The following is a 115,343-nucleotide window of genomic DNA, read 5'->3' as shown; positions in this document are numbered from 1 at the left end:
TGAGATCACCCCTGTTGATCGTGCTGATAATAAAAGCATCTCAAGTGAAGGCGTGGCAGAGTTCGACTTTCATACCGATGGAGCCTATTTGTCGAGAAATATCAGACCACACACCCTGTCGTTGATGTGTCTAGTAGATGAAAAAAAGACTTCGACTAACTTGGTCAAGCTATCTGATGTTGTAAACAAGCTCAGCCAGAAATCCAGAGAAGTCTTGGTTGAACCTCGTTTTGTACATACAGCCCCTGAAACATTCAAAGTAAAGAACAGACGTATTCGAAGTTCTATCTTTGACTTGGTGGATGGGCATTACGAAATCAAGGCTGCTTTACATAACGTCAATGCGACTGATGAAGCAAGCGAGTGTGCTTTATTTGAATTAAAAACCGCTGTCTCTGAATGCCAAGTTCAAAAGTCTTGGGGTGCTGGGGATCTGATTATTTTTAATAATCTTCGTTGTTTACATGGGCGTGGTGAGATTACAGGGAAACGATGGCTGCAGAAATGTTATGGAACATACACATTCTCATCAGCCACAGTTTTGGATATTGAATAGTTGGTTTTAAGATGATTTTTGAAGTTGTATTAAGCGTTTTTTTATTAATCGCAATCTCTGTTGTTGGTTGGATAGTTGGTAAAAAGTTAAAATTGGACTCAAAAGATATTTCAACATTGCTTGTTTATATTATTTCTCCTTTTGTGATCTTTTATTCGATTGTGGAATCCCCTGCCAATTGGACATATCTGAAGTATTCTTTGGGTGCATTTTTACTGGCATCCTTCATGGCTATTGCTGGTCTAATGTTCGCAAGATGTTTCTGGAAAGATAGTCGTGTAAACCTATTTGGCTTTGCTGCTGGCACAGGGAACACTGGTTATTTTGCGCTTCCACTGGTACTCGCAATCTTTGACAAAACACAAATTGCGATCGCTATTTTTATCATTATCGGCATTAACCTCTATGAGTTTACAGTCGGCTATTTTCTTACCGCTAAGGGCTCATTAAATGTAAAAGAGAGTATTTTTAAAGTCGTTAAAATGCCGATCTTGTACGCAGCATTTATTGGTATCGTTTTTAAATATCTCGATATTCAATTTAACGATGTACTCCTTTCATTTCTGGCGAACTTTAAAGGTGCATATAGTGTTTTAGGCATGATGACTATCGGTATCACGATTGCAAAATTCTCTAAAATTGAAGTGGATTGGCTTTTCTCAGCCTTATCATTGACATGGAAGCATCTTATTTACCCAATTGTTGGCATATTGATCTTCATGTTTATTATTCCAGTAGATAAACAAATCTTGCAGATTATTGCTCTCATGGTTGCTACACCAATGGCTGGCAATGTTGTTGTAATCTCAAATACTTTGGGCTTACACCCCGAAAAAGCGGCTACGTCAGTCATGTTAAGTACAATGCTGGCTTTGGTTACGGTTCCTATCGCACTTTATTTTGTTATTAATTTCTAATCCTTAGTTAATGATAAAACGCCTTCAAATTGTAAGGCGTTTTATCTCTTAACAGGACTATAAGGCTGTTAATTGTTAATGGAGGCAAATTATATTTTAGAAAGAGCTTCAAGGTGCTCGGCAAAGTTACCTTCCTTGCCAGCTGCATTTACATGATCAAAGTAATCATACCAACCGCTTGCTTTAATGCCAGTAAGTAACGCATCACGAGCTTCTTCATTTGGGAAGTACCAGACACCTAAAAATTGATGTTCACTACTCTGATCAACTTGTGAGTCGATTTGAGTGAGTGTCAATGCTTTAACACCAAGTTCCGTTAACTGGCCCATCGCTGCACCAATATTATTTAAGTATTGAGTACGCTCATCTGAAGACAAGCCTTTCCAAGTTGAATTAGGTGTATAAAGTTCGATGAGATACTGATTCATAATTATTCCTTGTTATTGAGGTTATTCGAAACCTTTGCGAGTAATTGGGTGAATTGTTGTCGTTCTTGTGAAGTTAAATTCCCGAATATTTTGGCGATCCAACGGCTATGCTGCTCAAATACATTTTTAGCGATCGACTTACCTTTTGCTGTAAGTTGAATTTTTAAGGCTCGGCGGTCTTCAGGATCGGCATGTCTCTCTACTAAGCCCTCACGCTCCAAACCATCAACCAAGCCAGTCACCGTTGGTCGAGTAATGCCTACTTGTTCAGCTAAATCTTTTGGGGCAATCCCATCTTCGGCAGCATCAAGTAAGAACAAAAGAATAAATCTGCCTTCTGATAGTCCATGTACAGCCAGTTGTTCTGCACAATCAGCATCAATATGCGTAGCCAATGAAAGTGCCATGAAACACAGTTCTATACTCTCAATATCAGGCAGTTGGCGTTTGTTTGCTTCACTTAAAAGCACTTGATACTTTTTTTCGAGATTCATTTAATTAGCTACAATATAATAAGCCACCTAACTCTATTAACATCCGTATGTATTTGTCAATGACGACTGGCTTTGTTGCACAAAGATTTAAAAATTAAAGCTACTCTGAGCTACTCAATTTTAAGATACAACTCGGGTATGAGGTCGGCCTAATTCCGTAAATTCATTTAATACTGCCACACGTGCATGAATCTCATTGACTTGGCTTTGAAAGTTTCTCGCACTAAGTTTATCCCCCAATAATTTGATGCAATGCATCTTGGTTTCAACCAAACTGCGCCGATGCTAACCTGACCATTTTTTCCATATTGTTCTTACTAAATACTTAACTGTTCGAAGTAATTCATTTTGCTCCAGAGAATGAACTTTTGTATCTTTCCAAGGTCTCGCATTTTTCCTAGGTGGAATCACTGCATGTGCTTGCCGATCCGAAATTACTTGACGGCATTGTTTTGTGTCATAAGCCCCATCAGTATATACGGAGTCAATCTGCTCATCTTGTGGAATCTGATCAAGTAAATCACCAAGTACCTGCGAATCACTCACATTGTTAGTGCTGAGCTGAACTGCCCGTATTTGAAGGGTTTCAGCATCTATACCAATATGTAATTTACGCCATTGGCGGCGATATTCTGGCCTATGTTTCTTGCGTTTCCATTCGCCTTCTCCTAAAAATTTTAAGCCAGTAGAGTCGACAAGCAGATGTAGTCCATCACTTTTTTGATAACCAATTACAAGATCAATACGCCTTTATCTTCTGCAAATAGTGGAATAATCTGGCGCTGTCCAATCTAAACCACAAAGCTGAATGAGACTTTGAACAAAGCCAGTGACCATACGCAAAGATAACCGAAATAAAGATTTGATCATCAAACAACACTGAATAGCTACATCAGAATAGGTTTGATTTCGACCATGTTTACCTTTTGATTGAGCATACCATTGAGTTTTAGAATTCAACCAAATCGAGATGTTTCCTCGATTAATTAAGGCTTGATTGTATTTGAACCAGTTGGTTGTATGGTAGATTTTAGGTGCAGGCTTGTTCATCTGAGAATTATATTGCTGAATCAGACCTTACGAACAGCTTTGTGCAACAAAGCCATGAAGTTTTATCAAATTACATTTCGAAAGAAGCTGTATAGCAGAATAGAGGAATTACAAACTGATCTAGACGTTTGGCTAAAATTCTAAAATACTGAACAAACTCATCAAGGAAAAATGTGCTGTGGTCGCACGCCACTAGAGACACTATTTGTTTGGAAGCGAATTTGGGCTGAGAAGAATTTAGCTCAAATTTAACCTTACAGGTACCTAAAAAAATGGATAACGGCAAGATTGGGTTTGACCTAGTAAATTTAAATAAATCTAAAGATAGCATTTCCACTTTTAGATATAAATCTGTAAAATTAGCTCGCATTCGTTAAGCCGTTTTTTAATCAGCCCCAATTCTTTGACTGATTCTTTTTGCAAATCAATTTCTTCATTGCATTCTGCTTTTAATTCAATATTTTAGATGCATATCTGTCTGGTTTAGGCTGATAAGCTTCATTAGGTGCCCACATGGAAATTAAAGTCAATTATCTCGATAACCTTCGACTCGAAGCTAAATTTGATGACTTTACTGTAATTGCTGACCAACCAATTCGCTACAAAGGCGATGGTTCAGCACCAGGACCTTTCGACTATTTCTTAGCATCTTCAGCGATGTGTGCAGCATACTTTGTCAAGGTCTATTGCCTTGCGCGTAACATTCCAACCGATAACATTCGCTTATCGCAAAATAATATTGTCGACCCTGAAGATCGCTATAAACAAATTTTTAAAATCCAAGTTGAACTTCCTGCGGATATTTCAGAAAAAGACCGCCAAGGGATTTTACGTTCGATTGATCGCTGTACGGTTAAGAAAGTGATTCAAACCGGACCTGATTTTGTGATTGAAGAAGTTGAAAGTATTGATGCAGATGCGCAAGCACTTTTAATGCCGAATTTAGCTTCTGAACACCTCACCCATATCACAGGTAAGGATTTACCTTTAGAGGAAACCATTGCCAACATGTCAGGCTTATTGGCTGACTTGGGCATGAAAATTGAAATTGCCTCTTGGCGTAATATTGTGCCAAATGTGTGGTCATTGCATATTCGCGATGCACATTCGCCAATGTGTTTCTCGAACGGTAAAGGTGCGACTAAAGAAAGTGCTTTAGCATCAGCATTGGGCGAATTCATTGAACGTTTGAACTGCAACTTGTTCTACAACGATCAGTTCTGGGGTGAGGAGATTGCCAATGCCGAGTATGTGCATTATCCAGAAGAAAAATGGTTCCAGCCTGGACCAAATGGTGAATTGCCGCCAGAAATTTTAGACGAATATTGCAAAGCCATTTACGACCCTGAAAATGAACTTTTGGGTACTCATTTATACGACACCAACTCAGGCAATATTGAACGTGGTATTTGCTCACTGCCATACGTGCGTCAGTCCGATGGTGAGGTGGTGTACTTCCCAACCAATCTAATTGAAAACTTATATTTAAGTAACGGGATGAGCGCGGGCAATACCCTTGCTGAAGCACAAGTCCAATGTTTATCTGAGATTTTTGAACGTGCAGTAAAGCGTGAAATTATTGAAGGTGAAATTGCGCTGCCAGATGTTCCTGCTGACGTACTGGCGAAATATCCAAGTATTATTGAAGGCATTAAAGGTTTAGAAGAACAAGGCTTCCCTATTTTAGTCAAAGATGCATCTCTGGGCGGTCAGTTCCCTGTGATGTGTGTAACCTTAATGAATCCACGTACGGGTGGCGTATTTGCCTCTTTCGGTGCGCATCCAAATATGCAAGTGGCGATTGAACGCAGCCTGACCGAACTGATGCAAGGTCGTAGTTTTGAAGGCTTGAATGATTTACCACAACCCACCTTTAGCTCTCACGCTGTGACAGAGCCGAACAACTTTGTGGAACACTTCATTGACTCGAGTGGTCTGGTCTCTTGGCGTTTCTTCAGTGCAAAATCTGAGTATGACTTTGTCGAATGGGATTTTAGTGCTGAAGGACATGCGAAAAATGTTGATGAAGCCAAGACTTTATTTGATATCTTGAAAGACATGGGCAAAGAAGTGTATATGGCAGTTTATGAGCATTTAGGTGCGACAGCTTGCCGTATTTTAGTACCTGACTATTCAGAAGTGTATTTGGTTGAAGACTTAATCTGGGACAACACCAATAAAGCCTTGTTGTTCCGTGAAGATACGCTGAATTTACATCGTTTGGATGATGAACAGTTAGAAGCGTTAGTTGAACGTTTAGAAGAAAGCGAACTCGATGACTATACTGACATCAAGACCCTAATCGGGATCGAATTTGATGACAATACAGTGTGGGGGCAGCTCACCATTCTTGAACTCAAACTCATGATTTATCTTGCATTGCAGCAATTTGAAGAAGCCAAAGACTTGGTTGAAACCTTCTTGCAATACAACACCAACACCGTTGAACGTGGTTTATTCTACCAATGTTTAAATGTGGTGCTCGAAGTTGAAATTGATGATGAAATGGAACTTGAAGATTATGAAGTGAATTTCCGTCGTATGTTTGGTGATGAACGTATGGATGCCGCTGTCGGTTCAGTCAATGGCAGTGTTCGCTTCTACGGTTTAACGCCAACCAGCATGAAACTGGAAGGACTAGATCGTCATCAACGTTTGCTCGATAGCTACCAAAAATTGCATGCTGCACGAGCTAAATATTCGAGCATCTTTAAAGCGGAATCGCTAGTTAGTTCGATCTGATCCAGTTTCGAGTATAGAAAAGCTTTGGGTCATACTTCACTTTAAAGAAGTATGACCATTTTCTCTGTTCATCTAACGAGGAAAAGTTAACTTAGCTGAACACCATATTTTATGGTTGATCAACTTTGTTGCATAAATTGCCGATAATGTCTGAATATTTTTTTGTTTAAGTTCTTATCACATAAATTCGAAGAATTGAAAGTACAACTTTTACATAAGAAATTGAATTTATTAATCCTATATCTAATTTTCAAACCAATCACTATAGCTTGTATAAAAATATATATTAAACCTCTGCATTATCAACAAAATAGATTAACAAATAAGTACATCACTAAATCGCTTCTAAAGTTTTAAAACATTGCTTCACAGAAAATTGAGTTCTAAAGACTTACACTGATAAGTATCCTTCTAATGAAGTCCAGCTCATGCGTTTTGGTTTAATTTTAGGTGATCAATTAAATCACCAACTCGCCACTCTCAAGTATTTAAACCCCGCAGAAGATCTCATTCTTATGGCGGAAGTACTTGAAGAAACAACGTATGTTGCACATCATCCACAAAAAATAGCACTGATCTTTAGTGCCATGCGTCATTTTGCTAAAGAGCTAAAAGCTGCAGGTTGGAAAATTCGTTATCACACCTTCAAACGGGGTAGCGAGATAAAAAAACTGCTTGATTTCATTCAGCGTCAGCAACAGTTATTCCCTGCAAGCTCACTTGTGATCACGCAATGTGGTGAATATCGTTTACAGCATGAAATTGAAACTGCATGGGGCAACGCCCTGCAACTCCCCATTGTTTGTTTGGAGGATGATCGCTTCTTTTGCGGTATAGAACAATTTAATCAATGGGCTAAAAAATACAAAACCCTGCGCATGGAATATTTCTATCGAGAAATGCGCAAGCAAACTCAATATTTAATGCATGAACAGCAACCTATAGGTGGGCAATGGAATTTTGATCAAGCCAATCGTAAAGCATGGTCAGGCAATCCACCGCTGACCAGCCCATTAGTATTTGAACGTGATCAAATTGATCAAGATGTAATTGAGCTAGTCAAAAAAGAGTTTTCTCAACATATCGGTAGTATAGAACCATTTCACTGGGCAACCACGCGTCAGAATGCATTGCTTGCACTCCATCATTTTATTACGCAGTGTTTGCCCTACTTTGGTGATTATCAAGATGCCATGATTCATGGCTCAGATTTTATGTTTCACAGCCTGCTTTCACCTTACTTAAATTGTGGCTTACTCTTGCCCAAAGAAGTCTGTGATGCTGCGCAAATGGCTTATTACAATGGTCAAGCACCCTTGAATGCCGTCGAAGGTTTTATTCGACAGATTTTAGGCTGGCGAGAATATGTCCGCGGAATTTACTGGTTATACATGCCTGAATATCGTGACCAAAATGCACTCCAGCATACAACGCCTTTACCCCAATATTACTGGACAGGCGATACTAAAATGGCATGTATGGCTGAATGTTTCCGTAATACATTTCAACATGCTTATGCCCATCATATTCAGCGCTTAATGATTACGGGGAACTTTGCACTTTTGACTGGTGTCCATCCACAAGAAATTTGCGAATGGTATTTAGCTGTCTATGCCGATGCTTATGAATGGGTCGAATTACCCAATACCATAGGCATGGTGATGCATGCCGATGGTGGTTTAATGGCAACTAAGCCTTATGCAGCATCAGGCAATTACATTCATAAAATGTCAGATTATTGCCAGCACTGTACGTATAACGTCAAGACCAAAACGGAAGCAGACAGCTGCCCATTTAATAGCCTGTATTGGTATTTTATGCTTCGGCATGAGGCTTTACTTCGACACAACCCACGAATGTCTATGGTCTATAAAACTCTTGATCGACTGCAAGACAAAGCAAAGATTATGGCTCATGCCCAGTCACTATTGAAACAACTTGATCAATTGTAAAACTATGAAAAAACAACATTTACCCGAAAAGATATGTGCCTATTGCCAACGCCCTTTTCTTTGGCGGAAAAAGTGGCAACGTTGCTGGGATGAGGTGAAGTATTGCTCCGAAAGATGTAAACGCCATGCCCGTACAAAAAGTAAATCTGCCACCTCATAATTACAATCAAAGCTGTCATGATCTTGAATATCTACGATATATTTAAATTATTTCCACTTAACTTAAGCCTGTTTATACTGACGTGAACAGTAAGCTCGGCTAATTTCAGGTGATCGTAACTGTTGATGCTTGCTTTTACGCCCTGCCATACGTTTGCGCCATAATTTAAAACTGCCCGCTTTTAAATTCTGCCGCATCAAACGTACAACTGCAGCTTCATTTAAACCATACTCACGCGCTATCGCTTCAAAAGGCGTCCGATCTTCCCACGCCATTTCAATAATTCTAGACAAATCTTGTTCCACAAACATATTCACACCATCCCCTTTTTTAAATGCCAAATGTTTAACCTAGACCGTTTCACAATCACTTGATTCAGCCTACATCACATCTATGCTCTAGGGTGAATCATAGAAAATTGAACATGAATTTTTTGTGATGATTTCTTTTTGAAATTTATTTTAGCGACAAAATTTTTCACGTTCACTTCACATCACTTTACTTACATTAAATAAAAACAATGGAAGAGTGTGATGAAAATTTTTACAACACTAATGACCACTGTGGTGACTGTGCTGGGACTCTCTGCCTGCAAAAGTCTTCCGAGTTATAGCCAAGACTACACTCAAGCAGATCAGAATATCCAAGGGATTAACTTAAATGATGAACAAGCTCACGAGATAGGCTCCCGTTTTGTCGCGGCCTTCAATACATTGGGAACGCCAACTTTTGTGAATCAAGCGAGTAGTCTCTATGCAGATCAGTTATATATTAATGATACGTTGTCTCAATTTTCTAACAAACAAGACCTGATTCAGCATTTTGAAGGCATGAATAACCGCGTCAGCAATGTCAGCGTAAAATTAATCAGTGCAACACATCATGAAGATTCAGCCTATATTCATTGGTATATGGCTTATGATTTCAAGATGTTTGGACGTAGTAAAACTATGGCATCTTATGGCATTAGTGAAATCAAGATTAATGCAAAGCAACAAATCATTTTCCAGCAAGATTACTGGGATCCTGCCAATGGTCTGTATCGTTCATTACCTATTTTTGGAGGGGCTTACAAATGGGTCTTACCATTCAAAAAATCTTGATGAGCTTGGTCGGCGCGACAACATTCATGGTCAGTCTATCGACTAATGCGACCAGTCTAGATAAATGCAACAGCGCCCCGCTGATTGTGACCAAAAAAAATGTCGGTAGGGTGAGCTATTTCGCAACCAATTGTCAAAAATCTTGGGAAAAACAGACCATACGCCTAGATTTTAACTATAACCACGACATTCCAGAATGGGCATTTAAGCAGGCTGCATCCTATTTCTTAAAGAAAAATGTGGCCGGCTTTAATGAAAACTCACAGTTAAACCATATTACTCAACTCTATCAGCCAGTGAAACAGGGCGATTTGTACAGCCTCTACTATCAACATGAAAATCAGATACTTGAATTAAAATTGAATCAAAAAAAGTTAGGCGCAATACGTGATCCGAATGCCAACCAATATTTTAAAATCTGGTTTGGCACTGCCCCTTTTAATGCTAAATTAAAGCAACAATTATTAAATTAATCGGCAATTTTTTAGCATATGAGTAATCACTTTATCCTCATGGTGGAGGATCATTTCGAACTTGCGGCAACAGTATGCGAGTTTTTAGAAGCACATGGCTATGTGATTGATCATGCACGCAACCTAGATGCAGCTAAAACATTGCTCAAATCACAGCACTACAACTTATTACTATTGGATATTAATTTACCCGATGGTTCAGGATATGACCTATGCGAGTGGATTCGCAACCAGCAAAATTTAGATATTCCTGTATTGATGCTCACAGCGCGTGACACACTAGATGACAAACTCAAAGGCTTTGCAGCAGGCACAGATGATTATCTGGTTAAACCCTTCGATTTTAATGAACTGGTGATGCGTATTCGTGCGCTCATTAAACGCGCTTTGGGTGAGGTCGCCAATCATAAGTTGCAAATACATGATCTGGTGCTGGATAGTGCTACACAGACCGTCTCACGTGCGGGACAAAGCATAGAGCTGCCGCCCATTCAGTTCAAACTCCTGAAAATTTTGATGCGCAATTCACCCAAAGTAATTACCAAACAAGAGATCATGATTGAATTATGGGGCGATGAGGAACCCGAAAGTGATGCCCTACGCAGCCATATTTATAACCTGCGTAAAATGATCGACAAACCATTCTCACAGAAACTACTGCATACGGTTTCAGGGGTCGGTGTGAAAATTTCGATGGAGTCTGGAGAATATTAATAAAAATAAACCACCACAACCAAGCCTGTACTCACGGCTAAATTCAGTTCGGGATGCACAGACAAATAATATTCCCGATCAAACAATTCCACACACCAACCGAGCTGTTTACACAGTTTCTCGACCAGTTGTAAGCCAATACCATGCCCTTTAATTTCAAAATCGAGTTGAGAACTATTTAGTTCCTGTACTTTGCCATCATTCGGCAGATTAATTCCAATACCATTGTCCGCAATTAAGAGGCTATGCTTCTGCTGAATGATATGAATGTCTGATCCTTGCGAATAATTCAGTGCATTTCTGAGAATATTACTCAGCACCATTTTGGTCATGGAAGGATAAAGATTCCGAAGCTGCTCAGATGTATCCTGTTGCACATAAATGCGGATACCCTTGCTTTGACTTACCGCTTGTAATGAATCGACTAAATCTTCAATAATTTCAGACAATAGCATCTGTTCTGATGCCAAATGTTGCGTTGTATTTCGGGCAATCGCCAATAAAGTGTCGACCAAAAGCTGCATATCATCAATGGTGTTATTTAAGCGGGTAAAAACCTTATCTTGCCCATATCGCGCCTGACAGAGCTGCACATTGCCTTTTAAAATAGTGAGTGGTGTGCGCAATTCATGACTGACATCACCTGTGAACTCGCGTTCGCGTTGAATAAACTCACTCAGCACTTGATGATATTTTTCGAGTGCCTGCTTCAGATATTCCGCTTCCATATTGCCATTGGTATTAATATCTTGAAATGGAGAGGCTTGCTTATTGTGATGTGCCCAATCAATATGTTCCAAGGCATTTGCGAGTCGAGTGATTGGCGAAAAATAGCGTTTGGCACGGCGATTTGACCACCATAGAAAACTGTAAAGAATAAATAGGCTGAACATGAGTGGTGCTAGACCAAACAACCAGACCAGCTTATTGACATTACTTTCACCAAAGACCAGTAAGACATGCTGTCCATTTTGCTCACCATATACGGTCATACGTTCTTTACCATCCACCCAGATCCGATGCACACCTAAATTTAAAGAAAGATTCTGAAACTGTTCAGGTGGAGTACTGCTGGTCCAGCGATAACCGTAAAGATTTTTGGTATCAGGCAAATCGGCTTTTGGATCACGCTCTACCCGTGACCAGTAATGTGCCATCTCTTGTTCTAATGCGGTCTTTAATAATGAACCTTTAATCACCCAAGCACTACAGCCAATTCCAATAATAATCGACAGCGCAATCAACCCAATTTGCAACCAGTAATAACGATTGAAAATTTCAGTTAAAGCATGTTTTTGAAAGTGTGCTTGGGATTTCTGCATATAATTTCCCTAAATCAATAACCCTTCTTCAAGTGGTCTTTTTGTGAAATAAGAAATGACTAATGACCCATTCTTGACCCTGCTCAAAACCAAATAATTCAGCACAGGCCATGAAAAAGATTCGCCAGCGTTGCCACCAAGCATCAGCCTCTTTGCCATAGGTTTGCTCAAAAATAGGTTTAAGCGCTATTGCATGTGCATCCATATTTTCTAACCAAGCATTGGCTGTTCTTTCATAATGTTGACCCGACCACTGCCAATGCTGTTCCAGTTCTAAATGTTCTTGGAAATGTAAAAAGGTGGATACTGAAGGCATAAGCCCACCAGTAAAGAAATATTTAGACATCCAGTCATATTCAGACTTAATTTCAAACGGATAGTGCAAGAAACGGTGACAAAAGATATGACACCACAATAAACCATCTGGCTTGAGCCACCCATTAATTTTTTCAAACAGTCGCTTATAATTTCGAACGTGCTCAAACATTTCGACCGAAACGACCCGATCAAAATAATGATGACTCAGCTCCAACACATTCACATCACACGTGAGTACCTCAATATTTAAAAGCCCACGAATTCTTGCCTGCTTTAAAATATGTTCACGCTGCGTTTTGGAGTTAGAAACTGCGGTAATACGTGCATCCGGGTAACGCTCGGCCATCCATAAAGTGAATGATCCCCAACCACAGCCGAGTTCCAGAATATCTTGGCCGTCTTGCAACTTGGCGCGTTCACTATAAAGTTGCAAGGCAAACTCTTCCGCCTGATCCAATGTGGTTGTGTCATGGGGAAAATAACAGGCACTGTATTTTAGGCGTCTACCCAACACTGCCTGAAAAAATTGTGTCGGCAATTCATAATGTTGTTCATTTGCCTTCTCTGTTTCTATCGCAATTTCACTCTGCTTGAGCATATTCAGCACATCCATATAACGCTGTGCTGCCTGCTCAGGATCATAACGCCCCTCTTGAATCAGACGTTTTTTACTTAGGCCACGAATGGCTGCGCGAATGGCTTGATCTGGAATAAAACCACTTTCCACCAGCTTTAATGATTTTTGAATTATATAATCCATGTGCGTACCTACTTTTTGGGTTTCCACGGAATGAACATTGATGTTCGTTGTTGGTAATCGAGATAATTCTGTCCCCGATTTTTAAGTGCTTGTTGTTCGCTAAACGGAATACCCGTGATGTAATACAAAAACAACCACATCAACACGGGATAGATCCATAATAAATAGAGCCCTGCTGCCAACCCCAAAATGGGATAAACAAACCAATGCATCCATTCAAAAAAATAGTTGGGATGCCGCGAGTAACGCCACAGCCCTTGATCCATAGTTAGTCCACGATGTTGCGGTTGCTGTTTAAAGCGATAGAGCTGCTGATCCGCAATGCTTTCCCCTGCAAAAGCCAGAATTAAGATGATTGCAGCAACGGCCAAATACACAGGATAAGCCGAACTCCAATCTTGTTGTGGTGTGGTCAAGAGGGCCCACATTGGCACGTAGAATAAGAGGGCTAGACCAGCCTGAAAAATAAAAAACTGCAGAAATCCAAAATGCTGAAATTTACCCATGGCACGGCGCATATTGGCATAACGTGTATCTTCGTGCTGTTCGGCAAGATAACGTCTTAACAAATGGGCACACAATCGGATAAACCACAGGCCACTGAAAATGCCAATGAACAGGCGGATCGGTATGGGAGCAACTTCAACCCAAATCGCGGTCAGGATAATATTTAAAGCTAGACAGCCACTCCAAGCGACATCCACGATACCGACACGTCGATTCAAGGTTGCCCAGAGCCAGCAACACAACATAATCACAAGGTTCAGGATCGCGAGTTGAACAAACATCATCTTCCCCTATCTTGATCTGCCGAATTAGTAACTACTGGCTTCAAACAACATATGTACATCGCTAATCACGCCTTCTTTAAAGCCGCCTTCGCAATAACATAAATAGAAGTCCCACATGCGAATAAAGTGTTCATCAAAACCGAGCTGTAAAACCTGTTGTTTCGCATTCAAGAAACGCTCACGCCAATGATGAATGGTCTGCGCATAACTCAGTCCAATATCATCCAACTGTTTCAACCTTAACTTTTGTTCTGAGGCACTTTGGGTGAGCACGCTAATACAAGGGATAAAACTACCTGGGAAAATATAGCGTTTGATGAAATCAACCGTTTTGAGTGCTTTTTCATAGCGTGCATCTTCGATGGTAATGGCTTGAATCAGTGCTAGACCCTGTGGTTTAAGTAACTCGCGACACTTTTTAAAATAAGTCGGAAGATACTGCTCACCCACCGCTTCAATCATTTCAATCGAAACTAATTTGTCGTATTTACCTTCCAGTAAACGGTAATCTTTAAGCTGAACATCAACACGGTGGCTTAAACCCGCTGCCTGTACGCGAGCCACCGCCTCATCGTATTGAGCCTGAGAAATGGTGATGGTGGTGACTTTACAGCCATAATGCTGAGCCGCATAGATGGCAAAACCGCCCCATCCGCTGCCAATTTCCACCAGATGATCGAGAGGTTTGAGTTGTAGTTTTTGACAGATCAACTCTTTCTTTAATTCCGATGCCGCTTCAAGTGACATGTCGGCCTGATGATACACCGCACTGGAGTACATCATGGATTCATCAAGAAAAAGTTTAAAAAAGTCATTACTTAAGTCATAGTGTTCCGCAATGTTTTTACGGCTGCCACTGAGCGTATTTCTGCGGCTTTTGTACCAGTTTTTCAGCACAAACTGACTCAACTGTGCCACGGCATTTTGATTGATTTTATCTAGAACATCGCGATTACGTGCCAAAATCTGAATCAGCTCGACCAGATCATCACTTTTCCAGTCACCACGGATATAACCTTCTGCAGCGCCTAACACACCTTGTTTGAAGATGAGCTGCATGACTTCTGGATTATGCACCTCAACCACCGCATGCAAATCTGAAACTTCTCCGACTGTACCATTCCACACGCCACGAAAACTAATTTGTCCATGACGTAATTTCAGTAAACTTCTGAGTAAAAATGGCAGTGAAGCTTGCTCACCATAAAGAAATGCTTTCATCATGACATGTTAATCCTTATTTTTCTTCGGATGCCGATAAAACGGCACCTTTTTCCACCATAACTGCAAGGCTTGTACATAGATTGAAGCCATCATTTTTAAAGGTTCTAAACTATATCTAAGAGCATAATAATGTTGCTGTGAAGGAAATGTGATGGGACACAAACGAAAACGCATAGTGGCATCAAATATCTGTTTTTGTTGTTCAAACAGTTGCATGTGAATCACATTCAGTGAGTCTGAAAAGTTAAACCGCCAGCGATAATCCAACTCCATGGGCATAAACGGCGAGACATGAAATGATTTCTCAAAACAAAACTCGTAGCCCTTAAAATCCCCATGTGCTTGCAGCGGCTGTCGACAATCATGCAGATAGACTTTACGTTCATTCCAAGGCGTGTTGGTGATTTCACTCAAAATAAAAATAGGCTGCTCATGTTGCGAATCAAAAATGAAATAAAACACCACTGAATTGAAGCGAAAGCCCAGACAGCGCGGTAAAGCCAGAATACGAATCTGCCGGTCCGTCAATAACTCGACCTCGGATTGCTGAGCCAGCACCTGCTCGACTTTTTGTCTGAGACTGCCCTGATAGTATGTTAAGAAATCCGTACTATATAAATTTAAGATATTCCAGTGTTTGTCAGACCATAAGGGGGACTGAGCTGTAATGCGTTCAAGTTGATCGGGATCAAACCACAAGTAATTCAACTTAGCTTCAAATGCATGAGCCTTCGGCATATAACGCCGATGACGGATGCTGGCCTCGGCAATTGCAAGCGGCGTGTTCAACATCTATCAGCTCCATGATTCATATCAAGATAATTTCGCTAAATAATCAACAACACGTGCCGCACTGCGAGCACCATCTTCATGAAAGCCCCAGCCCCAATAAGCACCACAATAAGCAGTACGATTCAGCCCCTGCAACTCTTGCCAACGTGCTTGAGCTTGAATTGCTTTTTGGTCAAACACAGGATGACGATAATGTCGTTGTACCAAAATTTTGGCTGGGTCAATTTTCATATTCGGATTTAAAGTAGCAAAAATTTGAGTTTTACATTGCAGATTCTGCAAATTATTCATCCAGTAGCTAAAACTATATTGTATGACCGCTAAATCTACACCTGCTTCTTCATCTGCTGTGACATGGACATGCCAACTCGCCCATTGCGAACGTTGCCGCGGCATAATCGAGCTATCATGGTGAACGACCATGTGATTATTTTGATAATCAAAGTTTTGTAGAATCTCTCGTTCTAAATCCGTCGCATCTTCCAATAATTGCAACGTATCATCGGCATGACTGGCAAAAACAACCCAATCAAAGGTATGTAAACCTGCATCTGTTTGCACTTCGACACGATCGGAATATCGGCTGACGCTGTGTACTTCCAGATGTTCCCACTGAATGCTCGGGCATTGCTGCCGTATTGCACGAATATAACTATTTGAGCCATTTTTAACTGTTTGCCATTGTGGTCTTGCCTTTAACTGCAACATGCGATGATGCTGGAAGAAACTCACCACAAACTTATAAGGAATTTGTCCAACTTGGTCGACTGGGGTTGACCACAAGGCACCACACATGGGATAGAGATGTTCATGCCGAAACTCTTCTGAGTAATGATGTTGGTTTAAATAACTTTCGATGGTCAGTTCAGCATCACAATCAATTACGGATTGATCTTTATTCTCTTGATAGAAGCGATATAAGTCTAACAACATGCGCCGAAACTTTTGATTTAAAAAGTTTTGTGGACGCTTAAGTAACGACCATTTTTTTGAAGGATTATATTGGAGTCCCGTCACAATATTATTGACTGAAAAACTCATATCGCTGCTTTGTTTCTCTACCCCAAGTTGTGCCAGCATTTCACTAAACAATGGGTAGTTCAAATCATTAAAAACAATAAAGCCACTGTCTACAGCAAGAGTCTGACCTTCAATCTGAAAATGATGCGTATCGGTATGCCCACCAAAATAACTATTTTTTTCAAAGATTGTGACTTGATGCTGTACAGATAATTTCCATGCCGCATAGAGTCCAGAAATACCCGAGCCAATAATCGCAATCTTCATGAAAAATCTTCCTTTTTAAATTTTTTTGGATGGATATAAATGGATGATGCCTTTCGATGACTGGCTGCGTAGACTCGAGCAGGAATAGGCTTTAAGCCCCAAACCAAACCCATCCAAGACATCACTTTTAAGAGGTAATAAGTCACATCGATTTGCCACCAATAGAACCCTTGGCGGGTACTCCCCGCATAGTAATGATGGTTGTTATGCCAACCTTCACCGAGAGTAATAATCGACAGGAGAAAGTTATTACGGCTCTGATCTTTAGTATCAAAATCGCGCGAGCCATATACATGTGCGAGGGAGTTAATACAGAGCGTGGCATGAATCAACAACACGGTTGAAATGATAAAACCCCAAACCAGTAATTGCGGTCCAGAAGTTGAGAATTGCGGATAGGCTACAGCCAGCCATTCGCCTAAGCCATAAATAGCCGCTGCAGTGACTAAAACCACGGGAAGGCTAAAACGGTCCAACCAAATCAACTCTGGATACTTCAACCAATCTTTCACCACTTCTTTTCGGATGGTGAAGTTCTGATCATTCAAAAACCAACCGACATGGCTATACCAAAATCCATGGGTAGAAGAATGCGGATCCTGTTCGGTATCGGTAAATCGATGGTGGTAACGATGATGTGCTGCCCACCATAGAGGACCGCGCTGTGCACTCATGGTGCCAATTAAAGTAAACACAAACTGGACAGCACGCGAAGTTTGAAATGTTTTGTGGGATAAATAGCGATGAAAAAATGCCGTGATGGCGAACATTCGGATCAGATAAAATCCCAACATAAACATCACTGCAAATTTAGACACCCCCACCCAGAACACCGCAAAACAGGCAAGATGCAATACAATGAATGGCAAAATACGCAACCATTGGATGTTTAAGTCTTTTGGACTGTCTGGCTGCACTGTTTGAGTTTTGACATCACCCGACCAGCTGTCCATCCAGCGTAGAAAAAATTTGAACATTGTTTCTTCCGCATTTTGAGTTTTTATATTTGCCTTTCATTTTATGTAGCAGCATATGAAATTTATGTGAAGTTCACCGTCATGTTTGTTTGCGCACCAGAAAAATCACCCATGAATTTCACGCGTTATTCTGGATGAGTTGTTCTTAGCAATTTAGTCACATCATAACCATATTGACGTGCCGTTTGTAAGTAAGATTGGTAGGTCGCTTCGTCAATTTGTGGGCTGCGCGATAAGATCCATAAATACTTATGGCTAGATCCCCCGACCAGTGCAACCTTATATTCAGGATCGACTCTTAAAATCCAATAATCCCCTTTGGTAAAAGGAATCCATCTTAAGCCAGCAGGTAAAAAACTGACCTTTAACTGACTCATACCAGAATTTTGTGGATAAGCGACTCCCTGCGATGAAATCGTCTCACCTGTTTTGGTACGACAGCTATTCAAGACACCGACTGTCTTATCTGAGTTAAGCGTATAATTTGCTGTGGTGTTACTGACACAATTGCGTTGAAAGTACATGGGCAAATGCGCGATTTCGTACCACTGCCCAACATATTGATCAATCTCAATTTGGCTGACGGCGTGCGGCTTTGACGTTTCAGCTTGGGTCGTCAATGATGCGAATAAACCAAAACAGGCGACTACTGTACAGCTTAGGGATGTTTTAAAGAAATTTTGCATTACTCAACCTATTCATCATATTTTTTTCAAAATACACGACTCCCTTGTGAACAAAGCGTGAATTATTCAATGTATTCATCACCATAGCTCAACACTTAAGCAATGAAGTATTTTTAACTTCATTCAACACAGGCTGTATAGATTTAGGCTTGCCCTGATAATTTCAGGAATCCGTGTAAAAACATCTATTTCAATTTAATATTTCTAATCATCGATTTATATACTTGATAAGGAAAAACTCCCATCTCGCTAAAAATATTTTTTGAGCCGCTTCTACAGAAAAATAATCAAACTTTATGCTTAAATTCACTGATTTTTGTAATCACTCTGAATTTTCCCATCCACCAGATTAATGGTTCGGTCGCAGGTTGCAGACAAACGTGGATCATGCGTGACCAACAACACGGCACAATCATGTTCACGATGTACTTTTCGAAATAATTCAAACATTTCAGCAGCCGTTTGAGTATCCAGATTGCCAGTCGGCTCATCCGCCAACAATAACGCAGGTTGAGTAATGAGTGCACGAGCGATCGCTACACGCTGCTGCTGCCCCCCTGAAAGCTCATTTGGTTTACGATCCGCAAACTTTTCTAAACCTACTGCGGCTAATAATTCATGTGCATAATCCAACGCAGATTTATCTGGCTTGCCCTGCTTCAACATTAATGGCATGAGCACATTATTTAAGGCAGTAAATGCTTGTATAAGATGATGGAACTGAAACACAAAACCAATACTGTTGCCTCTTAATGCAGTCCGTTCCGCATCCTCCATTCGACTTGTGGCTTGACCCAACAAATACAGCTCGCCACTACTAGGCTGATCTAATAAGCCTAGAATATTCAATAAGGTACTTTTGCCTGAACCTGATGGACCAATCAATGCGGCGAAGTCGTTACGTTCAATACACAGATCTATCCCGTGCAACACCTCAACCTCATTCGGTTGTCCGACATTATAAGATTTTCGTAATGCCGCTAAGCGCAGTACTTCCTGAGAATGATCAGACATGGCGTATTGCCTCCACAGGATCTAATGCAGCCGCCCGACGTGATGGTACTGCAGCAGCCAATACTCCCGTCAATGTCGCCAATAATAAAGCCGATATGATGAGCTTGATTGAAATTGAAATATAAAACAAACCAGGACCAAACTGATTAAATCCCCATATCAAACCATAACTCACCACACTACCCAGCACCGAACCGAGCAAGCCAAATATTGCCCCCTGAAATAAGAAAACCCTTAAAATTTGTGATTGCGTCGCCCCTGTCGCACGCAAAATACCAATTTCCCGAGTACGTTGTACCACACTCACAGACATGACACTGGCAATGCCAAAAGCGACTGAAATCGCAACGAAAACGATAATCATATTGGTCGAAAGGCTCTGTGCTGTAATCGCATTCATCAACTGTGCATTGGTTTCAATCCAGCTTTCTGCTTTTAATGACGTCAGGCGTCCGACTTGAGCGGCTATTTGATCGGCCTGAAAAATATCATGAATTGTGAGATCAATGACAGTGACCCCACCTGGCAAATTAAGTAAAGATTGCGCTTGCTTCAAATCCAGATACACATAGCGCGCATCCAATTCACGCACGCCCAATTCAAAGATTCCTGAGATATTAACCACGGCATTCTTTTGTTGCCCAGTATCTAGCCTTAATTTACTCCCAACTTGCACACCTAAATCTTTGGCCAATTGGCGTCCAATTAATACATTATCTGCGCTCACCTGTAATTGACCACTTACGATATATTGCTTTAACGGAATAATTTTTTGATAACGTTCAAGATTAATACCAACTAAGGCAACGGATTCAACTGCTTCTCCACGCTGTACGAATGCGGGTCCTGAGACCACTGGAGAAACCGCAGTCAATATGGGTAAACGATCTAGCGTTTCCGTAATTTGTTGCCAGTTATTAATTGAACGCAAGCGCTGCGCCCGCTTATCTTCCTGTAATAACTGTAGCGTTCCAGCTTGTGGCGGTACAATGTGGTTCACCTCATCGGGTGAGAGCAAGCGAATATGTGCCTGTGTTCCTAAAGTACGTTCTACAATATTGGATTGTAAGCCCTGAATTAAGGCACTAATAAACACAATCACCGCTACACCAACGGCGACGCCAATAGTAATCATAATTGACTGGGTTCGACCTTCTCGCAAAAAACTGATTGCGATGGTCCACTCGGTCCAAAGTCGCCCTAAAAAGTTTTTCAATCGAATTTCACCGGTAATTCATTTTTGCTATCTGTTTGATCTGCTTGATTATGCAATATGCTTTGGGTTTGCTCTATGCGGACACGTGTTCCATCCTTAAGCTGTGATTCTGCATCAGCAAGGACTTGATCGCCTTCTTTTAATCCAGCAACAACTTCCGACATGACCAAACCACGTAAACCTAATGTAATTTGGTGACGTTGTATTTTTCCTTCCCTCACCCCAATAACCGTGGCCTTTTTTCCACTGATTGCGCTTAAAGCATCATTTGGAATGACCAAGGTCCGCTGGCGCTTGTTGGTTTCAATATTTACAGATAGGGTCATGTCTTGACGTAAAATATCAGGGACTGGATCAACCGTCAGTCGGACGTCTACTGTGCCACGCTGAGCATCAATACTTGGAGCAATAAAATTAATCTGCGCAGGAAATGGTCGATCTGGATAAGCATCCGCAACAACCACGGCTTTTTGTTGTAAGGCGAGCAAGGGTAAATTGCGTTCATCAAAGGGAACTCGAATTTCAGTTGCACCCTCCAGTGCAATGGTGAAGAGTGTCTGGCTGGGTTGTACCAAATCCCCTGGCTCTACATTACGGGTTAAAACGGTACCATCGACTTCAGCACGAATTTTGGTCTTGGCGAGTTGAGCCTGTAACGCGGCCAGTCGTTCACGCAACATGGTCTCTTCAACATTACCTTTGGCTAAAGCCGCGGCTTTTATTCGAGCTGATTCCAAATTATTACGTGCGACTCTTTCTGCCTCGAGTGATTTCTCGCGTTCCTCAGCCGACAATATACCTAATTCTGTGCCTTTTCTCCGCGCTGCTTCTCGTTGGGCTTGTTCTAACTGCACTTTGGCATTCGCCAAATCGACTTCAGCTTGCGGACGTCTCGTCGTTGCGAGTTCCTTTAATTCGGCTTCTGCCTGCCGCACCTGCGCTGAGATTTCATCCGATTTCAATACTAAAAGGACATCTCCACGGGAAACCCGATCTCCCTCTTGAACCCATCGTTCAAGGACAACGCCTGTAATTTCACTTCCAATCTGTGCTCGAGATACCGTCTCTACTCGTCCTGATGCGACCACTGTCTGAACGAGGGGGCTAGAGATTACTTGATAGCTCGGTAACAGTGGCCCCTGCCACCAGCGATAGGTAACAAAACCTATTACTAAAATAAGTAATATAATTATCAGAGACTTATAATGAGCTACACGCAATACTCTTCTCCAAATTCATTTCATCAATCAATATAAATCAAACCACATTAACTTTTGAGTTTTTAAGTATCTGAATTTTTGGCAACAATTAATCTTTTCAATGAAATAGCTGTATTATTTTTTATATTCTAAATCTCTAAATCAATTAATTTAGTCCCTTTTATTGTGTAATTAGCTTAACTTATATTGCCGCCATCATGTAGGTAAAAAAAATCGTATCAATAGCCGTTATGAAGCTTTAAGGCTCTTATTGTTAAGCTTTACATATAAATTCAGCCTGTGACAATTACCAAGGATGGGTCACAGTAGCTAGCCTCGTTTCCGCTACAAAATTTGAAAGGCGCTCATCTTCAGATAAGCGCCACTCCTATTGGTATTACTCAGACCTTCGAATCATCTAGTATCTTGAAATCAGATTACTCAGTAAAACCTCATCTTAAAGATCCTTGTTGAACAAAGCTGGCTTTTTCCATTACATATACTTAGAAGGTATAGTGATTGATAAAGCTAACAATGATTTCCACTCGTAATTCCTAATTACTACAATAAATACAATAACTGTTAGAATTGCTTACGAATACTTAACCAATATTGGTAATCATCAGTATTTCTTAATTGCTCAGACTCGCCTCCAAATGGGAAAGCAATATCAGCATTAGCTTGTATATTCCAAGCACTTATCCAATTTAGCCCAAAACCTGCACTACTCATCTGAACTTGATTATCACCACTATTTCCAAGCCATTTATCTGCATTGAGTATGATTTCAGCCGTATCGACAAACACTTTTCCATTAATCTGGTTCCTAGCTGTAGCAAATAAGCGTTGTCTTAACTCTAACGTAGCCAAGTAACCACTTGAACCTGCTAACTGGCTCGATTCATATCCACGTACGTTGAATGGTCCACCACCCAAATACTGCTCAGCACTGTCTAAATTATATGGGCTGTACTGTCCATATATTCCCACATAAGCTTGAGTACCTTTTGTACCCAAATTTTGCAATCGGGAAAGATTTAAACTGGTAAGGTAATAATCTCCAGCTGTATTAGCAGTTTGAGTATCTAAAATTTCAGCAACCTCATTTTTGAATTTGACACGCCCAAAACTGGTTGATGCTCCATATTGCGTTAGCCCACCACCAAGAAATTGATCAAACTGCGAACCATCAACACGGGCTGTCAACACATCGAGATTACGATGCTTGTAATATTGACTTAGATTAATGTCATCTTCTAACTGCTCATGATCATATTGTAAGGTTAATAAAACTTCTGCATTGTTGGTTAATAATGCTGGCTGACTAATAAATACACTCGTTTGTGCTGCACTACCTTCAGCCCCTAAGTCTTTCAGATTCTTACCTAATTCATATGATAAGTATGAATAACTAGCACCTACACGTGTCCCCATACCAGTGAAAGTAAAGGCATACCCCACCTTACCATAGTTCATACGCGAACCAGATGTCATGAAGTCAAAGCTTAACTCATCCCCCAAACCTGCTAAGTTGTATGCGGAAATTCCTGCTGTTGCTCTGGCTCGATTTGTATATTCATTACCAAAGTTATCCACTCCAATATAACCTCCTAACATTGATGTATTTTGAACATCAACATTCAGTTGGCTACTGCCTAATAACTCTCCTGAGGACAAAACATTTCGAGTTGAAACACCATCCAGACGATTAATTAATTTAAGCTGTTGCTGCAACTGATTGCTATTAATGCGCTCACCTTGCTTTAATGGCTCAACCATCTGTTCTAATAACCAATTTTGTGTACGGCTTTGGTTATTAATTACGGTTTTATCATAGTAGGCTTCGAGTATCTTTATTTGCACTACTCCATGACTTAAATTCTGTTGTGGAAGGTAGGCACGACTATATGGATAACCATGCTCTTGATAATATTGAGTTATTTTTTGTGCAAGCTGCCACAGTTGGTTGAATGTTAATGCCTTTCCTTCAGCTGCCGAAACTAAAGGATGTAATTGTTCATCAGTAAATAAACTATTCCCAGAAATTTCAATTTTTTGTACTGGAATTTTTACGTCAGCCGAATAAGGTAGAGAAGAGTCAGTGGCACTCTCCACCGTAACCGCTGGCTGAGGTAATTTATTCTGATCAGTTTTTTGCTGCTCTTGCAACAATTGTCCAGCATTTGGCGCATTCACTACGATTGCTGCATAGCTTGAATTTGCCCATAAAATAAAACAAGCACCTACTGATGTCGCTAATAAGTTACGTTTAAGTGTCATCAATTAGTGCTCCCCTGATAAAGTTTTAATGCCTGTAGTGTTGATTACCCCTTGTTCTGTTTGAATATTTACATTATTCAATACATTAAGGGTATCTGGTAAATAACGCGGTCGTTTTAATTGTGTTGCCTGTAAATATGCATCTGGAAATTGCATATATACATCTGCATTGGTGGATGATGTGGTATTCAACAGACTATAGTTTTGAGCATCCTTACCACCCAAACTTAGGCCTAAAATTGAGACAGTCTTCGTATTACCTGTACTTGAACTATCAAATTGTCCAATCGCGCTTGCAACCGTCAGCTCATCTCCAGCAAACATACCGTTAAACTGTGCTTTACTAGTATTTAAACTCACTAGGGTCTGTCCATCATAAGCGCGACTGTTCGCAATGATTCCCAGAATTTCACTGATGTTCGCTTTGGAAATATCTGCTGTGGTGCTGGCCGTTGTATTTTGCAGTGTGTAGTTACCTGCATCTGTACCACCTAAACTTAAACCACTAATCGCTACAGTTTTACCCTCTGCTGCATTTTTATCGCTAAAGCTCCCTGTCGCTGTCGATACAGTTAATTCATCTCCACTCACCATTCCCGTGAAACCAACTGAACCTGTGTTTAAGGTCGCAGCTGTTGTGCCATCATAGGTTTTATTATTGGCAGTAATGCCTGTGATCGCATTAATCACTGCTTTGGAAATACTCGCTGTTGTGCTGGCTGTTGTATTTTGCAGTGTGTAGTTACCTGCATCTGTACCACCCAAACTTAAACCACTAATAGCTACAGTTTTACCCTCTGCTGCATTTTTATCAGCAAATTTGGCAGTTCCCGTTTGTGCAATAAGTACCTGATCAGCACCATAAATAATGCCATCAATGCTAGCTTGACTATAATCTAGTACAGCATTAGAAGTTCCATCATAAGTCTTATTATTGGCAGTAATGCCTGTAATGGTATTGATCACTGCTTTGGAAATATCTGCTGTCGTGCTGGCTGTTGTATTTTGCAGGGTGTAGTTACCTGCATCTGTACCACCTAAACTTAAACCACTAATCGCTACAGTTTTACCCTCTGCTGCATTTTTATCGCTAAAGCTCCCTGTCGCTGTCGATACAGTTAATTCATCTCCACTCACCATTCCCGTGAAACCAACTGAACCTGTGTTTAAGGTCGCAGCTGTTGTGCCATCATAGGTTTTATTATTGGCAGTAATGCCTGTGATCGCATTAATCACTGCTTTGGAAATACTCGCTGTTGTGCTGGCTGTTGTATTTTGCAGTGTGTAGTTACCTGCATCTGTACCACCCAAACTTAAACCACTAATAGCTACAGTTTTACCCTCTGCTGCATTTTTATCAGCAAATTTGGCAGTTCCCGTTTGTGCAATAAGTACCTGATCAGCACCATAAATAATGCCATCAATGCTAGCTTGACTATAATCTAGTACAGCATTAGAAGTTCCATCATAAGTCTTATTATTGGCAGTAATGCCTGTAATGGCATTCAGTACCGCTTTATTAATTGTCAATTTTCCAGTGCTGCTTCCGCTTTGTACAATTAGATCATAACCTTGCTGAACCGAATATAAGTCCTTCGTTAGATCTATTTCAACTGCTGTAGGGGTGGCATTTTTTTGTTGTGACAAAATTAATGACGAATCATAAATAGTTCCTGCTGGTACAACTTGATAACCGCCACCTTGGTTTTTCCCATTATAAGTTGTCGTTGTATCCGCATTAGTAATGGTCAAAGAGGTTAAGAAATTTCTTAATAATGGCGCGGTAAGCCCATTATATATACGCCAAACTTTTCCAGTGCCACCTACATCATCAATGCCCCAACCTGCATTTACAAATGTATCTAAATCCTGCATTTGTGCAGTAGTTTTACCTGTACCACCAGCACTAGTAGCACGACCTGAAGTCGTCGTATTCCAGAAACTATTAGTTACGACGCCCAACGAACTTGCATTGTTACCGACCAAACCACCGATTTGGCTGATACCTCCAGTGACTTTACCCGAGGAATAACTATTAATAATTTTTGGTGCAGATTCAGCAAAACGCCCTACTAACCCGCCAATTGCTTGGCTAGTCGCTGCTCCTGAGACATCGGCAGCAGAGTAGCTATTTTTAATTGTTCCTGAATTACCTAAATAGCCAACTAAACCACCTATTCCTTGGCCTGTTCCATAAATACTCCCTGTGGTAAAGCTATTTTCTATTGTGCCTTGTCGTAAAGCTCCAACTAGACCACCAACTGAGGTTGAACCATTTACATTAGCATTGATTAAACCAATATTACGAATCACAACACTTGCATTATCAACGCCACCAATAAGTGCTGCATTCCACATTTCGCCAGTATTGATATAGAGGTCATTAACTGTGTGTCCTAAACCATCCAACTTACCGCTGAAGTTAGCCAACGCATCTATGCCTATAGGTCTAAAACCTGCCCCACTATTCCAATTTTTGGTATCTGAAGCATCAATATCATTACCAAGTAGATATTTTCCACTTAGGTTTTGATTCATGTTTTGTAATTGGGTTGCATTTAAAATAGCTGTATATAGCGCTGGCCTATTGGTTGAAGTGATTGTTCCTGTCGGTAAATCATTCTTATTAAAAACTTGGTTATTGGCAAGATTCAGTAAGTATGGCGTAGTTTGATTATCACCATTTCCCCAAACAGTATTAAAATCAAACCCTGTTAAATACGATTTATCAAACATCTGAGCTGTGGTTAAACCTATAACATTTGTTAATGTTCCAGAATTACTTCCTACAGCTTGAATTTGTCCTACTGTTTCAATATTAAAAAAACTATTATTTATCTTTAAATTAGTCAAATTAGCATTAGAAGCTCCCCCCACAATGGCTCCAACAGTGCTATTCCCCTTAATACTACCCACTACATATGAGTTTTTTATATTAATCAAATTATTATTCCAGCTACCACCTAGAATACCACCTACAATACTATTTCCATTTTCAATAGTACCAGCATAGTAAGAATCGCTAACCGTAGTATTTGAATTAGTTGTTCCTATCAAACCACCAATATAACTTGTTGTACCATTTCCCTGAATTAATGCTGTAGAGTATGAGTTTGATAACTCTGCGATTCCACCTTCGAATGCACCCAATATCCCCCCAACATGTTGGGATGATGCAGCAGAAACGGCACCTGCTGTATAACTGTTTAAAATGCTCGTATTTCCGCGCAAATAGCCAGCTAGCACACCAGTAATACGACCACCTATAATATTCGCATTTAATAAACCTATATTGGAAATATGAATATTACTACCCCAGCCTATCAGCCCTACACCCTCTAAAGTAGGTCTATTGATTGTTAAACCATTAATTGTATGATCTAAGCCATCAAATACACCTGTAAAATAAGTTGAACCATTTCCAATCGGATTAAATCCAGCTCCACTATTCCAATTGACAGTTCCACTAGCATCAATATCATTCGCTAAAGTAAAGTTACCATTTAACTTGGTTCCCATGCCTTGTACACCAAAAATATCGGTCAATTGCCAAGGGCTATCTGATGTACCGTTACCGCTTAATGCGCGAACAAAACTGCCACCACTTAAACGAAAATCCCTAGCATAAAAACTTGGTAAAATTGCTGTATTTTGCAGCCAATTCCCCTTAGTTAAAGTAAAGGTTCCAACATTTATTGCTTCGGTTGCTGAAATATTATTAGCCGCATTTAAAGTTAGACCACCATTAGTAGCAGTAATTTTTTTATTTAATTGAATGTCTTTATCTGCTTGTAAAGTCAATGTAGAGTTACTTGTCCAAGTCAAATCGGCATCTACAGTGATATTGCCTTCTTGAGTACCTACTGCTGTCCCACCTGTAGAAACAGTGACCCCTGTCGTCGCTAACGCATTCTTTAATGTCGTAGCATTAATCACCGTGTCGTCTTGACTCGCAGTAAAACCTGCTCCTGTATCTGTTGAATTTGAAATCACCACATTGTATGGATCGATTAACCATTCACCTGTACTACCACCTTCAGATAAGGTGGAAATTTTAATATTTTTATCAATACTTACTTTTGCTGCACTAGTTTCAATAAAGCCACCATCTTGACCATTTTTTCCCTCAGCCTTTAAAGTTCCACTAACATTTGTTTCACCAGACTGCATGTCTCCGAGTAAAATAATTTCCCCTTTGGCATTTTGAGTCAAACGATTCGCTTCAATAATTCCAGTATGATTTACAACAGCCTTACTTAAACTGTCTTTGGCTTTAGCAGTTAAATACACAGCACCATTATCCGCAATGATTGCACCACCGTTTTCCACTAGACCCTTAAATACACCTTGATCTACTTGATACTGGGTCAATGAACCATCTTGTAATGCTAATGTAACTTGGCTTGCTGCTGTCAGATGAGTAACTCCCTTAGGAGTGCTAATTGTGCCCGTATTTTTAACATTCGGCGCGATTAACGCAATTGTTCCACCCTGTAAGGTTTGAATCAAACCTTGATTTTCTACTGTTGCTGTACTATTAACATCACCTTTTAATGTGTATTTTCCGTTTTGTATGTCAGCATCATTTAAGCTTAATGTTGATGCAACTAAACCACCGACATTCACTTGCGCTGTTTTTGAAAAAACTACACCATTCGGGTTAAGTAAAAACACCTGACCATTAGCGTTTAAACGTCCCATAATTTGTGATGCATTACTGTCAATTACATGGTTAATTGCAACGGATGACTGATTAGGTTGTAAAAAATTAACCGTCGAATCTTGCCCAATATTAAAAGTATTCCAATTCGCACTTAAATTTTGGCTATTTTGCTGAATATTAAGGGTATTACCAGCTTGTATAATACTGGCAGAACCCGAATTAATTTGTGCACCTGTTGGCAATTCAGTATTCGAGATAGCAGCATGCACAGAAAGCGGTAATACAGCTAAACCAAAGAAAATCAATCTCAATCCTTTTGAAATAACCCCTTTAATTGGGTTAACTACGGTAGCCGAACTACTTGATGAAATATGGTTTTTTGCTAATTCTGAAACAGCTTGCCAACTTTCTAGTTGCTTATTCCATATCAGTTTATAGATTTTATTCATGCTGCTCCTCAATTTAATTTTAAATCGTCGATTAGATCAAACTTTTCGAAGCCAAGATATACCAAGAAATGGTTATATTTCAATAAGTCAATTAACTTTTTATTTCCAATTTGTTCACTTACAGTATAAAAATTGTTTTCACCTTCAAAGATCAGTACTTAACTGGACTGCCACAGGTCAAAACAATACAATGAGAATACATCTCAATATTGAAGCCCTTTTTTAGAAAGAATTATATGAAATAAGATAAATATTTTTAAAATAACTAATAAATCAATGAATTAGAATTGATCCATTGAGTAATAAATGAAAAATAATAAAACTAAAGATATGCAATGAATTACAGAAAGTAATCTAAGCCAAGGAACCTTTTATTCTAAGCAAATGCATCTATAATCTATCTTTTTAACATTGCCCTAGATCCCCATAATAGCAATAGGAAGCAGTTCTAAATATTTGAAAAAGAAAAATAATTTATTCTAATTATTTGAATATATTAATATTAAAAAAAAGCATAGTTATAACAAGCTATGCTCTTAGCTAAATTATATAAACACCATAAGTGAGATACCTATATACTTAAAATTCTAATGATGATCAGTTAAACAACTTCCGTCTGCCCCACCTGATGATAAGCACGATTAAAATAAACCAAACTCTGATCTTGCTCACTTTGTTGAATCGCAACAACACGGCAGATAAAAATGGTATGTGTACCCACTTCTTGAATTTGATCAATCTCACAATCAAAATTCACCAAAGCATCTTTTAATACAGGTGCACCTGTTTCAAGCTCTGTCCAGATACCATGTTGAAAGCGTTCTTCAGAACTCAGTTTGGATGCAAACACGTTAGAAATATGCTCATGCTGTGCACCTAAAACATTCACGGTTAAAATCTTATTTTCAACAAAATGCGCATGTGACCGAGAAGCTTTATTCATACAGACCAACAAAGTCGGTGGTGTATCCGTAACACTACACACCGCAGATGCAGTGAAACCATGACGATCAGACATGCCTGCCGTAGTCACAACACTCACTGCGCTGGTTAACGAAGACATTGCATTTCGAAAGTCTGTTGCTTCAATCATCATTTTGTTCCTAAATTGAACCGTGTATTTTGTTTAGATTGGGCTATATCACGCGATTCGCATCATATAACCACTGGCTTAAAATGTGTACTTAATAAAACAGATACATGTTTTGAACATGAAATTGAGCTACCCAATTCATCTCATGGGTAGCTCTTTCACCTTACGCGATAGATGCGTATGACGTCGCAAGTTCTTTACGAATAATTTCAGCACCTGCACTTAAGGCATTCAGTTTGCCACGCGCCACTTCACGTGCCAGAGGTGCCATACCGCAGTTAGTTGAAGGATACAGTTTATCTGCATCAACAAACTGAAGTGCTTTACGCAATGTATTTGCCACTTCTTCAGGTGTTTCAATGCTGTTGGTTGCAACATCAATCGCACCGACCATGACTTTTTTACCGCGAATCAATTCAATCAGATCCATCGGCACACGTGAGTTCTGGCATTCAAGTGAAATAATATCAAGCTTAGATTTTTGCAGTTTAGGGAATGATTCTTCATATTGACGCCATTCATTGCCTAAAGTTTGTTTCCAATCAGTATTGGCTTTAATACCATAACCGTAGCAAATGTGTACCGCAGTTTCACATTTCAAACCTTCAAGTGCACGTTCTAAAGTTGCAATACCCCAGTCATTCACTTCATCAAAGAATACATTAAATGCGGGTTCATCAAACTGGATAATGTCCACACCAGCAGCTTCTAACTCTAAAGCTTCTTGGTTGAGGATTTTAGCAAATTCCCAAGCCAGTTTTTCACGGCTTTTGTAGTGACCATCGTACAGGGTATCGATCATGGTCATTGGACCAGGAAGCGCCCATTTAATTGGTTGTGTAGTTTGGCTGCGTAAAAACTTGGCATCATCAACAAATACAGGTTGCTTACGAGATACTTCACCCACAACAGATGGCACACTTGCATCGTAACGATTACGAATTCGCATTGTTTCACGTTTTTCGAAATCGACACCCTCAAGATGTTCAATAAACGTGGTTACAAAGTGCTGACGCGTTTGCTCACCATCAGAAACAATATCAATACCTGCTTGCAACTGTTCATGTAACGATAAGCTTAAAGCATCGCGCTTGGCTTGAAGCAGTTCTTCGCCTTCAAGTTTCCATGCGGACCACAGTTTCTCAGGTTCTGCAAGCCAAGAGGGTTTCGGTAAGCTGCCAGCCGTTGATGTTGGTAATAAAATTGCCATTTTAAATCTTCTATCTCTAAATTCTGTTTTGGGTTAATTAAGCAGCGTTACGCTCTACGTTGTAGCTTTCAGCCCATTGCTCAAGAATGTCTTGATATGGCTTAATAAAATTCTCTTCCGTCCATTTACCTTGTTTGACTGCAAGCTGACCACGCTCAACACGGTCATAGACAATACGAGTCAATGAGTAATCTGGATACTCTAAACTTGCCTGATACACTTGCGCTGCTGATGAATTTGCATTGTAAATTTCAGGGCGATAAATCTTTTGGAAAGTTTCCATGGTGCTAATCGCGCTGATCAATTCAAAATCTGTGTAATCACGCAGTAAGTCACCCGCAAAATAGAATGCTAAAGGTGCAACACTGCCTTTTGGCATAAAGAAGCGAACCTGTAAGCCCATTTTATGGAAATACTCATCGGTACGTGAGTACTGATCTTGTTTATACTCAACCCCCAAAATAGGATGCTCATTGGTGGTACGGTAATATTTACGTGCGGTTGAAACACTCAAACAAATCACAGGTTGTTGATTAAACTCAGCTTTAAATGTCTCTGAATTCACTAAATATTGATAAAGCTTGCCGTGTAAATCACCAAAACCTTCAGGTGCATAAGAGGTTGAGTTCTCTTTATTATGTTCTTTCAGTACCACGCTAAAATCGTAGTCACGCACATAAGATGAGAAGCTGTTGCCAATCATGCCTTCAATGCGTTGATTGGTATGATGATCGGTAATGGTGCTTTTCAGCATTTCGATAATCGGGAAAGTTTTACCATTGCCTTCAATGTCTAAATCCGCAGAAATAATATCTATTTCCAATGAATAACGATCACCATTCGGATTGTCTGCTTGCGCTAAAGCATTGAAACGATTATTGATCATTCGAAGTGTGTTACGTAGATTCTGCTCACGGCTTTCACCACGCGCTAAGTTAGCAAAGTTAGTTGTTAAACGTGTGCTATCTGCGGGTTGATAGTTTTCATCAAAACGAATGCGTTTGATTGAACATGCAAACTCTTTACTCATGGTGATTGTCATCCTAATTTTTGAGATTAAATCTAAATTGCTTGAATGGTGTAATTTATACCGCAACCACTACATGAATAAAAATGATTTAGTCTCAGCCCAAAGTGAGTAAAATTCATGTTTAAAATTACAACCCATTTCGATTGGATAGAGTTTGCATGAAAGAGCTTATTATATTAATAATTGCTTAATTTATATAAAACAACAATTTATATTATTAAATAATTAATTATGGAATATAAAATGAATAAAAATCAACTAAAAAAAGCGACTAAAAATTACTGCTTCAGATGTAAATTTCATCTCCTTCAAACCAAGGAGATGAATGAAATGATTTATTTTTATTACACGATTTAAGCAATTTTCACATCATGCTTAAGACTTTGTCACTTATTGATAGTTCATAACTTTTAGAAACCCAGCTTTAATTGAATGCAAAAACGTGTGTCTGATCTTGGTAAACACCCATGAGTTTAGAGTGTGATACGAAATGAAAACTCATGATCGATGTAATAGCATTTGGGCGAACCGACTTGATTTCATTACACTCGTTAAATCATCCATGGTCATGATAAATGCAGAATTATACTGGATCAGCCAAATAAGCCGCTATTTCATCTGCCGTTTGTCTAGCCGTTCGGGATACGCCAATTAAAGTCGCAGATGCCATTCCTGTCCATTCTCCATAACCGACTAACCACAAGTTAGGAACTTTCATCGAGCGACCATTTTCAACTGCAACCGTCTGACTGGGTTCTACAATACCTAGACTCTTCAGATGGTTGAGTGCGGGCTTAAACCCCGTACACCAGATCACGGCGTCAACGGCTTGCTTCGAAGTATCTGACCACATCACGCCATTTTGCTCAAAGGACAAAAAGGGTTCCCTACTGTGTAATACGCCCCGTGCTCGTGCATCTTTAACCGTATCAATCATGACAATATCCCCCAAACCTCCAACAGGCTGATCAATACTGCGACCTTCTTGTTGTGCTTTTAAACGTTCGGTTGCGCGGAGGAACAACACCCGACCATCGACATCGTCTGCAAGAAACTGCGGAGGTGTCATAGTGACCCAAGTGGTTTCCGCGACTTTAGAAACTTCGGCAAGAATTTGCGCACCTGAATTTCCACCACCGACCAATAAAACACGTTTATTTTTAAAGGGTTCCGCATTCACATAATCAGCAGAATGTAATTGTAGCCCTTCAAAATTTTCAACACCCTGATACTTAGGAATATAGGGCTGTCCCCATGTCCCCGTTGCACTCACGACCGCCTTGGCTGTCCAATAGCGATCACCCGCATAAACATTCAAGTCACCCTGCTGCTGTTCAATATGATCGACTTGTACTGGGCGTACAACAGGAAATTGATAGCGTTGCTCATATGCACTCAAATAGGCAATCACTTCATCACGGGTTGGGTAAGTGTCTGCTGTTGTGGGCATCATCCAACCCGACAATGAACTCCATGTATTCGGGGAAAATAAACGAAGTGACTGCCAAGCATGCAACCATGCCCCACCTGCACGTTGCTGATTATCTAAAATAATGAATGAAATCTTTTTGCGTTTTAAGAAGTAAGCTGTTGATAGTGCTGCTTGTCCACCGCCAATAATGACGACATCAACCTCAGCCTGTAGTTGCGCCAAAACCTTTCTCCTTAAAACATGTCAATTTATCATTCAATGCACGATCTTTTTCTTCGACTTTGCCCTTGGGATTATAAGCGATTCAATGCCAACACATCTCCATTGATTCCCCGTACAAAGCATCACCTATGTTAAATAGAAAAATAGAAATCAGGCAAATAAAGTCACCTGCTGTCCTGCAACCCCATTCTGAATACAGGTTTGCATATACTCAGCATAGACCGATAATTTTTCATAAATATGCTCGGCATAAAACATATCTTCGACCAGTTGCTTGGCTTGCGTTAGGCTATAACGACCACTGACAAATAGCAACTGTGCATTAAGTCTGGAGAACTTTTCACACAATTCGATATAGTCTTGATCTTTGCGCTTAAATAGTAACTGACGCATGTTTAATTCCGAACTGTCTATAATTTTGTCCAATTGATCGGTCTGAATAAGATGGATTTTGATCTTAAAAAACTGTTCAACCACCGCTAACTTTTCAGCATCTAGCTTCAAGTGAGTAATGAAATAAATCTGGGTGACATCTGCTCGGCACAAGGCATTCAGCAAGGCATAATAGAAAAAATCCACCTCATCCAAGTCTGTATCATGCAGGTCTAGATAAATATTCAGGGCTTGTAGTACATCATCCACTTTCAAGTGCAGCTTTTTCTCCACCTGATAATAGCGGTTTAATAAAATCAGTACTGGTACAGTTGCTTGAGTATGATAGATGGTGCTTTGATTTAAATTTCCCAGAATAAAAGGCGCAAATAAGTAAGCCAAGCTTGCCTGCTCAGGCTGAATGGCCGACTGCACAATATAATCAACTTTGGCCTTGGAAAGTTCACGGAGTACTTTCGCACGCAGCAGCGTTGCTTCTAGATTCACAAATTTCTGTGTCAGCTTCTTTTTCAACTTTGCTGAAAAAGCTTCTTGTTCAACGATCTCAGGAATTCTATTCAAGCTCTCTGTAACAAACATTTCATCACCATCCAGATTGATTCATGTTTGTTATTTTGATTGTTTTTCAAATCAGCAGTAGCTACAGAATCGTACTGTCTGAATATAACAGAGTATTTTTATCGACTTTCTCTGTTATATTTTTTATGTCATGTTCTTGTACCTACATCTTGAATGGTACGTCCTGCAAAATCTGGATAATTATTCAAAGTAGGTAGTTTTGATGAAACGATCTATCAGTTGTTATCAGCATGCAAATGCAGGTCATGGTCTAGCGAGTCTCAGACGTCCATGTTGGAAATGGGGGTTCCTATGAGCCTCGGTTTAACCGCACTCGAACTTGCGCGAATTCAATTTGCCTTTACCGTTTCTTTTCACATTATCTTCCCCGCGACTTCAATTGGCTTGGCCTGCTTTCTGGCACTACTGGAATGGAAATGGCTGCGTACGCAAAACCCGATTTATAAAGATCTGTTTAAATACTGGATCAAAATTTTTGCAGTCGCCTTTGCCATGGGTGTGGTCTCAGGCATTGTCATGGCCTATCAGTTCGGTACCAACTGGAGTGAATTTTCTCGTATTGCCGGTTCGGTCACGGGTCCATTGCTAACTTATGAAGTGTTGAGTGCCTTTTTCCTCGAAGCAGGTTTTCTTGGCATCATGCTCTTTGGCTGGGGACGTGTCGGTCCGAAGGCCCACTTTTTTGCGACCTTGATGGTTGCCATTGGAACCTGTATTTCCATGTTCTGGATTTTGTCATCCAATAGTTGGATGCAAACCCCGCAAGGTTTTTCCATTGAAAATGGCATTATTGTTCCGTCTGACTGGTGGGCAATTGTATTTAACCCATCGTTCCCTTATCGCTTTGCGCATATGGCAACCGCAGCGTTTCTCGTTTCTTCCTTATTGGTGGTCGGAACTGCTGCATGGCACTTATTCAAAGGCCGTCGCGATGAGCTGGTCAAAAAATCCTTCTCGATGGGACTGTGGATGGTGCTCGTGACATCTTGCCTGCAAGTGGTCATTGGCGATCAGCATGGTCTGAATACCTTGGAACATCAGCCCACTAAATTGGCTGCGATTGAAGGTCATTGGGACACCAATCATGACCATGGCATGCCGTTACTGCTATTTGCTTTGCCTGATATGGAAAATGAACGCAATCACCTAGAGGTGGGCATTCCGAATTTAGGCAGCCTCATTTTAACTCACTCCATGGATGGCAAAGTCACAGGCTTAAAAGACTTCGCTCCTGAAGATCGTCCCCCTGTACCCGTAGTGTTTTGGAGTTTCCGCATCATGGTGGGACTCGGCATGCTGATGGTGTTGATGTCTCTGACTGCATTATGGTTGCGTAAGCAAAACCGTTTATATGAAAGTCGCTGGTTCCATCGCTTTGCAACATTTATGGGTGCTACAGGTTACATAGCCTTGCTTGCAGGTTGGGTCACTACGGAGGTCGGCAGACAGCCTTGGGTGGTCTATGGCGTAATTCGTACCCAACATGGTCTTTCGCATACCGTCACCGCAGATCAAGTCGGTCTCAGTCTGATTATTTTTGTACTGGTCTATACCGTGGTTTTCGGTACAGGCATCTACTACATGTTGAAATTAATCAAGTCAGGTCCCGAGCATATCGATAGTGTCGATTCACAGCTTGCAGGTCCAGGACACTTTAAAACTCCCATGCGTCCCTTAAGTGCTGTCGAAGAATCCGTCGATCATTCAACAAGCCAAACACCTTCGAATCAGGAGAAACATCATGATTGATCTTGCATTAATCTGGGTCGGAATTATTGGCTTGGGCGTCTTAATTTACGTGGTCATGGATGGCTTTGATCTTGGGGTTGGTATCTTGTTTCCGTTTATTTCAGGGCAGCCAGAACGGGATGTGATGATGAATACCGTTGCTCCTGTCTGGGATGGCAATGAAACGTGGATGGTGTTAGGTGGCGCAGGTCTATTTGCTGCCTTTCCACTGGTCTATTCCACCGTGTTATCCGCCTTGTATTTACCGATCATATTTATGGTAATTGCCTTAATTTTCCGAGGCGTGGCTTTTGAATTTCGCTTTAAAGCTCATCGTAGTAAACCCTTATGGGATCAAGCCTTTATTTGGGGTTCATTCTTCTCCAGCTTTTTCCAAGGGGTTATTCTGGGCGCCTATATTCAAGGGATTAAAACCCAAAATGGCATTTACAGTGGTGGCCCACTCGATTGGCTAACTCCATTCTCTTTGTTCGTAGGCTTGGGAGTGGTCATCATGTACAGCGCCTTAGGCTGTGCATGGCTCATCATGAAAACCGAGTCTGATTTACAAGCGAAGATGTACAGACTAATGCCGAAGCTGATCATCACGCTACTCATCGTATTTGGTGCAGTCAGTATTTATACCCCCATCAGCCATCCTGAAATTGCACAACGCTGGTTTAGCTTGCCAAATCTGCTCTATTTCAGCCCTGTGCCTGTTTTGGTGCTGATCTGCTCTGGATTTATTTTGAAAGCATGTACACAGCACAAAGATAAGCAACCCTTTGTCTTAACGCTGGGTTTGGTATTTCTGGCCTTTACAGGATTTGTAATTAGTTTATGGCCCAACATCATTCCGCCTTCGGTTTCCATCTGGCAAGCAGCAGCACCTGAATCCAGCATGAAGTTTGCATTGGTCGGTGCCGTGATTCTGATTCCAATTATCCTGATTTACACCTTTATGTCCTACTGGGTATTCCGCGACAAAGTGCGTATTGGTGATGAAGGCTATCATTAAGCAAGGTGAAGCTGATGAAAAAAATGCAAAATCGTTTGAGCCCCACAGCATGGTTCATATTATTATGGTGTTTTGGATTCTTGTCCCTAGGCCTCATTGCTGGCTTTTTTAAACTGCTGCTGAGCCTAGCCTATTAAAAACGTACTGAATAAAACTTTGGATAGCGGTGCAATCACGGCTATCCCTTTCTCATATGAGCATGACACTTTATGTATAAATCAGAACAACTTGCCTTAAGCCTCAAACATCTGATTGAAACAGGAACGTGGCAGGCTCATGAGAAACTGCCCTCTTTAAGGCAACAAGTCGAAATTTCAGGCTTTAGCTTAATTACCGTGATGAATGCCTATCAAGAACTGGAAGCACAAGGGCTGATCTATTCCAAAGAAAAACTAGGTTACTTTATTGCTGAAAATCCAGTGCAAGCGGCTCTAGCTAAAAAAGTCATTGTGAATGACAAAATTGAAATTAACTCACTGGTGTTTCGTTATTTAAAATCGATTCAATTGGAGAAAATCGTGCCTTTGGGCAGTGCCTTCCCGAATAGCCAACTGCTCTATTCTCCCAAACTGATGCAGACCTTGGCACAACAGGCAAAATACCGCATCGGTTATGAGCAAATGCCAAGCCTACCGCCGGGTAACTACGAGCTACGCAAACTGATTGCGCAGCGTTACTGCATGCAAGGCATTCCCACCGATCCTTCGGATATTGTGATTACCTCAGGTGGACTGGATGCGTTAAATCTATCCTTAAGAGCCATGACCCAAGCAGGGGATTATATTCTGCTACAAGAAACCGTGTTTTACGGTGCATGGCAAGCCGCGGAAAATCTGGGCTTAAAGGTTATTACCATTCCAGAACATCCTGAACATGGCTTAGATCTGGACGCCTTTCAAAAAGCCATTAGCACTTATCCCATCAAAGTTTGTTTGCTGATGCTGAACAGCCAGAACCCGATTGGATTTACGGTCAGTGATGAAATCAAATTTGAACTTGCGAAACTGCTGCATCAACATGAAATTTATCTGATTGAAGATGATGTCTATGAAGAGCTTTATTATGATCAGAAAAAACCACTGTCGATGAAATATTATGACCAGCAGAATTTGGTGTTGCACTGCTCTTCCTTTTCCAAAACCTTGGGTGCGGGCTTTCGTATTGGTTGGGTCTATGCAGGGAGGTTTTCGGAACATGTCCAGCATTTGCAATTGATGAGCACCATTTCAGTCAACTCCTTCATTCAAAATGCACTGGTGGATTATCTCTCGCATCGTCATTATGAAAAACATTTAAAAGGGCTACGCACAACCTTAAAACGCCTCAAAAATCAATATTATCAATATCTCAGCAAGCACTTACCTGAAAATTGCACCGTGCATTATTATCCTTCAGGTTATTTTCTATGGGTGACACTGCCTGAAGAAGTAGACAGCAGCCGCATTTATGAAAAAATGATTCAGAACGATGTTGGTATAGCCCCAAGTATTCTGTTTTATCGCAAAAATAAAAAGCAGAATCACATTCGTATCAACTGTTCCTTTGAAATGAATGAAACCATCATTCAAGCACTCGAGCTCTTAATTGAACAGATTTCAGAGATGCAGTCCTGAACTGCGTCCTTGAATCAATCACAATTTAGGGAATCACTAAAGTTCAGCTAGGCGGACTCTTTTACGGCAAAGTAATTTCCAAAAGCAACTTCCAATTGCAACGAACTTTATTGGGCTGCATCCTATGGATTCTTAAGCCTTCGGGTTTACTGTAAAACGTATTCCCAAATCACATAGCCAATAAAAAAACCCAGAAATGAATATATGGTGATGATAAAAAATACAAACCATGCTTTATTTTTTTTAAATAAAAAATCCATTGATGCTTGCTCATAACTCATATTTAACATTATTTTAAGCATCAGATTGAGGAAGTGTAGGTACAGTTTCGGAAGAAAAAATATAACAGATGCTACCAAACGATATGTTTGCTGATTCAGTTTTTATAAACTCGCCAATAGCACAACTGCATTGATCTATTCTAAAAAATCACACAGCAATATGCTATTTGAGCAAATAACACCTTCCCTTCCCCTAAATAAAAAGACCGCTTAAGCTGAACACTCAAGCAGTCTGAGTAAACCTAAAAATCTAGATCTAGAAATTCACAGTCCATGAAAATTGTGCTGAACGCGGTGCACCGAGGAATAAATAATCATCTCCAGCGAAGCTACCTGCATCACGCCAGTATTTTTTATTGAACAAATTATCCACATTTAGACGCAAGGTATTGTCATAACCATAGGCACGGAAGTTATAAGCCGAACCCACATCGAATACGGTATAACTTGGAACTTTGACCGTTCCCGCCTTGTTGGCATATTTGCTGCTGCTGTACTGCATACCCGCCAATAGGCGTAAACCTTCGACTTGTGGCAAGCTATAGGATAGATGGCTTGCGAAACGGACAGTCGGTACATTCTGAGTTTGATGCCCTTGATATTCTGCAACATCAATTCCAGTTAAACGTGAACGAGTCAAAGCCAAAGTTGACGTCATATCTAAATTTTGCGCCAAACGACCTTGCAAACCTAATTCCAAACCTAAATTATGTTGTTCACCTTCGGTTTGATAATAATTATCTGAATTAACATATTGATTATCTTGTTTCAAATCAAACACGACTGCGGTAAACAACAACGCCTGCCATTGTTGTTTGATTCCCAATTCATATTGGGTTGAATGCACTGGGGCTAGAGTCTCACCTGCATTACCTACGATACCTTTAGCCTCATTACCAAACGCTGTCCACGGTGCCTGCCCACCATCACTTAAGCCTTTGGCATAAGATGCATAAACATGGGTACGTTCCCACGGTTGATACATCACTGCCATTTGCGGCAAGAAACGGTTAAAGTTGGTGTCACGAATTTGACTGCCATCCGCTGCATAGGCTTGCTCATCTAAATGTAGCAACTTACCGCCTAACAGCACTGACCATTGCGTATTAAAGTCAATTTGATCCAACAGGTTTAAAGCAGTTTGTTCACTATTTAATGATTTGTAATGATTGCCTAAGATTTTTTTACTCGGAATATATTCAATAGGGTCACTATTAATATTTCCAGTGGCTTCAAAATCTTCACTTACACGATCAAAAATCGCATCATATTGGGCACGGCGTTTATAGGTTTGAGACAGTTCTAAACTCAGATGATGTAGCCAAGTTCCCGTATTAAACTGCCCGTTTAGACCTGTTTTCACTTGATTGGTCAAATAGGTGTCATTAGGACTCTGGAAATCATAAATATCGTAATTGCCATTTTGGTCAAAGGTATTGCCTAAACCTGTAAATTGGCAAATATCACTGTAGCATCCCCACGGAAATGCTGAGTAGTCATCCACCACCACACGGCTATGTGATGCTGCTAAATTTGCTGCCCAGTTATCATTCAACTGGTAGCTGTATTTTAAGCCTGTATTGAAGCTTTCATTGGTGACTGGTTTGCCCCAGCTTTGATAACCCAGCAAACGGTCCGAGTCCACACCCGTCGGCACTGTCGTACCATCAAGTAACTGATAACCTGGTACAGAGCGTTGACGCTGACGTTGTGATTCAATATCAAATTCAAGTTTTGAACGCTCTGAAACTTTCCAGTCCAACGCTAAAGAGCCAAACAGTCGCTGACCATCAGCATGGTCTACATAAGGATGGATTTCTTCTTTTGCGACATTGAGTCGATAACCGAACTGTTGTTTTTCTCCGAATAAACCACCTAGATCAGTGGCAACACGATTGCCGCCATGACTATCCCCTTCTACGGTAATAGAGCGAATATCTTGAGGACGTTTGGTAACGTAGTTGACGACCCCTGCTGGCGTCGACATGCCACTTTGCATCGCACTGATGCCCTTTAAAATTTCAACCTGCGCTTTGTTTTCAAGGGCAACGTTTTGCTCACCGCGCAACAAGTTACCATTCATGAGATAACTTGAGCCTGCATTTAAGGAAAAACCACGCATCACGAAGTTCTGATAATAACCAATCGGTGCATAACCATCGCCAACCGCAGCATCATTCTTCACCACATCCGCTAAGGTTTTAGCGTGCTGATCTGCGATACGCTCTGCGGTCACACTGCTAATCGATGCTGGAATTTCTGCAATGGTTTGCTGGGTAAAACCTGATAAATTCACCTTCGGTTGAAAATATGCCGTCTGTGCACTTTCCGCAGTCACGGTAATAGTTGCCAGTTGCTGTGTATCATTTTCATCTGCTGCATGTGTAACTGCTGAACTGAGTCCCAAACATGAAAATGAACCTACAGCCAGCAATGCTTTTTGTAATCGAGAAAATGAAAATGGATACGTATTCACAGTAGATGCCTAACCCCAAAAGATAATCGTACAGTCAAAATTTGCGGGCATGAGTATTCACAATTTTTAAGCATTGAACAATGCTTTTCTGCGACATAATCTAAGCTTTTTGAGAAATATCTAGACGCAGCTGTTTCTTCAAGCTTCCTATGCTAAGTTTTTTTCTACAGCATGCAAAGTTAATTCACGCTCACCAACATTGCTAATTTGACTTAATCCATAACCTTGAATCACCTAACTTTTGAAAAATAGGGTGAACAAACAAATAGAATAATTATGATCATAAAACAAGCTCCTCACCTATTTATAGGTGGGGAGCTTTATCGATGAACAAGATATGAGTTTATTAACTTTATCAGCATGCTTTTATAAAAGTCTCTGATTGAAGTTCAAAATAGACTCTTCAGCCCACCTGATATAAAACCCAATCCAATCATTACTCAGCGCTTTCAAATGAAGACTTCTTCACTTGCAAACGCGCACGATGTAACAATGGTTCAGTATAACCTGCGGGTTGTTCTGTTCCTTTAAAGATCAGGTCTGATGCAGCTTTAAACGCAATACTGGTTGCAAAATTAGCCGACATTGGACGATAGAGTGGATCATCCGCATTTTGCTCATCCACAATTTTCGCCATACGTCGTAATACTTGCTCGACTTCATCATGTGTGACAACACCATGACGTAACCAGTTCGCTACATGTTGAGAAGAAATGCGTAAAGTCGCACGATCTTCCATTAACCCAACATTATGAATATCCAACACTTTAGAACAGCCAATACCTAAATCAACCCAGCGCACCACATAACCCAAAATACCCTGACAGTTGTTTTCCAGTTCTTTGGTGATTTCTTCCTTTGTCCAATTCGTATGCTGAGCCAAAGCTGGGGTTAATAGATCATCTAAACTCAAGGCTTCAGTGTTCAATAACGCTTGTTGACGATTGGCTACATTCATTTGATGGTAGTGAAGTGCGTGAATCACCGCGCCTATTGGTGAAGGCACCCATGCACAGCTTGCTCCAGCTTCAGGATGTTCAGCTTTGCTTTGATACATCGCGCCCAACAAATCTGTTTTTGCCCACATGCCTTTACCAATTTGTGCTTTGCCTTGTAAACCTGCTTGCAAACCAATCATGACATTGCGATTTTCATAGGCATCAAACCATGTTTGGTTCTTAATTTCAGCTTTTGGTACAAATGGTCCAGCTTCCATAAGGGTATGAATTTCATCTCCCGTGCGATCCATAAAGCCAGTATTAATAAAAATCACACGATCTTTGGCTTCCGCAATACAGTTTTTTAGGTTTAAGGATGTACGACGCTCTTCATCCATAATCCCAATTTTTAAAGTTTTGCGCGGCAAACCTAAAGCTTGTTCTACGCGTTCAAATAACTCAACGGTGAATGCCACTTCTTCAGGACCATGCATTTTCGGTTTTACGATATACATAGAACCTGTCCGTGAGTTTGGCAAAGGATTTTCACCATGTAAGTCATTCCAAGACAATAATGGTGTGATTAAGGCATCCATAATGCCTTCATAAATTTCCTCACCATCAACCAAAATAACAGGATTCGTCATTAGGTGTCCGACATTACGCAATAGCATCAGTGAACGACCATGTAAACGCTGTTTTTCACCTTGAAGATTGTTAAAGTGCAGATCCTGATTCAGTTTACGGGTAACCGTCTTTCCATTCTTTTCAATTTCTTCGACTAAGGTGCCACGCATGAGACCCAGCCAATTACGATAGGCTTCGACTTTATCTTGTGCATCAACAGCAGAGACAGAATCCTCTAAATCCTGAATCGTGGTCACTGCTGCTTCTATCATAATGTCTTTAATACCAGCAGCATCTTGCTGACCAATCACATGCGTAGGATCAAATTGAACAATCACATGTAAGCCATTATTTTTTAATATCACTTCACTTGGCTGAGTGACTACTCCATTAAAGCCAACACATTGGCTAGCCTCTTTTAAGGTGGTGACTGCGCCATTCTGAAGCTGAATCACCAGTATCCCATCTTCAATATGCCATTGGGTCACATCATGATAAGAGCCCTGTAGTAAAGGGAAAGTTTGATCTAAAAAGTCTTTAGCAAAGGCAATCACTTTTGCACCACGCACAGGATTATAGCCTTTGGTTTTCTCTGCCCCTTCAGTTTCAGGAATCACGTCCGTGCCATATAAAGCATCATACAATGAACCCCAACGTGCATTGGCAGCATTTAAGCTATAACGCGCATTGCGAACTGGTACTACCAATTGTGGACCTGCGAGCAGTGCAATTTCTTCATCAACATTTTCAGTACTGACTTTAAAATCTTCGACTTCAGGTAGCAAATAGCCAATTTCTGTTAAGAACGTTTTATAGGCATTTAATTCGAAAGGATGGTTACGATGCCATTGATCAATTTGTTGCTGTAAATCTTCACGCTTTTGCAATAATGCCTTATTTTTTGGCGTTAAATCTAACACCACCTTTTCAAAATTTTTCCAATAAGTATCACTGTTTATTCCTGTCCCGACCAATGCTTCATTTTCAATAAAGTCATAAAGTTCAGTGGAAATAGCTAAATGTCCATATGTAGTAAATAATTGCATTTTGAATGTATCCTATTTTTTAATGCGCTCTAGATGTTTACGACATCTTTTTGAATAAATTGAGCGACTGTATTTGTTTCTATAATAGGCCGTAGTGTATTTTTGGCGTAGCGATCCAATCCTGTGCTAGTACTTTGCCAAGCATCATCAGTATTTTAAAAACACTAAACCCAATATCAAACAGCCAAATTTTTAATTACTGTGCTGAAATTTAAAGACAAAATTTCTCATTTCATCTTCCAAGCAGCCTTATGCGGCTAAAGCACTTTGAATTTCCTGGCTGATCATGACTGCCGTCGCAGCAGATAAAGTGAAACCGAGATGGCCATGACCTGTGTTGTAAAACACGCGCGCTTGTTTGCTACGTTTTACTCTTGGCATCATGTCTGGCATCATCGGTCTGAGACCAGCCCAAGACACCACACTATCGGTGGCAATATCGAAGTTTTTATTGACCCAATCAATCAGTGGCTGAATTCGGTCATTACGAATATCTTTGTTATAACCATTAAACTCTGCTGTACCTGCAACTCGGAAACGATCTGAGCCTAAGCGAGAGGTCACAATTTTTGCACTTTCATCGAGTAAGCTCACCCATGGTGCATTTTTTACACTGTGCTCATCTTTTAGATTCACGGTAATTGAATAACCCTTCACTGGGTAAATATTAATTTTATCCCCAAGTTGTTCACCTAAATGATAGCTATTCACACCACCACAAATCACAATGCCATCAAAAACAGCCATCTTTGCTGCTTGTTCTTTCAACTGCTGTGGCTGCTGTTGATGATATAAAATTTCTACACGATCCAGCGCTGGAGTGATTTTTTGTACATCAGAACCAAAACAGAATTTAACGCCTCGTTTTTCACAAACTGTCGCCAAACCACGCGTAAATTTGTGAATGTCTCCCGTCGCATCATCTGGGGTAAAGAAACCACCAAAATAATTGCCTGTTAATGTCGGCTCAATTGCTTTAATTTCTTCTGGTGTCACTGCGTAGCGCTCTAAGCCACCGCGTTTTAGTAAAGCATTCACATCTTTAGCAACTTCAAAATCTTTCACCGTATGGTAAAAATGCAGAATACCTTTTTTTTCTAAATTGAAATCAAAGCCTTCTTGGTCTGCAATTGCAAACATATGCTTGCGTGAATCTAAAGCTAGACGCACAGTTTGAATGGTATTGTTTTCATAATTTTTAATGTTATTTAAAAATGAAACCAACCATGTGTATTTCTGCATGTTAAAAGATGGATTAAGTAATAACGGCGCATCCTTTTGTGACATCCATTTAATGCCTTTGGCAATTGTGGATTTTTGATTCCATACTTCTGCATTACATGCAGAAAGCTGTCCACCATTGGCAAAAGAAGTCTCCATTGCAGGATATAAATTTTTTTCAAAAACAGTGACGTTAAAACCTTGTTTTATTAATTCGTATGCAGTGGTCACGCCAGTGATCCCTGCACCGATAATTGCAATATGTGGCATATAATTCTCGCAAATTTTAGTTATGCCCCATCTGTATGTGGTACCTGAGATCTTCAATTTTTTGTAAACTTCCATTTCCACAAAAAATTTTCTTCCTTCGGTGAACGATTGTCTATGACGCTCGTTGCTCTCCAGATTTTTGAATTATTATACAGTCCTTTTGCCTGAGAGTTTCCGGGGTCGTTGCTCCTTCGGCGAATCAATGCTGATTTCTCTCCTGTGACACCTAAGCTACTGCAAAGCAAGACAACCCGTCAACCTCTAAATCATTTATAAAAAATTTATTTTGCAGGTAATTGCGGCTTGGTTCACTGTTACTCTTAGGTAGGTTTTTTATGGTTCAGTTTAAGTCTATGCCCTAGATAACTGGTGAGCTAGATTGATGGTATAAGCTGGATATGATTTATTTATAAATCCAGTATTCTTTTTTGCATTGACTGATTTATGAAAGAAAAAGTAACCGAATACGAATAAATAAAATCACAGATAGTGCACTTGCTAGCGTAAATGCTTACATAATGGAAAATCGAAATTCTTGAATTGGCTTATAGCCATCAACTAACACAGTTCCGATTATTAGGAGGATTGGCGCTCATTTCTAGAGGTTTATGAACTCATCATTAAAAATAAATGTTCACCTACCTCTAAGCAGATTTTTATCTCCCATGAGCGTCAATTGAGTTTAATAATGACAGCTGATGCTTAGGCTATATTTGACCTACACACCTTAAAATTTAGCCTTGAGCATATCGTTTAGAATGCTTTAGTGACCGATAACACCACACGTGAATCCATCGAATCCACTGCCGAATTGACGGTAGAATTATCAGCATAGTAAAGCTCAGAGTACAAACCCAATAAATTTGAACTTACGCCCAATTTCCAGTCGTAATAATGGTCTTTTTGATTGTTGCCCCAAACTCTTGCAAACGCTTGCTCATCTTCTAACTGCATCAGCCCCCAAGCGCCAAAAACACCAAAGTTGGGTAGCACGTTATAACTATAACGTGCATCTAAACGTAGCATATTACCCGACTCAAAATAGTAGTCATTTGAGTACGCAACTGATGCTGTAAAAGCATCCTGACTATTGATCACACCAAAATTGCTATAAGCCAATGAAAATTCTGAAAAGTCAGGTTCATACGCTGTTTTCGCCCCTGGATAATTCACATCAAGGTACTGAACTGTCAGGGTTGACGTATCATTAATTGCATATCGGTAGCCCAGCATAAAATCGGCTTCAATACTTGCGCCATTCAATACATCAGTGCTGGAAGCCCAAACTCCTGCATAGGCACCACTCTTATGACAAAGCGTTAGCCCCCCTTGAACTGCGGGCTCATTTTGCGACAAAGATATCCCACGCCAATGGTAATCGGAAGCCAATGTCATAATTCCAGCGACACTCAAATCAGATGGGCTTGCTGCATCTTCTGCGTGAGCAATGTTTAAACATGCCGCAGTAAAGATCATTGCTTTAATGATATTTTTTTTCATAAATCATTTTCTTTGAGATGTGACTTTCTACATCACTATTTTTCAAGCAATGTAGAAAGTTTTAGAACGAAGTGAGTTAAATCAGTACTAACCGAAATATTCAGTCAATTGATGATTATGCAGTTTCGGGTTGCTCTTGCTTATAGCCAAAATATTCAGCCAATTGATCTATACGTTGCTTCTGGAAGTTCTTGAATGCTTCATTTTGTTGTTGCAAGGTAATGAATTCTTTACAGTCATCTTCAACGGCTGTTTTGATACCCGTTAATTCTTCAATGACAGCAAGTCCGCAGAACGGCACATAAGATTCTGAATACCCCCCTTCATGTACCAGCACCAGTTTTCCATCACAAACTTTTTCAGCCATTTGCTTAGTCAATTTGGTCATTTCGCGGAAACTATCACTATGCAGCATCATACGTGCTAATGGATCTAAATCATTGGCATCGTAACCGCATGCTACAACAATCATTTCTGGCTCAAATTGCTCAATTGCAGGCAGAATGATTTTCTTAAATGCATGCAGATATTCTTCATGTCCTGCACCAGCATACATTGGAATATTGATGTTATAACCTTCACCTGCACCTTCACCGCGGTCTTCATCGCCGCTATAACCTGGTGGGAAACATTTATCTTGGTGAATCGAAATGGTGAGTACATCGTCACGATTATAATAGATATGCTGTGTACCATTGCCGTGATGTACATCCCAATCCAGTACAACAACCTTACCTAAACCAAATTTAGCTTTGGCACGTTCAATTGCCACAGGAATGTTAGCAAGGAAACAGAAGCCCATAGACTCATCTGGTAAACAATGGTGACCTGGTGGACGCGATAATGCGTAGGCATTTTGAAATTCGCCTGTATATACTTTTTCGACTGCCGCACAAGCTAAGCCAGCAGAAAGTTTAGCAATTTCATAGCTACCCGGTCCAATGGGTGCTTCATAGCCCAATTCACCGCCACCCGCATCGCTCACTTGTTTAAACTTGTCTAAGTAATGCTGAGGATGAATGCGCAGTAAATCTTCATCCGATGCAGGTTCAGCAGACAATGAGCTCATTTGCTTTAATAAACCTGTAATATCCAATAAGTTTCTTAAGCGACGCTTAGTTTCTGGCGATTCTGCATGTCCTGTACTACTTGGTACTTGTACCCAACCACCGACACGGAAAATACCAGAATACATTCCTCCACTGTGCCAATAACACCATTCATCATTAAAAAAGGCTGTTTTCATCTGTGTATGTTCCCTCTGTTGATAGCTTTATCTAACTGAATACATTTTGTACAAATAAATACACATGTATACAATTTTGTGTATCTAAAAACTAAAGAAGTATGATGCAAAAAAAATCATCCAAAAGGATGATTATATTGAGTTTTAAAAAATCAAAGATGTAACAAAAAATTAATAAAATAAATATTATGATACACTTTTCACATTATTAAATTTTTATTGAGATATTTTAAATCACATTAATTTCTATCAACTTTAGCATCTAAACATAGAAGACCCATACAGATCTCCTATTGTTTTAAAACTATATTTTAAAATCTATAATTCAAACTTAAAGTTGCATTACGTGGTTCGCCCCAAATCATTCCATCAGTAGCAATACCTTCATAGTACTTTTTATCAAATAAGTTATTTACATTCACTTGAGCACTAAAGTTCTGGTCAAACTTATAACCAAGCATTGCATTAGCAAGATATAAGTCACCACGGTCAATACGTGTAGCGCCAGTTCCTCTATAAATTTTACTGAAGTAGTTTAAGCCTGCACCTGCATACCATGCTTCATTTTTATATTTTACAAATAAGTCTGCTGTGGTACGTGAACTGGTCGGATTATAATCATCACCTTTGGCATCTTTGGCATCAAAATTGGCTACACCAAAGCTTAACCCCCAATTTTCATTAATTTCACCGTCAACGTTTAGCTCAACCCCTTTACTGGTGACACCTTCAGCAGCATAGTAAGCATTTTCTGTGGTATTCACACCATTCAGATCTTTAACTTTGACTGCATTTCCCTGCGAATCGAATAATTGTGCAGCTACATTATCTTGCTCAATGCGGAAGATTGATAAAGCTGCATTTAGTTTTCCATCAAAATATTCCCCCTTCAAACCAATTTCATAGCTTTTACCATCAATTGGATCAAGGTAATTTCCACTGACATCCTTTCGGCTTTGTGGCTTAAAAATACTGGTATAACTAGCATAGGCTGAATAATCTCGCGACAAATCATAGATAAGACCGAAATATGGTGTGATTTCATTCTCAAATTCACGATTGGCTTTACTATTCGTAGGAACTTCATATTTCCAATTAGAAACTCGAACACCAACAACTGCTTTTAAAGGGTCAAGAATGTGGAATTTGCCTGAAATATAACCTGCCGTTTGTACAGTATTATTCAGTGCACCTTTTTGATTTCTTTCTACTGGCACGACAATTTCTGTAGCAATATTATTAAAATCTAATGCATCAACATTCAGTACATTTTGCCCTGTGTAATACGAACCACCAAAATCATTTTTCTTTAATTCTGATTTATTCCATGAACCACCAAATATAATTTCTTGTTCACGACCTACAAGTGTAAATGGAACCGAAATATAAGCATCAATATTATTTTCATCAGTGCGCTGATCATCTGTATATACAGACACGTTAGGTATTACAGCTAATGTATTTGTCGCTTTATCTACTTTTCCTGTTGTATATAACAAATTCGAAGCAGAATCTTCTCTTCTATAGAAATAAGAGACATTTAAACTTACATCGTTATATAAATAATGTTTCAAGTCCGCAAAAAGCATTGTGGTTTTAGCATCCCAATAGGTCCAATCTGAACTCACAGTGAGTGATCGGTCAAAATTGGTTCTGGAACCATCCGTATAGAATGCAGGCAAACCACCCCAACGCACACCATCTCGATTTAATTCTTGATAAGATGCAGCAAAGGATAATAGGGTTTTATCACTTAAATCGTAGTCGATCGCACCATAAACAATATTGCGCTCTTTCTCATAAAAATCCATAAATGAATCTTCATCAGAATGCTTCACAAAGACACGACCACGTAATGAGCCATCATTATTTAATGGTGCAGATAAGTCCGCAGAACTTGCATAACTATTCCATGACCCAGCAGAAGCATTGACAGAGCCAGTAAATTCTTTTGCATTTGCATGTTTACGAATCAGGTTAATCCCCATTGCAGGATTACCTGCCCCAGTCATTAAACCGTTCGCCCCTTTCACCACTTCTACACGGTCATATAGACTTAAATCCAAGTCTCCAGCAACCAAATTTGCTGTTGTCGGTTTTCCATCAATTAAAAAGTAATCAACGTCAAAACCACGGGCATATGGGCGTTGTCTTTCATCAGTTCTTGGAGTAGACACGCCCGTAATATTATTCATTAAATCTTGGAAAGATTCGATATTTCGGTCATCCAAATATTCACGGGTATACACTTTTACGGTTTGTGGAGTTTCACGTAAGGAAAGATTTAATTTAGTCGCTGTATTGGTACTGCCTGTGGTGTAGCTTCCAGTATTCTCCGTTACAGCTGTTTTATCCTCTGCCTTTAGCGTAATGGTTTCTAATTGTGATACAGGTGCATTGGTAGCCTCTTCTTCACTGGTTTCCGCATGCGCAAAGCTTATCGCGCTGGAAGATAAAAAGATGATTTGCATAGCAAGATACAAGGGCTTGGGTGCAGACACAGAAAATTTATACATATCAGGATATTCACGAGAAAAATAAATGAAGTTATAAGAGGACTGATCTTCTAGCACTTAAGCCCATTTGCTCGAGATGACAACATCTTCACAGGCTTAACAATTTTAAAAATGATTCAAGACATCCCCCTTCCAAAACCCTTTTAAAGTTTGAATAAGTGCTGAACAATCCATTGAAATAAAATACTAAAGCAATTTAAAATATAATGATACTGATTATCATTCATATATTCATTATTAGTCCTTATTTTAAAAATGAGTAAATCAAATAAGGACATACACCGCATCTGCCCAATATCCGTTATAAAAACCGCCTAAGAGCGTGAGCTTTTGCAGTGGCATCCAGCAAATTTATGACGAAATAGATGGTGATTGGCTAGAAATTTAAGGCTTACAAAGATATGATGTCATACATCTTATTTTATTCATTTCTTGATTATGTCTGCAATAAAAGTAACCTGTGTTGAAAAATACGTCTTAATTGATCAGCAGTTTCAATTTAACTTCCCTGTGGAATACACCGAGTTTCAGCAACTGGATCAAGAACAATTTCAAACACAAGTCCATGATCAAGATGTCATCATTCTGAGTGACTTAAATATCAATGAACAGGTCTTAGCCAATAATCCCAACCTGAAATTGTTGGCGATCTGCTCTACAGGATTTGACCATGTCAATCTGCCTCTGCTCAAACAACATGGCGTACAGGTCTGCAATATTCGTGGTCAAGCCAGTGATGCCGTTTCAGAACATGCCTTTGCCCTGATGATGAATCTGATTAAAAACTTTAATCAGCAAACGGAAGGCGTGAAACAAGGTCGCTGGTCTAACGGTGGCAGCTCATTTCTACTTGCAGCCCCAATGGGTGAACTGAAGAATAAAACCTTGACCATTATGGGCAAAGGAAGCATTGGTTTATCCCTTGCGCAGAAAGCAGAAGCCTTTGGTATGAAAGTCATTTTTAGTGAACGTAAAAATGCTGTCGAATGCCGTGAAGGTTATGTCCCATTTGAGCAAGCTGTACAGCAAGCGGATATTTTGTCTTTACACTGTGCATTGAATACGGAAACCCAACACTTGATGGATGCATCTGTCTTTAGCTTAATGAAGGACAACAGCATCCTGATTAATGTCGGACGCGGCGCTTTGGTACATGATGCTGACCTTGTTGCAGCCATTGAAAGCAAGAAAATTGCGGGCTTTGGTACCGATGTCCTGAATCAGGAACCCCCTGCCGATGATCACCCGTTAATTCAGTTACAACGCCAACACGACAATGTCTTGATTACAGGACATATCGCTTGGGGAACAAATGAAGCACAGCAACGTTTGTTTGATATTTTAGAAAGTAATATCAATCAAAACATGCAAGGCCATCCACAAAACCTGATCTAAGAAAAAGCAGAGCCATCACTTGGATGGCTCTGCTTTTTAAATCACAACAAAAATTGATGAAATTAAAACAGAATTTTATTGCTTAAATTTCTTAATACTTTTCGATAAATGTGCACGCATCATTTGACGCGCCAATAATCCATCTTGATCGACAATCGCATTAAAAATATTCACATGATCATGATGCACAGTTTTTAAGTAATCTTCACGATTCACAGGACTTTGTTCAATCGATTTTACCCGTGCACGTGGAATGATTTTTTCGCCTAAGTATTTAAGGAAATCAACAAAATATTGATTTTCCGAAGCCTCGGCAATTGCGATATGAAAATCATAATCGGCTTTCACTGTGCCGTCATTTTCCCCGGATGAAATGTGTTTTTCAAAATCATCCAATGCGGCTTTCATTTTATCAATATGCACTTGTTTACGACGTTCCGAAGCCAGAAATACCGCCTCAGACTCCAAACTAATCCGCAATTCCAATAAAGCCACTATATCGTTAATGGTTTCTAGACTGGCATTCGACAGCAAGAAGTTTTGCTCTGTGGTCTGCTCTTTAACAAAAGTTCCAATGCCGTGACGCGTTTCGACAAACCCTAAAGAACGCAACTCTGTAATCGCTTCACGGATCACGGAACGACTGACTTCAAACTGTTCAATCAGTTCTAGTTCTGTCGGAATTTTTTCTCCAACCTTGAAATCCCCTGACTGAATTTTTTCGATCAATTGTTCTACAATGATTTGGCTTAATTTTTTTGCAGATCTAGATTTAATCGCACTAGACATAATAAAGGAGACTCACCAAATGATGGAAAATTAGGGACTTAGTTTACTATAACCGCGACCAAGAATCCTATATTCAGTGTATTGGATTTCAGTACGGATCAAACTCACGATTATAAAATAATCACGCTTGAAATGGATGTATCCAAACTACCATTGTTTACTTAAAAATGAAATGTAATGGCGACATTCACTCCCTCTCACCGATGCAAAATGTCGCGACACAGTCACTATTTTATTCAAGCCATTCAGCAATCAATTACAAAGATGGCTCGCGAGCTTGGGGAAATTTCGCGTCGAATTCTGCCTTTTTATAGGCTTCATAAGAGGCTTTACTAATCATCACTGCGGACTCTCGCCCCTTACGGGTAATTTCGACAGGATAACCCGCCAGCGCCTTATCCATAATCATCGACAATACCGCTTTGGCATTGCTGCAATTAAAACTTTCCATAAAATATTGTCCTAAAAAAGCCACGCCATGATCAATCATAGCGTGGCTCATGTTTATTCAATTCAATTACAGTGCCGCTTTGGTTAATTCACCATTAATCAGACGATTAATCTGTAATGGATTTTCATCTTTCAGCGCATCAGGCAATAAAACTTGCGGGGTATTTTGATAACACACTGGACGCATGAAACGTTCAATCGCCCCTGTACCTACCGATGTCCCACGTGCATCACTGGTCGCTGGGAATGGACCACCATGTACCATGGCATCACAGACTTCTACCCCTGTTGGGAAGCCGTTAAACAACACGCGACCCGCCTTACGAGTAAACAACGCCAACAATTGCTGTGCTGTCGCCAATTCAGCATCTTCACCAATAATGGTTGCCGTCAATTGACCTGCCAATTGCTCCAAACCTTGTAACAAGGTTGCTTCATCATCAACCGCAATCACAATCGACATTGGACCAAACACTTCGTGTTGTAATTTCGCATTACCCGACAACAACACGCTTTGGTCTGCTTGGAACAAGTTTGCTGATGCTTGTGAAATCAGCGTTGCTTCTTGTCCTTGAGCAATCAGCTCAAAGCCAGCTTCAGTCTTTAATTCAGCCACACCTTGTTGGTAGCTTTTTAAAGTGCCTGGGTTCAACATCACTTGCGGAACCGCTTGTTGAGTATGTGCAATCAAACCTTGTACAAACTGGTCAAACTCAGGGCTTTTCACGCCTAAAATCAAACCTGGTTTAGTACAGAATTGACCGCAACCCATGTTAAATGATGCAACCGTATCTTGTGCAATTTGCGCACCACGAACAGCCAAGGCTTGAGGCATCACCACTACAGGGTTCACACTCGACATTTCTGCAAACACAGGAATCGGTTGAGGACGGTTTTGCGCAATGTTATACAGCGCCATACCACCTTCCAAAGACCCTGTGAAACCAACAGCTTGAATCAGTGGATGTGCCACCAAATCTGCACCGATACGACCACCAAAAATCATGTTGAACGTGCCAGCAGGCATACCACAGTTTACAATCGCTTTTTCAATCGCTTCACCGACCAGTTCCGCAGTCGCCATGTGACCTGAGTGTGCTTTAAACACGACTGGACAGCCCGCAGCCAATGCCGCAACGGTGTCACCGCCAGCAGTAGAAAACGCTAACGGGAAGTTACTAGCACCAAACACCGCCACGGGACCTAAAGCCACTTTGTATTGACGAATGTCTACGCGAGGCATTGGTTTACGTTCTGGCAAAGCTGGATCAATACGTGCAGCATAGAAATCACCACGACGTAACAACTGAGCGAATAAACGCAATTGACCTGTTACACGACCTGTTTCACCTTGCAAACGTGCCAAAGGCAAGCCAGTTTCCAAAGATGCGACCTCTTGTAGCTTTGCACCCAAAGCTTCAATTTGTACGGCAATTTCTTCCAAAAACTCAGCGCGTTGTCCTTGTGAAGTTTGGCTATACACTGCAAATGCAGCATCCGCAGCTTTTGCAGCAGCATCCACTTCTTCTAGCGTCGCTTGACTGTAGACATAACCTGTCAGTTGGTAGTCGGTTGCGTTAATACTTTCAATTGCAGGTGCATGAGTTGCGACACGCTGACCATTGATAAATTGTTTACCATTATTAATTGCCATGAATTAACTCCAATGCCTGAATATATAAACTTATTGCGGACCTAAAGTTGCAATTAATGCAGCTAAATCTTCGTAGTCTTTTGGTGTTAAGTCACTTAATGGTGGACGTACAGGACCTGCATCGTAACCTACAATCTTCGCACCCGCTTTAATCATACTTACGCCATAACCTGCTTTACGGTCACGAATTTGGATTAAAGGCAGGAAGAAGTCTTTGATTAAACGATCTGTTGTAGCAGTATCATTGGCACGAATCGCGTTGTAGAACTCCATTGCAGTTTTTGGAATGAAGTTAAATACTGCAGATGAATACACTGGGCAACCAAGCGCTTTATAAGGTGCTGCAAAGACTTCAGCTGTTGGTAAACCACCTAAGTAAGATAAACGGTCACCGACAGTTTGAGTAATGCCTGTCATCATATCAATTTGACCAGAACTGTCTTTGAAACCAATCAGGTTTGGACATGCTTCTGTCAATTCTTGTAATGATTTAAGATTTAAAAGCGATACGCTACGGTTATAGAAAATTACGCCAAAATCAACTGAGTTACACACTTGTTTTACGTGTTCAATCAAACCTTCTTGGCTTGCTTCAGTTAAGTAGTGCGGCATTAAAAGAATACCTTGCGCACCCAAACGTTCTGCTTCTTGAGCTTGCGCAATCGCTTGACGCGTTGGACCACCCGCACCTGCAATAATTGGCACGCTGCCTTTACAGGTATCAACCGCAGTTTTGATGACTTCTGAATATTCATTGCCAGTTAATGAGAAAAACTCACCTGTACCACCTGCAGCGAATAATGCACTTGCACCGTAAGGTGCTAACCACTCTAAACGCTTTTGATAGGTTGCTTTGTTAAAATCGCCATTTTTGTCAAAGTCTGTTACTGGGAAAGATAGTAAACCATCAGAAATAATGCTCTTTAACTCAACTGCTTCCATTGTAACTCTCCATAGTCATCTATAAGTTGTCTGACATCCTACAACATAATTTATGAAAGTCCAATATTTTTTCCGAAAAAGAAGTAAAATTTGCTGATTTGTTAAGATCTAGACAATAAAAACCACCTTATTTCAACTAATTGCTGATTCTATTTTTTAAAAAAAATTAATAAAATATCCAATCAGCTCGTTAAAAATACGTGCTTTCTATCTAAGACACAAAGACATCATATCTCTCAATTCATTTAATTCCTTTATTTTCAATATCTTAATAAAAATACACAGCAACTTCAAAAAAACAAATTGCAAACAATTCCAAAATAATCATAAGATGTCATACATCTTTAAAGACTTGCTTTAAGCATTTTGGAAGAAATAGTGTATTTACTCATGATGAAAGAATACCTATTTCGTTAAATAGACATGAAGTCTCTCTAATTTGATTGCGCACAAATTAGGTTACGGATAGAAGAGTTTGTGTATGGAAAACTTACAGACGCAAAAAGCCGCAGTTTCTGCTGTAACGGCAAATCACCAGAAGACTCGCTATTTCATCTTAGCGATGATCTTTCTTATCACCGCATTGAATTACGGTGATCGTGCAACACTTTCTATGGCTGCATCACCAATGACACAAGAGTTAGGTATTGACTCTGTGGTAATGGGCTATATCTTCTCCGCGTTTGCATGGGCATACGTAATTGGACAAATCCCTGGGGGATGGTTACTTGATAAATACGGCGCTCGAAAAGTATATTTCGCCAGTATTTTCTTATGGTCACTATTCACCGTTCTGATTGGTTTTTCAGATATTTTCGGAAGCACTGGCGCAATTATTAGTGTTCTGTTTTTATTACGTTTCCTAGTTGGTCTAGCTGAAAGTCCTGCTTTCCCAGGGAATAGTCAGGTTGTAGCTGCTTGGTTCCCAACTAAAGAACGTGGTACTGCTGCTGCAATTTTTAACTCTGCACAATATTTTGCAACCGTAATTTTCGCTCCATTTATGGGCTGGCTGGTTGCACAAGTCCACTGGCAATCCATTTTCTGGATTATGGGTGGTCTTGGAATTGTCATGTCTTTTGTATGGCTAAAAGTCATTTATAGCCCTGTTAATCATCCAAAAATCAATCCTGCTGAACTTGAATACATCAAACAAGGTGGCGGTTTGGTACACATGGGTGAAGATAAACTAAATTCTAGCGAAAAGAGAAAGACATCTTTTGCAGATATCAAACAGTTACTTTCTTCACGTATGTTATTGGGTATTTTTATTGCGCAATATTGTATTAACTGTTTAACCTATTTCTTCTTAACTTGGTTCCCTGTGTACCTTGTGAAAGAACGCCATATGACCATTTTACAGGCAGGCTTCGCAGCAGTTGCACCCGCTTTATGTGGTTTTATCGGTGGTATTTTGGGTGGTTTGGTTTCAGATAAATTGATCAAAATGAATCATTCAGTAACTTTTGCTCGTAAGTTACCAATTATACTGGGTCTGTTTTTATCAACCAGCATCGTGATTTGTAACTATGTTGAGTCACATACAGCTATTATCTTCTTTATGTCTCTCGCTTTCTTTGGCAAAGGCTTTGGTTCATTAGGTTGGGCGGTGATGTCTGACGTTGCACCAAAAGAAATGATTGGTTTATCAGGTGGTTTATTCAATACCTTTGGTAATACCGCAGGTATCGTGATTCCAATCGTAATTGGCTACATCATTAGCTCTACAGGCTCATTCAATAACGCTTTGGTATTTGTGGGTATTCATGCTGTGATCGCGTTACTTTGCTACTTACTCATGGTTGGCAAGATTGAACGCTTCCAATTGAAAACCTCTGCAAACTAATATCCCACCCCATTCAACAATTTAGAGCCAGTTCACTCCAATGATTGGCTCTAATGTAAAAAATTTTACAAGGAAAGATCATGCAACAAAGACCACTACTCATCAAAATTAATCCGCTAGACAACGTCGCTATCGTGGTGAACGATGGTGGTCTTGCCCCAAGTACTTATGTAGAAGCACAAGACATTACTTTGGTCGAAGCTGTCCCTCAAGGACACAAAGTTCTATTAACCGAATTAAAAGAAAACGATCCAATTGTTCGCTATGGTGAAATTATTGGATATGCAAATAAAGATTTAAGTGCAGGTTCATGGGTCAATGAAGCGGTCACACGTATGCCTGAGGCCCCGACTTTAGACTCACTGGACATGGCAACCCGCCCAGCGCCGAGCTTAGAACCACTGACTGGTTATACTTTTAAAGGTTATAAAAACAAAGATGGCTCAGTCGGAACCAAAAATCTATTAGCAATCACCACCAGCGTAAACTGCGTTGAAGGGATTGTGGATCACGTGGTTAAAATTGTAGAACGTGAATTACTACATAAATACCCGAATGTCGATGGTATTGTCGGTCTAAACCATTTATATGGCTGTGGTGTTGCAATTGATGCCCCTGCTGCGATTGTGCCTATTCGTACGATTCACAACTTGGCACTGAATCCAAACTTCGGTGGTGAAGTGATGGTAGTCAGCCTAGGTTGTGAAAAAATGCAACCGGAACGTTTACTGAATATCCCAGCTGAGAACAAACGCATTCCAGTTGAAGACCAAGACATCATCCAACTGCAAGACGAACGTCATAATGGCTTCCAAAGCATGATCGATCATATTTTGGCAGTCGCAGAACACCATTTAGAAAAGCTCAATCAACGCCAACGCGAAGAAGTTTGTGCATCTAACTTGGTAGTCGGTATGCAATGTGGTGGTAGTGATGCGTTTTCGGGTGTAACCTCTAACCCTGCTGTTGGATTTGCTTCTGACCTAATTGTGCGTTGTGGCGGCACAGTGATGTTCTCTGAAGTGACTGAAGTCCGCGATGGTATTCACTTACTCACGCCACGTGCAGCAGATGAACAAGTTGCAAAAGACCTGATTCGTGAAATGCAATGGTATGATGACTACTTGGCAGCAGGCAAAGTAGATCGTAGTGCCAACACCACGCCGGGGAATAAAAAAGGCGGCTTGAACAATATTGTTGAAAAAGCCATGGGCTCGATTGCGAAATCAGGCAGCTCATCCATTGTTGAAGTCTTAGCGCCTGGGCAAAAACCAACCAAGAAAGGTCTGATTTTTGCAGCAACACCATCAAGCGACTTCATTTGTGGTACGCAGCAAATGGCTTCAGGTATTACTGTACAAGTCTTCACCACGGGTCGTGGAACACCGTATGGTTTAGCCGCTGTGCCTGTGATTAAAATGGCAAGTCGTAATACTATTGCTAATCGTTGGTATGACCTGATTGATATTAGTGCGGGTGATATTGCGATTGGTAAACGTAGCATTGAACAAGTGGGTTGGGAACTGTTTGAACTCATTCTTCAAGTGGCGAGTGGTGAGAAGAAAACTTGGTCAGATCACTGGGGCATTCACAACTCGCTCGCGGTGTTCAACCCTGCGCCTGTGACCTAAACTTTATGGGGTTAAAAGCATCTCTTGCTGAGATCCTGCTTTTAACCCATCCACCTCAGAAATAGGATCGATCTGTTTATGTTGCAAAACACGCTGAGTAGAACAAATGCAGTGGGGAAAGCATTGCTCTGTCTCATGACCTCGGCTTTGCTGTTTTCCATTATGGGGGTATGCATTCGTTTTGCCTCAGAAACGGTCGATAACCCAACGGTGGTGTTCTTTAGAAATGCCGTTGGACTATTTATATTTATACCCATGCTGTTGAAGCATGGGTTTAGTTTTATTAAAACCGATAAATTATGGATGCATACTTGGCGCAGTATCGTCGGGCTGGCAGCCATGTATGGCTTTTTTTATGCGATTGCCCATCTTAAACTATCGAATGCGATGGTATTTAGTTATTCTTCTCCTATTTTCATTCCCTTAATCGCTTATTTCTTTCTAAAAGAACGCATTAGCAAAGGCATGATTATCGCTGCGGTGGTTGGCTTAATGGGGGTTCTGATGGTGGCGAAACCCGATCAAGGGGTATTCAATGCCATCTCATTTATTGGTTTAGGCGCCTGTTTCCTCTCTGCAATGGCATTTGTGACCGTACGCGCTTTAACCAATACTGAACCTCCTGAACGGATCGTGTTTTATTTCTGTATTTTCGGCACACTAATTTCATCGATTCCAATGTACTGGCACTGGCGTGTATTCACCATTAAAGAACTGGCGCTACTGATTACAGCTGGGCTGTTAGCCAATATTAGCCAACTTTTTATGTCCTATGCCTATAGCCTTGCACCTGCTGGGCAAATTGGACCCATGAATTACATCGCAATTATTTTTGCAGGCATTTGGGGCTTTGTTTTCTGGCACGAAATTCCAGACCTGTACAGTATTTTAGGCATTTCGATTATTTTAATGGCCATTTTAGGTTGCAATCCAACCATCACCGCTAAAGTGAAACAGCTCATCAAATCCTAAACCATCTATTGAATCACACGATGATTACCTTGCACTATAATAATCAAAAAAAACTAGACTCAGCTTAATGGGCCAAGTCTAGTTTTTTTATAGGATGCATGCTTACCCTGCGGTATCGATATAAAGCTAAAACTTAGTAACCACGTACAACATCCACTTCATTCAATAATTGCTTACCCGCCATGACATGCTGATCGTTTTGAACAATCTGCTGCACCACCACATTTAAGTCGGCATGTGAAGCAATATGTGGCGTCACCACAATATTGGGATGATGCCACAATGGATTCTCTGGACTTAAGGGTTCCTGTTCAAATACATCCAAAATTGCACCACTCAAATGACCCGAATCCAGCGCTGCTATTAAATCTGCCGCATTTAAATGTCCACCCCGCCCTGTATTGATGATTGCAGCACCTTGAGGCAGTAACTCAAACGTTTTAGCCGAAAGGATGTTTTTGGTTTCCGCAGTGAGCGGCAGCAAATTGATGAGCACCTGAGGATGCTGAATAAACGCTGCAAATTCATCTTTACCTGCAAACGTCTGTATACCTTCCAAATTCTTGGCAGAATTTGACCACCCCACCACGGGATAACCCATATCGCTGAGTTTTAAAGCAATATGATGACCCAGTTCCCCTAACCCCATAATCCCCACACAGAACTGCGATGAAGGTCGCTGCGGAAGTTGTTGCCAAATCGCTTGTTGATTGTTTTTCAAATAGCGATCAAAATGGCGCTGGAAATACAAAATCCCCCAAAGCAAATAGTTCAGCATGGCTGACTTGTGGCTACTGTCGACAATACGGCAGACTTTATATTTGCCATGCAGTGCCTGAATGTTCAAATGCTCAACCCCTGCTGCCATGGAATGCACTAATTCCAAATTAGGTAAATCCAATAATTTATCAACATTCGGAAACCAGCACGCTGCTGTAGTTGCATCCTGTGCCCTGATATCATCCATGCCGCAATAACTATCTGGTGGTGCATATTTTTTAAATGCATCCCATACAATATTCTCAATAGCGGGGATATCCGTCGCGATGACAATCATTCACTTTCTCCTTGTGAGTTTAAGTTCTATCTAAACTTATTCTTTTGCTTCAAACCGTTACTTTAAAATTCAAGCTAGATACACCAGATCAGGCATGAGCAATCCTTCGGCAGTATCTAGCCAGACAAAGAATTTCGTTCTTAAACCGCATTTGGTTATATACAAATGCAATATTATTAAACTAGTAAGCATAAATAGCTTAGGCTATTTACAAACAGATAAATACTGTTGCATCTAGTCTTTACATCATCCCAGCCTTCTTGCGACAGTCATTGTATGACATCTAAAATGCAGGATTTGTGCATAGCAGACATTTCTCGTGTCCTTATGGTTTTCGTTATAAAGCTTGATTTTTTCTATTTATTCAAATCACCACGGCACAGCTTCGAGGCTTAAAAATACAATTCATACTCACATTGCACATACCATTTATTTAGATTTAACGATCTGGATGAAACCTTAGAATGCTATTCAAGATTAATCACGTAATTTATCAAATTCTATATCAAGTGTCTTTGTTCTAAGACTGATCATCCTATTTGTTCAGACGTTGCATAAATCACTGGAGAGTTATCATAATTGCTTGCAATTTGGGCATTACTTTAACTTTACAAAGCCTTTTAAAATCATTATTTTGACCGAGTTATAGATGGGTATCGAAATTTAGATATCTCTCCCAAGGCTTTAGCAATCTTGTTTTACTGATGATTAAACTGGATTATTTGTTGTTTTTATCGGCACATCTTCTACAATAGTTTAATTCTGTTAAAGAAAAAATTGCTATAGTCTTCTCACAAGTTCTTTTATAGTGATCTTATACGGAACATATGCATGAATTCAGAACGCCAACAAAATTTTCTTTTACGTAAAGAAAAAATCTTAGCAATGGCCGAGAAACTATTACTTGATAATAATCAAGATATTACTCTCGAAGAGCTTGCATCAGAGCTAGATATTGCGAAAGGCACGATTTACAAGCATTTCGACAGTAAAAATCAACTGTATTTAGAACTCATCATTCTAAACGAACAACGCTTGCTTGATATTTCTCATAAATTCAATACCGACATTCATACTTACGTTTCTGAATACATGCTCTACAATATGCTCAATTCGAACCGTACGATTTTGTTGCATGTAATTGAAGAACGTCTGACCAACAATGAACGTAAACTCAATAACTTATTTGAAGAGCTTTATAAAATTCGTGAAGCCCGCATTTTAAGTATTAAAGAAATTACTGAAAAATATTTAAAAGAAAGCAACAGTGCGATGTCGATCCGTGACTATCAATCTTATGTTTGGACGGTTACTTACGGTGCGTGCTTACTGCTGAATTCGACCCATTACCAAAAATCGATTGGTTCCCGTGATCGTTTGATTCAACTGTATATTAATCAGGTGCTGATGACCCCTGACAAAACGGGTAAATAATAAAAAAGGAGATCCAAATTGATCTCCTTTTTATTTGTGCTCAACTCAACCGTGCGAAGCATGAAGTAAAACAAGAATATTTCCCTATCCCGACTTTATGACAAATTTGTTTTCCCAGTATGGAACCTTTCTCCCAGAAAATAGCTCGAGAATTGGCTTTACTTGCGGAATATATTCATCCAGAAACAGGTATGATTTTGAAAATCCTGAGACCCGAGAAGCTGAAAGCATCTATTGATTCAACATCATTGAAAATGCGTCAGTAAACATGACCATATATAAAACACGCCTCGAATAATTTGCTATTGCCAATATTCGTAGCAAACTATTTCAGGTCAGTACTACACTGCTTTCAGTACCCAATTATGCGCCAATTTAGAATATAAGCCGCGATATGTTCAGGACTTATCATTACTTAGATGTAAAGTTTCCAATAAGGTTGGCTGGACTGGGGTTCCCGCTTGATCATGCAGGTAAACTTGTACAACTTTAAATACAATCACCACGGCTAAGCAGGTCGCGATACAAAAGATCCAGAACCCAAATGGACTACGAATATTATGGGAGCCGCAATTCGGACACTCTTTCACATCTGAATCGACCACTAAGTCGCAGCAAGCGCAATGGTATTGGTACAGCATAGGTATTCTCCTATTTGACTGTAGTCGTTGTTTTTATTTTCACACTCCCTAGCATAAGGAAATGTAATCTTCCTTCATGTTATGTGACTATTTGTAAATGTACAAGCAAAGTCATGCAGAAAAGTCGACTGTAACGTTCAAATTTGACAAAGCCGCCACTAGCCTTCTGTTTTACTTTTCCTTTTATTTAAACGTGATGATTTTGAAGATGTAACGAGGTTTATAAGCTTGGATCAAATGTCACTATGCCAATTATTCGAGTAAACTACAGGCAAATTCATTTGAGGACTTATCGATGGTACAACTCATCAAAAAAGGAGGACTCCGCGAGCGTGCAAACCGCAGTCGTAAATTTCAGGGTTCCGAAAACACCGAAACAACGCTCAAACCAAACAGTTATGCAGATGCTGCAAAGAAAACTGAAACCGACAACACGGCTTCAGCTCCACTTGCAACATCAGATCACGTGACTCCTAAAACATCTGAATAGCGTCGTACCATAACCAAATGGCAAACACCAGAAATAATGCACCTGACAATATGTCGATATAGTGCCCTGCACGTTGATATAAGGCTTTGATTTTTGGTGTCGACATGATGAACATGAAGAGACTAAACACCAAAAAGGTTTGAATCGGAATAATGACAGCCAATTGGGATTTTAAATTGGCATTCGCAGATGAACCCAAAGCCAAAGAAAATACGCTACTAAAATAAATCAGCGTCTTTGGATTGGATAAATTGGTGAACAAGCCCAAAAGAAAATACTTCTGCTTCCCTTCTGGCATGCTTAATGTTCCCTCTAACTGAGGACTCTGCGCAGTGTTGAGACCTTCCTTCAGCATTCCCCATCCCATACGGGCAAGAAAAAATCCCCCTATCAGCATCAAAACTTGCTGAATCCACGGGAACTGTTCAATCAGCACGGTAAAGCCCAACAAGGTCAGTACCACCCAAACCACAATCCCCGCGGAAATGCCAAGAATGATTTTCAAGGTATTTAACCGTGTTGTGGAAGCCGAACTTTTGGCAATCAGTAGTACATCGGGACCAGGGGTCAATTGAGCAACAAAGTGCAAAGCGCAGATGGTAAGAAGTAAAGACATATTGTTATAAAGCAGTTAAATTGCATGAGTGCCTGATTATAACGCTTGTTCAATTTTTTACTGTATTTATCACATATAAAAAACCGAAGGATCTTCGCAGACGCTTCGGTTTAATGATTGCTTGAATGAATTTGATTATTTATTAATATCTTTCATTTCAATTTTCTTTGCTTCTGGTGTCACTTCACGAGCTTCACCATCAATCACGCTAGAATCACGATATTGGCCACCAGCCTGCTGATTTTGCATGTCTTGCATTTGGCGCATCAAATCAGCAAAAGGGTTTTGTCCTTGCGCTCCGCCCATGCCACCATTCATATCTCCCATCATACCGCCCATCATTTTATCCATCATGGCTTGCTGACGTTTCATCATGGTTTTCATGAACGCTGCTTGTAATGCGGTTTGTACTGCGGGAATAAGCAGTAATACAGCCAGTACATCACTGATTAAACCAGGAATTAACAATAGAAAACCCGCAAAGATCTTCGGTAAGTTGCTGGTAAAGGCAGGATCACCACTCATTTGTCCAGTTTGCATTTGTTGCATTTGCGGCATAATCCCAGCCGAATATTTACGGACAATATTTAGTCCGATAAAGAAGGCAGCGACAAACCAGAAAAATACGTACCACATACTGCCGACGAGATCACCTACGCCGATCCAGACGAATACTTCCAGAATTAAGCCAGCAAGAACAATCAGAAATAATTTCATGAAAACTAATCAAATCTCTAAAATAAAAATAAAGGTCATCATCCCAAAGCTTATAAGACTTCATTTTTTGATGACTAAGAATATCTATAAGGGCTTTTTTGATTTTTTAAAGTGCTGACTCAAAAAATTGTATAAACAATCTAAACCTATTGCCCCTATTTCATACTCACTTTTTATGAAACATACCTTGTTTATCGTATTGATACGCTATTTTTCCAATACCCCAACAGGAAGATAACTCTTCAAGATACATAATGAACGTAAATAAGCTATTAGAATTACTCATTTTTATTATTTAAATTTCAAATGAAAATTGCACTAGCATTCCAATCATAAAAATATAAAATGTTATAACATTACATTAATACTGTTTTTATACGCATGAATCATCCTTTTTACATCTTTTATTCTAGCCTTGGCTTGTCTCTCCTCGCCCCCCTGACTTGGGCAGAAGCACCCCCTGAATTACTCAAGACTATTCAACTACAAGCCGAATCAGAATCTGAAAGCCAGAAACAAACTACGGCGTTAACCAAATTTTCCCACGATATTCTTGATGTGCCTTTCAATCGGAGTCTCGTATCCCAAGCGCAAATTCAGCAACAAGATGTGCAACGTATCGATGATGCATTATCTCAGGTGAGCGGCGTCTACCATCAAACCAATTATGGGGGTGGTTTTTGGGACAACTATTCCTTCCGCGGTTTTAGTACCGATCCAAATATCGGCGCACAAATCATCCGCAATGGACTGAGCGTCAATCGTGGCTTAAGTGCCCCACGCGATATGGTGAATATTGAATCACTCGACTTTTTAAAAGGGCCTATGGCAGCACTTTATGGACGTGGTGAAGCGGGTGGACTATTAAATATCAACACTAAACAGCCCAAATGGGAAAGCCAAAGTGAAGTGAATTTACGTACCAATACCCTAGAAAAATATCGTGCGAGTTTTGAACATACTGCGCCAGTGAATGACGAACTTGCATATCGAATTGCAATTGCTCATGAAGATAATCAAAGTTTTCGTGACCATGTCAGCAGTAGTCGCTGGTTTTTCTCCCCGCAATTGACTTGGAAAATATCGGATCAAACTCAATTCGATTTCGACAGTGAATTTACCCAGCAGCGTGGCACTTTTGACCGCGGTGTGAGCAGTTATCAAAAACAGTTCCTTATGAGTCCAGAAACGTTTACGGGTGAACCTGACGATGGAGATCATATTCAAAAAGACTATTTCTATCAGTTTCGTCTCGCACACGAATTGAATGACTCTTGGAAAATGACCAATGCCCTGAGCTTTAAAGATGCTCAGTTAAAAGGTTTTTCCAGTGAGCCTCGTAAAATTCAAAGTGATGCTCAAACCTTAGAGCGTCAGCGTCGTTATCGTGACAATAAAAGTGATGATGCTTTATTTCAAACGGAATTTCTCGGCACTGTGCTGCAAGACTGGGCAAAACATGAAATCCTAGTAAGTTCTGAAGTTGGACGTTTAGATTATAGGCAGCTTCAACTTCGTCTTAATCACAGTAGCAGCGTTCCAAATACGATCGACATCTACACCCCTGTATATGGACAATCTCTTCCTGCTCTTCCCTTATTCATTAATACCGAGGAAAAACAAGGTTATTTTGCATTGAATCTTCAAGATCAGATTTTCCTGAATGATCAATGGAGTGTGCTGATGGGTGCTCGCTTTGACCATGTCACACAAGATTTTCAAAACAAATTAACCCATACCACCAGTAAAAGAGACTTCAACCAGACCAGTCCACGCTTGGGGTTAAATTATCGCATCAATGATGTTTGGTCATGGTATGCAAATTATGGACATTCCTTCGCACTTAATAGCGGTATGGATCGTTATGGTAAAGTCTTCGATCCTGAAAAAGGCAAAAGTTATGAAATTGGAAGCAAATATCAGATTAACCCACAAAGCCTCTTGAGTATCGCCCTTTTTAAAATGCTCAAAGAGAATGTATTGACGACAGATCCGACAGACAGCAACTATCAAGTTACAGCGGGTGAAGTTTCAAGCAAAGGTATTGAGATTGATTTAGCATCTCAACTCAACGATCAATTTTCCTTACGTGCCAATTATAGCTATACCGATGCTCATGTTGAAAAAGACCAAACTCTAAGCAAAGGTGCTCGCCTAAGTAATGTGCCAAAACACAGTGGTTCGATCAGTGGCAATTACGAATGGGTATTGGAAAATGCAAACAAAATGGGGCTTGGCGCAACTGCAATTTATGTTGGAGAACGTAGCGGGCACAGTACCGACAATGGATTTAATCTCCCTGAATACACTTTAGTGAATTTAAACGCCTATTATGCGCCATCGGAACAATTACGTTATCAATTGAATATCAACAACCTACTGGACAAAACCTACTACATTGCAAGTTATAACGAACTTTGGATTCAGCCTGGTGATCCTTTAAATGCTTCGTTGGCTTTACAGTGGAAATTCTAAATTCATTTACAGCCCGTGAATGATTCAATTCACGGGTTTCATCTGCATCATGCTCATCAATTCCTTTTAAAAATAAAATCCAAGAAGATGTGATTGAGAAAAATATAGGCGAATAGTCAGCTCTATCTATGATTCAAACGAAATAGCTGTTCTTCGTTGTGCTGATAAACATATAATTCCAACATCACGTGCAAAACTGCATCAATATTTCAAATTTTATTAAGCGAAGTTATGTCACTAATCATTGGGATTGACCCCGGTTCACGCCTCACTGGCTACGGAATTATAGAAAAAGACGGTCAAAAATTACGCTTTGTGGATGCTGGCACGATTCGCACCGAAAGTCAGGATATGCCTGAGCGTTTGAAACGTATCTTCGCGGGTGTTGAGCGCATTGTAAAATTCCACGGACCGACTGAAGCCGCAGTTGAACAGGTCTTTATGGCGCAAAACCCTGACTCTGCACTCAAACTCGGGCAAGCACGTGGTGCCGCTATTGCTGCTTTGGTGAATTTAGACCTTCAAGTCGCAGAATATACGGCACGTCAGATCAAACAATCCGTTGTGGGATATGGTGCGGCGGATAAAGAACAAGTCCAAATGATGGTGGTCAAACTGCTCAATCTGAGTGTGACCCCACAAGCCGATGCTGCCGATGCACTGGCCGCTGCCATTTGTCATGCACATGCGTCAGGCAGTATGAGTAAATTGGCTGTACTCAATGCGCTAGGAGGCATGGCACGTGGACGCAGTCGCTCCAGCAGCCGAAGACGATAACTTAAGAAGATCTAAGCGAGTGGTCTAAGACTGATTTACTTCAAGATCTGAAAATCATTCGCTGACGTAATGCTTTCCACTTCAATCCAGACCACTTCGCTTACCTGTGCCAGCGGTGGTCCTTGGTAAGCACGTTCAATCATAACTTCAAGTGTTTCTGAGTCTGAGATAACTAGGGCTTCAACTTCTCCTGTGGCTAAATTTCTGACCCAGCCTTGGACTTGCAATTGTAGAGCTTGACGCTGAAACCAGCGACGATAGCCCACACCCTGTACTTTGCCTGAAATGGTGAGTTTATAGCTCTTGTTCATCGCTGGTTTCCATTTACCACTTGATAGATAGCCTCACCCATCGCATGTGCCTGTAAACCACGCATTCCTTGCTGTGCTAACAGATCACCCGCTTGGGCATGCAAAGTTACAATTTCATGCAAGGTAATATCTTCATGGAATTGCGCCTTTAAACTCGCCACCATGCCTGCCAATACATCGCCCATGCCTCCTGTACCCATACCCGCATTACCTTGGGTACAAATATACAGCTCATCCTCTAACTCTAAGATTAAACTGCCAGCACCTTTCAGCACCCATTGTCCGGCAAAGGTCTCTTTGAGGCGATGTATCGCAGCAATCCGATCTTGTTCAATTTCCGCTGCCGTGCAGCCCAATAAAGTCGCTGCTTCACCCGAATGCGGCGTTGCATAAATATGACCATTCAGTTTTTGCTTGTCTTTCGCCAAGAACCAGAGACCATCTGCATCTAAGACAACTTCTAAATGTGCATTTTGGTTAAGTAGTTCGAACCACAACTGAAAGATCTGTGCTGCCCACTCATCCCGCCCGAGTCCCATGCCAAAACAGACGGCATCAATATGTGAAAGTAGCTGTTGTATGTCCTCTTTATCGAAAGCATTGATATCACGTACCATAATATTCGGTGCACGCGACAAAATCGCTTGATGATGCTTGGCATGACAAACCACACTGACTTTGCCCGCACCTGCATGAAAGGCGGCTTCTGCTGCCATCATCACGGCACCGCCCATATCGGCATGACCACCGACCACCAAAACATGCCCATAACTGCCTTTATGCCCAAAAGCTTGTCGTTGCGGCAACATAATATACTTTGGTGATAACTGAGCGATGGGACGTAATTTTTCATCACGAGGAATAAGGCTGAGTAAATGCAGTTGCCCCACAAACTCCTTTCCCTGACCTGTAAATAAGCCTGCTTTATAGCCCAGCAAGGTAAATGTGTGATTCGCCTGAATGGCACAAGGCAAAGCTTGACCTGTATTTGCCTGTAAACCGCTTGGAATATCCACCGCGATTTTCAATCCCGCTTGTGCATTGAACACATGAATAATCTTTTGCCAAGTTGGATTCAGCTCACGATTCAATCCGATACCAAATAAAGCATCAACATGGCATTCAAATTGCGCTAATTGTTGTTGTGATCCTGAATCTAAAATTAGTGTTTCAAGAGCCTTAAAAGCAACATGCTGTGACTGGGCAAATAAGTAAGCCTGATGTAAATCGGCAGAAGGACCGCGTTCTGTGGTGAAAACCGTGACGTGCAAACCTACCTGCTTTAAATAACCTGCAATAAAGTAACCATCCCCTGCATTGTTGCCCTGCCCACACCATACTGCTATTTTTTTAATCTGTTTTTGTTCAAATTTTGGCAACAACTGTTGCACAATTGTCCAAGCCGCTTGCTGCATTAAGCCCAATGATGAATTTTGCTGAGCAAACCAACGTTGCTCCCATGCTTGAATTTCGCTGCTATGGTAAACTGAACGTTGCATGTTTTCCCCTATTATTGGTTTATGGCTTCGACCTCTTCTTCCTCAAAAATCTCACTGCAACAGCTTGATCCTCAAGAACTCAAAGCATGGATCAAAGCTCAGGCTTTAGACTTGGGTTTTGCTGATTGTGTCATTGCCAAACCAGATGCTCAAGCAGAATTAGAACGTTTTAAAGAATATTTAAAACGCGGTTATCATGCAGATATGACCTATCTTGAGGAAAACTTGGACAAGCGTGCCGATCCGACCCTACTGGTTCCAGGGACACGCAGCATTATCTGTGTACGGATGAACTATTTGGTGGAAACACCAAAGCCGCGCTATGTTCCCAACGAACCCAATGCCGCAATTATTGCGCGTTATGCACGGGGACGTGACTATCACAAAATCATGCGTGGACGTCTTAAAACTTTAGCAACTCGTATTCGGGAACGTGTAGGTGATTTTGAATCGCGCCCTTTTGCCGATTCAGCCCCCATTTTCGAGAAGTCTTTGGCTGAAAATGCAGGCATGGGCTGGACAGGTAAACATACCTTATTGATTCATAAAAAATCAGGGTCATTCTTTGTCTTAGGGGAATTATTTACTTCGCTCGATTTACCCTTTGATGAACCGACCACCAAGCATTGTGGTTCATGTACAGCCTGTATCGATATTTGCCCGACGCAGGCCATTGTCGAACCCTATATGCTTGATGCTCGTAAATGTATTGCTTATTTGACCATTGAATACAAAGGCATTATTCCTGAAGAACTCAGACGCGGCATTGGCAATCGGGTGTTTGGCTGTGATGACTGCCAACTGATCTGCCCTTGGAACAGTTTTGCGCAAAAAGCCAGTATTGAAGATTTCAACCCACGCCATGACCTAGATCGGGTCACTTTACTCGATTTATGGCATTGGGATGAAGCTACATTTTTAGCCAATACCGAAGGCAGTCCAATACGGCGCACAGGCTATCAAAGCTTTATGCGAAATATCGCAATTGGTTTAGGAAATGCCCCATTTTCTAGCTTAATTCTACAAACTTTGCATGAAACGCGTCACTTGCATGATGATATTGTGCAAGTCCATATCGACTGGGCAATTCAAGAGCAGCTGATTAAATCTCAAACAGTTTAAAACTAAGATTCTATTGTGAATTTATAGTGCGAGCTTTTACAGATCTTTGCAAAGTTATTGTTTTATAAAAAGGATAGTTACGTGTTTGCCACAATATTTATTGCTGTAATTAAAAACTTTGCATGGAATATTCAGTAAAAATAGCTGACTTTGTGACTAAGTCTTATATCTAATCACTCATTCTTTCTACCAAAATTAATCGTCAGATACCATAAGTTTTGGTTTTTTTTGCCTTTGGTTTTGGCACGAAATCTGTATTATTAAAGCCAATAAAGAATACAGATGATGGACTTCCTAGAATGACTGTACGTAATGATTGGACGCGTGAAGAAATTCAAGCTTTATATGAACAACCTTTTTTAGACTTGGTTTTCCAAGCTCAAAAAGTTCATCGTGAGCATTTCGATGCCAATACCATTCAAGTCAGCACTTTATTATCTATTAAAACAGGTAAATGCCCTGAAGATTGCAAATACTGCTCTCAGTCTGCACGCTACGATTCAAAGCTAGAAGCAGAAAAACGCATTGCCGTAGAAAAAGTGATTAGCGAAGCAAAAGAAGCATTAGAGTCTGGTTCATCTCGCTTCTGTATGGGTGCTGCATGGCGTAACCCACATGAGCGCGATATGCCTTATGTCCTTGAAATGGTTCGTGAAGTAAAAGCTTTAGGTTTAGAAACTTGCATGACCTTGGGTATGTTAAACCAGTCTCAAGCTGAACGTTTAAAAGATGCTGGTCTAGATTACTACAACCACAACCTCGATACTTCACGCGAATACTATTCAAACATCATCAGTACGCGTACTTTTGATGATCGCTTAAATACACTCGAGTATGTACGCGGTGCAGGCATGAAAGTATGTAGTGGCGGTATTGTTGGTCTTGGTGAAGACACCGCGGATCGTATTGGTCTATTGCTTGAACTTGCAACCTTACCAATTCACCCTGAGTCTGTGCCAATCAACATGCTCGTTCCAATTGAAGGTACACCTTTGGCAGATGTTGAAAAACTAGAAGTCACTGAGTGGATTCGTACCATCGCGGTTGCGCGTATCATTATGCCTGAAAGCTATATTCGCCTTTCTGCGGGTCGTGAGTCTCTTTCTGATTCAGACCAAGCACTCGCGTTCATGGCTGGTGCAAACTCGCTGTTCTCAGGTGAGAAATTGCTGACGACTCCAAACGCAGGTGAAGGTCGCGACAAAAAACTCTTCAATAAATTAGGTTTAGTTGCTGAAAAAGCAAAACCGACTGTTGCTGAACTTTCAGTAGATGCAATGGCAGGCTAATAGAACTTCTAGTTCTTAAGCGCAATAAAAAAGCCAGTTCTATGAATTGGCTTTTTTATTTGTATTTAATTTAAGATTTTTATATTCACTGAATCAATCAGCAGCTTAACCCGCAAAATTATGAGCGGTAATCAAAATGCCGTATTGAGCATTCAGATAATCCCCTTTTCGAATAATATCCGCACCATTGGCATGATAAACCGTTAATTGCTCCGCGATGGCATCATACTCAAAACGTTCATAGCAATCTTGATGCTGACACAGCCATGTCAGTGTATCCGCAAGCTGATCATCCACAATATAAGTTTCTTTTTTAAAATCTTTAGACATTTTGAATCGATAAAAACAGGGTGAAATCATTGTAACGGCTTTAGCGAATCAGATAACCAACTTGATGAAAAATAAACTCATCGTTTTTCACAGATGCTAAATGTACAAAATCCGAAATGATTGACTCACTTCGGATTTAGCTAGAACAATTCAACAACTACGTCGCTTTATTATCCCCGCATTTCCTGCATTCCAGATGTTCACCTATTTCCTGCATTTGCTCATATTCATAAATGTGGAAACAAAGTAACTTTCTGAGTAATTGAAGCATCTTAAACTCCTTGTTTAATTTTTTTGTCGCTTACCAGTTTCTGTCCTGAAACCTCTATGTATCCAAACTATCAGATACATTACGTTATAATTATCACATTTTTATCAAATGGAAAATAAAATTTAAGCGCTTCAACTGCATTTCATCGGAAAGTCATGAAGGGCTTTAGACTTGAGTCTTAAGCCACATTTACATCGAATAAAGAACCAATTGCACTGGTGATTAACATTGCAAAACAACCCCAGAATAATACTCTGAGTGCCCCTTTCCAGACTGGCGAGCCTGCGGTATAGCTTGCCAGTGCGCCAAGTCCTAATAATGCAAAAACTGAAACAATCACGATTGAATTCGCGAGATAGTGTGCGGGAGCAAATAGCACGGCCAACAAGGGAATCACCGCACCTACTGAAAACGACAAGGCAGATGACAAGGCTGCCTGTATAGGCTTGGCAACCGTCATTTCATTAATACCAATTTCATCACGTGCATGTGCAGCCAAAGAATCATGTGCTGTTAATTGGACTGCAACTTCATGTGCCAACTGTTCATCCAATCCTCGATGAATATAAATTTGGGTTAACTCTTTTAATTCCTGTTCTGGATTAATTTCCAGTTCTCGGCGTTCTAGAGCCAAATCGGCCTCTTCAATATCAGCCTGAGACTTGACCGAGATATATTCCCCGGCAGCCATTGAGATTGCACCAGAAATCAAACCCGCTAGGCAGGTAATAAAAATCGTCTGCTGCCCCGCACCACTGGCAACTACCCCAATCACCAGACTGGTGACAGAGATAATGCCATCATTTGCCCCCAATACTGCTGCACGCAACCAACCTGTTTTTTCTAAATTATGCTTCTCTTTATGAATCGATCTTCTCATCTATATGCTCGTCTAAATTTATTGTTACTGTTCATCATCCATTCTATTTTAAGCCAATACCTGCACACTTCCCAAATTTGTATAGACATAATTCTAAAGTTTTCATGGCTTCAGCATATTTTCAAGCTGAAATAACAAAGGGCTTTGCTGCATCACAGTAAAGCCCTTGTCTCGAATCATCTTCTAAGTTTAATGCCAAATCAGCGATTTAATATCCGCTGCCAGAATTGACCCCTTCCTCATTCACTTGACGGACTTTACCAGTTTCAGTGTTCAGCACTTCAAACTCAATACGGCGGTTTTTAAATTGACCTTCTGGTGTCCCATTCTCGGCAATCGGTTGCTCAGCTCCGAGACCTACAGCCTGGAGTTTGGCAGGATCAACCCCTTGTTTAACCAAATACGCCATCACTGCTTGCGCTCTTTTTACTGAAAGCTCTTTGTTTTCTTGGGCTGTACCGACATTGTCTGTATGCCCCTCAATCACCAGTTCCACTTGCGGAGCACGTTTAATCAATGCCGCTGCCTGATCCAGAATAGACTTATTGATTTCAGGAATATCACTCGAATAGGGTTCAAAATTAATAATCTGTAAATTCAGTGCCGTTGCGACATCCAATGCTCTAATATGCTCTGGATTCAAGCTGGAAAGGGCTTTTTCCGCATCACTAACACTAGTATTTACTGCTTTACCCACATCTAATGGTTGCTGGGTCACAATGTGCATATTCGGTACTAAAGGTTGCATTTTCTGAGCCAAATCATTCGCAACCGTATTACTTTCAGCCTGAATAGCCAATTGATCCCCCATCCACGTGATGGATACATTTGGAGCACCTTTTATGATTTTCAATACACTCGGAATGGCATCCTGATCAATAAATGCCGTATGTAAATTAATATTATCATCCGCTCCACACCCCAAAGGATGGGCAAATATCTGTTTCACTTCGTTTTGCAAAATATCAATATAGGATTTGTTTGCAGTCAAAATTTGACAGGTCACAAGTAAGCCATCTTGCCCCGTTGTCAGCTGAAATTTAGCAGGTATGCTCGAAACATTGGTATTCGCTACAGTACTCGGCTGTTCTTCGCGACTACACATTTTGAATAGCAATGCACAAATTAACCCCAGTATCACGATAAATAATACTGGTACCCACCAGCGCGTAGATTTCTCAGCCCCAATATAAGATGTTGAACTTGGACTTTGATGTACGGTTTGTCCAACCAAAGTATTCACCCCTAATGCCGCCAATAAGGGTTTAGCCCACAAAGGTAAGGCTACTGCAATATCAGTGGCATGCTGCTGTAAAAAATGCTCAATGCTATGCTGATTACTTGAGCCAGCTTGCGTTTCCAGTACCCCTATGGTCGGAGCAATGGCATGATTCAGAGCTTCTTCTATTTCTGATGGTGGTGCGGTTGCCCCAATCGCTTCTATGAATTTTTCTTTGAGCGAGGTATGTGAGGTAAAAATATCAGTTAAGCGCGGGTTTAAATGGTTTTGTAACTCTGAAATATACTCTGGTTTGTCTTTCAACAAACTTAACAGAATAGGATAAAAATTATCTAGCGCATGTTTCTTTTCAAGTAAATGTTCAGTCTCCGACTGTAAAACCATGGGTGTTACTTGTTGCTGCAGTAATTCAATAATATTTGTCAGCATTTTCTGCCCTCTTATTCTTTTGAAGCATTATTGAAATAGTGTATATGCTCATTTTTTAAACAGTGTAAATTATTGTATTTTCAGAACCTCTTCTACCATTACTCAAAAGCAAGTTATAAAAAAAGCCAGCAATTGCTGGCTTTTTTCTATCAAAAATTAAGCATGAAAAGTTTGTAATACTTTCCCTGTCAACGTCTGATTAATTAACGGTGTATTTTTACCTTGGGACAAAATGCTTTCCTTGGTTAAGGTCCACTCCAAATCAGGATCTACCAATACCCATCCAGCTTCTTGCACCCAACGGTCTTGCATATTGGCAACTTTCGCTGGTGCCAAAGTTACTTTCTCCACCCATTCCAATGGGGTAAATAGACCTTCTTTGACCAATTGCACACCTAAAGACACATAAGTATCAAATGCCGTGAAACCTGGCTCTGTTTCAGCAAATGGTGCCATTTTCGCCGAGCTGCTTAATGGTTCATGATGAGTACAGATCGCATCAATCACGCCATCTTTGACCCCTTGGCGTAAACGCTCTTGGTCTTTTTCAGAACGAAGTGGTGGACGCACATGCGCCAAAGCATTGAAACCATCAATCAGACTATCAGTTAAGTGCAGTTGATGCATTGCCACATCTGCCGTTACAGGCAAACCTTTCTCTTTAGCAATCTTGATTAGCTCTACCGAAGCCCCACAGGATAACAAGCTAAAATGCGCATGTACGCCAGTTGCTTCAATCATGAGTAAATATTTAGCAATCGCTACCGTTTCAGCCAAAGCTGGAATCATTGGCAAACCTTGACGGGATGCAATGAAACCTTCGTGCACACAGCCATCTTTGGCAATTTGCGGTTCTTCAGCATAGAATACCACTGTAAGACCCAAACCTGCTGCATATTCCAAAGTACGAATCACCACATCATCATTGGCAAAAGGCGCATTGGCATTTGAAACAGCGGTACAACCGCCTTTTTTCAAGCCTGCCATGTTCGCAGGTTGTTGCCCTTTTAGACCTTGGGTTTGCGCACCAATGACTTGTAGATAAATGCCACCATCCAACATCGCCTTTTCGACTAGACCGTGGATTAAAGCGCCATTGTCTTGCACAATTGGTTTTGAATCTGGTGGGGTAAATACGTGCAAAATACCATTCTCACGTGCAGCCTTACCTTCTGACTTCAACGTACCATGTTGTTGCTGACCTGGTTCACGTAAGCGTGCACATAAATCGACCATGGTTGGCATTAACCATTTGCCTTGACCATCCAGTGTCGTTTCTACTGCATCTGTGGCAGCAACCAATTTACCCTGTTCTAAATAAACAGTTTGCACCGAATCTGTTTGCTGAATTGGATCTAAGACACGGACATTTTCAATTTTTACAATACTCATGACTTTCCCTTATCCCGCAATCGCTTCTAATAGACCTTGTTCTTGTAATTGACCTTGCATTGATAAGGCTAAGACAGCCATACGCACTGCAATACCATTGGTGACTTGATTTAAAATCACTGATTGCGGACCATCTGCAATACTTGAGTCAATTTCAACCCCACGGTTCATTGGACCTGGATGCATCACGATACAATCTGGCTTAGCCAAGGCTAAACGTTCTTTGTTTAAACCAAACATTTTGTAGAATTCAGATTGTGAAGACAGTGCTGGCGAATCAATACGTTCATTTTGAATACGCAAAGTAATGATTACATCACAGTCTTTGACACCTTCATCCATTTTGTTAAATAGACGCACACCTGAGCCATATTCTTCAAAACCATGTGGCAATAACGTATTCGGTGCAATGACACGAATATCTTGACAGCCTAAAGTCTGTAAAGCAGCAACATCTGAACGTGCAACACGTGAGTGCTTAATATCACCAATAATGGCGACACTCAGCTCTTCAAAGGGTTTCTTGGTTTCACGGCGAATGGTGAGCATGTCTAACATGGCTTGGGTTGGATGCGCGTGGCGACCATCACCCGCATTGATGATTGCGACATGCGGACAAACCGTCTGAGCAATAAAATGCGCTGCACCTGAAGATGAATGACGCACCACAAAGATATCTGCCGCCATCGCTTCTAAATTCCACAGCGTGTCACGTAGGGTTTCACCTTTGGAAGTACTTGAGCGTGCAATATCAATATTCAACACATTCGCAGATAAACGTTTCGCCGCCGCTTCAAAAGTGGTACGGGTACGGGTTGAATTTTCAAAGAAAAGATTCATGACCGTACGACCTTCAAGCAGATTATTGTTAATCAGCTGATTTTGGTCATTAAAAAAGGACTGCGCAGTGTCCAATATTTTCGTGAGTGTGGCTTTCGATAGCCCTTCGATGGTCAGGAAATGCTTTAAATTTCCATCTTTATTGAGTTGAATCTGACTCGGAGTATGCAATGCCGCCAAGTGCATGAGAGATTCCTTATACGTTAAGTTAACGTATTATACAGAGATTCCCCAGATTTGGCAGTTGAAGTTTTCGGCACTCAAAAGAAAATAGGACGATATTTAAAATGATTTCTTATTTTCCTATGCGTTATTTCAATAAGATAATTTAAACAAAATTTATCATTCAATGCGAAGTCTACCAATCACCGTAAATTTGAGATTTAGGATGATTGGTTTAAATAAAGTGATAAGTCAACCAATATGCAACAAGATTTAGCGCAATGCACCAATATAGTGATGGTGTACCTGCGCACGATAAATTTCTTCTTCGGTCACTTCATCTTCACGATAACGAGTCGGTTCAACTACGGTTTCCGCCACCACCTCGGGTTCAATTACTGCATCTAAATCCATAAAACTGCGTAAACGTTCCGCCTGACGAACCAACTCGGCATCTCCAGTGGCCAAAGCCAAATCCACGACATGTCGGGCATAGGCCTTATTTTCAGCAAGGTACATCGCATCAATGACACGCCCAGAGACACGGCGCAAACGTGTATAAATCAAAGTTGCAGCAGAAAAAGCCTCAGGATGAGCAACAAATCCGTGATTAGACATCTCTTTCAATCCCCCAGTTTTATTGAATTTAATACGAATAATGATTTACGCAAATTGTGCAAACGAAGTGGAGCTTCAACGCACATTGCCATTTAATGCTGTTGAGTTAGCAAAATGCATACCAGTTTCTGAGAACCATGTAGTTAAAAGTGTATTTTTTTATGATCTGCGTATGCAAACTCGCAATTAAAAAAGCTTTCAAAGCCAAAATCAGTTAAACTTTGCCAAGTATTTTTTTAAATCTTGGTCTATCTAATTTATGAATAGCTCTTCACGTTTAAGCAACTATTGGGTCACATGTGCAGATGGGCTAGAAACCTTACTCCAAGAAGAATTACAAGGTCTAGGCATCGAACAAATTGAACGCTTTCCAGGGCGTTTAGTTTTTAAAGGCACACTAGAACAGGCCTATCGTATTTGCATGTGGTCACGTTTGGCTTCACGTGTTCTACTGCCTATTCATACCCATGAACTTGAACGCAGCCATGATGCACGTGACGTTGCGGAAGAACTGTATGAAGGTGCAATCAGCTTTGACTGGTCACTTATTTTTGCACCACAAAGTACATTTGCCATTCGTTTGCACGTTGAACGTGAAATTATGGTGAACAGCCAATTCGCAACCTTACGTGTTAAAGATGGTGTGGTGGACTCGTTCATGGAAGCGGTGGGTCGTCGTCCAAGTATCGATACCAAGCAGCCTGAAATTACCCTGTACGTGCTTGCGGGTAAAACTGAGCACACTTACTGCTTAGACTTATCTGGCGATTCTTTGCATAAACGTGGTTATCGTCGTTATATGACCGATGCCCCAATCAAAGAAAACCTTGCAGCTGCAATTTTGCAAAAAGCCAACCTGCAACAATTACGTCCAGACATTATCTTGGATCCAATGTGTGGTTCGGGTACTTTCATTATTGAATCGCTCATGTTGTTGACCGATCGTGCCCCTGGTTTGGTGCGTCGTTTTGGTTTCAATGGCTGGAATGGTCACAACAATGAATTGTGGATGTCAATTAAAGCCGAAGCCGCTGAACGTCATCAACAAGCATTGGCTCAGCCATTACCGAAGTTTTATGCCTTTGATGCGGATTGGGAAGCAGTCAAAGCAACCAAACAGAATATTATGGCTGCAGGTTTTGAAAGCTTGCTTGACCAGATTCAGATTGAAGAACGTACGCTTTCTGACTGGCCTGATTTTGAAGTCGGCAACAAAACTGCCTTTATTGTCACCAACCCACCATATGGTGAGCGTTTAGGTGATAAAGCTTCTAACCGTGCCTTGTATTTGGGCTTATCTGCGCTCTTACAAAAGAACTTCCCAAATCAAACAGCCGCCGTTATCGCTGCAGCGGTTGAGCAAGCCGATGTGATGGCGTTTAGTGATCCACAAACCATGCGTTTAATGAATGGTAAATTGCCTATCTACATCCGCTTAGGCAAGATCAAACCAGCTACCGTGGTGAAGCCCTTCCTTGAAACTTGGCAACCCCTGCAATTCGAGCCGATTAAAGGTGCAGAAGACTTTACCAATCGGTTGCAGAAAAACATGCAGACCTTGAAAAAATGGGCAGTCAAAGAAGGCGTTTTCTGTTTACGTTTATATGATGCCGACTTACCTGATTTTAATGTAGCCGTTGACTTATATGGTGATCGTCTGCACGTGCAAGAATACGCACCACCAAAAAGTATTGATCCTGAAAAAGCCAAAAAGCGTTTTAACTTGGCTTTAGCTGCGATTCGTGCCGTAACGGGTTTGGGACGCGATGCAATCTTCATCAAGACCCGTGCGCGTCAGGAAGGCAAAAATCAGTACACCAAACAAAGTACTGCTTCTAAACGCTTTATCGTACAAGAAGGCCAAGCCAAAATTTTGGTGAATATGACCGACTATTTGGATACTGGTCTATTCCTCGATCACCGTCAAATTCGTTTGCGTATTGCCAAAGAAGCACGCGGCAAGCATTTCTTAAACTTGTACAGCTACACCTCAACAGCAAGCTTACATGCGGCTTTAGGTGGCGCGGCAAGTACCACCAGTGTAGATTTGTCCAATACTTACCTGAACTGGTCTAAAGAAAACTTCGTCTTGAATGGTTTAACGGTTGATCATGCTGACGAACAGCATCAATTCTTTGCTAGCGACTGTTTTGAATGGCTGAAAGAAGGTCATGAGCAATATGACCTGATTTTTATCGATCCACCAACCTTCTCGAACTCTAAAAAGTTCTACGGCACTTTCGATGTACAACGCGACCATGTTTCTCTATTGAAACGTGCGATGAACCGTTTGACCACTGAAGGTACGCTTTACTTCTCTAACAACTACCGTGGTTTTGAGTTAGATGAAGAAATTGAAGCGATGTTTGATGTGCAAGAAATCACCCAAGAAACTATTGGGCCAGACTTCAAGCGTAATCAAAAAATTCACCGCGCGTGGAAAATTCAACACCACCCTATTTAATTCAGACATAAAAAAGACCGCTTCTGCGGTCTTTTTTATAAGTTGCATGTCAATTAGAACGCTTATTCCGTGAGAAATTTCTTCTCACCATATTTATATTCCATCGACATTTTCATCACATCCCCATCGCGTTTCAGCTGACCTGACTGTTGCATACTACTTAATATACTTTCTAGCTCTTGATCAGACATCGACTGCTGCTTCTGACCTGGTAAACTCTTCATGATGGATGCGATCATGTTTTTATCAAACTGCATGTCGGCTTTATATTCCACCAAACTCGGCACCATACTCACCATGCTTTTTAAAGTTTTTTGATGACTAGGCATAAAACGACCCGTCATACTAGCTTTTGCTTCACCTGTACCGACTTTAAGCTGATTATCCTTGGACTCAAATTTAAATCCTTCATTGATGACAGCAAGTAAGGCAGGCTCAAGATCTTCCAGCAATTTCTCTTTCGCTAAACAGCTATTTTCACTCTTTTCTACAACATCAAAGAAGGCTTGAAGTTTGGCACGATTCACATCCTGTAAATTGAAATTGAACTGAATGTTTTGCATAACAGGTGAATATGGCACTTTCATTTCATCCGCTTGAATCGAAAACTTGGTATTCAACACCCGTTCCGTCAAGTCGCTTTCTGCTTCAATACGGTAATTCTTTAACTCTGCACTCATCGGATTATTCAAACTACGATCCGACATTTTCAGCAAATCCATATGGATTTTGGTTTTTCCAGCTTCCAGATAATTGCCACTTAAACCTTGATTGGTTTCCAAAGTTAAGCCTGTCATTTGGAAATGTGTTTCCGCATCTGTTACCGTTAAATTTGGAATTTTTAAGGTTAAATCCTGCACCTGAAGCTGATCATCCACTGACTTGGTTCGATATTCTAAAGTTACAGGGTCTAAACGCGTCTGCATTTTTGCTTCATTACGCACAATTTCTGGCGTGGTCAGGGTCGATTTCATTGCTCCCAACCAATTGACACGCGTTTGAAGCTTTAAAGGTTGATTCAACAAAGGTTTGAATGCACTATCTGTTTGAACAATTTTAATGTCCGATTGAATTTGATAGCCATTCCAACTGCGCTGAATATGGTCGCGCCCAGCCAATTTAATCACATCTTTCGGCTTGCATGGATCAAGAATCAGCTCAGCTGTCCAGTCGGCACTGCCTTGCAAAGCGCCCATCTGAAAGTTTTGATAGTTCAAGCTTAGATTTTTGCTGGGTTGTTTCGCTTCTTGTTGATAGTAAGTTTGCAGACTTTTATCTGCATATAAATTTCCACCAACAGCCAATGTGGCAACCGCAACAAGCCCTCCAACACCCCATTTTATTTTTGACATTTATATGACTCATATTGTGTGCTTATTATGTGCATGCAGTATAATCAAAAAGCAAAAATAAAGATAATTGTTTTACATATAAATAGCTTATGAGTGATTTATATCACAAGTTTTAGCTTATTTCTGTCACTTTCTGACTCAGAATATAAATTTCATTCCCAAGCTTGTCACATAAAAAAACCAGCCGAAGCTGGTTTTTTTTAGGAAGAAGGTCTTAACTCAATTTCATTTTATCAAAGACCAGATGACCCTGATCCGCTTTGATTAAAATGGTATCGCCAGGCTGGAATTCACCCGCAAGGATTTTTTGAGCTAATGGGTTTTCGACCTGTTGTTGAATGGCACGTTTTAAAGGACGCGCACCATAAATTGGGTCAAAACCAGCATCAATCAATAAATCAAATGCAGTGTCTTCTACAGACAAGCTCAAATCACGCTCAACTAAACGACTGCGTAAACGATCCAATTGAATATCGGCAATGCCACGAATTTGGGCTTTCTTCAATGAATGGAAAATCACCAACTCATCGATACGGTTAATGAACTCTGGACGGAAGTGTTGCGTTACCGCACTCATCACCAATGCACGAACTTCATCCTCCGTAGCTCCCTCACCCAATTCACGCACATCTTGTGAACCAAGGTTGGACGTCATCACAATCACGGTATTCTTGAAGTCCACTACACGACCTTGTGAATCGGTAAGACGACCATCATCCAAGACTTGTAGCAAAATATTGAATACGTCTGGATGTGCCTTCTCAACTTCATCAAACAGCACCACACTATACGGCTTACGACGTACAGCTTCAGTCAACACACCGCCTTCTTCATAACCTACATAACCCGGAGGTGCACCAACCAAACGACTCACAGAGTGTTTCTCCATGAATTCACTCATATCGATACGAATCATGGCATCATCGCTGTCGAACAGGAAGTTTGCCAAGGCTTTGGTCAATTCAGTTTTACCCACACCTGTTGGACCAAGGAACAAGAATGAACCACTTGGACGGTTTGGATCAGACAGTCCCGCACGCGAACGACGCACCGCATTCGACACCGCCACTACAGCTTCATCTTGTCCAACCACACGGTTATGCAAGAAATCTTCCATCTGCAGCAGTTTTTCACGCTCACCTTGCAGCATTTTCGCTACTGGAATGCCTGTAGCCGCACTGACCACTTCTGCAATTTCATTGTCTGTGACTTTGTTACGCAATAGTTTTGGTGCTTCATTTTCTTCGGCAACTTCAATACGTTCCAATTGCTTTTGCAATTCTGGAATCACGCCATATTGCAAACGCCCAGCTTCAGCCAAATCACCTTCACGCTGTGCTTTTTCTAAAGCAATCCGCGCTTGATCCAGCTTCACTTGAATATCTTTGTTGCCTTCGACCAAAGCTTTATCGGCACGCCAGATTTCTTCTAGATCGTTATATTCTTTCTCAACCGTTGCAATCTGCTCTTCTAGATGTTTGATCTCGCCTTTAGCACCTGCATCTTCATCTTTCTTGACCGCTTCAAGCTGCATCTTCAACTGAATCAAGCGACGATCTAGCTTATCCAGTGCTTCAGGTTTCGAATCCAACTCCATTTTGATGCGCGATGCCGCTTCATCAATCAGGTCAATCGCTTTGTCTGGCAATTGACGATCGGTAATGTAACGATGCGACATTTTCGCAGCCGCAATAATTGCTGAATCCAGAATTTGTACGCCATGGTGAGTTGCATACTTCTCTTTGAGTCCACGTAGAATGGCAATGGTGTCTTCTACACTCGGTTCATCCACCAACACTTTTTGGAAACGGCGTTCTAAGGCTGCATCTTTCTCAATGTATTGACGATATTCGTCTAGGGTCGTTGCACCAACACAACGTAATTCACCACGTGCGAGAGCAGGTTTAAGCATATTGCCTGCATCCATTGCGCCATCACCCTTACCTGCACCTACTAGCGTATGCAGCTCATCGATGAACAGAATGATTTCGCCTTCATGTTTGGCTAAATCTTTCAGCACCGCTTTTAGGCGCTCTTCAAATTCACCGCGATATTTCGCCCCCGCAAGCAATGAACCCAAATCTAAAGATAGGACACGTTTGCCTTTTAAGCTTTCAGGCACTTCACCATTCACGATTCGTTGTGCCAAGCCTTCAACAATCGCGGTTTTACCCACCCCAGGTTCACCAATCAGTACAGGGTTATTTTTGGTACGGCGCGAGAGTACTTGAATTGTGCGGCGGATTTCATCATCACGCCCAATTACAGGGTCAAGCTTGCCCGCCAAGGCACGCTCAGTCAGGTCTATCGTATATTTATTCAGTGAATCACGTTGATCTTCATGATTATTACTCATGACCTTCTCATCCCCTCGAATTTTATCAATTACTTTACGTAAACTGTCGTTAGTGACACCTACGCTATTTAATAAAGACTTGGTTGCCCCAACTTCAGCAAGCGCTAACAGCACCCAATCCGTAGAAAGGAACTCATCTCCTGCTTTTTGTGCATAGCTATCTGCCAGATTCAGCGCTTTAACCGCTTCTGGGCTGAGATTGATATCTCCTGTCGGATTCGCCAGTGTCGGCGCATCTTTCAATGCCTGCTGCAATTTGTTCTGCAAATCACGTAAATTGGCACCAGCCTGTTGCAACAGACTGATATTGGAAGCCTCTTCCAGTAGAGTAGAAAGCACATGAATTGGCTCAATCGAGGTATGATCTTTACCCATTGCCAAAGATTGTGCATCGGAGAGCGCTTGCTGTAGGCGGTTTGTAAATTTCTCAAAACGCATTCTTGTTATTCCTCACAACAAATTTTTAACTTGTAAGATATATGGGAACTTATTTTTCGATTTCAAATTATTTTTCACATATTTTTCAATATCTTAAATTAATAAATATGTGAAATCTCAGTTATAATATTGGTCTGGCTATTTTTATTTTCAAGAGTGTCGATGTAATTTTTTCTAGCCGTCGCGCAGATTGATTGGTTTGCTCGTTTTGAACCATACTTCAAGCAGTTTTTCTTCCGTTTATAGTCAATAACACCATAATAAAATTTGAGTACTGAATACAAAAAAGGCTGGTTCATTACCAGCCTTTTTTTCACGCTTATTCAGCTTCGATAATTTCAAAATCATGAGTGATTTCGACACCACCATCAGACAACATTTTGCTTGCTGAACAATACTTCTCTGCAGACAGTTCAACCGCTTTTGCAACCTGTTTTTCCTTCACAGCTTTACCCGTTACCACGAAGTGTAGGTGGATTTTAGTGAACACTGCTGGAATGCTATCAGCACGATCTGCTTTGAGCTGACAGACAACATTTGTCACATCTTGACGAGATTTCTTTAAAATTGTCACAATATCGAAGGATGCACACCCACCAAGTCCCATTAATATAAGTTCCATGGGACGTGGTCCACGGTTTTCACCACCATACTCTGGGGAACCATCCATCACTACACTATGGCCACTTTCTGATTTCGCTTCAAAAGCAACATTCTCTAGCCAATGTACACTTGTTTGCATTGCAACTACCTAAAAAAAGCTATAAATTTACCGTGTACCTGTACACTAACATAATTTGAGTTGATAAGGAATTTCACCTCTTCTGTGTGACAAGTTCATTTTAGGTCTTGTGCGATCTATTATTTATCCATTTTCGGAAACCAAAAGCATGACTTCAAACTTTTCACAGCTGAGTACTGATGCGCTATCGCCAGGTCAATTACCTGAATCAGTTAAGGCACTATTAAAACGAGCATATATAAACCGTTACCCAAAACGCACAACTATTGTCGATGCGGGTACAGAATCAAAATCACTTTATTTGATTTTAAAAGGGTCAGTTTCTATTATTTTACGTGAAGATGATGAACGTGAAATTGTAGTGGCATATTTAAATCCAGGCGACTTCTTTGGGGAAATGGGTCTGTTTGAAGCAAACCCTCAACGTACTGCCGAAGTTCGTACACGTGACGTTTGTGAAATCGCTGAAGTAACTTATGAAAACTTCCATGAATTAAGCAAACAATACCCAGACTTAAGTTACGCAGTTTTTGCACAACTGGTTCGTCGTTTAAAAAATACCACACGCAAAGTGACTGACCTTGCCTTCATTGATGTGTCTGGTCGTATTGCACGCTGCTTGATTGATCTTTCTGCTCAACCCGAAGCAATGATTCTACCAAACGGTCGTCAAATCCGTATCACCCGTCAAGAAATTGGTCGTATCGTGGGTTGCTCACGTGAAATGGTTGGTCGTGTACTGAAAACACTTGAAGACCAAGGCATGATTCAAACTGATGGTAAAGCCATTCTTATTTTTGATGCTTCTTTGGAACAGTCAAATACTGAGGATGACTATGAAGATGACGAAGAATAAATCTTCAACTCGCATTCAGAAAAAGCAAATCTTTCGATTTGCTTTTTTTATGCTAAATAATTCATTTTTTTCACAAAACTATACACAACTATTCGTTAACAAAGCAGCATATTTACGATAGCCTGAATCCATTATTAGTTTCAGGATAGATGTTATGCAATTCAAACCATTAGGTAACAGCGGTATTCTCGTTCCAGAAATTTGCTTAGGCACCATGACTTTTGGCGAACAAAACACGCAGCAAGAAGCATTTGATCAATTAAATTATGCCTTGGAACGCGGTCTCAACTTTTGGGATACCGCAGAAATGTACCCTGTCCCACCTAAGCCTGAAACTCAAGGTCGCACGGAAAGCATTATTGGTAACTGGATTGCACAACATGGCGGTCGTGATCAATTATTTATTGCCTCCAAGATTGCTGGTCCTTCTCAGGGAGGCAGTCACATTCGTGATGGACAAACCCGCTTTACCGCTGCTGAAATCTCCTCAGCCCTAGACGATTCTCTTAAACGCTTGCAAACAGATTATATTGATCTTTATCAACTTCACTGGCCACAACGGAATACCAATTTCTTTGGAAAACTTGGCTATGGCAATAACGAAGCCTTAGATGAAAAACCTGTGACCGCTCTTGCTGAAACCTTAGTCGCTCTTGCCGAGGAAGTTGAAAAAGGACGCATCCGCCATATTGGACTATCCAACGAAACACCATGGGGAACCATGAAGTTTTTACAACTTGCAGAACAATTGGGTATAGATAAAATTGTCAGTGTTCAGAACCCGTATAACTTACTCAATCGCAGTTATGAAATTGGCATGGCTGAAATCGCAAAATATGAAGGCGTCGGGCTACTGGCTTATTCACCCCTTGCCTTTGGTTACCTAACGGGTAAATTCCGTCACGGCGCACGTCCTGCCAATGCACGTATTACCCTATTCTCGCGTTTTAGTCGTTACAGCAACCCTGAAAGTGAATGGGCAACTGAACAATATGCGCAACTGGCAGAGCAACATGACTTAAGCCTGACTCAAATGGCACTCGCCTATATTAAGCAACAGTTCTTCGTGACCAGTACCATCATTGGAGCGACCAATCTCGATCAACTGAAAGAGAATATTGATGCCTTTGACCTCACGCTATCCACCGAAGTGCTTCAAGGCATAGAAGCGATTCACCGTCAGCAACCGAATCCCGCACCATAAATCTTTCTCAGTTATACATTAAGTCAAAGCACTGCTTTGCCTGTCAAAAATTATTGATCTATGAAAATAAAAAAAGGATGCTGCAGCATCCTTTTTTTGATTCAAACGATATGATTATCGTTTGTTATACACTGCTTGTGCAGCAGGTAAGTTTTTACGCATAGCTTCAATACGCTGACTGTTCGATGGATGCGTAGACAGGAACGATGAACCACCTGCACCATCCAACTTATTCATTTTTTCCCACAGTGTAATAGCAGCTTGCGGGTTATAGCCTGCTTTTGCCATCAACAGTAAACCACCTTGGTCAGCACGGCTTTCTAAACTACGTGAATATGGCAAGCCAACACCAACTTGTGTACCCAATTGTGCAGCGGCTGCACCCATCTGTCCTACGCTATCACCTGCGTAGCTCAAACCAATACCCAAAGCCAAATCAGTTAGAGCTTGGGCACCAATTTTGTTTTTCGCATGCTCTTCTAAAGCATGGATCATCTCATGTCCCATTACGGCTGCAATTTCAGCATCGGTTAGGTTTAGTTTATTTACAATACCCGTATAGAACACCACTTTACCACCAGGTGCCACATAGGCATTCACTTGATCAGATTTCAATACCGCCAACTGCCAATCAAACTTAGTCCCCGTCTGGTTCATTTGATCTGCATACGGTTTCAAGCGATTAAAGACAGCATAAATGCGTTTATAGGTTGAAGAAGACGTATCAAGCGTATTGTTACCACGAGCTTCCTGAACGGTTTTATTAAAACCTTGAGTTGCCGCAACATTTAAAGATGCCGTATCTGCACCCGCCATGTCAGCAACTGTGGTACAACCAGAAATAGTGACAGCTCCTGCCACACACAAACTTAACATCAGTTTGTTCTTCATTATTTTAATCTCCACCATTCTTGGATCACATCAATATATGCGCATTATATGCAATCAATGTGGAGCTTTGAATGAATAACAGCTTCATAAACATAGTATTTATGTAATTGACCTAGTGCATAAACTGGTAACTTAACCAATAAATCAAACACAGAATATTCAACACCATATAAACTTGACCAACAGGTTTGATTTTTTCTTCTAATTTTTCATCATTACGCTTCAACCATAAATAGGCATTTTGAATCAAAATGATGGGCACTAAAATACAGGCAAGAATGACGCTAAGCCCTACGAAAGCGGAAAATACAATATTCGGGTCTTGGGTTTGTGCCTGAATAATGAGAATGGCAATTGTGGGGGCACCACCCATAGCAAAAATTAATGAATGTAAAATGGTGCTAGAAATATTTTTTTGCATCCTGCCAAAATCCAGATTTACTGTTAAGTTATTGTAACAAGGCTATTTTGAAAAAGCGTACAAGCAAATGCAACTTTAGTCTGGATTTCACTGATATCCAATTTAGCTTTGCAAATACGTAAAAAAGCCCCGCTATTGCGAGGCTTTTTTAGCACATAACTATTGATTAAGCATCAAATGGATGGCGTAATACGATAGTTTCTGCACGATCTGGACCCGTTGAAATAATATCAATTGGGCACTCAATTAACTGCTCAATACGCTTGATGTAGTTCATCGCAGCTTCTGGGAGTTGCTCTACACTTGTCGCACCAACAGTAGACTCTGTCCAACCTGGCATGGTTTCATAGATCGGCTTTAAGTTTTCATATGCAAGCGCATCAGAAGAACCGACACAACCTGAATCCGTGTTTTCGTAACCAACACAGATTTTTACTTCTTCTAAACCATCTAAAACGTCAAGTTTAGTTAAGCAAATACCAGAAAGCGAGTTTACATCAACAGAGCGACGTAAAATTTCTGCATCGAACCAACCACAACGGCGCTGACGACCTGTAGACGCACCAAATTCGTGACCCACAGTACCTAAATGACGACCGATCGCATCACCTGTATCTGTCGCTGCATCATAATGCAATTCAGTTGGGAATGGACCAGCACCTACACGTGTTGTATATGCTTTAGTAATACCCAAAACATAATCTAAATGTAATGGACCCAAACCAGAACCTGAGCTTACGCCACCCGCAGTCGTGTTTGAAGATGTTACAAACGGATAGGTACCATGGTCAACGTCAAGTAATGAACCTTGAGCACCTTCAAACATGATGTTGTCACCGTTTTTACGGTAGTTGTGCAATTCAGTTGTTACATCAACCACTAACGGAGCAACCACTTCACGCCATTGGTCGCAAAGTGCAAGTACGTCTTCTAACTTAACCGCTTCAACACCGTAGTATTGAGTAAGCTGGAAGTTATGGTAATCCAACACTTCAGCCAATTGTGCTTTTAACGCTTCGCCGCCACGAACCAAGTCCGCAACACGTACTGCACGACGCGCAACTTTGTCTTCATACGCAGGACCGATACCACGACCCGTTGTACCAATTTTTGCATTGCCACGCTTTTTCTCACGTGCTTGGTCAAGTGCAATATGGTTCGGAAGAATCAATGGACAGTTTGGAGAAATACGTAAACGCTCTTTAACAGGTACGCCTTGCTCTTCAAGAATAGTCATCTCTTTGATTAACGCTTCTGGTGAAAGCACAACACCGTTACCAATTAAGCACAGTACGTTTTCACGTAAAATACCAGATGGAATGAGGTGTAATACAGTTTTCTTACCACCAACCACGAGAGTATGACCTGCGTTGTGTCCGCCTTGATAACGAACTACCGCAGCCGCTTGATCTGTGAGCAGGTCGACGATCTTACCTTTACCTTCGTCGCCCCATTGGGTACCAAGTACCACAACATTCTTGCCCATAATAGCCTCATTACATCATGCTGTTAAAATTAAAACTCCGAGTAGTGACATGAACACCACTCGCAGTGATTAAATTGGTTTAACTTGCCACTCACCAGCAACATCAACAAGTTGATGTGTCGCATTTGGAATAGAGTTTAAATCATCATTACCCAATAACTGAATTACACTTAAGCCTTGTGCTCGAACGGCAGCAATCGCTTGAAGTAAGTCAGCATTTATGCCCTTAGGTGCAACAACTACAGAGGCAGCTTTAAACTGACCTGCACTTAATGCATATAAGTCACAACTAAAACCTGTCGCAGGACGCGCACGACCAAAATGCTCGCCAATACCGTCATAACGACCACCCTGCGCTAAAGAGGCAGCACGGTTCGGTGCATAAACGGCGTACATTAAACCTGTGTGATAGTGGTATGAACGTAATTCAACGACATCAACACCAATAAATAAGTTTGGCCAACGTGCCTGAATCGCAGACTGTGTGGTTTTTAACTCATCCAAAGCATGTTTGAATGCTTCATCTGCCAGAATTTCTGCACTGAGGTGTGTTTGCAAGGCATCTAAGTCACTTGCATAACGACCCAATGCATAGAAGTCGGCACCGAAGTTCAAATCTTGCGTAAATTCAGCCAGTTCAGGCAATGCTTTACGTTGATAGAGATCTGATAGTTCACGTTCAGTATTTTTATTCAGTGCCGCACGCTTCACCAAGCTACGGAACAAACCGACATGCCCTAAATCCAGATGGATCCCGTCTACCAATCCTGCTTTCTCAATCAGACCGAGCATGACATCGACCATTTCGACGTCAGCATCAATACTGTCCGAACCGAACAACTCCGCACCCAATTGTAATGGCGCTCGCGTGGTATTAAAGCCTTGCGGCTTGGTATGCAGTACGGTGCCTGCATAGCAATAACGTGCCACACCATCTACAGGATGAACATGTGCATCAATACGCGCCACTTGTGGCGTCATATCCGCACGCACCCCGAGTAAACGACCTGATAACTGGTCGATGACTTTAAATGTCGCAAGGTCTAAATCGTGATTCGATTCGGATAAAGAAGAAAGGGATTCTATGTATTCAATAAACGGCGTGTACACCAATTGATAACCTCGAGATGTGAGGAAATCCAAGGCGTCACGGCGCAAGTTTTCAATTACTTGCGCTTGCTCTGGTAATACATCAGCTACACCATCAGGTAATAACCATGTCTCTGAAATGGGCATGTTGTAAACCTAAATTCTTGTCAGCGCGGAAGTAATCCGCATAAAAAAATCGGGAGCACACCCGATTTCTCCTAGTTTAGCACGATAGTTCACACCATGCACTGAGATTTTTACATTTAATACCAATCTTGCCACAATTATATTGCTGAGATTTATCGCACTAAGTTAAAGATTGTTATCAATAATTTATCTTTTCATACAGCACGTGCTTTTATAAAGGTAGTTCAGTTGTCTGCTTAATACTCTGTAAGGGAATTTCAGTTTTTACATTCTGAATGCCGGTAATTTTATTTAAATGCTGAATTTGAAATTTACGATAAGCATCCAGATCGGTCACCACAATCCTTAAAAAGAAGTCACAATCCCCTGCCATCAGTTGGCATTCCACAATCTCAGGAATCTCCCTAACGGAATCTATGAAGTGATTGACCGTTTTCGCATCTTGCCCTTTCAGCCAAATGCGTGCAAATACCGTCAGACCCAAATTGACTTTTTGTGGATTCACCAAAGCCACATACTTTTCAATAATGCCAGTTTCTTCAAGCTGTTTTACACGACGCAAACACGGCGACGCCGATAGACCAACACGCTGAGCCAATTCATTGTTCGCCAGTTTTCCATCTTGCTGTAGTGTCTGCAAGATTCGTCTATCAATTTTATCCATACTCAGCCTCTTAGCATTAAATACTCTTTATTTTAATTTTAGAGCAATTTTATGCCTATTCCACTGCAAATACTGCCTATTTTAGCGTCAAATATCAGCACAAAGTTTTTACAATGACTACCCACTTTGTGAGGTATCTCCCATGTCCACATTAAAAAGCAGCTCTACACTTTCATTGATCTTGAAAAGTCAGGATCAAGCTGAATTTTTACGTGGCATTAAAACCACACTCCCAATGCTGCTGGGTTTTGTCCCGCTGGCATTGGTACTAGGCACTCAAGCCTCTCAAAAGGGTTTTTCTATTGTCGAAGTTTCGCTGTTAACTGGATTGAACTTTGCAGGTGGCTCGGAATTTGCCATTTTGGAAATGTGGACCAATCCACCGCAGTTCCTTTTACTCATGTTTATTACCTTTTTAATCAATAGTCGACATCTATTGATGGGGGCAAGTTTAGTGCCTTATTTAAGACACTTGCCCGACCGCCAAGTGTACCCTGCACTATTTTTCCTCTGTGATGAAAGTTGGGCATTAGGATTATCCAATGCACAAAAGCGGATTCATCAAGTTGGCTTAAGACATGCCTTCAACATGCCTTATTACGCAGGGGTCTGTTTAGCCTTATATATCATGTGGGTCTCTGTTACGACCTTAGGTTCTGTGCTGGGTCCCGTCTTGGGCGATATTCGTCCCTATGGTTTTGACATGGCTTTTCCCGCCATTATTTTGGTGCTATTACGCGGAATGTGGACTGGATTTGTTGCGGCACGTCCATGGTTAGTAAGCTTGGTGGTCGCTGCGCTTGCTTATTTATACTTGCCTGCGGGCTGGCATGTACCTTTGGGTGCGCTCACAGGAATTGTTTCTGCATTTTTCCTCATTGGAGATGACGAATGATTCATAGCAGCACTTTGATTGCCATTCTTTTGGTCGCCATCACCACCTATCTAACTCGCTTATTGGGCTATGTCTTATTAAAGAATAAAACCTTGTCCAATAAGCACAGAAAAATCTTAGAAGTTGTGCCAGGTTGTGTACTTATTTCAGTGATTGCGCCTTATTTTGTTAAGGATCATCCAGCAGACTTAATCGCAATTGGCATTACCTTATTGGCAGCATCAAGACTGCCGCTCCTCTCAACAGTAATCATTAGCATGCTCAGTGCAGCGGTACTGCGCCAAATCCTAATTTAAAATTTGGCGCAAAAGGTTAAAACGGACGATCCGTTTGCCCAACCGACTTGCTGAGCAAGCTGACCAATTCCGCATTCTGCAATTCCAATTGATGCGTTCTTTTCACGGTTTTATCAATGGCTTCCTGCTGCACATGCATTTTCTTGGCAAGATCTTGCATGATTTCCAGTGTTTTCTTTAAATTTTCTTCAAGATGCGCAACTTTTTGTTCTAAATGCTGCTGATACTCAACATCCTGATTGCCGCCTTCTCCCTGTTGCTTAAACTGAAACCACACCAGAAAAATCACAGCAACCGCCAACAGCAAAATAAATCCCCAAATTAACATCATCATCTCGTTCTCGTTCTCGTTGTCATTCTGTACTTGTTCTATCATATGCCAAGAAGGTGCGCCTTGATGCTTAAAATTAAAGAAAAAACTCAATATTTTTCAATCATTCACAATTCTTAAGCTTTCACGCTATAGTCTTAACACATCAAACTACAAGGAATGATAATTTGATACATGTTTTGGGTTTCAGAAACTCTTCTCTGGCTTTATAGTCAATTCGCATAACAACTATTCAACTTAAAAGAATCATTTGGATCATCATTATGGAACTACATAGCAATTTGTACTATCACCACCCTGATACCTCCGTTATGGAACGTATTGATCAACTATTCCAGCAGCATCAGGACAATCCTGTGACTTTTCTGCAATTAGCAGGCGCAATAAACGCTGAATATGGGATTGAACTTGCCCAAGAACTGTTAGATCAGGTCGATCAAATGGAATACGATTTGGCTCCAGAAACCGCCTATCGACTTGCGGGCTATAGCATTCTACACTTTGTACACGGCTCGTCAGGCGATGACATTATGGAAGCCATCATGTTTTTCCTTAAAAGTCTTAGCCCTGAACTGCAAGTGCAGGCTTGGGGCTGCGGAGATGATGACCCTTGGGAATTCTGGCTAAAATTTGAAGGTGATGAGCTGATTCGTGAAGATGACGAACCATTCAATGACCCAGACGAAGATCTCAACATTAAGGCTGAAATCTACACTTGGTGGCATGAAGGTCTACCCACAGAAATTAAAGAAGGCTTTTTAAACGAAGCGGAAGCAGACGAATAACAATTACAGCACCTTATTTTTGATTCAGTAAGGTGCTGTATACATTAAACAAAGGATTCGCACAGATCCAATAAACGGTTCGCATAGCCCCATTCATTATCATACCAAGCGAAGACTTTGGCCTGATGTCCCACCACCATGGTCTGACTTAAATCAACAATTAATGAATATGGGGAATGATTGAAGTCACTAGACACCAAAGCCTCATCCGTGACCTGCATAATTTCGGCATAATCACTTTCTGCAGCGCGAATCAACACTTCATTAATTTTATGTGCAGTGATCGGAGACTGTGACAAAAAGGTCAAATCAATCGCGGCAACATTAATGGTGGGTACACGAATGGAATAGCCATCAATACGTCCATCCATTTTCGGCATGACCTGTTTTAATGCCCCAAGCGCTGAAGATGTGGTTGGAATAATGTTTTGTCCCGATGCACGTGCGCGTCGCAAGTCTCGATGTGCATGATCCAACACTGACTGATCGGCAGTAACTGCATGAATTTCGGTCATCAATGCAGTTTGAATTCCAAAGGCATCATCAATAATTTTGACCAATGGCACCAACGCCTGCGTAGTACACGACACACTGGAAATAATTTGATCCGCTGCTTTCACCTCATGGTGATTAACACCATACACAATCGCAGCATCTACGGTATCAAATGGCGCAGCACCAATAATCACGCGCTTTGCCCCAGCCTGAACATGACGCATTGCAGCTTCATGCGAACGGAACAAGCCAGTACATTCCAGCACCACATCAACATTTAATTGTTGCCATGGCAATTGCGCAGGCTCAGCTTGACACAAGACTTGCACTCTTAAACTGGCAAGCCCTGCATGGACATGCATATAAATCTGATCATCTTCATGTTCAAGCTCAACCTTGCCCTTGAAACGTCCATGGGTACTATCGTACTTAAACAGATGAATTAAGGTTTCTACATCTGCAATATCGTTGATTGCCACGATCTCAAAATGGAAATCTTTAGGATTTTCGAACCAAGCGCGTAAAACATTACGACCAATTCGACCAAATCCATTAATCGCCACCTTTTGCATGACTTTTCCTTTATATGAAACCTTAATTTAAGCCGCCTTATGTTAATGGATTTTGCACTTTATCCAAGCTGTTTTCGTACAAAAGTACGAGAAAATTCATTCTGTGACAACAATTTTAAAAAATATGCAGCAAAATCAGCTTTACACTACTGGTTTCTCATGCAGAGATTTGTTGAAGCAATTCTGCAGAAGTTTATTTACTGAAAATAAATACATACTAAAGGATGACTTACAATTCCATAGTTTTGTCATTAATTCATAGTAAAGTGATTGGTGCATGGGGCTTTTTCCGTTATAATTTGGCGTTTTAAAAAATTAAGCCTGTATTTTTGTAGGGTGTATAGAAACACCGATAAACAATACATTTAGCCAAATTCGAGATTTATGGAGTGACTTGGTTGTGAGTACTCGTTTTATGACATCCGCTGAAATTCGCGAAGCTTTTTTAAGCTATTTTGAATCGCAAGGGCATACACGTGTCGCGTCGAGTTCTCTGGTTCCAGCCAACGACCCAACATTATTATTTACAAATGCTGGTATGAACCAGTTTAAAGACTGTTTCTTAGGTCTAGAAAAGCGCGATTATGTACGTGCGACAACGTCACAAAAATGTGTCCGTGCTGGCGGTAAACACAATGACTTAGATAACGTCGGTTATACCGCGCGTCACCATACCTTCTTTGAAATGTTAGGTAACTTCTCTTTTGGTGACTACTTCAAACGTGATGCGATCAAATTCGCTTGGGAATTCCTGACTGGCGACAACTGGTTAGCACTGCCTAAAGACAAATTGTATGCAACGGTTTACCACACCGATGATGAAGCATTTGACATCTGGAACAAAGAAATTGGTCTAGATGCCAGCCGTATCATCCGTATTGGTGACAACAAAGGCGGTCAATACGCGTCTGACAACTTCTGGGCAATGGGTGACACAGGTCCTTGTGGTCCATGTTCAGAAATCTTCTTTGACCATGGCGACCACATTTGGGGTGGTTTACCGGGTACACCTGAAGAAGATGGCGACCGTTTCATTGAAATCTGGAACAACGTTTTCATGCAGTTTAACCGCACTGCAGATGGCGTACTCCACCCTCTTCCAGCACCTTCTGTTGATACAGGCATGGGCTTGGAACGTATTTCAGCAGTTCTACAACACGTGAACTCAAACTACGAAATCGATTTATTCCAGCACCTATTAAAAGCAGCCGCTGAAATTGTTGGTTTAGATACCACTGCGCTTGAAGCTGAAGCCAAAGAAAAAGGTACGCCTGTTCAGTACCCTGCTTCACTTAAAGTTGTTGCAGACCATGCGCGTTCTTGCTGCTTCCTGATTGCTGATGGTGTAAACCCTTCAAATGAAGGTCGTGGTTATGTACTGCGTCGTATCATTCGTCGTGCGGTACGTCATGGTAACAAACTCGGTGCAACAGGCTCGTTCTTCCACAAAATGTTACAGCCTTTAATTGAAGTGATGGGTGCTGCATATCCAGAACTTGAAGCACAAAAGGCACGTATTGAGGCGCAACTGCTTAAAGAAGAAGAGCAATTTGCCAAAACTTTAGAGCAAGGCTTGAAATTGCTTGAAGGTGAATTAGCTCAACTGAAAGGCTCTGTAATTCCGGGTGAAGTGGTCTTCAAACTTTATGACACTTACGGCTTCCCAACTGACTTAACTGCTGACATCGCACGTGAACGTGATTTAACCATTGATGAAGCAGGCTTTGAAGTTGAAATGGCTGCACAACGCCAACGTGCGCGTGATGCAGGTAAATTCGCAATTGACTACAACAGCGTTGTGAAAGTTGAAGGCGAAACTCAATTTGACGGTTACGATGCGACTGCAGGTCAAGGTCAAATTATTGCCCTGTATAAAGATGGCGAGCAAGTTGACGAAGTGGTTGAAGGCGATGAAGCCCTGATCGTACTGAATCAAACACCTTTCTATGCAGAAAGCGGCGGTCAGATTGGTGACACCGGTATCTTCAAAAATGAAACTGGTATTTTTGAAGTTCAAGACACCAAAAAGTCAGGCGGTGCATTTGTCCATCAAGGGATTGTGACTGTTGGTAGCCTTAAAGCGACGCAAACTGTAGAAGCGATTGTTAAAGCAGACATTCGTGCAGCGACTGCGCGTAACCACTCTGCAACTCACCTTTTACATGCTGCATTACGCCAAATTTTAGGCTCACATGTACAGCAAAAAGGCTCTTTGGTTGCAAGTGACATCTTACGTTTCGACTTTGCCAATGACCAACCTGTTTCATTCGAGCAGTTGCAACAGATTGAACGTTTAGTCAATGCTGAGGTTCTTGCGAATACTGCTGTAACTACAGAGTTATTAGACATCGAATCTGCAAAAGCCAAAGGTGCAATGATGCTGTTTGGCGAAAAGTATGGCGACGAAGTTCGCGTACTGTCTATGGGTTCAATTATTGAAGAGAAAAACTTCTCGATTGAGCTTTGTGGTGGTATTCACGTGCAACGTACAGGCGACATCGGCTTATTCAAAATCACGTCTGAAGGTGGTGTAGCCGCAGGTGTGCGTCGTATCGAAGCGGTAACGGGCACTAAAGCTTTAGAAGTTGTACAAAAAGCGGAAGCAGATATTGTGCATATCAATGGTTTATTGAAAGCACAGAAAGATCAAACTGTAGAGAAAGTTGAAGCGATTGTTGAAACTTCATCTGCATTGCAAAAACAGATTGAACAACTCAATCAAAAATTAGCAAGCTTACAAGCTGCTGAACTTTTAAGCCAAGTTCAAACGCTTGCAGGTCGCACAACTTTAATCACAACTGTTCAGGGCATGGATGCAAAAGCACTTCGCAACCTACATGACGGTGTGAAATCAAAATTAGAAAATGCAGTAATCGTTCTTGCAGGTGTAGAGGGTGACAAGGTTAGCTTGATCGCATCTGTAGCTAAAGACTTTACTGCTTCTGTAAAGGCAGGTGACATCATTAAACACTTAGCAAATGAGCTTGGTGGTAAAGGTGGTGGTAAACCTGACTTGGCACAAGGTGGCGCGCCACTAAACGAGAAGTTTGCACAAGTGATGGCAGATTTAACTGCTTGGCTTAAAGCAAAATAAAACTTCACCTATTGTGTAACTGACCCTGATTGGCACTTCAGGGGCATGGCTTATATGGAACAACTATGGCATTAATCGTTCAAAAGGATTAGTGCCATTAAGACATACCAAGACAATAATTACAATAAAATCCTTATTTTTCAGTATTTCCCGCATTTTCAATATAAACACACTAAGACACAATGAGCTACATCATTTATGTACACATGCGTGTACATATTCGAGATTTCTTTTTGACGCTCTGAAATTATGTACACAGGTGATCTATGGCGCTCTCTGAATTGTGGCTGAAAACCAATAATGGCAAGGCTCGTGATAAAGTCGAAGAAGTTGCAGACCGTGATTCAATGAGTGTTCGAATCTCACCTAAAGGCAAAATCGTTTTTCAATTACGCTACCGATTTGCTGGCAAGGCAGAGCGCTTAGACCTTGGCACCTACCCTCACCTATCTCTTAAAGATGCGCGACTTAAAGCGACTGAAATGCGTGCATTATTGGATCAGGGACAAAACCCAAAAGTTGAGGTGCGTGTACAGCAGCAAAAGTACATTGATGCCAGTACGCTAAGTGAAGTATTCAATGACTGGTATGAAGGGTATTGTGTTAAGAAAAAGAAGTCAGCTGCGGATATCAAAAGTTCATTTGAGATTCATGTACTGCCCGAGATCGGCGATTTACCCATTGATCGAATCACACTGCAGCAATGGTTGGCTATCTTGGAAGATCTCACAGAAAACGTACCCTCTATTGCTGAACGTGTACTAACCAATGCAAAACAGGTTTTGAAGTGGGCGAAGAAGCGCGAATTGATTGAAGTAAACCCACTTTCTGATATTTACGCCAAAGAAGATCTCGGCATTGAAAAGAACCGGGTTAAGCGCGTTCTGAACGATGAAGAGATTGCTATGGTATGGATGGCCATAGATGAGTCCAAGACTACACCAAAAAATAAAATCTTCATGAAGCTGTGCCTCATGTTCGGCTGTCGTAATGGTGAGTTGCGTAGCGCGAAGAAAAAAGACTTTGATTTGAAGAAAAAAGTTTGGGTGGCACCAGTCGGTAACAACAAGGTCGGCAAGAAAACAGGACGTGAAATAATTCGTCCGATTCTTCCCGAAATGGAAGAATTGATTGTTGAAGCCATGCATCACAATAACTCAGAATACTTCCTAACGAATGATAATGATGTAACGCCTATGGGTAATGGTGCTTCAATCGCATTGCCAGCAAATATTATGGAAAGACTGCGCAGACACCATGACTACAACATGCCCCACTGGACACTTCACGATCTGCGTAGAACGGCGCGTACAAATTTCAGTGCCTTCACTTCACGTGATGTAGCTGAGTTGATGATTGGTCATGTCATGCCTGGTGAACAAAGCACGTATGATTATTATGAGTACATTCCCCAGCAGACAGAAGCCTATGCCAAGTGGATTGAGAAGTTAAATGAAATTACAGCAATGCGGAATAAGGTGTAGAAATTCATTTTTATTAATCAAGAATACAACCATAAAAATGGGAGCCATAAGCTCCCATTTTTACTTCATAAAGCACACTCAAAAGAAAACACTATGCACAATATGGATTTTAAGGATTTATTCTATCTAGAGTAACAGCACTCTCACCTTCGCCCTGCACGGTCAGTAAATTATTATTGATGCTATAGGCAAAAGAAGGAGTTTCACCTGTTGTATCATATAAACCCGCACACAAGTTAGTATCAAATAGAGGGGTTTCAGGATAAATTCTTCCACTATTTAAAAGATATTTACCATATTCGATTCCTGGTTGACCGCACTCAGAATCACCAACAGGATCAATCATGAAATAGTATTCATTGTCGAAGAAGGCAAATATTTGACCTTCAGAGTACTTCCACCCGCCTGTTAACGCTCCATCAACTTTTGATACTCGTTTTAGTGCATAGGTTTCGTTAACACCTGGTTCAAATAATGATAAAACTGTGCCATCAAAACTTAATGTATAAGGTTTCGATTCAGCTGGATGTGAAAGCCCCCACTCTCCATTGGTATCTCGCGTAAAGGTAGGTTTTATATTTCCTGTCAACGCATCCCAATTCAATGCACCAGTTTCAAGACCAGCTGTACCAGCATCATCAGTTTCGTCTGCCTCACCTAATGCAAAGTTACCTTGTTCGTCAATATATACCAAGACTGCATGTTCATTGGTACGATTAAATTCCCATACACCTGCAATGTCTTTATATAAAGCTTTTTGAAAGTTTTCTTTGGCTTGTTCAGGCGAGACAATAGTTGTACCCAACTGAGCCGCTAGTTGTTTAAACTCTGAATCTTGAATTAATTCACTTGCTGGTCGATTAATGTTTATATTACTGTTTTCTAAAAGCTTAAGTGCTGCTTCATTAATTTGAATACCATCATCATGATCACTATTGCTATCTAGCGATTGCAAGAAAACCATTAAACTTTCACGATAATTTGTATCTGATGTAAGTTCTAGTGGTGTAATACGAGATTGTGCTGGTATTGTTTCGCCTAATTGTACACCCCCAATATTAAATGTAACTTGGTCGTTATCATTGTAGGTAAATTCGCCATTTTCATTTGTAGTGCCTGTCACACCACTGCTGGTTGTAAAGGTTACACCCGAAATTACACCATCTGTAAGAATACCTGTGTTTTCACCTGAAATTGATGTTGAAGGCGAGCTTGTTTGTTCTGAGTCATCGTCATCCCCTCCTCCACACGCTGTAAGTGCTACACTAATAAAAGCTGTTAACAAAAATTTTTTCATATTATATTTCCTTGACTCACGGTTCCTTAGAGAAATTACCCTTTTGTAACTTATAGTACGTGATACAACAAACCAACAAATATCCCCATATAGGGATATTGATTGTAAATTTAGATTTAATTCAAGCACACCTTTCAGTGGGAAATATGGGTGTTGGTTGATAAAACTATTTAATAAAGAGACTCAGTGGTCATTGACCACTATTGAAGAATAATTATGTGGTTTTAAGTGGGGTGCGAAGCTAATGTTTGGTCACGTTATGCCTGATGAACAAGACACCTATGATTATTATGAGTACATACCTCAGCAGACAAAAGCCTATGCCAAGTGGATTAAAAAATTAAAGACAATTACTAAAAATAGTGTTTCCTATCATGAAAAATGGCTCTGCTTATGCTTTTAATTTGATAAACACTATTTCAATGTGCAACTTTTGCAGCTTTCGGCTTAAAGATAACAAGGCAGATAATGATAAATGCGAGTAAGACAAATGACGCACCAAATCTACTCAACTCCAGACCGCCATGACTAATAGGTTTGTCTAGAAAATCCCCAAGAACAGCCCCTAAAGGTCGCGTAAGTACAAATGCTCCCCAGAATAAAAATGTTTTTGACACCTCAGTCCACACATGTAAAAAGGTTAACAACAATAATAGACCACCAAAAATCATTGCTGCACTGGTATATCCTAGCCCTTGAGTATTAGCAGTCCAGTCACCGAGCGCAGTACCAAGTGTTTGCGAGAACATAATCGTTAACCAATAAAAGGCTTCTCTTTTTGCTGATTGAATGTTGTTAACTGAAATTGATCCACTTCTGCGATACCAGGTAAATAGGGAGGCTAGCAGCAAACCTAAAAGAATAAGGCTCCCACCTAGATAACCAACACCTAACGTTCGATCAACATAATCCGCAATGTTTGTACCGAGTGTCGTAGTTGCAATGATGGTTACCCAGTATAAAAATGGACTATATTGTTTTGACTTAATCTGTGCAGCAAAAATAACTGCAAAGATACCCGTGCTAACCGCATATCCAAGGTTTAAGGACATCGATAATGCATCACCAGCAGTTTCACCTAGCGTTGTAGCAGCAATTTTAATAATCTAGAATAGCTGGGTAACTTCTGGCACCTTGCTAAGTACCTCATCAAAAGTTTTATTTGTTATCATAGCTTTTACCAATCTTTTTATCAATATTAATCTTATGGTAATCAGATGAACCGAATCTAAAAATTCGATATGTTCCTGCTTTCTACCTATGGATTTTCTTATGAACAGTTCAATATCATTTGAGTCCAGTTTTACGAAACTGGCTCAATGAAATGCCTGTATGCCTTTTAAAATACCGACATAAATATGATGGGTCATTAAAGTTCATTGCATCAGCAATAACTTCTATAGGTTCTTTTGTTTGTATGAGTTTCTTTTTAATTTCTAAAATCACTTGGCGATCAATCAAGGTTTTCGGACTATCATTAAACAAATCTTGAGTGAGTTGTGATAAGTAATATGGTGTAATTGATAAAAGGTTGGCATAAAAAGCAACAGCTCTTTCTCGATAACAGTGATGCTGAATTAATTCCCAAAACTGCCAACAAATCATCTCTTTTCGGCTATGTTTAGTAGCATTTTTTATATTTAGATCATCGGCTTGCTCGACCATGATGAGAAAAAAATTCTGTAAATGATTACGCAATGTAGTCCAAGCAAAATTTCCACTGTTTTTGAGTAAGAAATTCATTTGCGCTATCCAATCCCATATAAAAATTAAATAGTCATCAGATGGCTCTGAATGTGGGTAATCACGTAAATAGGAAAATAAATCTGTGGGTAAAACATAAGCAACTTCCGAAGCAAATGATCGGGCCATTAAACAATAGAAAATAGAAAAATCTGCAGAGGATTCGTGGATAGTCACAATAGAGTCATCTGAAATAAAAAATATATCTCCTTGTTTATAATTATATTTTTTAAAATTCACACAAATCTGAGCATGACCTGATTGGCAAATTAAGAGATTGGCATATGGTAATTGCAAAGGAACCTTATCAAGCTGATGAATGGTACCGGTTCCGACCCAATAATCCTGTTGTGATTGTTCTGTAATATTGAATCGTTGAAACATAGCTATTTCTATAATGAAATTTTTCAAGATTATTTATTATTGAATGAATCTATTTAATTGTCAAAAGTACCGATAAAGCGAAAGTAATGCCCTTATCTAGGTAATGTGTTTTCTTCAAACTAAAGCTTATTCATTAAGTAAATCGTCAGAAGGAAAGAGAATGACTATAACAACCAAACGTATGGTGTTAAGACCATGGAAAGAATCCGATGCAGAGTCTTTGTATGAATATGCAAAGGATGACAGAGTTGGTCCAATTGCTGGCTGGCCAGTTCACCAAAGCATTGACGAAAGCTTACAGGTGATACGGGACGTATTTATGCGACCTCATATTTTTGCAATCACATTGAAAGGTGAAGACAAGGCAATTGGCTTAATTGGGTATCTAGTAGGGAAAGATGCAAATTTTGCTATTGGTGATAATGATGGCGAAATTTCATATTGGATCGGTGTTCCATATTGGGGGCAAGGCTTAGTGCCAGAAGCTACAAAATCAATCATCGATTACGGCTTCAAAGATATGGCATTAGATAATTTATGGTGCGGCTATTATGCTGACAATGAACAATCCCATAAAGCACAAGCAAAATGCGGTTTCCAATATCACTCCACAGAGGAAAATATTCATAATCCTGTGATGAATGTTTACCGAACAAAATATATTACACGCTTAACAAAGGATGAATACTTTGCTAAGGCCGGTTAATCATTCCTTCGGCATAACAAGTTTTACAATTCTGTTAAGAAACTAACCCGTTTATAAAAGCCCTTACTTGAGGGCATCCATATTTTACTTCTTAAATTAATTTCAGGTCGAATCAATGTGGCGCATCAAGAAGATAGGATATACATTGCAAGTCAGACCATCACTAATGAGGATGACTACTGGGAACCTTCCGAGGTTGATGCTCAATTAACGACACGTTTTGAATGGATCAACGATAGCGATAATGTTATGAACTTTATGGGTCGTGTGAATGCTAATGTTATTTAGCAAGACAGCGCGGGAAATTTTAGTGGGATGCTGAGGTTGTAGAAGAATAAAGTTTAAATCCCTTATTCCGTTTAGCCTAAATAACCAATTTTAGGGATATTTAGTTATTAAAACATCATTTAGAATAATAATTATACATATCAAGAAATGATTCATTTCTCATATATTTGGAGGGATGTAGATGTTTTCTCATGATGGATTTACCATAATTGAGTTGCTAATCGTTGTGGCGATAATAGGTATCTTAGCTGCAATAGCAATTCCAGCGTATCAAAATTATACAGCTCGATCACAAGTATCTGAAGCATTGGTTTTTGCAGATGGCTTTAAAAGTAAAGTTATTGAAGGGATAACAGATAACATTTGCTATAATGATTCCACAGATAGCCAATATGGCAGCATCCAAGCTGGAGGGGTAGCACCAAATTGCACCATTACCTACACATTTAACAATACCAAAGCTACAAGTGTCTTGACATCAAAAACTATTGTTTTTGATGTATCACCAAAAGGGGAATTTACAGTAAATTCCACCTCAACAATAGATAATAAATATTTGCCAAATTCTATTAAATAAATCTAAGTTGGTTTTGTAGATTACTTGAGGGCTTTCACAATAGCACCATGCTTCGCCTTACAGTGATTGTATTTGGCAACCACATCAATAGACCAGACCAAAGCCACTTTACCCTGTCCAGACTCTAACTTTTGCAGATCCGCTCAAGACTCAAGGAGGTTCGCTGGTATCGTCGGTAATAAGTGAGTTGATGAGCTGCACGCCTGTGTCATCAAAACAATGCTGCTGATACACAGGACGATCAATGATCTTTTGCACTTCACGTGTAACCGTTTCGACTTTGACCCGCTGTTTTGATTTTTCGGCCTCATAATCTGAGCTCGCTTTATTGATTTGATCTTGCTTGGCTGCCAAGGCTTTCAAGTGCTTCTGTTCGATCTCTTGGATTTTGACGAAGCACTTGGAATCGGCTTCTTTAAGCTGGCCAGTTTTGCTGTTCAACAACAGACAGATCAGTAACAAAAAGCGAGAAATACAATTATGCATTCTCGCCAAAACTTTGCCGCTAGAATGATATAAGTCATGACATCCAGCCTTTAATTTTCGTTAGATTAGCTTTTCGGTCATTCAAACCATTTGTGCCACCATTAATATTTTTGGTGATCGAAAGCGCATCACCTTTATCCGCGAGTTCATTCAAGGCATTACTTGTCCAGAGCTTGCAAACAACAAGTAATCCGATACTTGGCATTGCAACAATTTCTGGATGCGATTCAAAATCAATTCCAAGTGCTCGACCATACTTTTTGTAGTTCGCACGACTGGTAAGTTGAATTGGTCCGCGACCTTTATAGCGAACACCATCACCAGCCATTACGTTGCCAAGGTCTTTGCGCCCCTCATATGCAGTACCGGATGCGATTTCTTGCATGTATTTAAAGTTGCCCGTCTCATGTGCGAGTTGCGCCATAAAGTGAGCAAAACGCAATTAGTTGTAAAGGATTGTAGAATCTTTTAAATGCACATTTGCTGCCAATCCAAGCTCTTCAGCCCAACTCTGATTTGCTCCAAGTTTCTTAAATAGCGCTGTTAATGTATTAACGCCAATATTTCCATCAACAACTACACCTAAAGTTTTTTGCAGGTTTTTAAAGTTCATTTCACTTTCCTATATGCAATAAAAAACCGCCTTTCGGCGGCATTGATTGAATTGATATTATTTCGTCAGATTGTCTTTGGATTTCTTCAGCTCTTTCATGACTTCAATTATGGTTTTCCCTTCTTGTTTGTCGATGTAGTTAAAAATCCAGCGTACTATCGCCCAACCTGGTAATCCACATACAACGAAGAAGCCACCGAGCGTAATCATTCCCCAAATGTCAGCCACCCATGAATACAGGGCAAATTTAACAATGATGAATGATCCACCTGCCAGACTAGATACCACTGTGCAGATTAATCCCACTGCCCACTCTTGAGGTGATCGCGGCATACGTGTCATCAGGACGACTGCAGCAACCAAGGCCACCGCCAACATCACCATAATTGCTGTACCATAAAATTTCATAAGTGCACTTAAACCAAAACTACTTGTAAAGACAGGCTCCATATATATTTCCCCAAATTTTTGACATAAAAAAAACAGCTTAACGCGGCACTCACTTCTTCTCACTTAAACTTCAATATTCATGACTTCTCCTGCAGGTGCACCCCTTACGATCAATTGCCCCCGAACAAACACTCGACTACCCATTTGAAATACCGTGGAAGCAGTACAGGCGACTAAGCCAAATCCATCAATGACCAATACCTTATAATTGGGATACTCAGCACTTTGAACCGTACCTACAGACTCAGGCTCTTTCGGGATGAGATCCAACAAGCGCTTAAATGCATTACTCATGATTGACTCGCTCCACAGTTACGGTCTGTGTGACTTTGCTATAGGAGAATGAGTAGCTCACTGAATCTACAACTCCCCACCACTCTGCATTAAATGCCAGGACATCTGCAGGTTTGTATTGACCAATTTCTTGGGTTAATGGCATAGTAAATATATGCGTCTCTGCCATTCCTGCTTTGTCCAACGCGGACTTGCCATAAGCCCCCATAACTGATGCGGAGGAGAATAGCTTATTGTTGACCGTCTCTAGCAATACATCACCATTGGTGCCTGTGCGTTTCACCAGCCCTGTAGCGCCTGTCTTGTCATTGGTCAGGCTGATGCCGTTATAGTCTGGATAGGTTTCATAATCTGTAGATTGGTTGGTGATGATCGACTCAGGCAACAAAATGTCATAGTCATTAGTACTCATCGAATCCCAGAAGGTTTTCTTATACAGTGGCTTGATCGCAATCGCCTGAACCACTTGCCTGATCCATCTAACCAATCAATATCTGCCAAGAAGTTGCAATCTTTTGCAGTGCATTTGAAATCGTTGTTGGAAACTGATTGTAGGTCTCTTGAATTGCACCAGCTTAGGACTGAATCGCCTTGATGACTCGCTCTGAAGAAAGCTCACCATTTTCAACCATCTTACGGAGTTCACCCGTGGTTACACCTAAGCCTTTCGCCACTGCTTCGGCAAGACCATAGCCGTTTTCCATGATAGAGTTAAACTCTTCTCCACGGAGCACACCACCCTGCATAGCTTGAATGAATTGCTGTACAGCCGCTTCACTTGCTTGAGCTGATCCACCACCAATTTGAATTGCCTGGGTAACAGTCTTGGTTAAATCCAAAGCTTGTTGCTGAGACATCCCCATGTCTTTACCAATCGTACTGATACGAGTGAATAGACTGCCTGTAGCCTCGAGACTTGAATTGGTCATCAAAGCAACTTGATGGACACCAGCCATTGCCTGATTAAAATTTCCATCCTCTTGAGTGGCGATATTGATTCGTGTTGAAAGGTTTGTGTAGCTATCAGCCGCTTGAACTAATTCATTAATCCCTAAACCAACACCTAGAGCAGCCATCGCACCAACAAGTGCATTTACAGCGAATTTTGCCCCATTCATTCCTTGATTGAAGCCTGTGGTATTAGCCAATAGGTTCAAGTTGAAATCTAAACTACCAGCCATTTAAATTGCTCCAGACAATAAAAAACCGACTCGTTTGAGTCGGTTGTTAGACATGTGAGAATTAAATCATTGTGAGTTCCGAATTACTGACAATATTATTACCAACACTGGAATATTTTTAAAATTCTAATTCCAAACTCAGGCTAAATAATGTTGGAGTTGGATATATCTAGTTAAGTAATTTCTGCTTCCATTATTTTCTTTTCTAGAAAATAACTACAAACCAAAATCAAAGCAGTCAACGACAATACGGCAATTTTGTCTTCAGTCGGCACAAAATCATTCACCCCAAAAAGAAATAAATAGACCACAAAAACAATAATATAATATTTTGATCTTAGCGGCTTATCTCTCTTCATAAGACGACCAATCACCGCAACAATTATAACAATAATTGGCAAAACCAGTTGCTCAATTAAATACATAAATCCCCCTTAAATAGTTCATTTTTATAGAAATAGAGCATAACAACAAAAGTTTAGATGGGAACTTTAATCTTGCATCGAAGTTAATAAGCCATTGGTAAAGTACAAATAGCGGCTTTACCCCCTATACATTCGGCAAACCCACTGCTCACTCACACCGTAAACATTTGTGGTTTTGTTAACCTTGTCTGGATACCCCCAAGTAGACTTTTCTGCTTGTTGAGCAGACATTCCAATTCTAGGTTCAACTCTTGCAGCTCATTCTGCTTTCTGGCGCTCATAGGCTTGTTGCCTTGAAGACTCTTGAGCTTTGGCATTATTAACCTTATCCCTCAGCTCTTTGCTTCCAGCACAAGGCTTTCCTTGGTACACAGTCTTGCCACCAACATTACATGTGTAAATCTCAGCAGCAGTAGCACCATGTAGGACTGATAGAAAAGCTAAGCCCAATAAATATCTCCGCTTCATACCCCACCCTTAAGCATTCTACCATTCAATTTTGACAATCTTTCCGCGGCATAACATTACTTTGTATACCTGCATATCAACACGATACACATACTCAGTTGCTGCACAGTAAAATTGCCCATCATCAAGTACATAATGTTTTGGTTTAGGCTTCCCCATTTTCTCAATAAGCGCAGCTTCGGTTTGACCAACAGAAACCAGATCACCTGAATTGGTTCTAAAGTTATTTGTCGTACGCTCAGCTGCAAAAACAGTGGTCGAAATAACAGTTAAAGCTAAAATTATTAGTTTTTTCATGAATTCCCCTTTATTCTGCGACCTAGTCTATTTTTATTCTTTTAATTCATCAATAAAACTTTTTCATTTAACATGACCACAAAATCACTTATTATAAAAAATGACCATATTGAGTAAGTTAAATGTTGTCGCGTAGCAGAATAAACGAGCTATACTTCACGCGCTTTAATTACTTTATATTTAATAATGAAAAAACTACTACTTCTTACTATTACATCAACCTTGAGTGTCGGTACTTGGGCAGCTAATGTACCTTATAAATCAATATCTATATGTCAGTTTGATTTTGATGATTTTGACTATTGTTCAAAAGCAAATATTGCCAAATACAAAAATGCTATAAAAACACAAAAACCTAATTTCAATGAAAAATACATTCTGCTTAATATGAGTTCATCTTCTAAATCCTTTAGATTTGTCGCATTAGACACAAAGAATGGCATAGCCTTTCCATTAAGCGATGAAATTCTAGGTTTTAAAGATGACACCGGCGGTTTAACAGGTAAACCTCCTATAATTCAATACTCACTGAATAACTTAAACTTATGCACTATAGGAAGCATCTCTGCGTATCGTAATTCTTATGATAATGTGAAAACATGCTATTCAATTCAAGATGATGAATATTCTAAATACGGAAAAGATTTTATGAGACTCAATACTCCTCAAGAGATCAATTAAGCAGGTAGCACTTTTTTAATGTAAGTTTTGTCATGAATCGCTCAGTTCATCAACAAAACCTTTAAATTGCTTCGCTGCTGCATGATGAGCCATACGAATAATATTGGACTGAGTAGCAATGTTCTGCTTTTCACGTTTAACCACTGCTTCTGTATAAAGCTTAAATGCTCCATAAGTCATATTCAGGATGCTTTCATGGCTATGACCATTCGATATCAGCAACTGGAATGAATCAAACCAAGTTGAACCATTATCATTTGTTTCACCACGCTTCTTACGGCGTTTTGATTTTGGCTCTCGTTTGCTCCCCTGCGTTTGACCACGCCAATGAACTCTTCTACATCATGAGCAGCCAAGTGATTTTTAGGCAATCCAGTATGGTCACTATACATAATGTCACCAACTTCATCACGCTCAACACCAATGTGATAAAGTTCATGCTCGATTAATGCACAGAAGTCGTGGTCATTAGAGTTTTCACAAAAGCTTGCATCAATAGTGATGAGGTAGACTGGCACATAGCCAAACCAATCCCGCAACCGTTGTTCCTGGCGTGCTTTCTTCCAACCACCTTGGTTGAACATCACCTTTTCGCACTAACCAAGCACCATGCGTTTCTTCGCCATGCATGCTGATGATGCCCAAGCAAATGCCAAGAATGTTTCGTCATCGTGAAGTAACTCAGCAATGTGGTCATGATCTGGATTATGAAGTTCACTGCCGAGCGTTAAGAAGTTTTTAATCACCCATTCTTTTAATTCCACGGCGGGTGCAAGGCGAATAGCGTCTTCTTCCTCTGCCTGATCAATGAGATCCGTCGGCGGGAATAGTCTGATCTGGTCCATTAAACAAATGCCTCTTTAAATTTTTAAGCCACTGGCTCGCATGAATCACATCAATTTGTAGTGGTCCATTTTCATCAAGCTTGTAGCGTGGACAAGATTCTAAGCGTACAACCGTAAAACCCATTTCAACGGCATGATCATATCGATCTAAACTCAATGCCTTGTTCTTAAGCCTGCCAGATCTACCACCAGACCAAGGACCACCCGAAATCTCAACTAATATTCGATGTTCAATGAGGTGAAAATCAAAACGCCAATGCTTGGTAGATTTGAAGTGAAATTTTTTCTCGTACTTGATACCCAATACATCTAAAGCTTACTGAAAATCCTCTTCAGCTTCTAAATATTTCAGTTTTGCCTTAGGCAATGGTTTAGATCGCGGCTGCGTTTTAGGTGGGCGCTTTTTGGTTTTCCAAAAGTAGTCCTCAGCGTTCATATTTGTCGCCCATTAAAAACCCACTCTTGTGAGTGGGTACGATTAAAATTTGGCTTTAGGTGAATTATTCGTCGAACGTCTGGAATCTAACAGGAGCAAATAAAGCCGTATTATCCTTTAAACAAATTCGTTTTATTCTTGAACCAAACTCTATAGCAGCCATTTGCTTTTCACTTTCATCTAGATATATCGGTAGCTCATAAGCCAAACCAGTTACATGGCTGAAAAAGTTATTGGTATAATAATTATCGAATGCATTTACTGTATCACCATCCAAAGGTTTAAGTAGAGATTCAAGCAAATCGAGAAGCTTCGTTCCCGACTGTCTTTCTAACATAATTTGATAAGCAGAGTTCTTAAGATTTTCACAGGTTTTTGATTCGTTTTCTTCTGCAAACACATTGCTAAAAACGAACAAGAAAACAATTAAAAATGCTGGTTTCATATTTTTACTGCTTTAATTTTTTTACAATATACATCAAAGAGATAAACAATAAAAACCACCCGAAGGTGGCTGTATTTACCAAGAAACTTTGATGTAAGTTCTCGGCTTTGATGGATACTTTGAAATTAGCACTTCAAAATCTCTATTCTTTAACTCGATTTCAATTCTATCTATAATTTCAGCTGTAACATCTTCATCATCGACACCAACAGTAGCTTAATCAAATTTCATCTTGGATGCTGCTTCAGCGCTTTTTAAAACTTTTTATAATAATGACTCATTCATAAGTATAAGGACCAACATATGAGTTTTCTTTTGCTTTCTTTGCGTTAAATTCGCTAGTCATATCTTCTTCTCTAGAAGTAATAATTGAGAAATAAATCATATATAAAAAGCCAGCCGCAAATTCTTAATCCGCTCTTTCAACTTAATCATAATGCCGTCGATCGCCAGCAACTCATTATGCGTCAAACCTGATCGACTTAAGTTTTGGTACTTAGATAGCTCAGTACTGCAAAATTCTAAGTCTTGTTTAGCATGTACTTTGTCTGCCATAAACACCACATTTAAGAAATGAAAAACCCATTCAACACCTAGTATTCGAAGGGGTTTTATGTGCAGTAATACGTTCGGCAAATGCCACCGAAGTGGCGTGGTTAATCATTGTCTTTAACAGGTGAAATAAGGCTTCATTTCTCTGTACAATATTTACCATATCATAAATATTAATTACAAATCACCATGCTTTATATTTTTGCAATTCTGTTCCTTCTTTATATTACGTACTATTACAGACTTGATCAAGCATCTGGAATTGGTCAATTCCTCTTATACCTTGTCATTATGTTAATAGTAATTTGTACAAGAAGTGCTTTGCGTGTTCTCACATAATCTTCTTAGAGAGTTTTAATTCTCTTTATCAGTAAATTGATTAACACAGTATTTGTAATTTTCTTCTTTGCTCACGTGCCCGCCCATTCGAACACATGAACAAAAGTATCTCGTTTTATTTGCTTTGATAGAGTTAGGAACATCTATGCCATAACACTCAGACTCAAGCACTGATGGCTTTCTTATAAAAATAGAATTTCCAGTAAGAGAGTAGAGAACTCCCCCAATTACTGTAATTAGCAAAATTAAAATCGGTGAATTATTTTTTAACAAGGTTATAGATCATTTATTAACTTGAGCAAGTATCTTATCAATGAAGATGAAAATTCACAAAACCTTGTAATTTAACTTTTGATCAAAAATATACGTAAAAAAAGCCTGCCCTAGGGTTAGAAACAGGCCGAACTCTGGATAACTACCAGCGCGAGAGATATGTCACATATACTGCATTAATGTGATAATTCATGCAAGTTAAATATTTGTTACTTAACCCGAATCA

Annotated in this window: 96 protein-coding genes, 7 pseudogenes and 1 riboswitch (1 of these 104 running past the window's edge); of the genes and pseudogenes, 33 read left to right on the top strand and 70 right to left on the bottom strand. The window is 40.5% G+C overall.

The annotated features are described in order from the left end of the window. Together GWK51_RS14965 and GWK51_RS14960 are read left to right on the top strand one after the other, a co-directional pair. On the top strand, positions 1 to 556 hold part of the coding region annotated (locus GWK51_RS14965; RefSeq protein ID WP_216071784.1) for a TauD/TfdA family dioxygenase (this coding region is incomplete at its 5' end). 376 nt of the annotated region lie to the left of the window's left edge; 556 of 932 annotated nt are visible. Between the two features lie 11 nt (positions 557 to 567). Next, positions 568 to 1,473, top strand: a complete 906-nt coding sequence (locus GWK51_RS14960; RefSeq protein WP_161934307.1) for an AEC family transporter — start codon at positions 568 to 570, stop codon at positions 1,471 to 1,473. Between the two features lie 89 nt (positions 1,474 to 1,562). Here the strand turns inward: GWK51_RS14960 and GWK51_RS14955 are convergent, their stop codons facing one another. The 3 genes and pseudogenes from GWK51_RS14955 to GWK51_RS14945 form a co-directional block, all read right to left on the bottom strand. Then, a complete protein-coding gene (locus GWK51_RS14955) occupies positions 1,563 to 1,901 on the bottom strand; it encodes a DUF6616 family protein (RefSeq protein ID WP_161934306.1) in 339 nt (112 codons plus the stop codon). Positions 1,902 to 1,903: 2 nt separating this feature from the next. Continuing rightward, positions 1,904 to 2,395, bottom strand: coding sequence for a MarR family winged helix-turn-helix transcriptional regulator (locus GWK51_RS14950; protein ID WP_161934305.1), 492 nt, complete (start codon positions 2,393 to 2,395; stop codon positions 1,904 to 1,906). Between the two features lie 120 nt (positions 2,396 to 2,515). After that, positions 2,516 to 3,445 (bottom strand): annotated as a pseudogene (locus GWK51_RS14945) (IS5 family transposase). 57 nt (positions 3,446 to 3,502) lie between these two features. Between GWK51_RS14945 and GWK51_RS14940 the strand changes: the two are divergent. The 4 genes and pseudogenes from GWK51_RS14940 to GWK51_RS14925 all read left to right on the top strand — a co-directional run. After that, positions 3,503 to 3,697 (top strand): annotated as a pseudogene (locus GWK51_RS14940) (IS481 family transposase); the annotation flags it as partial. A 261-nt stretch (positions 3,698 to 3,958) separates the two neighbouring features. Further along, positions 3,959 to 6,187, top strand: coding sequence for an OsmC domain/YcaO domain-containing protein (locus GWK51_RS14935; protein WP_161934304.1), 2,229 nt, complete (start codon positions 3,959 to 3,961; stop codon positions 6,185 to 6,187). Between the two features lie 428 nt (positions 6,188 to 6,615). Then, positions 6,616 to 8,139: a cryptochrome/photolyase family protein gene (locus GWK51_RS14930; RefSeq protein WP_161934303.1), complete on the top strand. Its 1,524-nt coding sequence runs from the start codon at positions 6,616 to 6,618 to the stop codon at positions 8,137 to 8,139. A 4-nt stretch (positions 8,140 to 8,143) separates the two neighbouring features. Continuing rightward, positions 8,144 to 8,299: a DUF2256 domain-containing protein gene (locus GWK51_RS14925; RefSeq protein WP_161934302.1), complete on the top strand. Its 156-nt coding sequence runs from the start codon at positions 8,144 to 8,146 to the stop codon at positions 8,297 to 8,299. A 62-nt stretch (positions 8,300 to 8,361) separates the two neighbouring features. Here GWK51_RS14925 and GWK51_RS14920 read toward each other — a convergent pair whose 3' ends face one another. Then, positions 8,362 to 8,610, bottom strand: a complete 249-nt coding sequence (locus GWK51_RS14920; RefSeq protein ID WP_161934316.1) for a TIGR03643 family protein — start codon at positions 8,608 to 8,610, stop codon at positions 8,362 to 8,364. Positions 8,611 to 8,829: 219 nt separating this feature from the next. Between GWK51_RS14920 and GWK51_RS14915 the strand changes: the two genes are divergently transcribed. The 3 genes from GWK51_RS14915 to GWK51_RS14905 are packed head-to-tail and all read left to right on the top strand — an operon-like array spanning position 8,830 to position 10,589. Further along, positions 8,830 to 9,402: a nuclear transport factor 2 family protein gene (locus tag GWK51_RS14915; protein WP_407925993.1), complete on the top strand. Its 573-nt coding sequence runs from the start codon at positions 8,830 to 8,832 to the stop codon at positions 9,400 to 9,402. Next, a complete protein-coding gene (locus GWK51_RS14910) occupies positions 9,375 to 9,875 on the top strand; it encodes a chalcone isomerase family protein (RefSeq protein WP_142768413.1) in 501 nt (166 codons plus the stop codon). Before GWK51_RS14915 ends, GWK51_RS14910 begins: the two co-directional genes overlap by 28 nt. A gap of 18 nt (positions 9,876 to 9,893) precedes the next feature. Then, a complete protein-coding gene (locus GWK51_RS14905) occupies positions 9,894 to 10,589 on the top strand; it encodes a response regulator transcription factor (RefSeq protein ID WP_161934301.1) in 696 nt (231 codons plus the stop codon). Here GWK51_RS14905 and GWK51_RS14900 read toward each other — a convergent pair. The 18 genes from GWK51_RS14900 to GWK51_RS14815 form a co-directional block, all read right to left on the bottom strand. Beyond that, positions 10,586 to 11,911, bottom strand: coding sequence for a sensor histidine kinase (locus tag GWK51_RS14900; RefSeq protein ID WP_161934300.1), 1,326 nt, complete (start codon positions 11,909 to 11,911; stop codon positions 10,586 to 10,588). The genes GWK51_RS14905 and GWK51_RS14900 overlap by 4 nt on opposite strands. Positions 11,912 to 11,939: 28 nt before the next feature. Next, positions 11,940 to 12,989 (bottom strand): SAM-dependent methyltransferase, encoded by a 1,050-nt coding sequence (locus tag GWK51_RS14895; protein WP_161934299.1) that lies wholly within the window; start codon positions 12,987 to 12,989, stop codon positions 11,940 to 11,942. 8 nt (positions 12,990 to 12,997) lie between these two features. Next, the gene (locus GWK51_RS14890) at positions 12,998 to 13,777 is read right to left on the bottom strand and encodes a DUF1295 domain-containing protein (protein WP_161934314.1); all 780 of its coding nucleotides are present in this window, start codon (positions 13,775 to 13,777) and stop codon (positions 12,998 to 13,000) included. A 27-nt stretch (positions 13,778 to 13,804) separates the two neighbouring features. Further along, entirely contained in the window at positions 13,805 to 15,004 is a 1,200-nt protein-coding gene (locus tag GWK51_RS14885; protein WP_161934298.1) for an SAM-dependent methyltransferase, read from the bottom strand. Between the two features lie 6 nt (positions 15,005 to 15,010). Further along, positions 15,011 to 15,796, bottom strand: coding sequence for a DUF1365 domain-containing protein (locus tag GWK51_RS14880; protein WP_161934297.1), 786 nt, complete (start codon positions 15,794 to 15,796; stop codon positions 15,011 to 15,013). A gap of 21 nt (positions 15,797 to 15,817) precedes the next feature. Continuing rightward, positions 15,818 to 17,083 (bottom strand): NAD(P)/FAD-dependent oxidoreductase, encoded by a 1,266-nt coding sequence (locus GWK51_RS14875; RefSeq protein ID WP_161934296.1) that lies wholly within the window; start codon positions 17,081 to 17,083, stop codon positions 15,818 to 15,820. Beyond that, a complete protein-coding gene (locus GWK51_RS14870; protein ID WP_161934295.1) occupies positions 17,080 to 18,060 on the bottom strand; it encodes an acyl-CoA desaturase in 981 nt (326 codons plus the stop codon). Before GWK51_RS14870 ends, GWK51_RS14875 begins: the two co-directional genes overlap by 4 nt. Positions 18,061 to 18,185: 125 nt before the next feature. After that, a complete protein-coding gene (locus GWK51_RS14865) occupies positions 18,186 to 18,746 on the bottom strand; it encodes a lipocalin family protein (protein WP_161934294.1) in 561 nt (186 codons plus the stop codon). A 306-nt stretch (positions 18,747 to 19,052) separates the two neighbouring features. Then, a complete protein-coding gene (locus tag GWK51_RS14860; RefSeq protein ID WP_161934293.1) occupies positions 19,053 to 19,760 on the bottom strand; it encodes an ABC transporter ATP-binding protein in 708 nt (235 codons plus the stop codon). After that, on the bottom strand, positions 19,753 to 20,976 hold the full coding sequence (locus GWK51_RS14855; RefSeq protein ID WP_161934292.1) for an ABC transporter permease: 1,224 nt from the start codon (positions 20,974 to 20,976) through the stop codon (positions 19,753 to 19,755). Before GWK51_RS14855 ends, GWK51_RS14860 begins: the two co-directional genes overlap by 8 nt. Next, positions 20,973 to 22,196: an efflux RND transporter periplasmic adaptor subunit gene (locus tag GWK51_RS14850; RefSeq protein ID WP_161934291.1), complete on the bottom strand. Its 1,224-nt coding sequence runs from the start codon at positions 22,194 to 22,196 to the stop codon at positions 20,973 to 20,975. Before GWK51_RS14850 ends, GWK51_RS14855 begins: the two co-directional genes overlap by 4 nt. A 561-nt stretch (positions 22,197 to 22,757) precedes the next feature. Then, complete coding sequence (locus GWK51_RS14845; protein ID WP_161934290.1) at positions 22,758 to 24,455, bottom strand: ShlB/FhaC/HecB family hemolysin secretion/activation protein; 1,698 nt, start codon at positions 24,453 to 24,455, stop codon at positions 22,758 to 22,760. A gap of 3 nt (positions 24,456 to 24,458) precedes the next feature. Further along, positions 24,459 to 29,567, bottom strand: a complete 5,109-nt coding sequence (locus GWK51_RS14840) for a YDG domain-containing protein (protein ID WP_161934289.1) — start codon at positions 29,565 to 29,567, stop codon at positions 24,459 to 24,461. 601 nt (positions 29,568 to 30,168) lie between these two features. Then, a complete protein-coding gene (locus GWK51_RS14835; protein WP_161934313.1) occupies positions 30,169 to 30,660 on the bottom strand; it encodes a flavin reductase in 492 nt (163 codons plus the stop codon). 163 nt (positions 30,661 to 30,823) lie between these two features. Beyond that, positions 30,824 to 31,870 (bottom strand): methionine synthase, encoded by a 1,047-nt coding sequence (locus tag GWK51_RS14830; protein ID WP_161934288.1) that lies wholly within the window; start codon positions 31,868 to 31,870, stop codon positions 30,824 to 30,826. A 37-nt stretch (positions 31,871 to 31,907) separates the two neighbouring features. Then, on the bottom strand, positions 31,908 to 32,900 hold the full coding sequence (locus GWK51_RS14825) for a DUF1852 domain-containing protein (protein WP_161934287.1): 993 nt from the start codon (positions 32,898 to 32,900) through the stop codon (positions 31,908 to 31,910). A gap of 583 nt (positions 32,901 to 33,483) precedes the next feature. After that, positions 33,484 to 34,554, bottom strand: coding sequence for an ArsO family NAD(P)H-dependent flavin-containing monooxygenase (locus GWK51_RS14820; RefSeq protein ID WP_161934286.1), 1,071 nt, complete (start codon positions 34,552 to 34,554; stop codon positions 33,484 to 33,486). Positions 34,555 to 34,704: 150 nt separating this feature from the next. Then, positions 34,705 to 35,526 carry a hypothetical protein gene (locus GWK51_RS14815; protein ID WP_161934285.1) on the bottom strand — a complete coding sequence of 274 codons (822 nt, stop codon included), beginning with the start codon at positions 35,524 to 35,526 and terminating at the stop codon, positions 34,705 to 34,707. A 291-nt stretch (positions 35,527 to 35,817) separates the two neighbouring features. Between GWK51_RS14815 and GWK51_RS14810 the strand changes: the two genes are divergently transcribed. The 3 genes from GWK51_RS14810 (at position 35,818) to GWK51_RS14795 (ending at position 39,885) form a co-directional block, all read left to right on the top strand. Then, positions 35,818 to 37,275: a cytochrome ubiquinol oxidase subunit I gene (locus GWK51_RS14810; protein WP_161934284.1), complete on the top strand. Its 1,458-nt coding sequence runs from the start codon at positions 35,818 to 35,820 to the stop codon at positions 37,273 to 37,275. Next, positions 37,268 to 38,272, top strand: a complete 1,005-nt coding sequence (cydB, locus tag GWK51_RS14805; protein ID WP_161934283.1) for a cytochrome d ubiquinol oxidase subunit II — start codon at positions 37,268 to 37,270, stop codon at positions 38,270 to 38,272. Before GWK51_RS14810 ends, cydB begins: the two co-directional genes overlap by 8 nt. 209 nt (positions 38,273 to 38,481) lie before the next feature. Beyond that, the gene (locus GWK51_RS14795) at positions 38,482 to 39,885 is read left to right on the top strand and encodes an aminotransferase-like domain-containing protein (RefSeq protein ID WP_161934282.1); all 1,404 of its coding nucleotides are present in this window, start codon (positions 38,482 to 38,484) and stop codon (positions 39,883 to 39,885) included. 146 nt (positions 39,886 to 40,031) lie between these two features. On the opposite strand, the gene GWK51_RS16670 is transcribed toward GWK51_RS14795, so the two are convergent. The 7 genes from GWK51_RS16670 to GWK51_RS14765 form a co-directional block, all read right to left on the bottom strand. Next, positions 40,032 to 40,145, bottom strand: a complete 114-nt coding sequence (locus GWK51_RS16670; protein WP_235941164.1) for a hypothetical protein — start codon at positions 40,143 to 40,145, stop codon at positions 40,032 to 40,034. A gap of 277 nt (positions 40,146 to 40,422) precedes the next feature. Continuing rightward, complete coding sequence (locus GWK51_RS14790) at positions 40,423 to 42,642, bottom strand: TonB-dependent siderophore receptor (protein WP_161934281.1); 2,220 nt, start codon at positions 42,640 to 42,642, stop codon at positions 40,423 to 40,425. 436 nt (positions 42,643 to 43,078) lie between these two features. Then, on the bottom strand, positions 43,079 to 45,253 hold the full coding sequence (locus GWK51_RS14785) for a malate synthase G (protein WP_161934280.1): 2,175 nt from the start codon (positions 45,251 to 45,253) through the stop codon (positions 43,079 to 43,081). Between the two features lie 249 nt (positions 45,254 to 45,502). After that, positions 45,503 to 46,744, bottom strand: a complete 1,242-nt coding sequence (locus tag GWK51_RS14780) for a D-amino acid dehydrogenase (protein WP_161934279.1) — start codon at positions 46,742 to 46,744, stop codon at positions 45,503 to 45,505. Between the two features lie 142 nt (positions 46,745 to 46,886). Then, a riboswitch (glycine riboswitch) is annotated at positions 46,887 to 46,974 on the bottom strand. A 523-nt stretch (positions 46,975 to 47,497) separates the two neighbouring features. Next, complete coding sequence (locus GWK51_RS14775) at positions 47,498 to 48,244, bottom strand: TorF family putative porin (protein WP_161934278.1); 747 nt, start codon at positions 48,242 to 48,244, stop codon at positions 47,498 to 47,500. Between the two features lie 115 nt (positions 48,245 to 48,359). Further along, positions 48,360 to 49,490, bottom strand: coding sequence for a class II histone deacetylase (locus GWK51_RS14770; protein ID WP_161934277.1), 1,131 nt, complete (start codon positions 49,488 to 49,490; stop codon positions 48,360 to 48,362). Between the two features lie 311 nt (positions 49,491 to 49,801). Further along, complete coding sequence (locus tag GWK51_RS14765; protein ID WP_161934276.1) at positions 49,802 to 52,006, bottom strand: TonB-dependent siderophore receptor; 2,205 nt, start codon at positions 52,004 to 52,006, stop codon at positions 49,802 to 49,804. A 438-nt stretch (positions 52,007 to 52,444) separates the two neighbouring features. Here GWK51_RS14765 and GWK51_RS14760 point away from each other — a divergent pair, with 438 nt between their 5' ends. Next, on the top strand, positions 52,445 to 53,401 hold the full coding sequence (locus GWK51_RS14760; RefSeq protein WP_161934275.1) for an NAD(P)-dependent oxidoreductase: 957 nt from the start codon (positions 52,445 to 52,447) through the stop codon (positions 53,399 to 53,401). 75 nt (positions 53,402 to 53,476) lie between these two features. On the opposite strand, the gene GWK51_RS14755 is transcribed toward GWK51_RS14760, so the two are convergent. The 4 genes from GWK51_RS14755 to kdgD form a co-directional block, all read right to left on the bottom strand. After that, complete coding sequence (locus tag GWK51_RS14755; RefSeq protein WP_100241485.1) at positions 53,477 to 54,190, bottom strand: FadR/GntR family transcriptional regulator; 714 nt, start codon at positions 54,188 to 54,190, stop codon at positions 53,477 to 53,479. A 256-nt stretch (positions 54,191 to 54,446) separates the two neighbouring features. Then, on the bottom strand, positions 54,447 to 54,641 hold the full coding sequence (locus GWK51_RS14750) for a type II toxin-antitoxin system Phd/YefM family antitoxin (protein ID WP_100241636.1): 195 nt from the start codon (positions 54,639 to 54,641) through the stop codon (positions 54,447 to 54,449). 66 nt (positions 54,642 to 54,707) lie between these two features. Next, on the bottom strand, positions 54,708 to 56,294 hold the full coding sequence (locus tag GWK51_RS14745; protein WP_161934274.1) for an aldehyde dehydrogenase (NADP(+)): 1,587 nt from the start codon (positions 56,292 to 56,294) through the stop codon (positions 54,708 to 54,710). A gap of 30 nt (positions 56,295 to 56,324) precedes the next feature. Next, positions 56,325 to 57,236 (bottom strand): 5-dehydro-4-deoxyglucarate dehydratase, encoded by a 912-nt coding sequence (kdgD, locus tag GWK51_RS14740; RefSeq protein WP_100241487.1) that lies wholly within the window; start codon positions 57,234 to 57,236, stop codon positions 56,325 to 56,327. A 481-nt stretch (positions 57,237 to 57,717) separates the two neighbouring features. On the opposite strand from kdgD, the gene GWK51_RS14735 reads away from it, so the two are divergent. The 3 genes from GWK51_RS14735 (at position 57,718) to GWK51_RS14725 (ending at position 61,685) form a co-directional block, all read left to right on the top strand. Then, complete coding sequence (locus tag GWK51_RS14735) at positions 57,718 to 59,082, top strand: MFS transporter (protein WP_161934273.1); 1,365 nt, start codon at positions 57,718 to 57,720, stop codon at positions 59,080 to 59,082. Between the two features lie 80 nt (positions 59,083 to 59,162). After that, positions 59,163 to 60,713, top strand: a complete 1,551-nt coding sequence (gene garD / locus GWK51_RS14730; protein WP_161934272.1) for a galactarate dehydratase — start codon at positions 59,163 to 59,165, stop codon at positions 60,711 to 60,713. A gap of 78 nt (positions 60,714 to 60,791) precedes the next feature. Beyond that, the gene (locus tag GWK51_RS14725) at positions 60,792 to 61,685 is read left to right on the top strand and encodes a DMT family transporter (RefSeq protein ID WP_161934271.1); all 894 of its coding nucleotides are present in this window, start codon (positions 60,792 to 60,794) and stop codon (positions 61,683 to 61,685) included. 133 nt (positions 61,686 to 61,818) lie between these two features. Here GWK51_RS14725 and GWK51_RS14720 read toward each other — a convergent pair whose 3' ends face one another. Beyond that, positions 61,819 to 62,742: a 2-hydroxyacid dehydrogenase gene (locus GWK51_RS14720; protein ID WP_161934270.1), complete on the bottom strand. Its 924-nt coding sequence runs from the start codon at positions 62,740 to 62,742 to the stop codon at positions 61,819 to 61,821. Between the two features lie 831 nt (positions 62,743 to 63,573). Here GWK51_RS14720 and GWK51_RS14715 point away from each other — a divergent pair. Next, positions 63,574 to 64,176, top strand: coding sequence for a TetR/AcrR family transcriptional regulator (locus tag GWK51_RS14715; protein ID WP_100241492.1), 603 nt, complete (start codon positions 63,574 to 63,576; stop codon positions 64,174 to 64,176). Between the two features lie 398 nt (positions 64,177 to 64,574). On the opposite strand, the gene GWK51_RS14710 is transcribed toward GWK51_RS14715, so the two are convergent. Further along, complete coding sequence (locus tag GWK51_RS14710) at positions 64,575 to 64,817, bottom strand: FmdB family zinc ribbon protein (RefSeq protein ID WP_100241493.1); 243 nt, start codon at positions 64,815 to 64,817, stop codon at positions 64,575 to 64,577. Positions 64,818 to 65,112: 295 nt separating this feature from the next. Here GWK51_RS14710 and GWK51_RS14705 point away from each other — a divergent pair, with 295 nt between their 5' ends. Continuing rightward, positions 65,113 to 65,307 carry a hypothetical protein gene (locus GWK51_RS14705; protein WP_161934269.1) on the top strand — a complete coding sequence of 65 codons (195 nt, stop codon included), beginning with the start codon at positions 65,113 to 65,115 and terminating at the stop codon, positions 65,305 to 65,307. Here GWK51_RS14705 and GWK51_RS14700 read toward each other — a convergent pair. Further along, positions 65,291 to 65,923, bottom strand: a complete 633-nt coding sequence (locus GWK51_RS14700; protein WP_161934268.1) for a LysE family transporter — start codon at positions 65,921 to 65,923, stop codon at positions 65,291 to 65,293. The two genes, GWK51_RS14705 and GWK51_RS14700, sit on opposite strands and share 17 nt — an antisense overlap. 135 nt (positions 65,924 to 66,058) lie before the next feature. Next, the gene (locus GWK51_RS14695; RefSeq protein WP_161934267.1) at positions 66,059 to 66,640 is read right to left on the bottom strand and encodes an FxsA family protein; all 582 of its coding nucleotides are present in this window, start codon (positions 66,638 to 66,640) and stop codon (positions 66,059 to 66,061) included. 381 nt (positions 66,641 to 67,021) lie between these two features. Between GWK51_RS14695 and GWK51_RS14690 the strand changes: the two genes are divergently transcribed. After that, a complete protein-coding gene (locus tag GWK51_RS14690) occupies positions 67,022 to 69,115 on the top strand; it encodes a TonB-dependent receptor (RefSeq protein ID WP_161934266.1) in 2,094 nt (697 codons plus the stop codon). Between the two features lie 231 nt (positions 69,116 to 69,346). Beyond that, complete coding sequence (ruvC, locus tag GWK51_RS14685; protein ID WP_016166549.1) at positions 69,347 to 69,892, top strand: crossover junction endodeoxyribonuclease RuvC; 546 nt, start codon at positions 69,347 to 69,349, stop codon at positions 69,890 to 69,892. A gap of 35 nt (positions 69,893 to 69,927) precedes the next feature. Here the strand turns inward: ruvC and GWK51_RS14680 are convergent, their stop codons facing one another. Together GWK51_RS14680 and GWK51_RS14675 are read right to left on the bottom strand one after the other, a co-directional pair. Beyond that, positions 69,928 to 70,203 carry an acylphosphatase gene (locus tag GWK51_RS14680; protein WP_161934265.1) on the bottom strand — a complete coding sequence of 92 codons (276 nt, stop codon included), beginning with the start codon at positions 70,201 to 70,203 and terminating at the stop codon, positions 69,928 to 69,930. Beyond that, positions 70,200 to 71,702: an NAD(P)H-hydrate dehydratase gene (locus GWK51_RS14675; protein ID WP_161934264.1), complete on the bottom strand. Its 1,503-nt coding sequence runs from the start codon at positions 71,700 to 71,702 to the stop codon at positions 70,200 to 70,202. The genes GWK51_RS14680 and GWK51_RS14675 overlap by 4 nt, the downstream gene beginning before the upstream one ends. A 21-nt stretch (positions 71,703 to 71,723) precedes the next feature. Between GWK51_RS14675 and queG the strand changes: the two genes are divergently transcribed. Next, positions 71,724 to 72,824 carry a tRNA epoxyqueuosine(34) reductase QueG gene (gene queG, locus GWK51_RS14670; protein ID WP_216071782.1) on the top strand — a complete coding sequence of 367 codons (1,101 nt, stop codon included), beginning with the start codon at positions 71,724 to 71,726 and terminating at the stop codon, positions 72,822 to 72,824. A 299-nt stretch (positions 72,825 to 73,123) separates the two neighbouring features. Beyond that, positions 73,124 to 74,113 carry a biotin synthase BioB gene (gene bioB / locus GWK51_RS14665; RefSeq protein ID WP_161934263.1) on the top strand — a complete coding sequence of 330 codons (990 nt, stop codon included), beginning with the start codon at positions 73,124 to 73,126 and terminating at the stop codon, positions 74,111 to 74,113. A 105-nt stretch (positions 74,114 to 74,218) separates the two neighbouring features. Here bioB and GWK51_RS14660 read toward each other — a convergent pair whose 3' ends face one another. From GWK51_RS14660 to GWK51_RS14635, 6 genes are all read right to left on the bottom strand, one after another. Then, a complete protein-coding gene (locus GWK51_RS14660; RefSeq protein WP_142768362.1) occupies positions 74,219 to 74,443 on the bottom strand; it encodes a hypothetical protein in 225 nt (74 codons plus the stop codon). Between the two features lie 449 nt (positions 74,444 to 74,892). Further along, positions 74,893 to 75,594 (bottom strand): VIT1/CCC1 transporter family protein, encoded by a 702-nt coding sequence (locus tag GWK51_RS14655; protein WP_161934262.1) that lies wholly within the window; start codon positions 75,592 to 75,594, stop codon positions 74,893 to 74,895. Between the two features lie 208 nt (positions 75,595 to 75,802). Continuing rightward, complete coding sequence (locus GWK51_RS14650; protein ID WP_161934261.1) at positions 75,803 to 77,263, bottom strand: OmpA family protein; 1,461 nt, start codon at positions 77,261 to 77,263, stop codon at positions 75,803 to 75,805. A 156-nt stretch (positions 77,264 to 77,419) separates the two neighbouring features. Continuing rightward, positions 77,420 to 78,655, bottom strand: coding sequence for a dihydroorotase (locus GWK51_RS14645; RefSeq protein WP_161934260.1), 1,236 nt, complete (start codon positions 78,653 to 78,655; stop codon positions 77,420 to 77,422). A 9-nt stretch (positions 78,656 to 78,664) separates the two neighbouring features. Beyond that, positions 78,665 to 79,681, bottom strand: a complete 1,017-nt coding sequence (locus tag GWK51_RS14640) for an aspartate carbamoyltransferase catalytic subunit (RefSeq protein WP_161934259.1) — start codon at positions 79,679 to 79,681, stop codon at positions 78,665 to 78,667. A 249-nt stretch (positions 79,682 to 79,930) separates the two neighbouring features. Next, positions 79,931 to 80,284 (bottom strand): hypothetical protein, encoded by a 354-nt coding sequence (locus tag GWK51_RS14635; protein ID WP_171519190.1) that lies wholly within the window; start codon positions 80,282 to 80,284, stop codon positions 79,931 to 79,933. A 250-nt stretch (positions 80,285 to 80,534) separates the two neighbouring features. Between GWK51_RS14635 and rlmKL the strand changes: the two genes are divergently transcribed. Then, positions 80,535 to 82,739 (top strand): bifunctional 23S rRNA (guanine(2069)-N(7))-methyltransferase RlmK/23S rRNA (guanine(2445)-N(2))-methyltransferase RlmL, encoded by a 2,205-nt coding sequence (rlmKL, locus tag GWK51_RS14630; protein ID WP_161934257.1) that lies wholly within the window; start codon positions 80,535 to 80,537, stop codon positions 82,737 to 82,739. 62 nt (positions 82,740 to 82,801) lie between these two features. On the opposite strand, the gene GWK51_RS14625 is transcribed toward rlmKL, so the two are convergent. The 3 genes from GWK51_RS14625 to GWK51_RS14615 form a co-directional block, all read right to left on the bottom strand. After that, on the bottom strand, positions 82,802 to 84,091 hold the full coding sequence (locus GWK51_RS14625; protein ID WP_161934256.1) for a DUF945 family protein: 1,290 nt from the start codon (positions 84,089 to 84,091) through the stop codon (positions 82,802 to 82,804). A gap of 214 nt (positions 84,092 to 84,305) precedes the next feature. Beyond that, positions 84,306 to 86,885, bottom strand: a complete 2,580-nt coding sequence (gene clpB, locus GWK51_RS14620) for an ATP-dependent chaperone ClpB (RefSeq protein WP_161934255.1) — start codon at positions 86,883 to 86,885, stop codon at positions 84,306 to 84,308. Between the two features lie 319 nt (positions 86,886 to 87,204). Next, positions 87,205 to 87,627, bottom strand: a complete 423-nt coding sequence (locus GWK51_RS14615; protein WP_142768353.1) for an OsmC family protein — start codon at positions 87,625 to 87,627, stop codon at positions 87,205 to 87,207. Between the two features lie 148 nt (positions 87,628 to 87,775). Between GWK51_RS14615 and crp the strand changes: the two genes are divergently transcribed. Next, complete coding sequence (gene crp / locus GWK51_RS14610; protein WP_100241512.1) at positions 87,776 to 88,483, top strand: cAMP-activated global transcriptional regulator CRP; 708 nt, start codon at positions 87,776 to 87,778, stop codon at positions 88,481 to 88,483. A 154-nt stretch (positions 88,484 to 88,637) separates the two neighbouring features. After that, positions 88,638 to 89,687, top strand: a complete 1,050-nt coding sequence (locus GWK51_RS14605; protein ID WP_161934254.1) for an NADP(H)-dependent aldo-keto reductase — start codon at positions 88,638 to 88,640, stop codon at positions 89,685 to 89,687. A gap of 114 nt (positions 89,688 to 89,801) precedes the next feature. On the opposite strand, the gene GWK51_RS14600 is transcribed toward GWK51_RS14605, so the two are convergent. The 5 genes from GWK51_RS14600 to GWK51_RS14580 all read right to left on the bottom strand — a co-directional run bounded on the left by GWK51_RS14600 (position 89,802) and on the right by GWK51_RS14580 (position 94,385). Next, complete coding sequence (locus GWK51_RS14600) at positions 89,802 to 90,578, bottom strand: M48 family metallopeptidase (protein WP_100241514.1); 777 nt, start codon at positions 90,576 to 90,578, stop codon at positions 89,802 to 89,804. A gap of 112 nt (positions 90,579 to 90,690) precedes the next feature. Further along, on the bottom strand, positions 90,691 to 90,999 hold the full coding sequence (locus GWK51_RS14595) for a phosphoethanolamine transferase domain-containing protein (protein WP_100241515.1): 309 nt from the start codon (positions 90,997 to 90,999) through the stop codon (positions 90,691 to 90,693). Between the two features lie 166 nt (positions 91,000 to 91,165). Next, on the bottom strand, positions 91,166 to 92,485 hold the full coding sequence (locus GWK51_RS14590; protein WP_100241516.1) for an adenylosuccinate synthase: 1,320 nt from the start codon (positions 92,483 to 92,485) through the stop codon (positions 91,166 to 91,168). Between the two features lie 69 nt (positions 92,486 to 92,554). Next, positions 92,555 to 93,721, bottom strand: coding sequence for an ATP phosphoribosyltransferase regulatory subunit (locus GWK51_RS14585; RefSeq protein ID WP_161934253.1), 1,167 nt, complete (start codon positions 93,719 to 93,721; stop codon positions 92,555 to 92,557). A gap of 211 nt (positions 93,722 to 93,932) precedes the next feature. Beyond that, on the bottom strand, positions 93,933 to 94,385 hold the full coding sequence (locus tag GWK51_RS14580; protein WP_100241518.1) for an Lrp/AsnC family transcriptional regulator: 453 nt from the start codon (positions 94,383 to 94,385) through the stop codon (positions 93,933 to 93,935). Positions 94,386 to 94,527: 142 nt separating this feature from the next. Between GWK51_RS14580 and GWK51_RS14575 the strand changes: the two genes are divergently transcribed. After that, positions 94,528 to 95,280 carry an AzlC family ABC transporter permease gene (locus GWK51_RS14575; protein ID WP_161934252.1) on the top strand — a complete coding sequence of 251 codons (753 nt, stop codon included), beginning with the start codon at positions 94,528 to 94,530 and terminating at the stop codon, positions 95,278 to 95,280. Next, a complete protein-coding gene (locus GWK51_RS14570) occupies positions 95,277 to 95,576 on the top strand; it encodes an AzlD family protein (protein WP_100241520.1) in 300 nt (99 codons plus the stop codon). Before GWK51_RS14575 ends, GWK51_RS14570 begins: the two co-directional genes overlap by 4 nt. Positions 95,577 to 95,592: 16 nt before the next feature. Here the strand turns inward: GWK51_RS14570 and GWK51_RS14565 are convergent, their stop codons facing one another. Beyond that, positions 95,593 to 95,907, bottom strand: coding sequence for a hypothetical protein (locus GWK51_RS14565; protein WP_161934311.1), 315 nt, complete (start codon positions 95,905 to 95,907; stop codon positions 95,593 to 95,595). A 263-nt stretch (positions 95,908 to 96,170) separates the two neighbouring features. On the opposite strand from GWK51_RS14565, the gene GWK51_RS14560 reads away from it, so the two are divergent. Beyond that, on the top strand, positions 96,171 to 96,692 hold the full coding sequence (locus tag GWK51_RS14560; RefSeq protein WP_161934251.1) for a hypothetical protein: 522 nt from the start codon (positions 96,171 to 96,173) through the stop codon (positions 96,690 to 96,692). A 44-nt stretch (positions 96,693 to 96,736) separates the two neighbouring features. Here the strand turns inward: GWK51_RS14560 and gap are convergent, their stop codons facing one another. Continuing rightward, a complete protein-coding gene (gap, locus tag GWK51_RS14555) occupies positions 96,737 to 97,759 on the bottom strand; it encodes a type I glyceraldehyde-3-phosphate dehydrogenase (protein WP_161934250.1) in 1,023 nt (340 codons plus the stop codon). A gap of 400 nt (positions 97,760 to 98,159) precedes the next feature. Between gap and alaS the strand changes: the two genes are divergently transcribed. Further along, positions 98,160 to 100,853, top strand: coding sequence for an alanine--tRNA ligase (gene alaS, locus GWK51_RS14550; protein ID WP_171519189.1), 2,694 nt, complete (start codon positions 98,160 to 98,162; stop codon positions 100,851 to 100,853). A gap of 266 nt (positions 100,854 to 101,119) precedes the next feature. Continuing rightward, positions 101,120 to 102,337, top strand: coding sequence for a tyrosine-type recombinase/integrase (locus tag GWK51_RS14545; RefSeq protein ID WP_161934249.1), 1,218 nt, complete (start codon positions 101,120 to 101,122; stop codon positions 102,335 to 102,337). 109 nt (positions 102,338 to 102,446) lie between these two features. On the opposite strand, the gene GWK51_RS14540 is transcribed toward GWK51_RS14545, so the two are convergent. The 3 genes and pseudogenes from GWK51_RS14540 to GWK51_RS14530 all read right to left on the bottom strand — a co-directional run bounded on the left by GWK51_RS14540 (position 102,447) and on the right by GWK51_RS14530 (position 105,761). Next, positions 102,447 to 103,634: a hypothetical protein gene (locus tag GWK51_RS14540; protein WP_161934248.1), complete on the bottom strand. Its 1,188-nt coding sequence runs from the start codon at positions 103,632 to 103,634 to the stop codon at positions 102,447 to 102,449. 419 nt (positions 103,635 to 104,053) lie between these two features. Next, positions 104,054 to 104,806: pseudogene (locus tag GWK51_RS14535) on the bottom strand (COG4705 family protein). A 115-nt stretch (positions 104,807 to 104,921) separates the two neighbouring features. Next, positions 104,922 to 105,761 (bottom strand): helix-turn-helix domain-containing protein, encoded by an 840-nt coding sequence (locus GWK51_RS14530; RefSeq protein ID WP_161934247.1) that lies wholly within the window; start codon positions 105,759 to 105,761, stop codon positions 104,922 to 104,924. A 160-nt stretch (positions 105,762 to 105,921) separates the two neighbouring features. Here GWK51_RS14530 and GWK51_RS14525 point away from each other — a divergent pair, with 160 nt between their 5' ends. Continuing rightward, positions 105,922 to 106,467, top strand: a complete 546-nt coding sequence (locus tag GWK51_RS14525) for a GNAT family N-acetyltransferase (protein WP_161934246.1) — start codon at positions 105,922 to 105,924, stop codon at positions 106,465 to 106,467. A gap of 469 nt (positions 106,468 to 106,936) precedes the next feature. After that, entirely contained in the window at positions 106,937 to 107,332 is a 396-nt protein-coding gene (locus tag GWK51_RS14520; RefSeq protein WP_161934245.1) for a pilin, read from the top strand. A gap of 150 nt (positions 107,333 to 107,482) precedes the next feature. Here GWK51_RS14520 and GWK51_RS14515 read toward each other — a convergent pair whose 3' ends face one another. The 8 genes and pseudogenes from GWK51_RS14515 to GWK51_RS14480 form a co-directional block, all read right to left on the bottom strand. Beyond that, positions 107,483 to 107,818, bottom strand: coding sequence for a hypothetical protein (locus tag GWK51_RS14515; protein WP_407925992.1), 336 nt, complete (start codon positions 107,816 to 107,818; stop codon positions 107,483 to 107,485). A gap of 34 nt (positions 107,819 to 107,852) precedes the next feature. Beyond that, positions 107,853 to 108,431 (bottom strand): annotated as a pseudogene (locus GWK51_RS14510) (glycoside hydrolase family 19 protein). 57 nt (positions 108,432 to 108,488) lie between these two features. Continuing rightward, a complete protein-coding gene (locus tag GWK51_RS14505) occupies positions 108,489 to 108,881 on the bottom strand; it encodes a hypothetical protein (protein ID WP_161934244.1) in 393 nt (130 codons plus the stop codon). Positions 108,882 to 108,944: 63 nt separating this feature from the next. Beyond that, positions 108,945 to 109,175, bottom strand: a complete 231-nt coding sequence (locus GWK51_RS14500; protein ID WP_161934243.1) for a hypothetical protein — start codon at positions 109,173 to 109,175, stop codon at positions 108,945 to 108,947. Further along, positions 109,168 to 109,641: a hypothetical protein gene (locus GWK51_RS14495; RefSeq protein ID WP_216071781.1), complete on the bottom strand. Its 474-nt coding sequence runs from the start codon at positions 109,639 to 109,641 to the stop codon at positions 109,168 to 109,170. The genes GWK51_RS14500 and GWK51_RS14495 overlap by 8 nt, the downstream gene beginning before the upstream one ends. A gap of 16 nt (positions 109,642 to 109,657) precedes the next feature. Continuing rightward, a pseudogene (locus GWK51_RS14490) lies at positions 109,658 to 110,356 on the bottom strand (tape measure protein); the annotation flags it as partial. A 173-nt stretch (positions 110,357 to 110,529) separates the two neighbouring features. Further along, positions 110,530 to 110,781: a hypothetical protein gene (locus tag GWK51_RS14485; RefSeq protein WP_161934242.1), complete on the bottom strand. Its 252-nt coding sequence runs from the start codon at positions 110,779 to 110,781 to the stop codon at positions 110,530 to 110,532. A gap of 486 nt (positions 110,782 to 111,267) precedes the next feature. Continuing rightward, positions 111,268 to 111,546, bottom strand: coding sequence for a hypothetical protein (locus GWK51_RS14480; protein ID WP_161934241.1), 279 nt, complete (start codon positions 111,544 to 111,546; stop codon positions 111,268 to 111,270). 186 nt (positions 111,547 to 111,732) lie between these two features. Between GWK51_RS14480 and GWK51_RS14475 the strand changes: the two genes are divergently transcribed. Beyond that, positions 111,733 to 112,227, top strand: coding sequence for a hypothetical protein (locus GWK51_RS14475; RefSeq protein WP_161934240.1), 495 nt, complete (start codon positions 111,733 to 111,735; stop codon positions 112,225 to 112,227). Between the two features lie 30 nt (positions 112,228 to 112,257). On the opposite strand, the gene GWK51_RS14470 is transcribed toward GWK51_RS14475, so the two are convergent. The 4 genes and pseudogenes from GWK51_RS14470 to GWK51_RS14460 form a co-directional block, all read right to left on the bottom strand. Beyond that, entirely contained in the window at positions 112,258 to 112,407 is a 150-nt protein-coding gene (locus GWK51_RS14470) for a hypothetical protein (protein ID WP_161934239.1), read from the bottom strand. 35 nt (positions 112,408 to 112,442) lie between these two features. Beyond that, a pseudogene (locus tag GWK51_RS14465) lies at positions 112,443 to 113,072 on the bottom strand (putative metallopeptidase). Then, positions 113,032 to 113,508 (bottom strand): annotated as a pseudogene (locus GWK51_RS16660) (hypothetical protein). The pseudogenes GWK51_RS14465 and GWK51_RS16660 overlap by 41 nt, the downstream one beginning before the upstream one ends. Before the next feature lie 64 nt (positions 113,509 to 113,572). Then, positions 113,573 to 113,953 (bottom strand): hypothetical protein, encoded by a 381-nt coding sequence (locus GWK51_RS14460; protein WP_171519188.1) that lies wholly within the window; start codon positions 113,951 to 113,953, stop codon positions 113,573 to 113,575. Between the last annotated feature and the right edge of the window lie 1,390 nt (positions 113,954 to 115,343).

This window comes from Acinetobacter kanungonis, assembly GCF_009939195.1.
Classification (GTDB): Bacteria; Pseudomonadota; Gammaproteobacteria; order Pseudomonadales; family Moraxellaceae; genus Acinetobacter; species Acinetobacter kanungonis.
This window is presented reverse-complemented; position numbering and strand designations above follow the sequence as displayed.

Excerpts from the sequence above, each read along its gene's own strand:
- GWK51_RS14590 (WP_100241516.1), bottom strand. The coding sequence starts at position 92,485 with ATGGGCAAGAATGTTGTGGTACTTGGTACCCAATGGGGCGACGAAGGT.
- gap (WP_161934250.1), bottom strand. The coding sequence starts at position 97,759 with ATGCAAAAGGTGGCGATTAATGGATTTGGTCGAATTGGTCGTAATGTT.
- GWK51_RS14875 (WP_161934296.1), bottom strand. The coding sequence starts at position 17,083 with ATGAAGATTGCGATTATTGGCTCGGGTATTTCTGGACTCTATGCGGCA.
- GWK51_RS14470 (WP_161934239.1), bottom strand. The coding sequence starts at position 112,407 with ATGACTTATGGAGCATTTAAGCTTTATACAGAAGCAGTGGTTAAACGT.
- GWK51_RS14725 (WP_161934271.1), top strand. The coding sequence starts at position 60,792 with ATGTTGCAAAACACGCTGAGTAGAACAAATGCAGTGGGGAAAGCATTG.
- GWK51_RS14745 (WP_161934274.1), bottom strand. The coding sequence starts at position 56,294 with ATGGCAATTAATAATGGTAAACAATTTATCAATGGTCAGCGTGTCGCA.
- GWK51_RS14785 (WP_161934280.1), bottom strand. The coding sequence starts at position 45,253 with ATGCAATTATTTACTACATATGGACATTTAGCTATTTCCACTGAACTT.
- GWK51_RS14795 (WP_161934282.1), top strand. The coding sequence starts at position 38,482 with ATGTATAAATCAGAACAACTTGCCTTAAGCCTCAAACATCTGATTGAA.
- rlmKL (WP_161934257.1), top strand. The coding sequence starts at position 80,535 with ATGAATAGCTCTTCACGTTTAAGCAACTATTGGGTCACATGTGCAGAT.
- kdgD (WP_100241487.1), bottom strand. The coding sequence starts at position 57,236 with ATGGAAGCAGTTGAGTTAAAGAGCATTATTTCTGATGGTTTACTATCT.
- GWK51_RS14575 (WP_161934252.1), top strand. The coding sequence starts at position 94,528 with ATGTCCACATTAAAAAGCAGCTCTACACTTTCATTGATCTTGAAAAGT.
- GWK51_RS14710 (WP_100241493.1), bottom strand. The coding sequence starts at position 64,817 with ATGCTGTACCAATACCATTGCGCTTGCTGCGACTTAGTGGTCGATTCA.
- GWK51_RS14530 (WP_161934247.1), bottom strand. The coding sequence starts at position 105,761 with ATGTTTCAACGATTCAATATTACAGAACAATCACAACAGGATTATTGG.
- GWK51_RS14925 (WP_161934302.1), top strand. The coding sequence starts at position 8,144 with ATGAAAAAACAACATTTACCCGAAAAGATATGTGCCTATTGCCAACGC.
- GWK51_RS14595 (WP_100241515.1), bottom strand. The coding sequence starts at position 90,999 with ATGCAAAAAAATATTTCTAGCACCATTTTACATTCATTAATTTTTGCT.
- GWK51_RS14640 (WP_161934259.1), bottom strand. The coding sequence starts at position 79,681 with ATGCACTTGGCGGCATTGCATACTCCGAGTCAGATTCAACTCAATAAA.
- GWK51_RS14695 (WP_161934267.1), bottom strand. The coding sequence starts at position 66,640 with ATGAAATTATTTCTGATTGTTCTTGCTGGCTTAATTCTGGAAGTATTC.
- bioB (WP_161934263.1), top strand. The coding sequence starts at position 73,124 with ATGACTGTACGTAATGATTGGACGCGTGAAGAAATTCAAGCTTTATAT.
- GWK51_RS14475 (WP_161934240.1), top strand. The coding sequence starts at position 111,733 with ATGAAAAAACTACTACTTCTTACTATTACATCAACCTTGAGTGTCGGT.
- GWK51_RS14885 (WP_161934298.1), bottom strand. The coding sequence starts at position 15,004 with ATGATGAAAGCATTTCTTTATGGTGAGCAAGCTTCACTGCCATTTTTA.
- GWK51_RS14540 (WP_161934248.1), bottom strand. The coding sequence starts at position 103,634 with ATGAAAAAATTTTTGTTAACAGCTTTTATTAGTGTAGCACTTACAGCG.
- GWK51_RS14570 (WP_100241520.1), top strand. The coding sequence starts at position 95,277 with ATGATTCATAGCAGCACTTTGATTGCCATTCTTTTGGTCGCCATCACC.
- GWK51_RS14655 (WP_161934262.1), bottom strand. The coding sequence starts at position 75,594 with ATGAGAAGATCGATTCATAAAGAGAAGCATAATTTAGAAAAAACAGGT.
- GWK51_RS14645 (WP_161934260.1), bottom strand. The coding sequence starts at position 78,655 with ATGAGTATTGTAAAAATTGAAAATGTCCGTGTCTTAGATCCAATTCAG.
- GWK51_RS14500 (WP_161934243.1), bottom strand. The coding sequence starts at position 109,175 with ATGAGTAATGCATTTAAGCGCTTGTTGGATCTCATCCCGAAAGAGCCT.
- GWK51_RS14910 (WP_142768413.1), top strand. The coding sequence starts at position 9,375 with ATGGGTCTTACCATTCAAAAAATCTTGATGAGCTTGGTCGGCGCGACA.
- GWK51_RS14600 (WP_100241514.1), bottom strand. The coding sequence starts at position 90,578 with ATGAAGAACAAACTGATGTTAAGTTTGTGTGTGGCAGGAGCTGTCACT.
- GWK51_RS14920 (WP_161934316.1), bottom strand. The coding sequence starts at position 8,610 with ATGTTTGTGGAACAAGATTTGTCTAGAATTATTGAAATGGCGTGGGAA.
- ruvC (WP_016166549.1), top strand. The coding sequence starts at position 69,347 with ATGTCACTAATCATTGGGATTGACCCCGGTTCACGCCTCACTGGCTAC.
- GWK51_RS14835 (WP_161934313.1), bottom strand. The coding sequence starts at position 30,660 with ATGATTGAAGCAACAGACTTTCGAAATGCAATGTCTTCGTTAACCAGC.
- GWK51_RS14890 (WP_161934314.1), bottom strand. The coding sequence starts at position 13,777 with ATGTTTGTTCAACTCGCGATCCTGAACCTTGTGATTATGTTGTGTTGC.
- GWK51_RS14810 (WP_161934284.1), top strand. The coding sequence starts at position 35,818 with ATGAGCCTCGGTTTAACCGCACTCGAACTTGCGCGAATTCAATTTGCC.
- GWK51_RS14780 (WP_161934279.1), bottom strand. The coding sequence starts at position 46,744 with ATGCCACATATTGCAATTATCGGTGCAGGGATCACTGGCGTGACCACT.
- GWK51_RS14825 (WP_161934287.1), bottom strand. The coding sequence starts at position 32,900 with ATGAGTAAAGAGTTTGCATGTTCAATCAAACGCATTCGTTTTGATGAA.
- GWK51_RS14935 (WP_161934304.1), top strand. The coding sequence starts at position 3,959 with ATGGAAATTAAAGTCAATTATCTCGATAACCTTCGACTCGAAGCTAAA.
- GWK51_RS14775 (WP_161934278.1), bottom strand. The coding sequence starts at position 48,244 with ATGAAAAAAAATATCATTAAAGCAATGATCTTTACTGCGGCATGTTTA.
- GWK51_RS14755 (WP_100241485.1), bottom strand. The coding sequence starts at position 54,190 with ATGTCTAGTGCGATTAAATCTAGATCTGCAAAAAAATTAAGCCAAATC.
- GWK51_RS14845 (WP_161934290.1), bottom strand. The coding sequence starts at position 24,455 with ATGACACTTAAACGTAACTTATTAGCGACATCAGTAGGTGCTTGTTTT.
- GWK51_RS14735 (WP_161934273.1), top strand. The coding sequence starts at position 57,718 with ATGGAAAACTTACAGACGCAAAAAGCCGCAGTTTCTGCTGTAACGGCA.
- GWK51_RS14860 (WP_161934293.1), bottom strand. The coding sequence starts at position 19,760 with ATGTCTGATCATTCTCAGGAAGTACTGCGCTTAGCGGCATTACGAAAA.
- clpB (WP_161934255.1), bottom strand. The coding sequence starts at position 86,885 with ATGCGTTTTGAGAAATTTACAAACCGCCTACAGCAAGCGCTCTCCGAT.
- GWK51_RS14760 (WP_161934275.1), top strand. The coding sequence starts at position 52,445 with ATGTCTGCAATAAAAGTAACCTGTGTTGAAAAATACGTCTTAATTGAT.
- GWK51_RS14720 (WP_161934270.1), bottom strand. The coding sequence starts at position 62,742 with ATGATTGTCATCGCGACGGATATCCCCGCTATTGAGAATATTGTATGG.
- queG (WP_216071782.1), top strand. The coding sequence starts at position 71,724 with ATGGCTTCGACCTCTTCTTCCTCAAAAATCTCACTGCAACAGCTTGAT.
- garD (WP_161934272.1), top strand. The coding sequence starts at position 59,163 with ATGCAACAAAGACCACTACTCATCAAAATTAATCCGCTAGACAACGTC.
- GWK51_RS14715 (WP_100241492.1), top strand. The coding sequence starts at position 63,574 with ATGAATTCAGAACGCCAACAAAATTTTCTTTTACGTAAAGAAAAAATC.
- crp (WP_100241512.1), top strand. The coding sequence starts at position 87,776 with ATGACTTCAAACTTTTCACAGCTGAGTACTGATGCGCTATCGCCAGGT.
- GWK51_RS14865 (WP_161934294.1), bottom strand. The coding sequence starts at position 18,746 with ATGCAAAATTTCTTTAAAACATCCCTAAGCTGTACAGTAGTCGCCTGT.
- GWK51_RS14905 (WP_161934301.1), top strand. The coding sequence starts at position 9,894 with ATGAGTAATCACTTTATCCTCATGGTGGAGGATCATTTCGAACTTGCG.
- GWK51_RS14690 (WP_161934266.1), top strand. The coding sequence starts at position 67,022 with ATGAATCATCCTTTTTACATCTTTTATTCTAGCCTTGGCTTGTCTCTC.
- GWK51_RS14900 (WP_161934300.1), bottom strand. The coding sequence starts at position 11,911 with ATGCAGAAATCCCAAGCACACTTTCAAAAACATGCTTTAACTGAAATT.
- GWK51_RS14955 (WP_161934306.1), bottom strand. The coding sequence starts at position 1,901 with ATGAATCAGTATCTCATCGAACTTTATACACCTAATTCAACTTGGAAA.
- GWK51_RS14700 (WP_161934268.1), bottom strand. The coding sequence starts at position 65,923 with ATGTCTTTACTTCTTACCATCTGCGCTTTGCACTTTGTTGCTCAATTG.
- GWK51_RS14615 (WP_142768353.1), bottom strand. The coding sequence starts at position 87,627 with ATGCAAACAAGTGTACATTGGCTAGAGAATGTTGCTTTTGAAGCGAAA.
- GWK51_RS14870 (WP_161934295.1), bottom strand. The coding sequence starts at position 18,060 with ATGTTCAAATTTTTTCTACGCTGGATGGACAGCTGGTCGGGTGATGTC.
- GWK51_RS14560 (WP_161934251.1), top strand. The coding sequence starts at position 96,171 with ATGGAACTACATAGCAATTTGTACTATCACCACCCTGATACCTCCGTT.
- GWK51_RS14930 (WP_161934303.1), top strand. The coding sequence starts at position 6,616 with ATGCGTTTTGGTTTAATTTTAGGTGATCAATTAAATCACCAACTCGCC.
- GWK51_RS14625 (WP_161934256.1), bottom strand. The coding sequence starts at position 84,091 with ATGTCAAAAATAAAATGGGGTGTTGGAGGGCTTGTTGCGGTTGCCACA.
- GWK51_RS14950 (WP_161934305.1), bottom strand. The coding sequence starts at position 2,395 with ATGAATCTCGAAAAAAAGTATCAAGTGCTTTTAAGTGAAGCAAACAAA.
- GWK51_RS14895 (WP_161934299.1), bottom strand. The coding sequence starts at position 12,989 with ATGGATTATATAATTCAAAAATCATTAAAGCTGGTGGAAAGTGGTTTT.
- GWK51_RS14605 (WP_161934254.1), top strand. The coding sequence starts at position 88,638 with ATGCAATTCAAACCATTAGGTAACAGCGGTATTCTCGTTCCAGAAATT.
- GWK51_RS14650 (WP_161934261.1), bottom strand. The coding sequence starts at position 77,263 with ATGCTGACAAATATTATTGAATTACTGCAGCAACAAGTAACACCCATG.
- GWK51_RS14675 (WP_161934264.1), bottom strand. The coding sequence starts at position 71,702 with ATGCAACGTTCAGTTTACCATAGCAGCGAAATTCAAGCATGGGAGCAA.
- GWK51_RS14525 (WP_161934246.1), top strand. The coding sequence starts at position 105,922 with ATGACTATAACAACCAAACGTATGGTGTTAAGACCATGGAAAGAATCC.
- GWK51_RS14705 (WP_161934269.1), top strand. The coding sequence starts at position 65,113 with ATGGTACAACTCATCAAAAAAGGAGGACTCCGCGAGCGTGCAAACCGC.
- GWK51_RS14880 (WP_161934297.1), bottom strand. The coding sequence starts at position 15,796 with ATGTTGAACACGCCGCTTGCAATTGCCGAGGCCAGCATCCGTCATCGG.
- GWK51_RS14830 (WP_161934288.1), bottom strand. The coding sequence starts at position 31,870 with ATGGCAATTTTATTACCAACATCAACGGCTGGCAGCTTACCGAAACCC.
- GWK51_RS14505 (WP_161934244.1), bottom strand. The coding sequence starts at position 108,881 with ATGGAGCCTGTCTTTACAAGTAGTTTTGGTTTAAGTGCACTTATGAAA.
- GWK51_RS14585 (WP_161934253.1), bottom strand. The coding sequence starts at position 93,721 with ATGCCCATTTCAGAGACATGGTTATTACCTGATGGTGTAGCTGATGTA.
- GWK51_RS14765 (WP_161934276.1), bottom strand. The coding sequence starts at position 52,006 with ATGTATAAATTTTCTGTGTCTGCACCCAAGCCCTTGTATCTTGCTATG.
- GWK51_RS16670 (WP_235941164.1), bottom strand. The coding sequence starts at position 40,145 with ATGGATTTTTTATTTAAAAAAAATAAAGCATGGTTTGTATTTTTTATC.
- GWK51_RS14460 (WP_171519188.1), bottom strand. The coding sequence starts at position 113,953 with ATGAAACCAGCATTTTTAATTGTTTTCTTGTTCGTTTTTAGCAATGTG.
- GWK51_RS14580 (WP_100241518.1), bottom strand. The coding sequence starts at position 94,385 with ATGGATAAAATTGATAGACGAATCTTGCAGACACTACAGCAAGATGGA.
- GWK51_RS14680 (WP_161934265.1), bottom strand. The coding sequence starts at position 70,203 with ATGAACAAGAGCTATAAACTCACCATTTCAGGCAAAGTACAGGGTGTG.
- GWK51_RS14520 (WP_161934245.1), top strand. The coding sequence starts at position 106,937 with ATGTTTTCTCATGATGGATTTACCATAATTGAGTTGCTAATCGTTGTG.
- GWK51_RS14545 (WP_161934249.1), top strand. The coding sequence starts at position 101,120 with ATGGCGCTCTCTGAATTGTGGCTGAAAACCAATAATGGCAAGGCTCGT.
- GWK51_RS14750 (WP_100241636.1), bottom strand. The coding sequence starts at position 54,641 with ATGGAAAGTTTTAATTGCAGCAATGCCAAAGCGGTATTGTCGATGATT.
- GWK51_RS14840 (WP_161934289.1), bottom strand. The coding sequence starts at position 29,567 with ATGAATAAAATCTATAAACTGATATGGAATAAGCAACTAGAAAGTTGG.
- GWK51_RS14660 (WP_142768362.1), bottom strand. The coding sequence starts at position 74,443 with ATGTCTAAAGATTTTAAAAAAGAAACTTATATTGTGGATGATCAGCTT.
- cydB (WP_161934283.1), top strand. The coding sequence starts at position 37,268 with ATGATTGATCTTGCATTAATCTGGGTCGGAATTATTGGCTTGGGCGTC.
- GWK51_RS14480 (WP_161934241.1), bottom strand. The coding sequence starts at position 111,546 with ATGAAAAAACTAATAATTTTAGCTTTAACTGTTATTTCGACCACTGTT.
- GWK51_RS14770 (WP_161934277.1), bottom strand. The coding sequence starts at position 49,490 with ATGAAAACAGCCTTTTTTAATGATGAATGGTGTTATTGGCACAGTGGA.
- GWK51_RS14565 (WP_161934311.1), bottom strand. The coding sequence starts at position 95,907 with ATGATGTTAATTTGGGGATTTATTTTGCTGTTGGCGGTTGCTGTGATT.
- GWK51_RS14515 (WP_407925992.1), bottom strand. The coding sequence starts at position 107,818 with ATGCATAATTGTATTTCTCGCTTTTTGTTACTGATCTGTCTGTTGTTG.
- GWK51_RS14815 (WP_161934285.1), bottom strand. The coding sequence starts at position 35,526 with ATGTTTGTTACAGAGAGCTTGAATAGAATTCCTGAGATCGTTGAACAA.
- GWK51_RS14960 (WP_161934307.1), top strand. The coding sequence starts at position 568 with ATGATTTTTGAAGTTGTATTAAGCGTTTTTTTATTAATCGCAATCTCT.
- GWK51_RS14485 (WP_161934242.1), bottom strand. The coding sequence starts at position 110,781 with ATGTATTTAATTGAGCAACTGGTTTTGCCAATTATTGTTATAATTGTT.